This is a genomic window from Gloeocapsopsis sp. IPPAS B-1203, assembly GCF_002749975.1.
Taxonomy (GTDB): domain Bacteria; phylum Cyanobacteriota; class Cyanobacteriia; order Cyanobacteriales; family Chroococcidiopsidaceae; genus Gloeocapsopsis.
On sequence record NZ_PEIG01000001.1, the window covers coordinates 634,387 to 730,786 of the forward strand.

The window sequence follows — 96,400 nt, forward strand, 5'->3', positions numbered from 1 at the left end:
CGGGAATAGGGTATGGTGTTGTTCCATTACTTGTTAAATTAAAAACAGGGCAAGTCATTCGCGAAGATGGTCCTCAAGCTCATTTAAAAAAAGCAGGTACGCCAACAATGGGAGGCGTTTTTTTTATTCCTGTTGCGATCGCATGCGCTGCAATTTTGTCGAGCTTTACAACCAATGTCGTTGCAGTATGTTTGTTGACATTAGGTTATGCAGCGATTGGTTGGCTGGATGATTGGCAAATCTTACGACATAAATCAAATAAAGGCATCTCGCCTCGGATGAAACTTGCGTTACAGATTGGTTTTGCAGTGCTGTTTTGTCTGTGGTTGTGGTGGAGCCAATCGAGCAATATTACTACAGTGAGCTTACCCTTTGGTTATGCGTTGCCGTTAGGTTTGTTATTTTGGCTATTAGCAGTTTTTGTTATGGTTGCCGAAAGTAACGCTACTAACCTGACTGATGGTGTCGATGGCTTAGCTGGCGGAACAGTGGCGATCGCATTTTTAGGTTTGGGTGCTTTAGTTGCTTCTACCAATCCTGAATTGATGATTTTTTGTGCTTGTATGAGTGGTAGCTGTTTAGGATTTTTAGTTCACAATCGTAATCCAGCGCGTGTATTCATGGGAGATACAGGATCGCTGGCTTTAGGTGGTGCATTAGCTGCTGTAGGATTACTTAGCAACACACTTTGGGCACTATTTATTCTTAGTGGAATCTTTTTTGTCGAGACACTTTCAGTCATGGCACAAGTTGGTTATTACAAAGCCACCAAAGATCCTAACGGTGTAGGGAAACGTCTATTCAAGATGGCTCCTTTACATCATCATCTTGAACTATCAGGCTGGTCAGAATTACAAGTAGTAGGGGTGTTTTACTTGATTAATGCAATTTTAGCTGGAGTTTGTTTGTGGTTGAACAAAGTAAGTATTTAGAAAAGGTGAGGAGTGATAGTAGCTTGTAGATAATAGACCCCCTGCATGAATGCGAGTGCAAATAAATTCGCTGATATACAAACTATATCCACCAATTTAGAGTTGTGAATTACTCGTCAAGAATGAACAGTTAGTCGTGAAGTGTTGAGTTATAAGTTAAGAACATTCAAAACTTAAAACTTTGTTTGGATAGCTCTGAAGGAAGTCGAAGGGCGTTTGTAATTCATGCTTTATTTCTTTCCATCTCCTCTTATTTGACTAACTAAATGAACAAGTTCGGGCAAAATTAATTGCTGCATTCCTAGTTTGACTGCATTAGAAGAACCAGGAAGAGCAAAAATCAGTTTGCTTTGATATACTCCAGCGATCGCCCGAGAGGCGATTGCTCGCGAACCGATTTCTTTGTAACTTAAGTAGCGAAATAACTCTCCAAAGCCAGGTAAAGTTTTCTCAAGGAGATTTGCGATCGCGTCATATGTTGTATCTCTGGGGGCAATTCCAGTACCACCATTGCAAATTACTACGTCCAAATTTACTTGGTTAGCTAGGTTGTATAACTGATTTTGAATTTGTCTTGGCTCATCTGGAATAATTGTATATGCCCCCACATTACGACCGGCATCCAAAAGTAGCTTTTTAATTAGTTGACCACTTTTGTCAGTTTCAACAGTGCGCGTATCACTTACTGTGATGACAGCACAGGTGATTGTCATACTAGTCAGATCAGGGTGCGGCTGATGCGTCATCAAAGTAAAAGTAATAAATTTATGACTTGCTGAATTCTAAGCCATGAGTTTCTGCATAGCGCTGCATAAAGCGCAGGAAGCGATCCCATTCATCAGCAGATTTCATGAGGTAAAACACTTCTAATGCTTCTGGCTTACCATTAACGAATTTACCCTTCACTTCACGAGTTGTCAGCGTCCCCTCTTCATCAATCATGTACATTCCAGTAATTTCTTCTGTCGCTTCGCTACTCAAAGCCTGAGGATTTTGAAAGTAAAAAGTGGCTGTACCGTTACTACCATCGCGCGATCGCGTCAGACGTACATCTGGAATAACTTCTTCATCAACGCCTCTAAAAAACTGAATTTGAGCCATAATACTTTGCGATTACACTTTTTGCATCTTATCTGTAACTTCATATTTTCTCATTTTTTGGATAATTGGTAATTGTCAATAGGCAGGGATCAAAATAACTTTGCAGGGCGCATTTGCTGTACTAAATATTCTCTCTATCAAGTAAAAGAGTAACTGGACCATCATTGTCAATCGAAACTTGCATCATTGCACCAAATATGCCAGTTTCCACTCTTAAACCACTTTGCCGAAGTTTGCTCACAAATAAGTGATACAAATCAACTGCGATGCTGGGCGATGCAGAACGATCAAAAGAAGGACGACGACCTTTGCGACAGTCACCATAAAGCGTAAATTGGCTAATAACCAATAATTCGCCACCAATTTCCTGCACAGATTTAGAAAAGCGATCGCCACTAGCATCTTCGTCAGGAAAAATGCGCAATTCTAAGCACTTGCGTACCATCCAATCAAGTTCAGCTTCTGTATCAGTATCAGCAATACCCACAAGTAAATTCAGCCCTCGCCCAATTTTGCCAACAAGTTCACCATCAACGGTAACTTGAGAAGATTTAACTCGTTGAATCACAACACGCATATTTATTGAGTTAAGTTTTCACGACTTTGCCAAATAGTAGCTTCCTTGAGACATCAGCGATCGCGAGAATCACCTGATAAAATTTCCTCATGTTTGATAATATCTGTAAATTTTTAGTCGAGAATTTTTCTAGCGATTTTGCCAATTGGCTACTCGGAAAATCTCTTACTTTTACTAAATTGAGTCCTTCAGAACTCTCACTAGAACCGATTCATGCTGATGCGTTGATCTTACTGGAAGCAGAAGAAGTTGTACTGCATCTAGAGTTTCAAACTCAACCTAAAAGCGATATTCCATTTCGGATGATTGATTATCGGCTGCGAGTGTATCGGCGCTTTCCTTTGAAGGAGATGCATCAAGTTGTCATTTATCTACGACAATCAAATTCCGAATTAGCACAACAAACAACCTTTGTCCTTGAAAAAACTCGTCATGAATTTGACGTGATTCGCCTGTGGGAACAACCAACAAGTCTATTTCTGCAATATCCAGGCTTATTACCCCTCGCAGTTTTGAGCCAAACGAGTAACCGTGTAGGAACACTACAGCAAGTAGCACAGGAGATCGTTAAAATTTCCGATCAACGCGTGCAAAATAATGTCGCAGCATCAGCATTTATTCTAGCTGGGTTAGTATTAGAGAAAGACATTATACAACAGGTACTGCGGAGGGAACTCATGCAGGAATCAGTAACATATCAAGCTTCGGTAGAAGAGGGACGCGCCGAGGGTCTCGCTAAGGGTCTCGCTAAGGGTCGTGCGGAAGGTCGTGCGGAAGGTCGTGCGGAAGGAATTCAAGAGGGTATACAAGAAGGCATTCAAGAGGGTATTCGATCAGTAGCTGCTAATTTGTTGCGCGAGGGACTTACGATAGAAATGGTGGCACGAGTGACTGGATTATCGGTATATGTAGTGCAGCAGTTGGCAAACAGCATTAATGATGGAGGTGAGTAAAGAGCGATCGCGTTGTTTCATCTTTGCATAGCAATTCCACCTAATAAATTGTGAAATCTCTAACTGTAGCCAACATTTAAAGGGCAAGGGAGAGTTAAGAACTTTTCAAGCTATCTTAACTCTCTTGAATCATCTACTTACCGAAGCCTCTACCACGCGATGTAGAAGGAAGACAAACACAGTTCTCTAACTGAGTACGTAAAGTTTCATGGTCGAGATTTTGCCCAATTAACACTAACTGGTTTTTGCGATCGCCACTATTCCATTCTTCATCATCAATGCTAAATCGCTTGCCACACAAGTGGAAAATGTGGCGTTTGGGACTTTCGTCAAACCACAAAATACCTTTGGCGCGGAATACAGTTTCAGGTAATTGATTATCTAAGAAATACTGAAACTTGCGAATTGATAGTGGCTTATCACTTTGAAATGATATTGAAGTAAACCCGTCGTTTTCTAAGTGGTGCGAGTGATGGTCATGGTGGTCGTGTTCGCAATCATGATCGTGATGGTGATGATCGTGGTCATGATCGTGATGATACTCGTCTTCAGCATCAAAATACTTATCAGACTCGAATAAACCAACACTCAAAATCAATGGTAGCGGAACTTGCGATCGCGTAGTACGCAGAATTCTCGCACCTTCTTTCACTTCCCGAATTTTACCTTCTAAGCGCTCTAACTCAGCTTCTTCCACCAAATCAGCTTTATTCAGGATAATCACATCACCATAGGCAATTTGGCTGTGGGCGGCTTGCGAAGTGAATAAATCTAAGCTGTAGTTTGCCGCGTCTACCATTGTAATAATGGAATCCAAGCGGGTTAAGTCACGTAACTCAGTGCCTAAAAAGGTCAACGCCACAGGTAAGGGATCGGCAAGTCCGGTTGTTTCTACTACCAGATAATCGAGCTTGTCTTGACGTTCGAGAACTTTATAAACTGCCTCTACTAAGTCATTATTGATGGTGCAGCAAATGCAACCGTTGCTGAGTTCCACCATATCATCGCCCGTTTGGATAATAAGCTCATTATCGATACCAATTTCACCAAACTCATTGACTAAGACCGCAGTTTTCAAGCCTTCCTGGTTCGCCAGGATATGATTGAGTAGAGTTGTCTTACCACTGCCTAGAAAACCCGTAATAATAGTAACCGGCAAGCCACGTTTTGAGGCATCCATTGCTTGATGATCTGAAGTTGCTGTAGATTGCATAGCTGTGCTGTCGAAAATGTCAAAAAATAGGAATATAGAGTTACAGAGCGATCAAAGCTACTTTCTTAAGATTGCTAGCTGACACATTCCACTCTTCTCCTATTATTGCCGAAAAGCTCATTTCACCATTTTGTCATGACCCTAACGCTATACAACACACTTACCCGTCGGAAAGAAACCTTTACTCCGCTTCAAGCTGGCAAGGTGCAAATGTATTACTGTGGCGTCACTGTATATGATTACTGCCATTTGGGTCATGCACGGGCGTGTATTGTTTGGGATGTTGTACGTCGATACTTACAATGGCGTGGCTACCAAGTGAAATATATTCAAAATTTTACGGATATTGATGACAAAATTCTCAACCGCGCACGGGATGAAGGCTCAACAATGCAAGTGGTTGCTGAACGCTATATCCAAGCCTATTTTGAGGACATGGATCGGCTAAATATTCAACGCGCAGACGCCTATCCTCGCGCAACACACACGCTAGATGGTATTAAGCGCTTGGTGTACGAATTAGAACAAAAAGGCTATGCCTACCCAGCCGATGGTGATGTTTATTATGCAGTGCGTCAGTTTAATACATATGGTAAGCTTTCGGGGCGTAAGTTAGAAGATTTGCAAGCGGGAAAAAGCGATCGCGTCAATATTGAAGATCCTGAGTACCAAAAGAAAAAAGATCCGTTTGATTTTGCATTGTGGAAAGGTGCAAAAGCCGGAGAACCAGCATGGGAGTCGCCTTGGGGTGCAGGACGTCCTGGTTGGCATATCGAATGTTCGGCGATGGTGCGTGACAATTTGGGCGAGACGATTGATATTCACGCTGGTGGTGCAGATTTAATTTTTCCCCATCATGAAAATGAAATTGCTCAAAGTGAAGCCGTTACAGGTAAACCGTTGGCTAATTACTGGATGCACAATGGCATGGTGACGGTAGATGGCGAAAAAATGTCCAAGTCTCTAGGTAATTTTATCACGATTCGGGAATTGTTAGATCGCCCTACAGATCCAATGGCGGTGCGATTGTTTGTGTTGACAGCGCAGTATCGCAAGCCAATAGATTTTACAGATGAAGCGATCGCCGCCGCGACAAATGGTTGGCACACACTTAGAGAGGGGCTACTGTTTGGCTATCAGTATGGCAAGCAACTAGGATTTGAGGAGCGAGGGAGTCACTTAATACCAGAAGTTGTACAGCGATTTCAAGAAGAAGTTGATGATGATTTTAATTTTCCTGGAGGGTTGACAGTTCTGTTTGAGTTAGCTAAAGATTTACGCCGCGAAGGAAACATCTTAGTGCATCAAGGTAAAACAGAAACTCCGCCAGAACAATTAGCACAACAGTGGCATACGTTGGTGACTTTGGCGCAAGTTTTAGGCTTTGAAGCTAGACCTCCTATAGAAATTGAAAGCTTACATACTTTACCTGAACCCAGTCATAAAAGCTCAGTTACTGTTTTAAGCAATCCTGAAATTGAAAATTTGATTGAACAGCGGAAAGCTGCTCGCAAAAACCGCAATTTTGCTGAGGCGGATCGGATTCGTAATGAACTTCAGAATCAGGGTATCACGTTAATTGACCAGCCTGGCGGTGTAACGCGATGGCATCGCAACTAAATCGCAATCGGGTATCAGTGGTGAATCTGTTAGTGATTGTGGCTACAGGTTTTCTTGTCGCGCTGTTATGGCAATTGCGGAGTTTGCTGGTGACAGTAATGATTGCAGTCGTGATCGCGGCGGCGATCGCACCTGTTATTGAAAAAGCAGAAAAACTCCGCATACCACGCTGGCTAGCAGTTATTAGCGTTTATCTGACGTTACTTGCGATTGTCATTGGTGCAGGATTAATTATTGGTCCTACTGTCGCTGAACAACTGCAAACTTTAGTCAGCTTAATTCCAGTTTATCTCGATAATCTCCGCACTTTAGCAGAAAATATCGCTTTAAGGCTGGGAACTGAACAACCCGAATTTATTGACCGATTCTTTGATACGCAAGCGTTAACAAGTTGGATTATTGGTTCAGGTCAACAACTTGTGGTACGTTCTTACGGCTTTACGCGCAGTGTCATCGATGGAGTGTTGAGCCTAATTCTAGCACTACTAATTTCTGGCTACATGGTTGCTGGGCGCGAAAATTTAATTAAAGGAATCGTTAGTTTATTTCCCCAACCCTGGGACAAACGTCTTGACGCACAAGTTATTCCAATTAGCCAACGAATGGGCGGTTATATTCAAGGTCGAGTTTTAGTTTCTGGAATTTTAGGAGTCGCAATTACTCTAGGTTTAGGAATTTTGGGTTTGTCAGAATTTGCTTTAGCTTTGGGCGTGATTGCTGGCTTTACTAACTTAATTCCTTTTATTGGACCTGTTTTAGGTGCAATTCCAGCTTTAATTGTGGCACTTTCTCAAGGTGGTTTAACATTTGTTTGGGTGCTACTTTTATTTGTCATTATTCAAAATCTAGAAACTTATGTACTCGATCCGCTACTTGTAGGTTCTTCGGTACAAGTTCACCCACTGTATCAACTTCTAGCAGTACTGGGTGGAACTCAAGTCTTAGGTATTATTGGTGCTGTCATTGTTCCTCCTTGGATAGCTGGGGCGTCAGTATTGCTAGAGAACCTTTACTTGCAACCAAAACGTTTAGCTGAGGAAAAAGAAGCAAGTAGCGAAAATGTGGTAAAGGTGCAATCAAGTACTTAATTTAAATGTAGATTTTTAGATAATTTAGCAGAGGTTTTAACCTCATTAGACATTACTCAAAACAAAAAGCAAATCATTGATCAAGTTGAATGGATGGCTACCCATACTTGTATTGCAAAATACTGCCATTGTGAGTTTATGTCCCTGAAAGTTGGGTAGATGCATTACCCAAGTATTGTACCCAGGACCATCGCCACCGTGTCCAAACTGTTCGCCATAGTTAGATTCTAGATCAATCATTAATCCTAATCCATAGCCAGGTTTATTAAAAAATGGAGATGTGTTTTGACCAATAGATACATACTGACACATCTCAATAAGTTGTTCTAGTTTAAGTAGTTTATGAGAAAAAAGATTCTCGTAAAATTGAACAATCTCATGAGTTGTAGAGACAATTATACCAGTAGCACACCATCCTGGATGATATTTAGGAATCACATTTTCTATTAATCTATTGGAGTTAAGAGATCTACAAAACCCAGGTACTAAAGTTCCTTTGTCTATATCTTGAGCAACGTAAGTTTTTTGCAATTTTAAAGGTTGAAATATCTGATTTCTCAAAGTATTAGAAAAAGTATCTTTACTGATAGTTTCAATTAACTTGAGTAACAACATATAACCCGTATTTGAATAATTAAAACTAGCTCCAGGTTCAAAATCAAGCTTACCTGTGCAAGTTAACTCTAAAAATTTGTGATATGACCAAGGCAATGAAGGACTTGCTGCTACCGCTGGCATATAAGTTGCTATTGAATAATTTGGTACACCGCTAGTATGATTAAGAAGTCTTCTGATTGTTACAGAGCGTGGTAGTGGTAAATTATGTAGCCAATCTATAATTGAATCTTCTAAAGATAATTTTCCATTTTGAACCATCTGCAATATACAAACGGCAGTAAATGTTTTTGTAATACTATAGATATAAAATTGACTATTTGTCGGCATTGGTGTTCTTCTTGTTAGTTCTAAGAATCCACTACTTCCTATCCACAAACCATACTTTTCGTCAGAAATTGTGACATTAACACCCAAGCATGGCGTGAAAAGAAGCGATGCGTCAAGCTGCTTTTGCAGTTGTTTTTTTAATAATGAATTCATATCGTCTTTGACATTAAATAGATTTGGCTTTGGTTGGGAATTAAACCAGAAAAATTTTGATTACTGCTACTGTACTAGTACAAATTGAATGAATTTGTACCTTCTCAAAAATAAGTCAATAGAAGATATTAAAAATAAGCCTGGTGATTAAGGAGAGTGTAAGTGTGCGCCAAGCACCGTATTGATAGAGAAATCGGTTTAGGCTATGGCTTTCTCGGTGTACTTGGCTTTAGTCTTACCTTACCAGCTACCCGTGTTGCAGTTGTAGAACTCGATCCGATAATCGTAGGTTTAGGACGTGCAATCATCGCAGCTTTTCTAGCAGCAATTGTTTTATGGGCGAATCATCAGCGAATACCTGCACGCAAACATTGGCGAGGTTTAATTATCGTTGCGGCTGGAGTTGTTTTAGGGTTTCCCTTACTGTCAGCTTGGGCAATGCAGCAGTTACCCGCCGCACATGGCGCGGTTGTGTTAGCGTTGATGCCGCTAGCAACGGCATTTGCTGGGAGTATAATTGTGGGCGAACGTCCTTCGCGGCGATTTTGGTTGGCAAGCATCACTGGTAGTATCACGGTGATTATTTTTGCGATCCTCTCTGGTGCTGGGCAAATGCAGTGGGCTGATGTTGTCTTACTGGGTGCAGGAATGGCGGCTGCCATTAGTTATGCAGAAGGCGGACGTTTAGCGCGAATTTTGGGAGGCTGGCAAGTTATTTGTTGGGCTTTGGTGATTGCGGCTCCTGTATTAAGTGTACCTTTTGCAAAGGCAGTGTTACAACATGGCTTAGTTGCTTCGCCAACAGCTTGGTTAGGATTTGGCTATTTGAGCATTATCAGTCAATTTCTCGCTTTTTTCCCCTGGTATCAAGGGCTAGCAATTGGAGGTGTTGCCCGTGTTGGTCAAATGCAACTATTACAGCCATTTTTAACGATTTTGGCATCTGCAATTTTGTTGGGAGAAGCGATCGCACCCTTTACCTTAATTGCTGCAATGATTGTAGTAACGAGTGTGGCGATTGGGCGGACATCGGCGATTCAACGCAATTAACGCGCTCGTCTTTGGTAAAATTCAAAGTAATATCCAATATGGCGATTAAGGGCTTTTAATCAAAGTAGGAACAAAAATTTTACGTCAGTAATAACGATGCGATCGCCAACACTAAAACTTATTCAAAAAGCTCTAATTCGTTTACTCGGCATATTATTAGTTTTATGCCTAGCTTGGTTATGGGTACTCTTAGCCGCAAAACCAGCCTTAGCTCAAGACAATACCATTAATTACAGTAATACACATCTAGAAAACCGTGACTTCTCCCACGCCGACTTGGTAGGTGGAGTATTTGTCGCAGCCGAAATGCGTGAAGCAAACTTTCAAGGTGCAGATCTCACAAACGCCATTCTTACCAAAGGTGTTTTACTCCGCGCTAATTTAGAAGGTGCTAACTTAACAGGTGCATTAGTCGATCGTGTCACTTTAGATGAAGCAAATTTAAAAAATACCATCTTGCAAGAAGCGATTTTGACGCGATCGCGGCTTTTTGATGCTGATATTACAGGTGCAGACTTTACTGATGCTTTGGTAGATCGTTATCAAGTTTCTTTATTATGCGATCGCGCTGATGGTGTTAATCCGGTAACAGGTGTTTCCACACGTGAAAGTTTAGGCTGTCGCTAAAGAAACCTATGACTTCATATGGTCCTAATCCTAATCGACCTTATCCTCTAGTCGATCATCGTCGTGTTTGCTTTATCAAAAATTTTATCAAAGCACCAAATATCATTGTTGGCGATTACTCATATTACGACGATCCTGTCGATCCCGAAGGGTTTGAGAAAAATGTCTTGTACAACTACGGTAGCGATCGCTTAATTATTGGTAAGTTTTGTGCTGTTGCAACTCAAGTCAAATTCATCATGAACGGTGCAAATCACAAACTTGATGGAATTTCTACGTATCCTTTTCCGATTTTTGGACATGGTTGGGAAGAAGCAATAGACCAGGTGATGAATTTACCTAGCAAGGGCGATACGATGATTGGTAACGATGTTTGGCTCGGTTATGAATCTTTAATTATGCCAGGCGTTAAAATTGGCGATGGTGCCATAGTTGCTGCCAGATCTGTTGTTGTTAAAGATATTCCTCCCTACACTGTCGCTGGTGGTAATCCTGCACGTCCTCTCAAGCAACGCTTTAGTGATGCAGAAATTGAGCAATTACTTGCTATTCGTTGGTGGGATTGGGATATAGCTAAAATCACCCGCAATATTGATTTGATTATGGGCGGTGATATCAGTTTGCTACAAAATGCTTTGTAACATACAACTTTTACTTAACGCGATCGCCAAGCTTGAGTTTGTTGCTGTACGCCACGAGTGAAAAACCAATAAAGAATGCGGACTCCGATACTCGTAAAGACAATCAGAGTTGCCATTGCTGCGGCTGCTGCGGTATCTCCAGCATCGTCCATATTGACAATTGCGACTGCTGCTACTGGTAACGTGGGAGGATAGAGAAACACGATCGCAGAAATTGTAATCATGGCATTGACAAAGAAGTAAATGCCAATTTCCAAGATTGCTGGTAGTGAAAGTGGTGCTGTGACGCGCCAAAACGTCCGATAAAAGGGAACAGACATTGAAGCAGAAACCGACTCAAACTCTGGATCGATCTGCTTAAGCGCGGTATTAGCAGTCAGAAAACATACTGTGTAGAAGTGAATAATGTTACATAAAACCAAAATTCCCATTGTGCCATAGAGCCAATGGAAAGGATTGACTAAAAGATACTCTTCAATAAAAGGAATATTCCAATAAGGAGAGTTGAAGAAAAAGACGTAAGCAAGACCTAAAACTAGACCAGGTAAAGCTAAAGGAATTGTAGACAAAAAGTAGTTGATACTGCGTAACCAATTTAATCCTTTACCTTTTTCTACAAGATAAGCACTAACAAACACAGCAACTGTACCAAATACTGCTGTATAGAATGACATCCGAATGCTATTCCAGTAAGCCGCATAGCCACCGCCACCTACAGAACTGAAGTCGTAGTGCCGCAAACTTAGATTGAAATTGTAAGGCCAAACTTGAATGGCAGAAGCAAAAACAATTGTTAGCAGAACAATAATCGCAAATAGTGCTACTAAAGTACAAAAAGCAAATCCTAGCCAATCGACAAGAGGATTAAATTTAGGTTGCAGAGGGACTGCTTTAGCACTTACTAATGCATTCTGTCGCCGCTGGATAATTTGATTAAGCACAAAAGCAACAACAGTTGGTACAAGTAAAAATACACTAATAGTTGCTCCCATCGAGAAGTTTTGCTGACCGATGACTTGCTTATAGATATCTGTTGCTAGCACGTTATAGTTACCACCGACTACTTTAGGTACGCCGAAATCTGTAAAAGCTAACGTGAAACACACAAAAATAGCACTGACTAAGCCATATTTGACACTAGGAAGTGTCACCGTTAAAAATGTCCGCAGGGCAGAACTACCTAAAACCTCAGATGCTTCATATAATCGAGCATCAGTCAAGCTTAACGCAGTGACGAGAATAACCAGCGCTTGCGGAAAACAGTAAAGTACTTCTCCAATAATGATGCCATTAGCACCATAAATTCCAATATTCCAACCAGGAAGTAAACCAAATAAACCTGTGGTGATAATTCCTTGATTGCCAAAGAGGTAAATCAAGCCGATCGCATGAGCAAGTGGCGGAATGTATAGCGGTAACATCCCCAAAATGCGAAAAATATTTTTTCCTGGCATCGCTGTGCGGGTCAGCGCATAAGCATAGATAAATGCCAGAACAACAGAGATAATGGTACTAGCGATCGCTACATACAAACTATTAAACAAAGAAGCCGCTAATGCTGGAGTTGTTAAGTAGGTAACGTAATTTGCTACACCAACCCAGTCACCATCTGTACTCTGAAAACTGCGCATCAGCATTGGGTAAAGTGGCAAAACAACCCCAACCAAAAGCCAAAGCGTTCCCAAAATCAGCAGCACTCGCATCAGCCAGTCTTCTGCGGTAACTATCTGCTGGCGTCTAGAGAAATATTGCCTAAGTGTTGTGCGGAATGTTTTTTGCGGCGTGGAAGATGTCATAGCGATGTAGAGCTAGTGCTGATGAGTTTTAATTGGTGAATACTCGGATCGATTCGGGCGGAAGTTGAATTTGGAATGCAGAACCTTCAGTGAGATCTAACTGTCGCGCTGCTTGAGCGGAGATGTTGACAGAAATGAGTTCTTTGAAGTTGCCTTCTGGACGCAAACCTACTAGAAAGCCAGAACCAAGAAATTCGATACTCTGCACTTCAGCGGCGATCGCATTTGCTACCGAGTGCTGATTTGCTGTGTTGAGCACTTGCACATCTTCTGGACGAATCGCAATACTTACCGATTGATCGGGTGCAGCAACGTTTTGTGGTGCCTCCAGAATAATGTTTCCGCAGCGCACTTGAGTTTCTGATACTACAACTCCTGATAAAAAGTTCATCACGCCAATAAAATTAGCGACAAATGGCGTATGCGGTTGCTGATATATAGCACGCGGCGTTCCTACTTGGGCAATGTAGCCTTTATCCATCACGACAATTCGATCTGCCATTGCCAAAGCTTCAGCTTGATCGTGAGTTACCATCACTGTTGTGATTCCTAGGCGCTTTTGTAGTTGCGCGATTTCTGTTCTTAGCCTGACTCTAACTTGAGCATCTAGCGCTGAAAGTGGTTCGTCGAGTAACAGAAGTCCAGGTGATAATGCTAAGGCTCGCGCTAAAGCAACTCGTTGTTGTTGTCCGCCCGACATTTGCGCAGGGTATTTATTACCCATCCCGTTTAGCCCAACGGTATCAAGTAACTCCTCAACTCTGGTTTTAATTTCTCGCTGAGATTTCTTAGCATTTTGCAAGCCATAGGCAATATTTTGGGCGGCAGTGAGATTAGGAAATAGTGCATATGATTGAAAGACAATGCCAAAATCTCGCTTCGATGCGGGAAGCCGCGAAACATCTTTTCCACCTTGGATGACGCGCCCACTGGTTTGAGTTTCTAATCCACAGATAATGCGTAGTAATGTTGTTTTACCACAACCACTCGGACCTAGTAAGCAAATAAATTCACCTGGATAGACGTCTAAGTAGATGTCGTAAAGAGCAACAAAGTTACCAAAAGATTTTTGAATGTTTTCGATTCGCAGATAAGGTTGTGCAATTTCCCTGACTAAAGTAGGTTCATAAGATGTCGATTGCTGTTTGAGGCGTTGCTGTTGGGTTGTTGGCTGTTCGGGAAAGTTCATTTGTCTGCTCCTAATTACGAAGTCTTCGGTTCTGACTTAGAGTCGTAGCGTCTAGTCCACTCCTGAAGAATTCGATCCCGATGGGTAGCTGCCCAATTGAAATCATTATTAATCAGTTGTTTTAGTGGCTCCTGTGGATAACCTTGAGGAATCGGTACATCGGTTTTTACCGCAGTCACGGCAAAGCTTTTGGCATACTCTTGAGAAATTGCTGGAGTGATTGCCCAATCTAAAAATGTCTTTGCCGCTGGGTTAATCTGTGGTTTTTTGACGAGCGCGTTCGCTTCGATATCCCATCCTGAACCTTCTTGCGGAAATACAGCTTCAATCGGTTCGCCGTCGTTCTTTTGCGTTACTGCGCGGTAGTCGAAGGAAATACCAATTGGGTATTCACCTGCTCCGGCTGCTTTGCAGGGACGAGAGCCAGAGTGCATATACTGAGCAACGTTTTGATGCAAGGCATCGAGATACTGCCAGCCTTTTTCTTCACCCATCATTTGCAAAATTGCGGAAACTGACAAAAAACCCGTACCAGAGGAAGCCGGATTGGACATCACAATTAGGTTTTTGTAGGCTGGATTTGTCAAGTCAGCCCAAGATTGCGGAATTGGTAGATTTCGTTTCTCCATCTCTACCGTATTGACGCAAAAAGCAGACATCCACGCATCAATGCCAACCCAATGTGGCGGATTGCGCTCATCCCGAAACTGCGATCGCACTCTTTCTAATCCTGCGGGAGCATAAGGTTCTAACATCCCTTGGCTATCCGCCACAAGTAAACTTGAAACAGCTAAGCCCCATACAACATCGGCGCGAGGATTGTCTTTTTCTGCCAGTAATTTCGCGGTGACAATTCCAGTTGAGTCCCGCACTGTGTTGACTTTGATATCAGGATGCTCTTGTTGAAATAGCGTCAGATAATTTTGAATTTGATCGTCTTCTAAAGCCGTGTAAACAGTAATTGCTGTTGAAGAATCTGCAACTGTACTTGCTGAATTAGATTCGTCAGCACGCCTAACAACACAGGCTGAAATAACGAGTGTAAGCATTAAGGCGATCGCGGATCTCAAACTAAACTTTAACCACTTTCTCCGGCTGAACATGCCTCACCTTCCAAGATGCAAACGGGATGTATAGACATCTAGATTAGAGGCTAAAGCAAAAGCTATACGACTGGCGTTAATGTTGGGTTAAATCTGATTAATCATTGGTTTAATCTTGATTAATAGATTTATGCGACGCGATTCCCTCGACAGATCACTGCAGTCAGTTGCGGCACACTGCGATCGCGCACAGCGATCAAGTCAGCACGTTTACCTATTGCCAAACTACCGCGATCGTGCTGTAGATGAATAGCTTGTGCAGGATTGCTAGTTGCTAATCGCATCACTTTGTAGATCGGCTGATTTAGGTAGCGAGAGATGAGAAAAATTGCATGGAGAAGACTTTGTGGTGCATAGTCAGAAGAAATAATATCGACCAAGCTTTGCTCAACAAGTTGTTTTGCAGCGACATTACCCGATTGCGATCCTCCCAGAACTACATTAGGTGCGCCCACCAAAACTTGTAAACTGGAAGATTTAGCTGCCTTTGCTGCTGCTAGTGTTGTCGGAAATTCGGCGATCGCTACTTGATCTTGCACTGCTTGTTGGATGTGCGAAACAGTCGTATCGTCGTGACTAGCAAGAGTGATACCTTTAAGTTGAGCTAGTTGAGCTATGGCTGTACGGTTTACAGATGCGTGGTGATGGTGTTCTTGTTGCCAAATTTGAGTCAATGTGCTTATGCGATCAGCAGCTACTCCGTATTTGCCGACATAATATTTCTCGAACTTATCTGTGCGCACAAATTGGCGATCGCCAGGAGCATGATCCATCAGCGAGATGAGAGACAGTAAAGGACAATCAGCATATTGAGCCGCAACATAATAAGCTTGGTCATAGCTGAGTTCGCAACGCAGGTGCAGCCGATGTTCTGCGACAAAGACCCCTGCAACTTGTCCGTGGTAAATTGCATCAATCATTGCAGCAAAGTGAGTCAAGCGCAGGCTATGAGAATTGACACTACCAACAGCGATCGCATCGCAAACCGTCGTAATTCCAGCACTGATTGTCGCGCGATCGTGATAGGCTGCAGCAGCTTCTACAGACCAACGAACACCAGGACGAGGAGATACGCAACACTCTAAATTGTCTGTGTGCAACTCAATTAACCCTGGTAACAAATAATCTCCACCACCATCTTGCCCAATTGCGACAACTCCTGGTTGAATATCAGCGATTAAGCGATCCCGCACTACCAAAGTGCCAAGAATTTCCTGTTCTGGCAGTTGTAACCGATAGTTGGTGTAAATCTGCTCGTTCACACAGCTATTAATGTCCTCATATTTCAGAATACAAAAATATTCCGCATCGTAAGTTAAATTCCGGTTACAAATTCCCTACTCATCAATGTTAACTTTGCATAACCTCGTTGCTAAATTCAGCCACCTTAGTTACTATATGTGCTTGTATAGACATCTAGATAAAGAGATAGCATTGTCACGGCTACAGCAAAAACAATGGCAAAGATTCAACTAGTCGTATTTGACATGGCAGGAACGACGATTAAAGACCAACAAGAGGTACAGTCCTGCTTTTTTCAGGCAGCCCAAAGCACAGGTTTACAAGCAGATGCCGAGCGAATTAACTTCATGATGGGATGGTCAAAGAAACTCGTGTTTCAAACTTTATGGCACGAGCAGATTGGTAAAGAGCATCCAGACTATGAGGCTAAAGTAACCGATTCATTCTCTAAATTTAAAACTATCCTTGAAAACCACTATAAAACTCAGCCTGTTGAACCGACAGAGGGTTGTTTAGAACTCTTTGACTGGCTCAAAGCGCAGAACATTAAAATCGCCCTAAATACTGGATTTTATCGCGAAGTGACAGACATCATTTTACAGCGATTAGGTTGGAACCAAGGATTAGATAGCGAATATGTAGGTTCAGCAACCTCAACAATTCAAGCTTCTGTTACACCTTCAGAAATCTACAACAATGAAGGTCGTCCAGCACCGTTCATGATTCAAAAAGCAATGTACAAACTGGGCGTTACCGCTCCCAAAACTGTAGTTACTATCGGTGATACACCTTCTGATATTGCTGCTGGTATCAATGCTGGCTGTCTTTTTTCTTTTGGAGTTACGAATGGTACGCATACCAAAAAGCAATTAGCTCAATATCCCAATGATGGATTATTCAATTCGTTGTCGGAATTTCAAGACAAAATCGCTAGTTTAACTTGAATACCTCTTTAATTATGAATTCATCAAAACAAGCAGATGTAGCCATCGTCGGTGCTGGTATTGTCGGTTTAGCCCATGCTTTAGCTGCTGCTAAGCGGGGTCGAAAAGTTGTCGTGTTTGAGCGAAATTTGCCTGTTGTTGGCGCATCGATTCGCAACTTTGGTATGGTTTGGCCAATTGGTCAGCCTGTGGGTGTTTTATATGACCGTGCTATGAAGTCAAGATCTATTTGGGTAGAGATTGCACAGCTTGCAGATTTTTACGCGGAGCAATGTGGCTCTTTACACTTAGCTTATCGTCAGGATGAGATGGATGTTCTGCAAGAGTTTGTTGATACTGCTCAAAAAGCGCAGCGTGTAGAGTTACTCAGTCCCGCCCAAGTAGCACAGAAAAGCCCAGCAGTAGTGACAGAGGGATTGTTGGGAGCACTTTGGAGTCCTACAGAAATGACCGTCGATCCGCGCGAGGCAATTCGGAAGCTACCCAGCTTTTTAGCCAAAGCCTACGGTGTCGAGTTCCACTTTGGGAACGTGGTGACAGAGATTGCTTATCCGCAGCTAGTTGCTGGTGGAGAACGCTGGATTGCAGAACAGATTTTCGTATGCAGTGGTGCTGATTTTGAAACTTTGTATCCTGCAATTTATACAGCTAGTGGTTTAACGAAAGTGAAATTACAAATGATGCGAACGGTTCCTCAACCAAATAACTGGAGGATTGGTTCATCACTAGCCGCAGGTTTAACACTAACGCATTATGCTGCTTTCGCTCATTGTCAATCTCTGGCAGCCCTGAAAGCGAGAATTGCTAGTGAAACGCCTCATTTCCCGCAGTGGGGAATTCATGTAATGATGTCACAAAATGCTTTAGGTGAAATTATTATTGGTGATTCGCACGAATACGGACTGAATCCTGAACCGTTTGATCAAGAAATAGTTAATGAATATATACTGAGTTATCTACAGATGTTTGCAAAAGTTCCAGAGCTAGCGATCGCAGAAAAATGGCATGGAATCTACGCTAAGTTGCCTGGTAAAACTGAATTTGTTACTCAGCCTGAACCAGGTGTCACGATTATTAATGCCCTCAGTGGTGCAGGAATGACACTTTCTTTTGGTTTTGCTGAGGAGTTGATGTCTCAATTAGATTCAGCTAGTCATCATGAGGCTTCAGCAGCTGTTGCTCATTAACAAGTGCGCAATGACTTATAGCTCAGAGGAGTTTACTCTGAACTCAGAATCAATCGATATCATCAACAATAACTTTCTCAGTTCTGACATACGCGATCGCATATGCTGAGGACAATAGATAACACAGTTTATGTTCGTCTGGTTGTTTCAGCAGTCACTAACTGTAGTCAGCACCAGTAGTTATCTAGATATATAGATGACTATACTAAATGTAATCTTGAATACTAAAAGCACTAATTAGTACCTGAAATCTCAAGTTACTTCATCTATGAGTCATGCTGCACTACCGCTCTATATCCAGATTGCCGAACAACTAAAACAGAATATTCAGCAGCAAGTTTATCAAGTAGGCGACAAACTACCAAGCGAAAATGAACTGAGCCTGCAGTTTGGGGTAAATCGTCATACACTCCGGCGAGCAATTGAACTATTGAAACAAGAAGGATTGTTACGGACTGATCGAGGAATAGGGATTTTCGTTGCTGCAACCCCTATCCGTTACCCAATTGGTAAGCGAGTACGCTACAACGACGTACTACAAGCGCAGGGAATCACCGGAGGTTATCAAACGTTACAGGCGATCGCAATTTCTGCTGATTCCAAGGTTGCGCCTAAACTAGATTTGAAACCAGGAGATCCTGTTGCACTGATTGAAATGCTTGATTTAGCAGACAATCAACCTCTTGGTGTTTCTTCGAGTTACTTTCCCCTACACCGCTTTCCAGACATGGTAGAGCGATTTCAAGACACGCAATCAATTTCCAAGCTTGTCCGCGAAGTCTACGGCTGCGACCACATTCGTCTTTGCACCCACATTTCTGCTCGACTCGTCAAACCTCAAGACGCGCGGCTACTCAATTTATCACTGAATCAGCCTATTTTATTGATAGAAGCAGTCAATGTCGATCAGCATGGCAAGGCGATCGAGTACACTGTCACCCGATTTCGCGGCGATCTGATGGAGTTAGTCATCAACAACGATCTAGATGTCGTTAGTCAAGATGATTAAAACAATTAGACTTCCTGCATGAAGAGAATCGCGAATGACTTTGCTGCTATGCAAACAAAGTCCACCTCTGTGTACTGACATAACAATTTTGTTTAAGTGTACCTTCGTACACTTTGCTTGAGTAGCCCCGAAGGGAGTCGAAGGACATCCGTGATTCATGCTCAGAACCCTGATCCCTGGTCTATCAACGTTCTATGTCTGCGATCGCCTTGGGGACACCCGCAGTTAAAACTTCGTTTCCTGACTCAGTAACTAACACATCATCTTCAATGCGGATACCAATTCCACTCCAACGAGGATCGATTTCGGGTTGATCTTCTGCTGGTTTTGTATTGGGAACGATATAAAGCCCTGGTTCGACGGTGAGAACTTGTCCAGGTTGTAGAATGTGAGGATGATCGCCGTGTTGATAGACACCGACATCGTGAACATCCAAGCCTAACCAGTGTCCTGTACGGTGCATATAAAAAGGTTTATATTTTTCTTCCTCAATTAGCTTGTCGATTTCACCTTTGAGGATACCAAGTTCGACTAAACCTGTGGTGAGGACGCGCACAGCAGTATCGTGAAACGCATTGTAAGGATTGCCTGGTTTCACTTGCGCGATCGCCGCTTGTTGTGCTTCTAGGACGATTTCATACAGCGCTTTTTGTTCAGGTGTAAACTTACCGCCGACTGGAAATGTCCGCGTGATGTCTCCGTTATAGTACTCATAGGCACATCCGGCATCAATAAGCAGCAGTTGATTGTCCTGCATTTGGCAGTTGTTCTCGATGTAGTGCAGCACGCACGCATTAGCACCAGCAGCAACAATTGAGGGATACGCAGGTCCCATACCACCACGTCGGCGAAAGATCTGTTCAATTTCGGCTTGGATTTCGTATTCGTAACACCCAGGTCGGGCGATCGCCATTGCCCGATTGTGAGCCTCAACAGAAATTTCTGCAGCTTTGCGCATTAATTCCAACTCCGCTGAGCTTTTTGTTAAACGCATGGCGTGTAAAAGGATACCAACGTCTTCTAAAGCAATTGGTCCAGTACCGCGTTTCGGGTATGTTGCAAGCAGGCGTTGCCAGTGTTTGAGAATGATGTCGTTAAAAGCGCGATCGCGTCCTAAGCGGTAATAAATCCGATCAGCTTTTTCAAGATACTGTGGTAGTTTTTCATCAAGTTCGGCGATCGGATAAGCTTCATCTGCACCATAAAGTTCTTTGGCACCATCTACACCACAGCGGTATCCTGTCCAAACCTCTTTTTCCCGATCTTTGGGTTGAACAAACAAGATAAATCGATGTTCTGGATGATGAGGTGCTAACACCGCCACGGCTTCGGCTTCATTAAATCCAGTCAGGTAGAAAAAGTCACTATCTTGACGGTAAGCATATTCCACATCATTGTGCATGACTGCTGTAGGCGCGCTGCGAAAAATTGCTGTTCCGTTGCCGATTTTTGTCATCAGCTGTTCGCGACGTTGGCGATAATCTGCTTGCATTACTACTTTTTAAAGTTTTGAGTTTTGTTAGCGTAGCGGTGCCTTAGCACGTTTTAAGTTTTGAGTTAACCTCATCATTCATAATTCCGCGATGCGGCAAAGTTACTGAACTTTATGCTCAATTGTAGACGAACCACCTTGAACAAAGCTGCCAAGGTGGTGATATTAACAGGATGCGATCGCTAAAATTGGTAGCTCAACACTTGAATTGCTGAGCCATTTTGTGGTAAGTCAGCAGCTCTGATGGTCACTGAATCAGAGTTAGAGCGTCGCACAGGCATTCCGTCCATCACAGCGAGGAAATCATCAACAGCAACAATATCGCAGCTTTTTTCATCTGCTGCTTGGGTACGGTAGTGAGTGGGAATAACTAGCTTAGGATTCAGCATTTTTACTGCTGCTTGTGCTTCCTGGGGATTGTAAGCTTTCGCACCACCTCCCACGGGAACCAGTACCACATCAGGAGTTCCCATTAAGATTTTTTGTTCAATTGTAATTGGTGCAGCAGCACCTCCTAAGTGCAAAATATTAATACCTGCTTGTGTCCAGCGCCAGGCGACATTGGTTCCAAAACGTTTTCCGCCGACGCGATCGTGGTCTGTAGCTATTCCTTGAAATTGGATGTCATTAAATTCATAAACTCCTGGTTCAAAAATCAAGCGGGGATTACCTGGCACCGCTGCTACAGCACCTTCATCAAGTAACTGGCTGCTGATTAAGACTAGATCTGCCTCAACGTTAGGAGGGCGATAGCCAGCAGTACAACCCAATGTCTGAAATGGATTGACTAAAACGCGGGTTCCGCCTCCAGTAAATAAAAAGCAGGTGTGACCTAGCCATCTAACCGATAACGAACCTTCTTGTGCTACAGCAGATTGAAATTTAACTAGGGTAGTTGCTACAGTTGTTAGCAAGCCTGCCCCAGCGTATTGCATTAATTGTCGCCGTTTCATCTTTTCTCCAGTTGTTCCAGGAAATTTCGTAGTAGTTGCTTTCCTGAATTTGTTAGCACACTCTCTGGGTGAAATTGGACGCCTTCAATGTGTGGATAGTTTCGGTGTCTTACACCCATAATTGTGCCGTCGTCTACCCAAGCCGTAATTTCTAGTACGTCTGGGCAGGTTTGCGGATCGATTACTAAACTATGATACCGAGTTGCGGTCAAAGGATTTTCTAATCCTTTAAAAACACCAATGCCACTGTGGGTAACATCAGATGTTTTACCATGCATAAGTTCTGGCGCAGAGACAATCTGACCGCCAAAGACTTGACCAATGCTTTGATGACCTAAACACACACCCAGAATTGGTAAGTTAGGACCTAGGTGACGAATGATATCTAAAGAAATACCAGCATCGTCAGGACGTCCAGGACCTGGAGAAATGACGATCCCCGCCGGCTGCAACTGGCGGATTTGCTCTAAGGTAATCTGATCGTTACGGTAGACTTGGATTTCTGCTGCAACTGGAAATTCTGCTGCCAGTTCCCCTAGGTACTGTACCAAATTATAGGTAAAGCTGTCGTAGTTATCGATGACTATGAGCAAGGCTATTTGTCCTCATTCTTACTCCTCTCTATCATAAAGCGGCACGCACTAAGACTAGTAAAGGAGGTAGTAAGAGAATGCCAGCGACGAGTACAGATGCTAATGCTGCAACAAGTACAGCACCTGCAGCACAATCTTTAGCAACTTTGGCAAGTTCATGATAACTTTGCTTGACGGTCAGATCGACAACAGACTCAATTGCTGTGTTCATCACTTCTAACGCCAGCACTAATCCACTTGTAATTCCAATAACAGCTAGTTCAATTGCTTGGAGGTGTAATGAAACCCCTAAACTTATTGCTAAAGCACCAATTAATAAATGAATGCGAAAATTACGTTGGGTTGTAAACGTATAACTTATACCACTCCAGGCATATTTAAAACTAATTAATAAATTGGTGGCTACTCGCCAAGAAAACTCCCGCTTTTTTGAAGCTTCTGGTCTGTTCGGCTGTGATGTGGAAATTTCTTGAGACATATACGCGAAACCAGAGCACAGGAGTTATTGGATAACAAACTGGAGGTAATCTATCATCTTATGTGGAAATAAATCAGTGACGACGAGCATTCTAGGCTTAAAGATTTACTGCAATGTTGACTTTGTTCAGCAGGTTAGTTTGCTGAGTCAACATTTGGTTTAGACTATCATCGTCAGGGTGATCCCAGCCCAGCAGATGAAGCAAACCATGCACTGCTAGCCATGCCAGTTCAACTTGCAGAGTGTGTTGCTGTTGATTAGCTTGCCTTGCGGCTGTGTCAACCGAAATTACTATATCACCAAGATATAAGGGAAGGTGCGATCGCATCTCAATCGGTAGAGGGAAATTATTTTCTAATGCTGCAAATGCCAGTACGTCCGTAGGCTTGTCTTGCTGACGATACTGGGCATTCAACACTTGAATTTCTGCATCGCTAGTTAAGCGCAGGCTAAGCTCATATCCAAAGGCTAGAGGAAGATCGTCTTGAAGATCTTCGAGCCAGCATTGAAACCATGTTTCCCAAGTCTCTACTGCAATCAAGTTAGAGGTATCTTGCTGCTTGACTTCTGGAGAATCTAAGCAACAATTTTGTACTGTGACTTCAATTTGCAGTTGTTGTAAGTCTTCGGTAATACTTTGTTGTTTTGTCATCGAGTTAGATAAGCAAGTCCCACAAGAACGGCTAAAAGCCCAACCGTAGTCAAAATAAAATGTTGTAGCGAAGTAGCTCGCTTACGCACCATATTACGCATGGCAAGCTTAACATAACTTGGCTTCGGTTCTGTGGTGGTTGGAGTAGATGCAGAAGAAGGATTGACGGTTTGCTCTGGTACAGACGAATTACTCATAAAAGAAAGGTGCTAAGGCTTGCAATTAAATATACTGCTATGGATTCTTCCCCCAATGTAGCAGTTGGTGAAAGTAGTGGGAATGTAGGAGTGTAGGTAACAAAGTTTTGAGTTTTGTTAGCGTAGCGGTGCGTTAGCACGTTTTGTTAGCGTAGCGGTGCCTTAGCACATTTTGAATTGAAGAAAGTTTTATAACTCATAACTCAACACTCAACATTCATCACTCTCTTAATCTTCCGCATACCCTACTACCCTACTAGCCGCCTACTCTCTGACCCTCTGCAACTAAGCACTCTCTACAAGTTGGTTTTCTTGACGAAGATAAGCTTGGATAAACAGATCAATTTCGCCATTCATCACGTCAGCGATCGCAGTTGTTTCCACATTCGTGCGCAAATCTTTCACGAGTTGATAAGGATGAAATACGTAGTTACGAATTTGGTTTCCCCAAGCGGCTTCTACCATATCGCCTCGAATTTGGGCAATTTCTTGAGCGCGTTGTTCTTGTGCAACAATCAGTAGTTTTGCTTTGAGAATCGCCAATGCTTTTTCTTTGTTTTGCAACTGACTGCGTTCTTGAGTACAACGAACTGCAATCCCTGTAGGAATGTGAACAATGCGTACTGCTGTTTCTACTTTATTAACGTTTTGCCCGCCTTTACCACCAGCCCTAGATGTTGTGACTTCTAAATCTTTTTCTGGTATGTCTAGCTGCACTGAATTATCTATTTGTGGCATGACTTCTACGCCAGCAAAGCTAGTTTGGCGCTTGCCATTGGCATTAAAAGGAGAAATCCGAACTAAGCGATGCGTTCCTTTTTCACCTTGTAAGTACCCGTAAGCATAACGACCTGAGATTTCCAGCGTAGCAGATTTGATTCCTGCTTCATCTCCTTCAGAAAGTTCAGCAAGATTTACCTTATAACCTTGATTTTCTCCCCAACGAGTGTACATCCGCAGTAGCATTTCTGCCCAATCTTGAGCGTCAGTTCCTCCTGCACCAGCATTGATTGTTAGAACTGCACCTTTTTCGTCATAAGGATCTGATAATAACTGTTGTAGCTCCCATTGATCGAGTTCTCGATTTAGCTGCACCACATTTGATTCAGCTTCATTTAACAGTGCTTCATCAACTTCTAACTCTAAAAGTTCCAGCACTGCTTTTGTGTCTTCTAAACTTGCTTGCCATTGTTTGTGCTGTTCCAGATGCGCTTTGAGATCGTTCATTTCTTGAAGCGTTTGCTGCGCACTCGTTTGATCTTCCCAAAACTCTGGTTGGGCTGCAATCTGTTCAAGATCTTGAATTTTTGCTGTCAGTGCTGGTACGTCAAAGATAGTCCTGGGTTTTACCCAGGCGATGAGATAACCTTTCGACTTCGCGTTTAATTTCTAGGACTTCCATATTGCTTGAGTAGACAAGAACGTTGACAAGGGCGATCGCTCTTCTCCTTGATTTGTATTTTCGATTTTAGCGACTATTGACTACTTCATGACAAGAGTCTTGATCAAGCCTTTCAATGATTGTTATGAGGTGTTGATTGGATTTTAGCAGGATGAAAGTATTTGGTGATGTCAGCTAATGTCGGCGAGGACACCTCGCCGCCCGCTGCCATGTCAAATAAGTACTTTACCTTAAATCCTTACCATCTATACGGTTGCTAATGTCCTAACTAAGTCTTGTAAAAACTGCTATGGAGCCATTTGTTTTGGCGATCCTCGACTCGAAGTCCTTAATTCCTATTATGTCACTACTTACAACTATTAATTGCTCTCAATAAGTAGCTTGGCAATAGATATTTAAGACAAATAATCAAGTGCTCTAGGTGTAATAGCTGTAGAGACGACACGCCACCACTAATACTCAGAAAATATACGTAAAAATGCCGAACTGTCAATAGGTAGCCTGAAGAAATTCAGTGGAATGACGATGGTTTCTTATGGCTTATCTACGGAAAATAATTTCAGCTTGGATAAAAGTTTAGTCAATTTTTTACAAATTTTTCTAAAACGTTATTTGTTTTCTCTATAGGGGTTTTTATGTCTAAAACTCAATATTCTAACTATTCAGAAGCACGAGAAGTCCTAATTTCATATCATCAACACCCCTCAGTTAGATTACGAAATAAACTGGTTAAGTTACATAGTGGTTTAGTACGAAAAATGGCACATCAATTCAGCCATCAATGCACTGAACCCTATGAAGATTTAGAACAAATAGGTTATTTGGGTTTGATTCGGGCAATTGAGAGATTTGATCCTGAGCAAGGATATGCATTTAGCTCTTTTGCTATACCTTATATTCGAGGCGAAATTCTTCATTATTTACGCGATCGCTCGTGTGCAGTTAAAATTCCTCGTCGCTGGCAAGAGATTTACAACCAAGGACAAAAAGTTCGTAAAAAGCTAACTTCTTCCTTAGGGCGTTGTCCAACCGATTTAGAAATTGCTCGTTTCTTGCAAGTGCCTGTACAAGAATGGCTTGATTGTAAATTAGCAATTCAAAACCGCATTACTTTAAGCTTAGACACTACTGTTGTACATCATGTTGATTGTCCAATCACATTAGGCGAAGCACTTGCTGATCCTCGTTCTACTAGCTTGCGTCAACAAGAAGAAGAACGCCAACAACTGCAAGGTGCCATGAGTCAAATGGAGGAAAAAACAAGAATTGCAGTGGAATTAGTGTTTTTAAAAGAACTTTCACGTAAAGAAGCAGCTCAACATATTGGTACTAGCCCAATGACAGTAACACGTTACTTGCAAAGAGGTAAAGCTCAACTAGTATCTTTACTACAAACACCCGCATTAGCCGCAGGTGCTTAACACCTACTTTGTTCGTTTTTCATTAATTTCATCTATGTAAACAGCTTAATAAATACATTTATTGCAATAGTTAACATATTATGGTACTCAACAAAAGCTCAGAACCAGCTTTGAATATAAAAAAAAATATTAAAGTGGATGCACAAAGTCAAGTAAAATTTAAGTATTCTTGGCTCAGCAATAAAAAGAATGCTTTATCTTTCAAAGTTCAAGAAACTGAAACAGTTCAACAAATCATTAGAAATCCATTGTTATTAACTTTGCTGCGTTTGGTTTTTGAAGAGACAGGTGAAATTCCTCCGAGTCGCGTTCAGCTATATGATGCAGGATTAAAGATTTTTTTAAGGCAGTGGGATCATACTAAAGATGTAGGAGATGAAACCTACAAGAAAATGACACTCAACCAAAAAGAAGGTTTACTAAGTTATGTTGCTTGGATGTCTTATGTGGATGGAGAGCACTTTATTAAGCAGCAGCAACTAGAGCAATACATCACTAAATATATCCAAAAAATATCTATAAATAAAATTCAACCCGAATTTGCAATTAGACAAAGTAAGCAAATTTTACAGTCTATCCAAGTACAACACAGCCTATTTAGTGAATGGACTCCAGGAATTTATGCATTCTCTGTTCTTTCTTTTCATGAATATTTTGCTGCTAAAGCTATTGTAGAAGGTTACACTTTTAAAGAAATAGAACAAACTCTTAAGTATCTGGTTGATCAATTAACAGAAAGCCGCTGGTATCAAATCGGTATTTTGGTTGCTGCTATGTTACCTAATGCAGATTATCTACTGATATTGATAAAGCAAAAAATTGATGTATTCATTAAGGAAAAACTGACTCTTCAACCTTTTCTAAAGTGGCTAGAACAAAAATCTTTTAGCGTTAATAATGTCTATAATCCAGCAGCATTTCGAGCTTTTTGTATAGAATGCATTTTAGAAATTGAGGCTGAAATTTCTTGTAACTTAGATAACAGTTTGTCTACTGACTTAGCTGCTAACTCTACTCAATTAAATAATATAGCGTCAGAATTACAAAAATGCCGTTTCAGTGATTCTCAAAAGCTAGTATTGCAACAGTATTATGAATTGTCTAGGGTTCTATTTGAAGGTATGGAAAATGCAGGGAATTTAACTGACAGCATTCAAGAAGAGTTAAAGCAAACTTTATTTTTATCAGCAGAATTTTCCTCGGTACTGGAAGTGAGTGCATAATAGATAAATTACTGAATAGTTTTTCGCACTCTTATGTCTAACAAAGAGTTAGATCCTTTGCAGCAAATACCAAGTAATTACCAACAGCTTAACTCCCAAATTGATCAGTTACAACAACAGCAGAATGTTCTGGCTAAATATTTAACAGGGCTGAAACAGCGCTTGGATAGCTTAAGCGAACAGTTTGATAAGCGACCTGAAGTGCAGCAACTGGTTAGATTGCAAAACACATTAGCTAAATTACAGGAACTCAACGTATTCATTACTAATACTCAGAATTTAAGTTCAGGTATCAACATTGACAATCCTAGTAGAGATTCTAGTATTAATCAGGCTAGCGAGCCAAACATTACCCCTGAAGAATTTTGGAGACGCTACAATAACGGACAGTATGACTTTACAGGCTATCATCTTGCAAAGATTAATTTAAGTAGTAAATCTTTGAACGCAAAAAACGTAAACTTTAGTCAAGCTAATTTGGTACAAGCCAATCTAAGAAAAGCAAACTTTGCTTTAGTAAACTTTAGCAGTGCTAATCTACAAAATGCAAATCTTTATAAGGCAATACTAGAGCACACTAATTTGAGTGGGGCAAACTTAGAAAAAGCAGACTTACATCAAGCGATTTTTACTAGAACTAATCTTGAACGAGCAAACTTAAGTGAAGCAAACTTGAGGAATATTGATTTATCTTTTCAAGTAAATTTAGAAGAAGCTAATTTAAGCGGAGCAGATCTTAGTAACGGAAATTTACGTCAAGTAAATTTTTTGAATGCAGATTTGAGTAATGCTAATTTAAGTCGAACTATTTTATTTGCTACTCATTTTGAAAGCGCAAATCTCCAAGGCGCGAACCTACATCAAGCAGCTTATGACTTATCTACAGTATTTCCTGATGATTTTAACTTAACAGAATCGGGAGCGTACTTGATTGCTCCCAATACCACTTTACTAAGAGCTAATCTAGCGGGTTACAATATTGCAGAAGTTAATCTGACACAAGCGAACTTACAAGAAGCAAACCTTTATGCCACAAACTTGAGTGGTGCAAATCTGAGTGAAGCCAACTTGAATGGTGCAAACCTCAGGAAAGCAAATTTAAATGGTGCAATTCTACTACAAGCTAACTTAAGTGCAGCTAACTTAAGTGAGACCAATTTAACACATGCAAATTTAATTGCAGCAAATCTGACAGAAGCTAACCTAAGTAGAGCAAGTTTAGACGGCGCAAACCTAATCGCAGCTAATTTGAGTCATGCAAATTTAAAAAACACACATCTTGACAAGATAAACTTTAGTGGTGCGATTTTAGAAGGTGCAAATTTAATTGGGGTTGTGTTTCAAGGAAATCTTAGTGGAGCAGACTTGAGTAGAGCTAATCTATGTGGTGCTAATTTCAGTAATGCTAACTTAAATGCAGCAAATTTCACATCAGCAGATTTGCGTGGGGCAGATTTAAGCAATGCCGATCTTGAAAAAGCAAATTTAATACAGGCGAACTTAAGTGGAGTCAATCTTGCAGGAGCAAACTTGAGTCTAGCGATCATGCCTGATGGCAGCGTTCATGACTGAAAATAATTGCGATCGCTTCCTCGTCGTTGAATACTAAATTGCTAATCTACTGACCATTTATCATCGACCGATGACAGCCTTTCATTTTTTTATTCTTACCCACTTATTTATCTTGATACTGCATAATAGTTACCGACAAAAAAGGAACCAGCTTGGCAGCTAGCTGTGAGATACCAAACTTGAGTTTAAGGCTTTGGGGTAGCGCTTGCCACGAAATCGGCACAAAACCAAAGCGAGTATAGTACTCAGCTAGTTTGCTACCGACACATTCTAAATAAAGTGGCTGTGTTGCTTGTGCAATTAAATGCGTAACTAAATAACTTCCCAAACCGCGATCGCGCCAAGCTGGTGATACAACCAAACTACCAAGTTCTTGTGCTGTCTCAAAACTACGTAGTTGCCCACAAGCCACAATCTTGTGATGACACTCAATCACCCAAAACTGCGACCAATGTAATTGAGTTGGATCGAGTTTAGCACTGAACACTAATTTGCGAATTGTCCAAATGTCATTCTTAAGGGCGGGACGAAGCGAACATCCTAATGGCAATTCCTGTTTCACTTTCACTAGCCACTAACCACTAACTACTAGCCACTTAGCGAGACTTCAAACTTGATATTGCATTCTTTGTCATCGCAGCGATCGCTTGATCGGTTGCTTTTGGTAAATGATAGTATTTTCCTCCAGCTTTTTGAGCAAGTTCTTTGGCAAATCCTGTAGAAATAAATTTACTTTCGGTATCGATGACGAGTAGCTGCATTCCCAAAGCGCGAATTCTTGCAGCAATATCTAATAACTCCCCTTTGATATCCGGTTTTTCACCTTCGATCTGAGGTTCACCTAGCGATCGCGATAGGGGAATATTTGCGCGTCCATCAGTAATTGCGACAATGACAACTTGACCAATATCACCAGACATTTGAGCATTTGTTCCGGCGCGGACGGCTTGTGTTAAACCATGCGCTAGTGGCGAACCACCTCCACAAGGTAATCTTTCTAATCTCCGTCGGGCTGCGGCAATTGAACGTGTTGGTGGTAATAATACTTCAGCTTGTTCGCCTCGAAACGGAATCAAGGCGACTTGATCGCGATTTTCATACGCCTCTGTTAATAATCGCATCACAGCACCTTTGGCAGCTTGCATGCGGTTGAGTGCCATTGAACCAGAAGCATCAACGACAAATACCACTAATGCGCCAGCTTTGCGAACTAAACGCTTAGCGCGAATATCGCCTTGTTCAACAATCACTTTCCGGTTCGGTTGGCGTTCGTGACGTGCTTTTTGATAGGGGGCTGCGGCGCGGAGTGTTGCATCAACTGCAATGCGTCGGACTTTGCCTTTTGGTAACATTGGCTTAACATAACGCCCGCGATCTTCTGAGAAAATGACACTGCGGCTTCCTGCTTTACCCTGACGTTGAGCCATTTGGGCAAAATACAGCACACTGGGATCGAGAATGACTCCTTCAGGATCAAACACAAATTCTTCAGGGATACTGGGTGGTGTTTGTTGTTCCTGTTCTTGTTCTTGTTCTTCTTGTTCTTCCTGGGGTTGTTCAGATTGATCTTGTGGTGGTGGCGGTGGTGGCGGTGGCGTTTCCTCTTCAGGAGGCATTTGTACGATTGTTGCTCGCGGGACAATGACTAATTCCACAGCCCGACGTAAATCTTCTGCATTGACTGCGGTGCGTCCATCGAGTGCGGCGGCGGCTTTGGCAACGCGGAGGGCAAATAGTTCCGCACGATGTCCTTGAACTCCCGCGCGGATGGCTTCATCAACTAAATAAGCAATTTGCTCGTGGCTGATGCTGACATCTTTTAACCATTCTCTCGCTAGAATGATTTGAGTTTTGAGGCTGTCGATGTCTTCACTGTATTGCTGGAGAAATTCTTGGGGCGATCGCGCATAAGAAATAGCTTGTTCAACAGCTTGAACGCGTTCGTCAATGCCTAAGACTTCATCGGCGGAAAGGGCGATCGCAATGCGATCGAGGAGGTGTTCGCGTAGTGCGCCTTCTTCGGGGTTGTATGTAGCAATAAATAGTGGCTTACAAGGATGCTGGAAGCTAATTCCTTCGCGTTCAATCTGGTTGCGCCCTTCAGTTAAAACAGTTAATAGTTGATTGCTGATATTGTCATCTAGCAAATTGATTTCATCGACGTAGAGAACGCCGCGATGTGCTTGGGCGAGTAATCCTGGCTGAAAGACAGTGTCTCCTTGTTTAACAGACTGTTCAACATCAACTGAACCTAATAGCCGATCTTCAGTAACGCCTAGGGGAATTTGGACAAATGGTGCGGGAATGACTTCGGTTTCTAGTTGTGTACCGCCGATGCTCGACTGCTCGTCCCATTCTTCTGGACGGTGAGGATCGCAGTTACAAATCGAATTTTTGACAACTTCAATTGGAGGTAAAAGTGCGTGAAGTGCGCGCGCCATAACTGATTTTGCCGTACCGCGACGACCTGCGATCGCGACTCCTCCTAATCCTGGATCGACGGCTGCAAGTAGCAGTGCCAATTTTATTGCTTCTTGACCAACAACAGCGGTTAATGGAAAGGCTGTCATGGTTGAGGAGGAATTGAGTACAGGCATTGTTTTTACTAAAAAGGGATCAAAGGTCAGAGGTCAGGGGTGATTTTCTAATCTTAGAATGAGACTGCTTAGAGCTTGAATGCTTTTTTAGCTTGCACATTTTTTTTGCAGAGACGGAAACATTCAATAATACTATTTTGACGCTGATCTGTAATCCCCGATCCCTGACCTCTCATTAACTTCTACCGGTAAGATTACCGTGAATGTTGAACCAATTCCAATTTGGGAAACAAGTTCGATTTCACCCTGTAGGAGTTTGACTAAGCGAGAAACAATTGCGAGTCCTAAACCTGTGCTATCTGGTAAGTGGGATTTTGGAATGTCGTCGATGCGATAGTAGGGTTCAAAAATTCGTGGTTGATCTTCTGGGGCAATACCTATACCAGTATCACTGACTGCGATCGCCCATTTATCTGCTAATGAATTACATCTTACGGTTACGCTTCCTGATGGCGTGTAACGAATGGCATTACTCACAAGATTTGTCACAATTTGCTGAAAACGTAATGCGTCAGTGATCACTTCTAGTGGCGCATCTGCTAAGTCTGCAGTGATTTGTAAGTTTTTCGCTTGCGCCATTGGTTGTAACATATCTAGCACATCTTGAATCACAGCACATACATCGGTCGGTGCAGGATGTAGTGTCATTTTCCCTGCTTCATATCGCGATATCTCTAGCGCATCATTAATCAAACGCAGCAAATGTCTACCGTTACGCAATACGCGCTCAATATGTTCGATATTTTTATAGTTATCTTTGATGTCCGTTTTATTTTGGAGACGGATAAACAAATCTGAATAACCAATAATTGAGGTTAAAGGATTTTTTAACTCATGAGCAAGGTGAGAAAAATTCTCTTGATTTGCTCGAATTAAGCGGGTGAGTTCTTGATTGTGTAGTGTTAATTGCGATTGAAGGTGCTGTAATTCGCGCAGTCGTTCCTCTACATAACTTTGAAAACAACGAGCGATCGCATCATCGACAACTGCATCTATAAGGCGAAACACTCGAATAACTTCTGTTGACGAGACTTGCTGTAAATCTGGTTCTAATGCTGAGAAAATTGCTCGTCTTAGTAAGCGATACTCGCGGGCAATTTCGCTTGGGTCAAAACCTTCTTCCGCACGGTGAATGCCGTGTACTAAACTTGCCTCAATCAGGGTTTGAATATCATCCTCTGTCGTTTTTGATAGCACTGTAGCCATTGCTTCGAGCACATGAGGTACGTGATTGCGTATTGCTGTGTAGCACATACCTTCAGCACTTTCAATCTGCCGATCTCGGCGTACAGCTTCTATCCAGTTATCGATAATTGTGTTGCTTTTATCAAGCAGTATTTGGCTAAAATCAAACATTTTGGCAGCGTTGGCACAACGCAATAAAGCAAGTCTACTTGTTTTAAATTAGTGTAATTATGAAGCGATCGCCCACTGAATTATTTACGCGAGCCTGATTCATGCTTTGTGGCGATTGTACAGCGCAGTGCTAGATGCGATCGCAACTTTTAAGGTTCACCCTGAAAATCCTTAAGACGTAACGAATCTTGATATTGTGGCAACCCTGTGCTATAGTAGTAAAAATTTATCATGAGTAAGTCAGCCTAATCTAGTATCTCGCCTTGCAAGGTGAGTCTAGAGCGGAGGAACCAAAGTTTTGGGGCGTATCTGTTAAGTGCAGAGGGATAACTCTCTATCCTAGCCCGTCAGCTAACTTCGTAGGCATTGAGAGGAGACTGAAGAGTTAGCATTTCTATTACTACTAATAGTTTGCTCTCGTCAGTATTCCTAGCTAGTAACGCACATAGTTTTTTGTGCCTGCTTTTAATCCTGAGGGGAGTTTAATAGTGTTTAACCTGATTGCTGTTTTAGCAGTTGCAGGACACAGTACCTGGAAAAAAGTACGACCTATTGTAGTGCGGGATGCTGTTTTACTTCCTGCTGCTGGTTTCTTAGGAGTGATTATTCTGTGGTGGTTTATTGCCACTTTCTTAACCAACTTAATGCCTACCCCAGTTGAGGCACTCATCGCCAATTTAGACTACATTTTGAACCCATTTTACCGACGGGGACCAGGGAATTTAGGACTTGGTTGGTTGTTACTGGCAAGTTTAAGACGGGTATTAATTGGTTTTGGACTAGGTGCTTTAGTCGCCATACCGATTGGTTTTCTGATTGGGATGTCTCAGCAAGCCTTGCTAGCACTCAATCCTTTAATTCAAATTTTCAAACCTGTATCGCCACTCGCATGGCTACCTATTTCGCTTGCTATCTTTAATTTAGCCGATCCCTCTGCTATTTTTGTCATCTTCATCACTTCACTATGGCCCACAATTATCAATACAGCTTTGGGAGTTTCTAGCGTTAATAAAGACTATATCGATGTAGCACGAGTATTGGAAATGCCGCGTTGGCGACAGATTACCAAAATTATTTTACCTGCGAGTTTGCCTTACATTTTTACAGGTTTAAGAATCAGTCTCGGCATTGCATGGCTTGTAATTGTTGCTGTAGAAATGCTTACAGGTGGTGTTGGTATTGGCTTTTTTGTTTGGGATGAATGGAGTCGCCTCAATTTAAGTTCAGTCTTCCTAGCTGTATTAGTTATTGGCTTAACAGGATTGGTGCTTGATTATGCTGTAGGCAAAATTCAGGAATTGATAACGCATCGCCCGAAAAGTTAGGAACTATTAATTATTGACGACTAATTGCTGATATGAATTATACCGACAAGAACTATTGGAGTCGGCGCAGCTTTCTTTTAGGAATGGGTGCGACAGTAGGTAGTGCGGCATTATCTGCGTGTGCTATTAATGCTAATCGCGCACCTCAAGGACTATCTACTGCTGCTTTGGCAGTGGAACAAGTCGTCGATCCACAAACATTAGAAAAACCTAACCTTACTGTAGGATACGTCCCTGTCAATGATTGTGCGCCGTTTGCGGTGGCATGGGAAAAAGGTTTTTTTCGCAAGTATGGTTTAAATGTCACACTCAGTCGTGAGGCAAGCTGGGGTACATCTCGCGATGGTATTATATTTGGTCGCCTTGATGCTTCTCCTGTTGTCTGTGGCGCAGTGACAAATGCCCGTACCGGTGCGGAAGGTGCGCGTCATGCACCCTTGTGTGCTGCGATGACAATTCACCGTCACGGTAACGCAATGACGATGAATAAAGCAATGTGGGAATCAGGCTTGCGTTCTTGGCGGGAGTATAACGGTAATTTAGCTGAGTTTGGGCAAGATTTTCGTCGCTATTTTCAGAATTTGCCAGCAGAACAAAAAGTTTGGGCTGTTGTACTGAGTTCGGCAATTTATGAGTACTTTGTGCGTTATTTAGCCGCAGCAGCAGGAGTCGATCCCGACGCAGAGTTTCGCATCATTATTGTTCCTCCGCCGCAGATGGTAGTCAATATGCGCATTGGTGCGATGCAAGCTTATATGGTGGCAGAACCTTGGAATACAAGAGCAATTACGGGTAACGAAGGCATTGGCTTTACTTTCGCCCAAGGAAAAGAGATTTGGCAAGGACACCCAGATAGACTTTTAGCAGTTATGGAGTCTTTTATTGATGAAAATCCTAAGACTTATCGATCGCTTGTCAAAGCGATGATCGAAGCCTGTCAGTATTGCAGCAATCCTAACAATCGGGAAGAAGTTGCCGAAATTCTTACAAGTAGATCTTTTACTGGTGCCAAGCTGAATTTAACTCGTGCAGCAATTGTCGGTGAATACAATTACGGCGGTTTTGATAACCAAGAAAGAATAGTGCGATCGCCTTATACAACTATTTTCTTTGATTTGCCGCCTGATCTTGCTCAAATTCCCAACGATCGCTCAACATTTATGTGGCAATCGGAAAGTATTTGGTTGATGACGCAGTCGGCGCGTTGGGGACAAATCAAATCAATTCCTAAAAATGCTGAAGAACTTGCTCAAAAAGCATGGAGAACAGATCTTTATCGAGAAATTGCTGCAGAAATGGGTATTGATTGTCCCAAAGACGATTTCAAAATTGCACCTGCTACAGCTTTCATAGACAAAAATGCTTTTGATCCTAGCGATCCAGTAGGGTATCTCAATAGTGTTGAAATTCGTGCTAATCGTCCTAAATCTTTTCTCTTGTCTTAACGAGCAAGAAATTTATATTTTGCTCAGTAACGAAGTGGGCAATGACTAACTAATTTTAGAGGTTTAAAGATGAAATCTACTTTTTATCAAACTCACCAATACGAACAAAATTTCAACCATAATGGTTTTTTAGAAGTTGAAAACTTAGTGAAATCTTATCCTAAAGCTGATGGAAGCGAATTTGTTGTTCTTGACGGTATTAATCTTACAATCAATGAAGATGAATTTATTTCAGTCATTGGTCACTCTGGTTGTGGTAAATCAACACTTTTAAAAATTGTTGCTGGACTAGAAGAACCAAGTTATAGTTCTGTACGTTTGGATGGTAAAGAAATCCGCAAGCCTGGGGCTGAGAGAATGATGGTGTTTCAACACTATTCATTACTACCGTGGCTAACAGTAAAAGAGAACATTCGTTTAGCTGTAGATGAAGTTTTAAAGAATACTTCACGCGCTGAAAAAATTAGTATAGTTAACGAACACTTATCAATGGTGAATTTAACAGCAGCAGCTAATAAGTATCCTGATGAAATTTCTGGCGGGATGAAGCAGCGTGTAGGCATTGCTAGGGCGTTAGCGACTCGTCCAAAAATGTTACTCATGGACGAACCTTTTGGGGCATTAGATGCTCTAACTCGCAGTAAGTTACAGCGTCAAGTATTAGATATTTGGGAACAACATAGACAAGCTGTAATGATGATTACCCATGATGTAGATGAAGCAATTTACATGTCTGGTCGTATTGTTTTAATGACCAATGGACCTGCTGCTAAGATTGGAGAAATTATCGATGTGCCCTTTTCTCATCCACGCGTTAGCGAAACTCCTCTGCAAGAGGCTCGCGTTGCTATGCGTAATTCCCAAGAATATTATGATATTCGTAACCATGCACTCAATTTCTTAGAACGCTATTTTTCTCAAGACAAATAAGATAGCAACCCTAACGCATAAGCAGCTATACCCTATTTAGCATTAACTTGAATTTACTTTTATTTTCCATTATTTCTGTTGTCGTTAATTTACCTGAGACAATTCAATGGCAAGCTGGCAAGCAACTTTTAGCTCACTGATATTTATTGGTGTCATTATCTTAATTATGACAGAGAAAATGCACCTAACTATTGCAGCATTTTTAGGTGCATTGCTACTAGTTTTTGCCAATATCATGACATTGGCAGAAGCAGTTACATATATTGCCAGAAGCTACTCTACACTAGCGTTATTCTTTGGAGTTATGGTGCTAGTAAGAGCTTTTGAACCAACAAAAGTATTTGATTACTTAGCAACTCAAATAGTTATTTTAGCCAAAGGACAAGGTAAAAGACTTTTGCTAGGAATCGTTGCAATTACAACTCCAATTTGTGCAGTGTTGCCAAACGCCACAACTGTGATGCTGTTAGCACCTTTAATTCCTCCCATTGCTGAAGATGTAGGAGTTAATTTTGTTCCTTTATTAATTTTAATGGTGTTTGTTGCTAATAGTGCAGGCTTACTAACATTAGTAGGAGATCCAGCAACATTTATTGTTGGGGATGCTGTTAATATCAGTTTTATAGATTATTTAGGGCGTTTAAGTTTAGGAGGAGTTATTGCAGTAGGAGCAATTGTAGTGATGCTGCCATACTTGTTTCCTAAAATTTGGCGAAAAGAATTAGCAAGTTTGGATCAGTTACCACACCCTCAGATTAATCATCCTCGTGTTTTGACTTTGGGAATTATACTCATAGCTTTTGTACTGCTGTTCTTTGTAATAGGAGAAATGCTACCAATTCCTATCTCACCAGCGGCAGTAGCATTACTTGGAGCAGCACTTGCTTTGTTACTTTCACATCATAGTAAAATTGAAACGGTTAACCATATTCTACGTGATGTAGATTGGAGTACTTTAATATTTTTTATGTGTATTTTTGTCATAATTGGAGGACTAGAAAAAACAGGGGTTGTTAGTAGTATCTCTGGAATCTTAGCGTTTGTTTTAGGTAGAAATATTGCTTTGGGTGCGCTAGTTCTATTATTTTTGGTAGGAATTTTATCAAGTGTTGTACCAAATATTCCGCTAGTTGTTGCTATGGTGCCATTGCTTAAAGAATATGTTGTTAATGTAGGATTAGCAGCACCAGAAATATTACAACCAGGATTTCAAGGTGAGTTACCGCCTGTAGTTCTACCGTTATTTTATGCGATGATGTTTGGTGCAACTTTGGGTGGAAATGGCACTTTAGTCGGGGCTTCTTCTAATATTGTGGCAGCGGGAATTGCTGAACTTCATGGGCGACGAATTTCATTTGAGACTTTTTTGCGTTATGGCATTCCAGTGATGATTGTGCAATTAATCGCGGCTGCTTTGTTTATCTCGATTCGCTTTTTGATTTTTAGGTAAGCGCCGGTAAGCTGGAAAAGCTAAAATAGTAATATGTCTCAAGCTTTTACCTCTACTGTGGCTTCATCTCTTACACGCCCAACATTTATCTTAGTTGATGGGCATTCACTAGCTTTTCGCTCGTATTTTGCATTTGCCAAAGGGCGTGATGGGGGTTTACGGACAACGACGGGAATTCCTACGAGTGTATGTTTCGGTTTTCTCAAGGCGTTATTAGAAGTCATGGCGGTAGAAAAACCTGAAGCTCTAGCGATCGCCTTTGATCTCGGATTACCGACTTTCCGCCACGAAGCCGATGATACATATAAAGCAGATCGCCCAGGTACGCCAGAAGACTTTGTTCCCGATCTCAAGAATCTACACGAACTACTCGACGGCTTAAACTTACCAATTATCACCGCACCAGGTTACGAAGCGGATGATGTGCTAGGAACACTCGCGCAAAAAGCAAGCGCAGCAAGGTATCGAGTTAAGATTTTGACAGGCGATCGCGATTTATTTCAACTCGTCGATCCGCAAAAAGATATTAGTGTTCTGTACTTAAGTTCTGATGCGTTGAAGCGCTCATCCACAGGATTAACAGAATACAAAACAGAACAAGTTAAAGAAAAGATGGGTGTTTTACCATCACAAATTGTTGACTTTAAAGCACTGTGTGGAGATAAATCAGATAATATTCCTGGCGTTAAAGGTATTGGTGAAAAAACAGCAATTCAGCTACTCAATCAACATACATCACTTGAGCAAATTTATAACTCATTAAGTGATATAAAAGGCGCAACGCAAAAAAAACTAGAAGCAGGGAAGCAAGATGCTGAAAAATCTCGTTATTTAGCAACAATTGTTGTTGATGTACCATTAGACATTGATTTAGAAGCAGGCAAATTAACAGGTTTCGATACAACAACTCTCAAGCCCATACTAGAAAAGTTAGAATTTAAATCTTTCCTCGGTAAAGTTAACGAACTTCAGCAGCAGTTTGGTGGTGTCATTGCAGAAGAAGCAGAAGTTATACCTGACGCAAAACCGATCACAGTACCAACGTTTGAGAGTGACGATCTGTGGTTCTTTAGTGCAGAAGATACCGAAGCAATTCAAGAACAGCCTTTTACCCAAATCACACCGCAAATCATTGATACGCCTGAGAAATTAACGCAGTTAGTACAGCGATTACAAAAGCATACTAGTACTTTGTCACCTGTTGCTTGGGACACAGAAACAACAGATCTCGAACCACGCGATGCACAACTTGTGGGAATTGGCTGTTGTTGGGGAAGTGAAATTGATGAGATGGCGTACATTCCCCTTGGTCATACAGTGGGAGATAATCTAGATACTGCAACAGTATTAGCAGCATTGCGCCCAATTTTAGAAAGTGCAGAGTATCCTAAAGCGTTGCAAAATGCCAAATTTGATAGGCTGGTGTTGCGGTGTCAGGGAATTAATCTTAAGGGTGTCGTGTTTGATCCGATGCTAGCAAGCTATGTTTTAGATCCTGATACCAGCCATAATCTAAGCGATCTAGCCCAGCGATATTTAGGTTTAACTGCAAAAAGCTATACCGAGTTGGTACCGAAAGGCAAAACTATTGCAGATTTAGACATTCCTGCTGTCGCCGAGTATTGCGGTATGGATGTTTATGCAACGTATGGGTTAGTACCAAAGCTACGCGCAGAATTAGATAAAACTCCTGCTTTACATAAATTGTTAATTGATGTTGAACAACCGCTAGAACCTGTGTTAGCCGAAATGGAGTATACAGGAATTCACATCAATACGGCGTATCTACAAGAGTTTTCAAAACAATTAGAAAAAGACTTAGCAGCAATTGAGGAACAAATTTATGCAGTTGCTGAAGAGAAGTTTAATTTAGGTTCACCGAAAAAGCTTAGTGAACTCTTATTTGATAAGCTAAGCTTAGATCGCAGAAAGTCACGAAAAATTAAAACAGGTTACTCAACAGATGCCGCAACGCTAGAGAAATTACGTGACGATCATCCAATAGTAGAAGCAATTTTAGAGTATCGCACTTTATCTAAACTCAAATCTACATATGTTGATGCACTACCAGCATTAGTGCGCCCAGACACTCAGCGAGTGCATACAAGTTTTAATCAAACTGCAACTTCGACGGGGCGATTATCTTCCTCTAACCCGAACTTACAAAATATTCCAATTCGGACAGCTTTTAGTCGCCAAATTCGCAAAGCGTTTATTCCTGAATCTGATTGGTTATTAATAACAGCAGATTACTCTCAAATCGAGTTACGTATTCTCGCGCATTTGTGTCAAGAGCCAATTTTAGTCAAAGCTTACCAAAATAACGAAGATATTCACAGTGTAACTGCAAAATTACTATTTGAAAAAGATGTCGTTACTTCTGAAGAACGCCGTTTAGCTAAAACGATTAACTTTGGTGTAATCTACGGTATGGGTGCGCAGCGCTTTGCCCGAGAAACGAAGATGAAAGCTGCGGATGGTAAGGTATTTATTGAAAGGTTTAACCAGCAATATCCTTTAGTCTTTGAATACTTGCGGCGCATGGAACAAGAAGCCATAGCTAAAGGATATGTACAGACAATTTTAGGACGACGGAGATACTTTAATTTTACAAGCGATCGCCTGCGGCAGTTACGCAATCTCAAGCCTGAAGATATTAACCTTGATGAAATTCGCGGTTTAACTGCAAATGACGCTGGGTTACTCCGCGCTGCTGCTAATGCTCCGATTCAAGGATCAAGTGCTGATATTATTAAAATTGCGATGGCGCAACTACACGAACTATTACAAAATTATCAAGCGCGATTGCTACTGCAAGTTCACGATGAATTGGTATTTGAAGTTCCACAAGATGAGTGGGAAGAATTACAGCCAAAAATCCGTTCAACAATGGAATCTGCAGTGTCCTTAAGTGTACCGTTACTTGTAGAAGTGCGTGCAGGTGAAAACTGGATGGAAGTTAAGTAATGGTACACCAGATTTGATTTTATAGCAAGACGCATTCAGGTTAGGACAAGTAGATTTAGTAAATGTATTGCTATACAAAGCTTTTAAACAAGCTAATAGCTAACAGAAGAAATTTCTAACGGCTACACTTATCATGCTAGTTTAATACCAACTAATGAGATTCCTCTAAAAATTATTGATGACTTTGCTATTTTTCTTCTTAAAGAATACGGGAACTGTAACATTATATTTTCACTTAATTGAAATATATTTTTCGTAATTGATGTTAGAGGAATTTTGATCTGAAAATTTTCGGTACTCTTGTAGTAGCTGATTTGCGAAAAACCAACCTTTTTAAACAATGCGTATAGATCAGTAATTAAATATTCTTGAAGATGAAAGCCTGTCGCAATTTCATCATAACAGCCCGAAATATCATGCGGACCTGATAACCGATTAGGAGTGTGGCAAATGTAGACTCCACCAGGTGCTAAGGCGTTATAGATATTTTGTAGTTGTTCAATTGCATCTTCTGGATGCAGATGTTCCATAAGTTGATCGCTGTAAATAACATTCACACTTCCCGCCTCCACCGGAATACTCACACCATCAGAAATGACAAGTTCTAAGTTTGGAGGAAAATCAATATCTTTTGTAATCTCATTAGAAACATCAACGGCGTAAACTTGACGAGTGATTTTTGCAACTTCTGACGCCAGACAACAATCGCCAGAACCAACTTCTAGAAACGTTGCATCAGGATGTAAAAAATCTCGGATTAATCGTATCCGACTATGGCTCCACTGTAAATTGTCTTCAGGATCTGCTTTATTGATTAACTGCGGATGAAAAGGAACTTTCTGAAATAACTCATCGTATACGCGAGTATAAAGATGCTGACGTTCTTCTTTAGTTGCATGACGCAATTTTGTTGCTAAATCTTTTTCAACTTCGTATAAATGTCTAATTTGTTCAACCGTAAGATTGTTTTTTTGGGCGTATTCATTAATGTAGTTCGACATAATAAAATTTAGTTACATTTATGCGAAAAAAACTTTTACTTCGACTCATTGCTGGCGATCGCATAAAAGATGAGTATTTTTCATAACTTATCACGATTTTAACCGCAAACAGTGATTTTTATACAGGTGAATTATTAATAACGACTTGATGCCAATATGATTGTATTGCAATACTATTAGTTGTAACAATGGCACAGTGAACGACACACATTAAGTTAAAGTGAAACACTACGATCTGGTTTGAAATGTAGTTTTTAATCTTCTTTCACCAACATCAGCCAGAGAGTCGTTACAAACATATTGAACTGCAGAAGGCAAAGTACCGTTCACTCGTTACCTTAACTTTGCACTAAGTGAATCCATTGATATTGTTCAACAGGCAGCGGTTTCTGATTTTTTAGATAAATAATTTAAATACAAAATCATTAAACTATAAGTTAATCTAAGCATAATCTCTCATCAACACTACACGCAGGAGGAAGCTTAGATGCAGCAACCATTAAAGACCCCGTTAAATTGGTACGAAGTGTTGAATCGCAATCTGCTTGTGCGTAGCTTAGAGACAATTCAAGACTTGATTGTCGTCTCGCTGTGCATTGGTTTATTCTGCGTGATGATGATTCAGCTTAGAGGCATATTTTACTTAATGTTGCCACCACTCAACTTTCACGAAGTCACCGCAGATATTTTGTTTTTGCTGATTATGGTGGAGTTGTTTCGCCTGCTGATTATTTATTTACAAGAACAGCGCGTGTCGATTGGTGTTGCGGTAGAAGTATCGATTGTCTCAGTATTGCGTGAAGTGATTGTGCGCGGAGTCTTAGAAGTTCCTTGGAATCAAATGCTAGCAGCGTGTGCCTTTTTACTCGTTTTAGCTGGATTGTTGATTGTACGAGTTTGGATTCCACCAACTTTTGAAGGAATCGATCCTGAACAGCGGTACGTCAAACACTATCAAGGGGAGTAGAAGAGTGGGAGTGTGGGAGTGTAGGAGGTGTGGGAGCGATTTGATGATTATTGCTCTTTAATACTCAATAACCCTACTACCTAACTACCCGCCTACCCTTTTGCACCTGTTCACTCATCTACAAAGAATTCATCATCTGATTCGAGGCTATTTCTTCTCGATGAACTAGCTAGCCATAAAGGTTGGGTCAATGCCATAGCAAGCATACCTAAAGTAGCACTAAAAGCTAGTACCAACCCTGCGGGAAGTTGAATTGATTGAAATGTCAAAAATCGCAAAGAAACTGGGGTAGCGTTTTGTACGGAAATGATTGCGATCGCCACTACCCAGCCAGCAAGAATTACAATTGTTAGCAAATTAGCAAGAACTCTCATAGAAGCAATTAGCTATTAGCAGCCTGTTTCTAGTCTATCGTTCTTGCTATATCTCTTAAACTACAGCAGGTTCTAGTTGATTGATGGTTTGTTCCATTTGAGTTGCAATTTGATTGAGTTTCTCAGCCGAAGTTGCTTCAATGTAAACGCGCATTAGCGGTTCAGTACCGGATGGACGTAATAGAATCCAGCTACCTTCTTCGAGGTAAAGCTTAACACCATCTTTACGACCAACTTCTTTGACTTGAATTCCGGCAACATCACAGGGTGGATTGTTTGTAAACGAATCGATGACAGCAGCTTTGTGCGCGTCGTTGAGATGTAAGTCTAAGCGCTGATTAGATAATGGTCCATTAGCTTCAGAAATGGCTTCTTCGACCAACTGACTTAACGGTTTACCCTCATAGGCGATCGCTTCTGCAACTAACATATCGGCTAAAATTCCGTCTTTTTCAGGAATATGCCCAATCACACTTAAACCACCAGATTCTTCACCACCAATTAACACTGTAGTTTCGCGCATTTTCTCCCCAATATACTTGAAACCTACAGGAGTTTCATAAATTTCCAAGCCATAGCTAGCTGCTAAGTTATCGAGTAAATGCGTTGTGGCAACTGTCCGCACGATCGCGCCTGATTTACCGCGATTTTTGACCAAGTGACGGGCAAGCAAGAGTAAAACAGTATTTGGTGTGAGAACATTTCCTTGTTCATCGACAACTCCAAAGCGATCGCTATCACCATCTGTAGCTAAGCCCAAGTCGGCTTGATCTTTTTTTACAGCTTCAACTAACTCAATGAGTTGTTCGCCTTTAGGTTCGGGCATTCCACCGCCAAATAAGACATCGCGCTGTGCATGAAAAGTTTCTAACTCACAACCGCAGTGTTCTAACACCATGTCTAAGTAACCGCGTGAGGTAGAGTAAAGCGCGTCGTATTTGACTTTTAACTTAGCGTTACGAATCTTCTCAACATCGAGTAGCGTGTAAAGAAACTTAAGATATTCGGGTTTGGGATCGAAAGTAGAGATTTTATCTTTCCAATTTCCACTGACAGGTGCATCGTCTGCACCGGAGATATTTGCCACAATAGTATCAGTAATCTCAGGAGTGGCAGGACCAGCGTAATCAGGAATATACTTAATCCCACAGTAGGGTGCCGGATTATGACTGGCAGTGAACATCAATGCACCAGCACTTTTTAAGTGACGGGCGTTGTAAGCAATTACTGGGGTGGGACAATCCCGATCAGTAATTTTCACACTCCAACCGTCTGCTGCTAATACCTCGGCAGCAGTTTGGGCAAACTCGTCAGCGAGAAAGCGAGTATCGTAGGCAATAAGAACTGGTTGGTTCTTGTTGTAAGCGGTTTCAAGGTAACTTGCGATCGCCCGCGTTACTTTCCGCACGTTGGGGAAGGTAAAGTCATCAGCAATAATACCTCTCCATCCATCGGTACCAAACTTAATCTTGCTGGAATTGTTACTAGCGCTCATTTTTTGCCACTCCCTGTCGTTCATCATTAATAGTACAAGAAGCTTATTGTTTCTCACGTGTCACAGTAACTTTTGTCGCTTCCCCTACTGAACCGCCAGACAATGCTAAACTCTGGGCGACCCTTTGCCAGCTACCACCTTTGGTCTTTGTTTGCCCCAGCTACAGGGCAAGAAAGATGGCATTGTCAAATGAAACGAGGGTTTATTAAAGCGCGGCAAAAAGAACCGTTAATCAAATCACTATCAGCTAAAGTTAGTCCACCACAACGAATTGGTTTACTTGCGCAAAAGGGCGTTTACGAATTTCATCATCATCGTCAATGGTTAACTCAGCCTGATGGTGTGGAACAAGTTGCCCAACTGCTGAAGTTAAGTAAATCAAGTATTGAGATTCAGCAGCGCGTTATTCAAATTCTGAAAAACTACCATCATCGTCCTGTTTTGCTAGGAAAACACATTATTCAACTTACAAGTGGTGATGAAGGATTTCCTCAACCAATTGTCATTCACCAAAAAAACTATCAATTTCGGCTGTACGCCACGATGGATTGTGTATTTGTAGAAACTGATAAAATTTTGCACATTCTCGATTTTAAAACTGGCAGATCGGCTTTTGACGAGCGACAGGCACTTGTCTATTTACTTGCAGCCCGCTATCTGTATCCTGACTATCAAGCCGTTGCTTCATTCTACAACTTGGAGCGGTGTAAAAAGTCTGAGCTAATTAGTGTGACTTCTAGTCAACTTGACGCTGTAGAAGATCAGTTAGCTCAAGTGGCAATCCAACATCAGCAAGATATGCACCATTATCAACAAAATCCACATAACTTTAGCAAGATTTTTCCACCAAATCCTGGCAATCACTGCCGTTATTGCCCATTTAGTCCTGTTTGCGAATTTTCTGGCGTTAAACAAGATAAATCTTAATCGCTGCAATCTGTTGAAGAAGATAAATTGGGTAGCGCTAAAGCTATTTGGTAAATTTGACTGCGCGAAAGCGATATTTCTTTCGCTAACTGACGACTCGCTTGCGATCGCGAGATTCCTTGCGCCATGATTTTTTGTAACTCTGCTTTAATTTCTGCTTTGGTTAAATGGATTTGACTTGGTAATACTCCAGCAACAACAAGCGTATATTCCCCTTGTGGTTCGCGTTGGTTGTAGTGTGCGATCGCATCCGCAATGTTACCGCGCCAAAATTCTTCATGCAGTTTAGTTAACTCGCGGGCTAAGACGATTTGCCGATCTTGTCCAAACACGTTGGCGAAGTCTTGCAGCGTTTGTCGCAATCGATGCGGCGATTCATAAAAAATCATTGTCCGAGATTCTATTTCTAAAGCTTCTTGGCGCTGTTGGCGTTCTTTTCCTTTCGCAGGTAAAAAACCTTCAAAAACAAAGCGATCTGTCGGTAATCCTGCCGCACACAACGCAGTAACGACTGCACTCGCACCAGGAATTGGTACAACGGGGATACTTGCTGCAATACATGCTTTAACAAGTTCGTAGCCAGGATCGGAAATTCCAGGCATTCCCGCATCTGTCACTAGGGCGATCGCTTTTCCTTCACTCAATTTCTGCACTAATTCAGGAATGCGACTGTTACGATTGTGTTCGTGGTAACTTAACTGCGGTGTCGCAATTTGAAAATGTTGTAGCAACTTTCCTGTGTGTCTTGTATCTTCTGCTGCAATTAAGTCCACTGATTGCAAGATCCGTACTGCACGGAAGGTCATATCTTCTAGATTACCAATAGGTGTTCCTACCAGATAAAGTGTTCCGGTTTCTGCCGCCTGCATCGTATTGTTGGGGTTAAGGATAATACCGCTAGAGTAATCTGACTTGTTTGTATATAGTGAATCTACCTATTTTATCAAACTATAATAGTAGTCCAAGTATATTTATTCAGTAAAATCTCGCTAGCAGAATCATAATCATTAATCATAAGCTCACGGTCATTGTATTACTTTTACTTTAATTAATCATCTCTTGATATAATTGACTTTTTATATAAAATTTGGGTAAATTAATAGAGATTTTATCTAAAGTTGATCTTATTAAGTTAAATATGCATGATAACATTTAAGCTCATTGGATGTTGATAGATTTAAATTTATATAACGTGCTGAACTATATTAACTGTTTATAAAAAAATATCCAAATAGAAGGAACTCTCTTATTTATATATTAATCAACAATTATATATTTCAGGGGTAAAAGTATTCAATGTTGAATTTTAAAGGTCGCTCTTTTCCTAACTTATTAGTTGGGCTAGGAGTAATAACTAGCGTATTCACACTATCATTACAAAAACCTGCCGCAGCTCAGTATCCTAACCAGTATCCATTGTTTTACGATCTCCAGGGAAATTGGGCAAATTCTTGTATCGTAAAGTTAGCCAATCAAGGAATTATTAACGGTTATCCAGATGGTAGCTTTCGCCCGATGATGTATATCAATCGTGCAGAATTTGCAGCAATAGTAGGCAAAGCTTTTCCTCAAATTCCTCGAACACGTAGGCGAGTAGAATTTAGAGATGTTCATGTATATGACTGGGCACATAATCATGTTGCAGAAGCGTATCAAAGAAACTTTTTATCTGGCTATCCAGGAAGAGTATTTAAACCAAACCAAAGAATTACTCGCTCTCAAGTCTTAGTTGCTTTAGCAAGTGGATTAAACTATGTTCCTAGTAGAAATGTTACATCAACATTAAAAACAAATTTTGCTGATGCTAATAAAATTCCTCAGTACGCCCAGAACAAAATAGCAGCAGCAACAGAAAGAAGTATTGTAGTTAATTACCCAGATATTAGGTTTCTACATCCTAACAAGCAAGCAACACGAGCAGAAGTAGCAGCGTTTTTGTGCCAAGCTTTGGCGAGTCCTAATGAGGCGTCTGTAGTTCCTCAGCAATATATCGTAAATAATCCGATTCCACTAACGGCTCAATCTCCCTACTAAACTACAGACACAAAGCTTAATCTTTTGTGTAGACTTCCCAACCTATCCTACGGAAGTCTACGCCTATGTGGTTCAAAAATGAGTCAGAAAACCAAACTAGGACTATTTATTGGTTTAGTTACTATAGATTTCATCTACTTAGCAAAATGTGTTCCCCATAGTAATCAAAAAATAGTTGCAACTGACTATACTGTAGCTGCTGGTGGTCCTGCGACAAATGCTGCAATTACATTTAGTTATTGGGATCGAGCAAAACTACTTGGTGAAGTCGGTTCGCATCCACTACAAAATTTGATTGTGGCAGATTTAGAGACTTATCAAGTTATAGTTCAAGACTTAAATCCTACCAAACTAGAACCACCGCCAGTATCCTCAATTATTGTTACAGAAGCGACCGGAGAACGGGCAGTTGTTTCGATTAACGCGGTAAAAACTCAAGTTACTGGCGATCGCCTTCCTGCAGATATTTTACAAGGAGTAGATATTGTCTTAGTTGATGGACATCAGATGTTAGTTGGAAGTGCGATCGCTCAACAAGCTAAAGAGAAACATATCCCTGTTGTCATCGATGGTGGAAGTTGGAAACCTGGATTTGAGAAAGTCTTACCCTTTGTCGATTATGCCGTGTGTTCGGCAAATTTCTATCCCCCAGGCTGCAACAATACAACAGAAGTATTTGCTTATCTTACTGATATTGGTATTCCTTACATTGCCATCACTCAGGGAGAAAACCCAATTCAATACCAAATAGACGGTCAGCAAGATAGTATAGAAGTTCCTAAAGTAAAAGCTGTTGATACTTTAGGGGCTGGTGATATTTTCCACGGTGCTTTTTGTCATTACATTCTGCAAGCTAACTTTCCTGAAGCCTTAGCTGCTGCTGCGCGTGTTGCTGCTTCTTCTTGCGAATTTTTTGGTACACGACGCTGGATGCAACAATAAAGATACCTTTCGACTGAAGTAGTCCACAAAGGTGGATTTTATTGATCTAGCAGTAAATTTATTTGCCAAGCTGATAAATAATCAATGTGTTTAAGTCATAATCATGGTAAGCAGCACCTTAATAGGCAGCTTAACTATGACACTTGCTACACAGTATCCTACTAAAGATATTACTGATACATCCTCAGAAGTCAGTGTTCCAATTAATTCATTAGAAGACTTCATAACTCATCCTGTAGATGATGCAGAATGGGTAGATGGGCAGGTAGTAGAAAAGATAGGAATGACAGTTAAACACGGTGTGATTCAAGGTAGACTCAGTCGCTTTTGGGGAAATCATGCTTTTAATGGACAAGGTGGAGAACCTTGTACGGAAGCACCGTGTCGCACTACTAAACAAGTACGCCGTCCCGATGTAGCTTATATTACTCCTGAATTATTCGCTCAATTTGGTCAACCTGCGACTTTTCCGCAAAGTTTTCCCTTAATTGCTGAAATTGCATCTCCGACAGATTTTGCGGAAGAGTTATTTGCCAAAGCTAGAGAATATCTAGAATCAGGTTGTGCAGAGGTATGGTTAGTATTTCCTGATGCAAGGTGGATATTTATTCTGACTCAAAATCAGCACTTGTGGCTTACAGCCGATGAAGTCGTTAGTACTCAAGTTGTGTTGACAGGTTTTAGTATTAGTGTGCAGGAACTCTTAGCTTAGCCAATTAATTGATTGAGATATCCAACGAAACGAAGGCAATGGGCTAAAATCTAGGGGTTCATCGACGCTGGTGGCATAATGAAGGAGCTAGAGGAAATTTTAGCGGTCGCGCGTTCCGTAGGTTGGGGAGCATCGTATTTGTTACGCTCTTATTACCAAGCTGACATTAACGAAGGTAATCTGGAAATTAAAGAGAAAAAAGATGGTCCTGTGACCTCAGCAGATCTTGCAGTAAACCACTATATCTTAGATAAACTCAAGAGCAATTTGGGAGATGACGATTTTGCTTACATGAGTGAAGAAACTTATAAGTCGCAATCCCCTGAGTATTTTAATAAACCTTGGGTTTGGATTATCGATCCATTAGATGGAACGCGAGATTTTATTGATAAAACTGGCGAATATGCAATTCACATTGCTTTAGTCAAAGATCAGCGTCCCGTGCTTGCCATTGTTGCGTGCCCAGAGTTAGAAAAACTATACTATGCAATGCTTGGTGGTGGTAGCTTTGCTGAAACTCGTAATGGTGGAGTTACGCCGATTAAAGTTTCAGATCGCAACCAAGCGGAAGATTTAACCTTAGTTGTTAGCCGTACACACCGCGATCAACGCTTCAATCAACTGTTAGAACACCTTCCTTGCAAGAAACAAAAATTTGTCGGTAGTGTAGGCTGCAAAATTGCCACAATTATTGAACAAGAAGCAGATGTCTATATTTCGCTTTCTGGTAAATCTGCACCGAAAGATTGGGATATGGCTGCACCAGAATTAATTTTAACCGAAGCTGGCGGACAGTTTACGCACTTTGATGGTAGTCCTTTGCAATACAACACTGGAGATATTAATCAGTGGGGTGGTTTAATGGCAAGTAATGGTCATTGTCACACTCAACTTTGTCAAGAAGCCGAAAGGATTTTAGTTCAAATAGACGGTTAACAAGTCACGCGGATCATATTGTTGCAGTTGAGTGCATGACTCATCCCACCAAATGATCCGTTGTATTAGGCGATCGCTAAATGCGGGATGATTGAGCAAAAAACTTTGCTCATTTTCCAGTAGTATATAAGTACCAATACTGGGTAGATACCTCTGAAACAGCCATGTCAGAAATTACCCTTCAAGAATTAGGTGTGGCATTGCCCCCCACTCAAGACGAATTGCCTTGCAACGACGGTATTCCGATGGAAACCCAACGGCATAAAGTGCAAATGAATTTACTCATCAATAGCTTATTGCCTTGGCTTGACAAGCGATCGGATGGATACGCAAGTGGCAATATGTTTGTCTACTTTAGTTTGGCGCAAGTACGCAATCAAGACTTTAGAGGACCAGACTTTTTTGCAGTGTTAGGAGTCCCTAAAAAAGAACGCAAAAGTTGGGTAGTGTGGGAAGAAGGAAAAGCACCAGATGTTGTTATTGAATTACTTTCTGACAGTACTGCACAAGCAGATAAAAATGAAAAGAAGTTAATTTATCAAAATCAACTACGCGTACCCGAATATTTTTGGTTTGATCCATTTAATTCTGATGACTGGGCAGGATTCTACTTACAGCACGGAGTTTATCAACCCATAATGCCCAATGCTCAAAATCAATTAGTTAGTCACTCTCTCAGTTTAGCACTGCAACGCTGGCAAGGTACTTATGAGGGTGTGGAAGCAACTTGGTTACGCTGGGCAACTTTAGACGGAGAATTCTTACCAACTTTTGAAGAACAAGAACGTCAACGCGCTGAACAAGAATATCAACGCGCTGAACAAGAACGTCAACGCGCTGAACAAGCACAGTCCTTATTGCAACAGACAGTTCGGAATCTATTACAAGAAGGCATGACAGTAGAACAAGTAGCTAGATTAACAGGTTTATCACAAATACAAGTAGAAGAATTTAGATGAATAAGATTGGTAATTGGTAACTGGTAATTGGTACAACAACTCTATCACCCATGACCCTTTACCTATTACCCAATCTCAACAGGTATACTTAACTAATTAGGCTTACCTACAATTTTAAATTTCGGCTACAGCGCGTTCAATTAAGCGACGTGCCAATGTTTGTGTACCTGTGTGTTCGTAGTAGTTTGTTGCTACATCAATAAATGCTGCAAGGTAATCAAGTTTATCGTCAGCAACTTCAATCGCTTGTTGGAGATTACTAACGACTTTTTGTGGTGTGAGATTTCGTGAAGAAACAAGCCCACTCATCCAACCTTTAACTGAGTCAAAGCTTTCTCCAATGAAAAGTAGTTTATTTAGAGAAGTTACGCCTGGAATTGCATCACTTATACGTTGAAAAGTTGCGTTTTTTTCTAACTCTTTAGGATTTGTGTCATTGAGAACTGATTGTGCTTTGAGGATGAAATCTGGTCCTAAGGGAATCAAACCATCAACACAAACTAAAGCAACCATCCGCATTAATGATTCTCCACTGTAGTCGGCTAAAGAGGCAACAAAATCACCAATACTATCTCCAGGAATACCGTTAATGTAGCAAAATGCAACTAATTCCGCGACTAATTTGAGACTTAAATCGATGGTTTGTGCTTTGTCGGCTTTGGGAGTCAGGCGATTCAAGAAACCTAGCAGCGGAACACGTTCGCCGATTTTATTTGCCAATGCGGCTGAACCTAGGGCAACATCGGTACTATCAACTGTTTGATACAACCACATGGCGCGTTGATAGCCTTGCGAGCGATCGTTGTAGAGATAAATCGCGCGTTCGCCAATTTGTTGAATTAGAGATTCGTCAGTTTCTCCTGTAACAACACGAATTGTGCTTTCAAATCCTGTCACATTTTGCCACTGACCAGGAATCACAAAATCGAGCGATCGCAGCATCGAGACAGTTAAATTATTAGTTGGTAGATTATCAACCAACTTTTGGATTGGTTTACTCACGTCAAGCTCCTGTATTCAAAATTTATCTCAGTCTGGGATACAATCACTGCAATTTTGCAAGACCTTGGTAATCGAATTGTTTTAACAAAGCTTCGCGATCGCCGGCAGTAAACGACGCATCGCGCGATAACACTTTCACTTGATAGCGATCGGCAACTAGCACTGCTGTTTGTGTATTCCCAATCTCCAATGCGGGATAGCCTGCAATTTGCTTTGTCGCATTTTTAAATTTTGCCGCAGCAGTTGGAAGGCTGCGCGTATCAGAAATCGCCATTAATGCTAAATCCTTACCGTCTTTTTTCAACTTAGCTTCAGCAAAACCTTTTTTCTCCTGCGTGTAAACTCGTTCATAACCGCGACTAGCCGCAGGAAAAAACTGATTGAAACTACCACCTTGAGTTGCATCTTTAGCAACCGCTTGACCACTTTTTTGTTGGCTACTAATTGCTTGCACTTCGTCGAAACGCGAGGGGGCTTGAGTCTGACAAGCTGTCACAAACAATAACATTGAGAGTAAAAAAGCCGCCAAAACCCTACGTGCATTTGGAAAAAACATTCATGTCTCCTTGAGATTAGTAATGAGGGGTGAGGAGTGAGGAGCGTTAGCGCAGCGGGACGAAGTCCGGAGCGAGTGAAAGAGTAACTAGTAGCTAGTGATTAGTTAAGGTAAACTTGTTATCTTATTTTCCCGCCAATCCCCCTATTTTTGCTTCTTCACGGTAAGCAATTACAGCATAAAAGGGATCTCCTCCACCCGCACCTAACCATTGCAAGATTGATGCTTTGGATTGACGTACAATCACTTCGGGAGGCGTAAATCCAGGTACTGACTCAAAGTAGTGTTTAACTAACTCAACTCGGCTCGCTTCTGAACTTTCGCGCCATGCTTCAATTGCTTTTTGAAAAAACATTCGGTTGGAAAAGCTAACGATCGCAACTCCACCAGGTTTAAGAATACGATGAATTTCAGAAAACACGGCTTCGGGATATTGTAGGTACTGCACCGATACAGTATTGAGTACCGCATCAAAATCTTGGTCTTTGAGTGGAAACTTAGGATTTTCGTTGAGGTTTTGCACAAAATAATGATTCAATTGCGGATTTCGTGCCAATTCCTCTTCATTGAGTCCGTGTCCTTCAACATGAGAAAATTCTATCTCTTTAGGTAGATGCGAAACCCAACTACTCATCATGTCAAAAATACGGGTATTGGGCTTGAGGCGGAGGCGATACAAATCTGTCAGCTGTTGAATAAAGCCATCGTCAACATGAGTCACAAAGCGAGGATAAGCATAAAACTGTTGATCGTCGGAACCGTCTAATTTTTGTCTTTGGTTAGGTCGCAGTACCATATTGTTTAGTTAACATAGTCCCTTCTCAGTTTAGAAAAAATTACAGAGTGTAAAGCTGCTAGAAGAAAATATAGACGAAGCCCAATTTTTTTTACCCTGCAAAGCGACACGTCATCTCCTGTTTTGTAAAAACAGGACTCAGTGTGGTTGAGCAAGATTTTAATCGCGTCAAGCAATGCCTTTACTGGATTGCTGCACTGCCACAATCCAAGTCCACCCAATCAAAAAGACTTGCAGAGGTACGCGAAATAGCAAGTAAATCGGTCCATTGACATTACCACCAAAATTCACTGAATTTAAGGCAGCATAAATATTAGATGGAAAGACGCAGATTAAAAACGCTATCACCAATATTCCTGTCAGTCGAGAGTACTGAGGGATCAGTAAGCCAACTGCAAAAAGTAATTCAATAATTCCTGTTACGTGGATGATGAAATACCGCAGAGGAATAAACTCAGGTAGCATTTGCACCATACCATCGTCGAGTAAGAAGTGGCTGATTCCAGTAAACAGAAACATGGCAGCTAAAGCAGTTCTGCCACAAAGGCGATAGCCAATTGACTGTTTGTGGAAGAAGACAAATCTAACTAAAATAGCAAAGGCAAAAGTAGCTAACAAAATAACTAAGGTAGCCACGGTTTTTTCCCTCCTGCTTAAGTGTCAGCAGAAAATAACGAAATTAAACAGCAATCTAATTATTTGCGTGCTGAATGATATCCTGAGCCATAAAAGCTTTCTCTACATCGCCTCTAATTTCTTAAGAAAATTAATTCAATATAGCTTACTTTATGCAATTAAGTTTATATTCAATTTATTTCATACAGTAATATAGTATCATCTCTAGCTCAATAGTGAGCCTATCGGTATCATTGCTAGTTAACATCGCCCTTAGATTAATTCGTAATCAATCCTCATTGATCAAATAATGACGACGTGGACAAAATTTGTACTTACACCAAATAAGCCCACCTGTGTGGGCAGAGTGACAAGTTTTTGGTGTATCACTAAACTTGTATTCTGAGGTCAATCTGAACTAATTATGCGATGAACCAGTAGCAATTTTGTCTGTTTTTGCTGCCATAATGAAATCATTGCGGTGCAATCCAGAGATTGCATGAGTCCACCAACTAACTTTGACTTTGCCCCACTCTGTCAGTAATGCAGGGTGATGTCCTTCGTCTTCTGCTGCTGCGCCAACGCGGTTAGTAAAATCGAGTGCAGCTTGAAAATTGGGAAACTTGTAAGTACGTTCTAAACGCGCTTCCCCGTCTACCTCTACAATATTCCAGTCGGAAATTTGTGGTTTGAGTTCGGCAATTTCTGCTTCTGTAACGCGGGGTGCATCTTTATGACACGCAGTACACTTTTGTTTTACTAAAGCTTCCATAATTCCCTCTTGCTGTAAATAAACTGACTGATGTAAGTAGGTAAAAATAAATGTAGCGTAAAGGCTGGTAATTGGTCATTGGTAATCGGTAATTGGTCGTCGCCAAGACGTTCTATCAACATTTACCCATTACCTGTTACCCGTTACCAGATCCTTACTTAAATAGTTTGATGCCGTATTTCTAAATTAACAATGCAAACTGTAACAGAAGCTCAATTATCCAAGCTACCACCGCTGATTCCGCGTGAAATTCTTTTTGGCAATCCTGAACGCGCCCGCCCACAGTTATCTCCTGATGGGAAATATTTAGCATATATTGCACCTGATGAGAAGAACGTTTTACAAGTATGGTTGCGTACAGTAGGACAAGAAGACGATCGCAAACTTACCGACGATAAAAAGCGCGGTATCCGTGTCTATTTTTGGACGTATGAAGGCGAACAGTTAATTTATCTTCAAGATACTGATGGTGATGAAAATTGGCATTTGTATTCAGTAAATATTAAAACTCAGATTGTCCGCGATTTAACGCCGTTTCAAGGAATTCAAGCGCAACCAGTAGGACTTGATCCGCACTTTCCCAATGAAATACTTGTAGGGTTAAACTTAGAAGATCTGCGCAAGCATGATGTCTATCGAGTTAACTTGAAAAATGGTGCAGTCGAATTTGATACCGAAAATCCAGGGAATATTGTCGGCTGGTTGGCGGATGCACAGTTTAAAATTAAAGCAGCGATCGCAACTACCCCAGATGGTGGTTCAGATCTTTTGTATAGAGAAACCTTAGATCAGGAATGGCAGTTATTACGCCACTGGGGACCAAATGATGAAGGTTATCCCGCACTTTTCTCTAATGATGGTCAAACACTCTATATCATTGCTAGTCACGAAGCAAACACTCAGCGACTCATTGCTTTAAATTTAGCGACTCGTGAAGAAACGGTCATTGCCGAAGATCCTCAGTATGACGTTGATGGCGTGCTTGTGCAACCGCTTTCGCGGCGAATTCAAGCTGTTTCTTTTTATAAAGATAAAGAAGAGTGGCAAATTCTCGATCAAAGTATTGCGCCGGATTTTGCAGCAATCTCGCAGGTACATCATGGAGAATTTGGAATTGGTAGCCGCGACTTAGCAGATAAAACTTGGTTAGTGTCTTACCTCACTGATGATGGTCCTGTTTATTACTACACTTACGATCGCGAGTCAAAAAATAGCACTTTACTCTTCAGCAACCAACCGAAACTTGAAGGATTGCAACTAGCATCGATGCAGCCTGTTTCTTATACTGCACGTGATGGGTTAACAATTTATGGCTACTTAACAACACCTGTCGGAATTGAAGCAAAGAACTTACCAACAGTACTATTAGTTCACGGTGGACCTTGGGCGCGGGATACTTGGGGTTACGATCCTGAAGTGCAATGGCTGGCAAATCGCGGCTATGCAGTGTTGCAAGTCAATTTCCGTGGTTCGACAGGTTATGGTAAAAATTTCCTCAACGCGGGTAATCGCGAATGGGGTGCAAAAATGCACGATGACTTGATTGATGCGGTAAATTGGTTAGTCGAACAAGGAATTTCCCATCCACAAAAGATTGCCATCATGGGTGGTTCTTATGGTGGTTATGCAACTTTAGTTGGGTTAACGTTTACTCCTGATGTATTTGCTGCGGGTGTGGATATTGTTGGTCCTAGTAACTTGATTACGATGATGGAGAGTATTCCTCCATATTGGGAACCATTAAGAGCAATGGAAGCGCATCGTATTGGTAATTTAGAAACAGAACAAGAGTTTTTAAAGTCGCGATCGCCTTTATTTTACGCTGACCGCATCGAAAAACCGTTACTCATTGCCCAAGGCGCGAACGATCCGCGCGTTAAACAAGCTGAAAGCGATCAAATTGTAGAAGCTGTCAAAAAAGCAGGTAAGCCTGTAGAATATGCACTGTATACCGATGAAGGACACGGCTTTGCGCGTCCTGAAAACCGCTTGCACTTCTATGCTGTAGCGGAGGAGTTTTTAGCAAAGTACCTCGGTGGAAGGTTTGAAGCGATGGGAGATATCTCTGGTCATTCTGGCGTGATTCAATAGTTTTAGGGTGGGCTTTTTGCCCACCTTGAGAATTAGATTGAGATAGAGAATCATTGAGTAAGGAACTTATGATTACTAATGAATACTATCTTTCACCGGAAGAATATCTAGAAGCAGAGAAAACCAGCCAAATCAAACACGAATATATTGATGGACAAGTTTATGCAATGGCAGGGGCAAGTGATGCTCATGTCACTGTAACAGGAAACCTCTTTGTTTTGTTACGCAACCATCTCCGAGGTGGTGGGTGTCGTGTCTACATGGCAGAGATGAAAGCACAGATCGAAGCTATCAATCGCTACTACTATCCTGATGTTATGGTAACTTGCGATCTCCGAGACAAAGAAACTGACTATTTTAAGTCATACCCTTGCTTAATTGTAGAAGTACTTTCTGAAAGTACTGAGGCATTTGACCGAGGTAAAAAATTTAATGACTACCGCCATTTAGAGTCACTTCAAGAATATGTGTTAATTTCTCAAGACACGATGAATGTAGAGTGTTTTCGTCGTAACGAAAAAGGGCGTTGGGAACTTTACCCTTATGAACAAGGACAAGAAATACATTTAGCCAGCGTTAATTTTCACTGTCCTATCGCAGCAATTTATGAAGATGTGAGTATACAATTGTGATTACTTCTTACTTTTTTGATTGATTGACAGTATTTAGTTTTTGTTGGTTTATAACTCACTTACTAGACTACTTTCTGGCGCGAAACACCTACATAATTATTCAGAAATCGAATTAATTTGTACGCAGTTTGATTAAAGAAATGCTCGGTTAATGTATCTTCTCCACCCCATATAGGAATTTTTTCACCGAGTTGCGTAAAAGTATCATACACAATAAATTGTGCTATTTTTCCACGTTTACCTGCTGTTGAATAGACAAGTTGACAAGGATAAGCAACAGTACCAACAAAAGGAATTAACCCGACTAGAAAAGCAATCCAGGGTATTTCTTTACCTGTCGTTAAGGCTTGAATACATTTGTAACCTGTATAAACTGATCTAAATATTGGTCCATCAGCTACAAATAAAAATCCGAAGCTTATTTCGTCGATTACGCCGATAGCATAAAGCAAGGGAAAAACAAGAAATTCAAGCGATTGAATAATTATCTTCAATGCAACATGAATACTAAAGTCAACTAAATAACCACTACCATGTTCTTGATCTAAACGCGATCGCAAAAAATTAGCTTCTTCTGAAATTAGTTGAGTTCGATCTTCCCATGCTTTAATGCGATCGCCTATTAAATCTTTTGTAAACTGTAAGCGATAACGTTGTGAAGCTAGGATTTTCCAAACTCGTGCGAAGAAAGTTCGGTACTTAACTTTTTTTAGCCTATTGATTATTTTAACAGGCAGCTTGATAAGCAAGCGTAAGATTTTCTGCCAAGCTCTGATTAATTCTCGTGAGTACCATTGAAGAATATGATCAGAATACCATTCGGCTTGTTGTGAGTTAATTTTACCTTTCTTGAGTTGATACTGAATACTCCGCTCAACTCGCTTGAGAGATTTCCATCTGCTTTGATATTGATCTAAAGATTGAACATTTGTTGCGATCGCATCCTTTTTATCTTGACCTAACTTTTCTATTATTTCTGTATTATGTTTTTTTAGGTATCTTTTTAAAGTTTCGACATCAACATCATCAAATAAAGGTTGTCCATGCTTAATTGACATGGGGATATAATATGAAAAAAGCTTTAAAATATTTAAAGGTGCAAGTGCAGGAACACCTGATTCGAGATCAATCCAAGCATAGTAATAATTAAATTTGCCATTTGAATCATTATGTTCTACTTCTGTTAGTAAGAAGTTATTCAACGCAACTGGGTTTCCCTTTCCTGCTTGCCAAACTAAACCATCGAACCCTGCTTCAATTAATTTATTTTGCAGAGGTAGCATAACTTGATGGACTAAATCAGGTAATTCTCGTTTTCGCAGTCGAGTAAACGGCTGACATAGTGAAACGCCTCTACCATCAACAAATTCAGTATCGATTTGATAAGCTTGATGTTCTTGATTCCAATCAGTTGCGATCGCATCAGCAACATGCAGTTGTGAACCAAACCAATACTGCACTAAATCACCTAAAATCTTTCTACGGTAGTAAGCACATTGAATGATATCTTCATTCCAAATATAAGGGTTAGGTGCTCCTAAAAAGATATAGTGAACTAACTTAGTTAACTTGTCACCTGCAAATATTTTTCTAGCAATACTTTCGTCTTGATTCTCAATTAGGAAGACTTGTCCAGATCTACCTGCACCGAGAAACTTCTGGTTTGTCGTTTGTGCATCTACCATGCAAAGAATCTCTCTATAGGCATATACCCTGTAAGCAATCTAAAAGTGCGATCGCTTAAGTTATTGGTATAAATATAAACACAACTGCTGTTATTTTATTGAATTCCTACAGAGTACACGTCTTCTGGAGTTACCAGCATCTAACCTGAGAATAATCTACTGTATGCTACTGAAGGGTCATCATCTGATTTTAATTCCCTTAATAACTGTTCTAGGCGATAAGTTTGATCGAGGCGATTTTGAGATTTGAAGATACTTAAAGCTTTTTCTAAAGATACTAAAGCTTCATCGCGTCTCCCTTGTTGCCAAAGTGCTTGTCCTAAATGTGTTAAAGCTTCACCATACTCAGGATTAATTTCTAGTGCTTTTTGATACTCGGTTATCGCTTCTTGCCATCTACCCTGACGTGCCCGAACCATACCGATCGCATTATAAGCTAGGGCATAGCGCGAATTATGTTCAATTGCTTGTTGATAAGCTGCGATCGCTTCTTCGGCTTTTTCTTGACGAAACAGGACGTTTCCTAACTTGTAATGTGCTACAGCGTACTTTGGATATCTTTTAATTAACTTGCGTAAAAGTTCTTCAGCTTCGATAAATTTATCCTGGCTGTATAAAGCATCAGCTGCTTGAATGAATCGAGTACGTTCTTCGTCTCTGTTTTCTCCCATCTGCGCTAGTTGAAATTGCTGATGAGGAAGTGTTGTACGAGACTTATTACTTATAACTTGCGTTTGGGCTAGTACTATTGGAGATATGCTAACCACTGTTACACAGCCTAATGCCAAGCAACCCAAAGGTTTAACTGAATTGAATTTAACTTTACGTTTCAGGTTCATCGCATTAAATACCTGAATTACTCTTTATTTATGATAGTTTTCTTCTGATTATTGGATATTTAGTGATGTATCTGCCTTGGGCGATCGCAATCGTAACTAACTGTTACAAAAACCCATTTACTACAGTTTTCACTCATACACATAACTAAGCAGTGCCTCCTTAACTATGGACGCAGTTGAAGTTGCTAATTTTATTGCGAACAATTATTATTAAGTTCAACTCAAATTCAGGTGTCAGCAGCACCCAATCCTGTAAACCAGTCGCCAAGTAGCCTAACTAAGTAGTATGACCATTACAATTGCCTTCGAGGAGTTTATCGAGAAAGCTACTTTAGTAAAAGAATGCACGGATGCAGACAATAATTACTCAGAGGCGCTATCTGAATATCCTCAAAGCTTGGGTAAAGGCAGTATCTTAAACATTGAGCTACGCAATGGATTTTACCTCACAATTGAAGATTACCAAGTACATAGCGATGTGGTTGTTAGTTATCCAGAGTTGCAGCATCCTTTGGGCTTTTATTTCCAACTCTCAGGCGGTATACATTGTCAGCGCTATGGCTTGAATTGTGCTGGTGACAGCATCATATCCGGCAGTGGATTGATACCACAATTGTTTCATAAGAGTTTTGCTTGTGAGCCTAACAAAGCTGTCAAAGTGCATATAGCACCAGAAGTGTTCAATAACTTCATGGGTATTGAGGACGATGCTATCCCATTCCAAATGAAGCACCTTTTTAGGAAACCGAATCAAGAGTACTACTTTCGTAACGGCACAATTACAACACAAATGCAAGTCGCTGTGCAGCAGATTTGGCAGTGTCCTTTTCAAGGTTTGGTTAAACGTATTTACTTAGAAAGCAAAATTTTAGAGTTAATTGCTTTGCGGTTGCAACAAGATATTGAAGGAGAAGCAACACGGAGATTGAATCATCCTATAAAAAAGGATGTCCTTGAAAAGATTTACTATGCAAAAGAGATTTTAGAACATCGTCTTGACAACCCACCTTCAGTATTAGAGTTAGCGCAGCTAGTTGGTCTCAATCACCATCAACTTAAACAAGGCTTTCGTCAGGTTTTGGGTAAGACAGTTTTTGGCTACTTATATCAATTTCGTATGGAACAAGCACACTTGCTTTTATACGAAGGCAAAATGAGTGTAGCTGAAGTAGCGAATGCTGTAGGCTATGAACATCTCGGTCACTTTGCAGGTGCATTTAAGCGAAAATTTGGTATTAATCCTAGCGCTTGTTTAAAAGGAAAAAACTTAAGTAATTTCTAACTGTTCTACCGCCTCAATTGCTAAACCTGTGAATTTGGCGACAACTTCAGCAGACATTCCTTCTTTAAGCATATTAATCGCAATTTGCCGTGCTTTTTCTTGCTGCCCTTGTTCGCGCCCTTTCTCTAAACCTTCGGCGATGATTGACTGATAGATGACTGACTCGCGCATGATATCCTGCCTGAGTAGACGTTGAATGACATCTTCTTTTAATACTAGCCCAGCTAAAAGCGCTGCTGATGCCGCGATATTACTTTGCATTCTGCGATCGCTGATTTGCTCAATTTGAGTCGCTACTTGCTGTAATGCTGTGGTTTTATCGTTAGCATTACTTAACGTCGCAAATGGAAGTAAACCTGGAGTTTGCAGAAATATTTCTGTAGGCTGTTCCCAAAGGCGAATTACCGTAAACTGATGCTGCAAGTTTTCAATAACAAAGCTTGTTTGGTACACCAGTTCAGATGCGGTTTGTGCCAAATAAATGACGACTGGGCGCATTTGTTTTTGCGGAAAACGTCGATACACGCGCAAGCGGTAATCAGCCATGCGAAAGGGAATACCTGCATCTGGTTTAGTTTGAAATTCAACATGCAGTACGACTTCGTTTGATTGCAGCAGAATCAGGGCATCTGCACGAATGGGTTCGAGAGATAATTCTTTGGGGCTTAGTTGAGTAAGTGCGATCGCTTCTCCTAAAAGCCAAGAGGCGAAGTCGGTGGCAAAATTTTCCGCGAGAAACTTGCAAACATTATCAAACATGAGGGCATTGTATCAAGCATTGCCAGCCAACCATAAAAAATCCTCCTCTTACTTCCTCCTTCTAGCTATTCGCCTTCTAGGGACAATAACTCGCCCTCCAAGGATAGACTTAGTTGTGACAAAAACTCTAAACTCTGCATACAAGCTACTTGAGAAGTATTCTCTTTAGCTTTATCAATGCTTTCATGCGGAGTGTGGGGAACAGTGCGGCTATTTTGGATATTAAGTTACAAGTGTGGAATCATTGCGTCGTTCTTGCTGCTTGTCTATCCTGTACAAGCTTTGGAGTGGAGTAACAAAGATAATCCTCAGCTAAATCAGATTGAGCAGATTTCTCAGAGTACAGAATTACTCGTACAGTCTCCAGCACCCACATCAGAAATTGTCCAAGTTACGGGAGTTCAAGCTAATCGTACTCCTCAGGGTGGGGAAGTCATTTTACAGACGACTCAAGGAGAACAACTGCAAGTCATAAATCGCGGTAGTGGTAATAACTACATTGCGGATATCCCAAATGCACAATTGCGTTTACCTAATAACGATGCTTTTACGTTTCGTTCCGAAAACCCAATTGAGGGTATTACTGAAATAACAGTTACAAACATTGATGCAAACACTGTGCGAGTAGCAGTCACGAGTGAAACAGCGTTACCGACGGTCGAGTTATTTGATAGCGATGAGGGCTTAATTTTTGGGTTTGTCACGGCTGCATCTTCCGCACAACAGCTGCAGCAACCAGAGACACCTTTAGCAGAAGATGATGAATTAATTGAAATTTTGGTGACAGGTGAACAAGATGGGTATCGTGCGCCAAACGCCAGCACTGCAACCCGAACTGACACGCCGCTAGGGGATATTCCGCAATCGATTCAGATTATTCCGCAAGAAGTGCTACGCGATCAACGTGCCGATATTAGTAGTGCGCTTCTTAATTCACCTAGTGTCCGCAACTCTGCACCTACTAATTTTCCTGAGTTGCGGCTACAAGTTCGGGGATTCTTTAGTCAGCCCACGCTGAATGGAATTAGAGAGACTAACGGCTTAGCTTCTAACGTTGGACCTGACCTGACAGGAATTGAAAGAATTGAAGTTCTCCAAGGTCCAAACTCCGTTCTATTTGGCTCATCTTCGCCAGGCGGGACAGTTAATTTTGTCACGAAACAGCCGCTGCGAGATCCCTACTACTTCGTTGAAGCAACTGTGGGTAGTTTTAACTTTTACCGTGGTGAAGTGGATCTATCTGGACCATTAGACGATTCTGGCAGAGCCTTGTATCGACTCAATGCATCTTACAGAGATCAAGAGTTTTTCACTGACTTGAGCGAAACCAGAAATTTGGTAATTGCACCAGTTGTAAGCTTTGCGCTTGGTGAGAATACAAATCTGACCATCGAAGGAATTTATAAGAACCTATACCAAGACAACTATAACTTGGGCTTGCCAGCAATTGGGACGATATTTCCTAACCCAAATGGCAGCATACCCCGTACCCGTATCACTAACGAAGGCAATCTTGATGTCACAGTTGCAAGAATTGGATATCGGTTAGAGCATGAATTTACTGAGAATTGGTCGTTAAGCAATGCATTTCGATATGGATATCTTGATTACGATGGTGCTGGAATTAATGTCGGCACTGCACTTTTACCCGATAATCGTACCCTGCTGAGAGGCTATTTGGATGATTTTGACGATCAGTATAGTGATTATAGACTTACAACTAATGTTATTGGCAGGTTTTCAACGGGTTCAATTCAACATCAGCTACTCTTCGGCATTGATCTAGGAAGGCTGGATAACAGCATTAATTTTACGAATAGAACGGGTGCGTCAATTGATTTATTCAATCCTATCTACGGTCAACCACCTGAAGCGATTACATTTGAAACTGATAGTAATAGTGTGACAGATGAACTTGGGATTTTAGTGCAAGATCAGATAGCGATCGCAGACAACTTAAACTTACTTTTAAGCGGTCGATTTGATATCTTCAAGCAAACCAACGAGGACTTTCTTGCCGATACCGAAACAAGTCAATCAGGAAGTGCCTTTAGTCCGCATGTGGGAATTGTTTATCAACCCATTCCACCAATTTCGCTTTATGCTAACTACAGCCGTTCGTTTGAGCCAGCGATTGGTAGAGCTTTTGACGATAGTGAGTTTGAACCTACTAGAGGTACTCAGTTTGAAGTCGGGGTTAAAGCCGATGTGAATGACAGACTTTTGACGACACTTGCTTTGTATGATATTACGCAATCGAATGTGTTAACCGATGACCCTGAGAATTTAGGCTTCTCGGTGCAAACAGGGAAACAGCGTAGTCAAGGAATCGAACTGAGTCTTGCTGGTGAAATTTTACCAGGATGGAATGTGTTTGCTAGTTATGCTTATAACGATGCCCGCGTCACGGAAGATAATGTGATACCAGTTGGCAACCGCATACAACGGACAACTCCTCATGCGGCGAGTTTATGGACAACTTATGAAATTCAACAAGGCGAGTTGCAAGGTTTAGGATTTGGTTTGGGACTGTTTTTCGTCGGCGATCGCGCCGGAGATACTGACAACACATTTGAAGTCCCCAGCTACTTAACAACCGATGCGGCTATTTTCTACGAAAGAAATGGTTTGCGTGCAGCGCTGAATTTCAAAAACCTCTTTAACGTAGACTATTTTGAAAATGCGTTCAATCGATTGCGAGTCCATCCTGGCGCACCATTTACTGTGCAAGGAACAATTTCATGGCAATTTTGAGAAGCTTGGCGAATTCATTCGCAGCTATACAAACAAAGTTCACCTTTGTGAACTTACTAATAAAACTTAACGGGCAAGAATTTTTAAAGATGGCTGCTTATCGGGTTTTACGAAGTAAATGTTGATGAAAATACTCTTACGTCGCCTGATTTCCCTATTTTTATTAGGTGTTTTGATGTGTACATTTATTTCAGCGTGTAGTAGCAGTGTTTCTCAGAATGCTACAAACCCCAAACTGCCAAATACAGAATGTCGCGTAGTGCAACACGCCAGAGGAGAAACTTGTATTCCCCTCAATCCAAAACGAATTGTCACTTTGGACTTCAATAGTCTTGCGGTTGTCCTTGCTTTAAATATTAAACCGCTCGCAACATGGATAACAACTGAAATAGAAGATGACTTTCGTTACTTTAAAGGAAACGCAGATGGAGTTGAAATTTTCCGCAGTCCATCGGGCCAACCCAATTTGGAAAAACTTCTATCTCTCAAACCTGACTTAATTATTGTTATTTCGCATCCAGTCTTTGAAGATACCTATGAATATGTATCACAAATTGCGCCTACAGTAATTTTACCCTGGGTAGAAACTAGGGGTAATTGGAAACAACACCTCAAAGATGCTGCCAGAGTACTTGAAAGAACCGAAGTAGCTACTCGACGGATGACTATTATCGACGTGTTGAGGAACTCAAGCAGACACTAGGCGATCGCCAACAGTCAATTCGTATATCCTTCGCCTATGTTGCTGCTGGAGAATTATATATAGCCCGTAAAAGATCTTTTGCAGGCGGAATCTTAAATGACTTGGGATTGCTTAATCCGCGCTTTGAAGATTCAGATGCTACAGGTGAAATTTTGATTTCTGAAGAAATTTTGCCAGAGATTGATAGCGATATCTTGTTTATTGCACCGTTACGAAAAGATGACAACTCCTTTATACAACGGCTTCAGCAAAAGCCTTTATGGTCTAAGCTCAAAGCAGTACAGAATAATCAAGTGTATATAGTAGATTTTTCGGTCTGGCGTGGACTCAATATCCTCGCGGCGCATGAAATACTAAATGAGCTATATAAATACCTAATAAACACACGCTATTCGTTTGCAAATCCTGCCATTGTTCCTTCGCAGAATTGCTAAACAATTAACCGTGCAGTGTCACAGACAAGCCGTTACTCTACGAGAAGGCTTCGCCAATGCGTCTGCGCATTATTTCCTTGACAAATTCAGTTATTTATGCATATAAAAGCACCTAACGAAATTGAGATTAGCTTTAAACTAAACGCCTTGACTCAACCAAGCTTCTAAATCGGCGATTTCCTGAAAGTCTAGTAAGGCTTCAGCCAGATTTTCTACTTGTGCTAAGGATAAAGATTCAATTTGAGTTCGCATATCTGCGGTAATTCCCCTATACGTCAGGTGAGTTGACGCAGCACAAGCGATCGCCCTTCTGAATAGCGTCCGCGTTGTTCTCCGATTTGTTCGCCTTCAGCCAAGATTTCCTGATAAATTACAGATTCGCGCATCATCCCCTCTCGAAATATTTGCTGTATCAACTCCTTGTTGGATTTTAACCCCGCCAATATTTGGGTATAAACAGCGATTTTTAAGCGTTTTTCTACTTCTTCAAGTTGATTAAGCAGAGTAAATATAACTCAGAGAACCTAGAGACTACATCTACACATTGCCTAAATTACAGAAGCGATCGCAATTCCTCAACAGTGTTAGCTGTGATAATATTCTGTAAAATCAACTTTAAACGTTCTAAATCAGAAACTTGAGTAATTTGTGGCATCAACTCTAATCCATCGCTGCCAAATTTTGCTTCCAAGCTAGTTTCGATACTAGAAAGGACTCCTTGTCTTTGTCCGCGTGCTTCTCCCTCACGTAATATTTCTTGGTACCAAGGTGATTCGCGTAATACAGCCATATCCCACCTCATGATTTCTTGAACTAGTGTACTCTCTAGGACAAACGTAGCAAAAAATGCTAAAACCGTTTCAAGTTGGTTTAACTGTTCGTTATTGCGTAAGATTTGCAAAGCTTCGCGAATTATCGATTCATCCTCTCCACCTTTAAGAATGGGTACAAAAGGTAGCAGTGCAGGTAATGATTGCTGGAAAGCTATGTTGACATCGACTTCCCATAAATTAATTACTCGGTAGTCTTGACGCACTTGTAAACCCGCAACGTTCGCAGTATATGTCGTGGGAATTGCTGTGTCTGTTGACTTGAGAATATTGATTAAAACAGGATAAGTTGGTAAATTATACTTCTCTTCTGCAAGTCCTGCATAGGCACGCATCCGACGCGGCATTTTGGAAGTGTAACGCAATTGTAACTCGTTGAGAACGAGAAATTCTTCTTGTGTTTGAGAATTTTGAACGCGGATTAAAACATCACTTTCTCTAGATATCCATTGAAACTCAGAATTCAGAATTTCCTTAGCTACAATATTGGGTATTTTTGTTATCTATCTTACCCAGTTATCGGGTGCGAGACTAATTAACCTTTTAGTGCTGATATCGGTGCGTTTTGTCATTAACGGCTCAAAAGCATATTTAGATGAATAAAACAAGTAAGTCTTGCAAACAAGTGTCACTCAAGAACTGGTAATAGGTAATTGGTTAAAGCATCTATCCTGCGGAAGGAACGCGAGATATATACTGATACCACCTAATTAGCACAATATTCTCTAGCTACATTCTTGTTTAATCTTGTATATCGAGGTAAAGAAATAGCTGAATACTTTTCTAACTAAACAAGAAATTTATTCATTAGATTTTATCAGAAAGTTACCTTTTTAGGATAAAAATTTGCCGTTTTTGGATAGACTGAATGTCTCAAAAGCTATTAAGATCGTTCAGCAGTTAATTTGATTACTTAAACCTTGCGCCTACAACAAAAAAGCACTTTACAAAAATTTGCAAATAGATAGTTATGTTCAGCCTCTAGTTATCAGTATTCAAGTATAAAAATAAATAGCATTATGCATTTTTCCTCGGTTGGTAAAAAGCACCCACTCCTACGGTTATTACGCTACGCCAAAGGCTACAGAACTCAAATATGGAGTGCGATCGCCTGTACAATCCTCAACACACTTTGTGACTTGGCACCATCATACTTAATTGGGGTTGCAGTAGATGTCGTGGTGGAACGGGAGAACTCGCTGATTTCGCGCTTGGGTGTTACCAGTATTGTAGGGCAGCTGGGGGTGCTATCACTCTTAACGCTGCTAATTTGGAGCTTAGAATCACTTTTTGAATTTTTATACGATCGCCAGTGGCGCAACCTAGCCCAAACAATCCAGCATGAATTACGCCTTGATGCTTACACGCATTTACAAGAACTCGAACTGAATTTCTTTGAAGAACGTTCTACAGGAACACTTCTATCAATTTTGAATGATGATATCAATCAATTAGAACAGTTTCTCAATTCGGGAGCAGCAGAAGTTATCCATTTTATCACGACAGTTCTCGCTGTCGGTGGCTCGTTTGCAATTATCGCTCCGAGTGTTGCGCCTTTTGCAATTATACCGATTCCTTTTATCTTCTGGGGTTCATTAGCATTTCAAAATCGACTTGCACCGCGCTATGCTGACGTCCGAGAAAAAGCAGGTTTGATTAGTAGTCGTTTAACTAATAACCTCTCAGGGATTGCAACGATTAAAAGCTTTACTGCTGAACCGTATGAGCGATCGCGTGTTATGGACGAAAGTGAAGCCTATCGTCGCAGTAACCAAAAAGCGATCGCACTTAGTGCTGCTTTTTTTCCACTGATTCGCTTGATAGTTGTCTTGGGTTTCATTGCCACGCTGTTTTTTGGTGGTGTTGCAGTGGCTAATGGTAACATCACAGTGGGTACTTATGGCTTTTTGGTGTTTATTGTCCAACTACTGCTATGGCCCTTTGCGTCTTTAAGCCAACTGATGGACGAGTATCAACGCGCAATGGCTTCGATCCGACGCGTGATGCGGTTATTAGATACTCCAACTGCGATTCCTACAGGTAGTCATTCGTTACCTTTAGAAGCAGTAAGAGGTGAAGTACGGCTTGATAATATTACTTTTGCCTACAAAGATCGCAATCACGTTCTCAAAAACTTATCATTGCACATTCCGGCTGGGGCAAATATCGGCATTGTTGGTGCAACAGGTTCCGGTAAAAGTACGCTGGTAAAACTGCTATTGCGTTTTTATGAAATTCAAGCCGGACAAATTTTGATTGATGACATCGATATTCGAGAGTTGCGACTACTAGATCTGCGGCGTTGTATTGGTTGGGTAAGTCAGGATGTGTTTCTATTTCACGGTACAGTTGCCGAAAATATTGTCTACGGTAACTTTGACGCTAGTTATGATGACATTATTCACGCTGCCAAGTTAGCAGAGGCACACGAATTTATTGAGCAACTACCGCAAAAATACGATACGATTGTTGGCGAACGCGGTCAAAAACTTTCGGGCGGACAACGACAGCGACTAGCGATCGCGCGGGCGATTCTCAAAGATCCGCCAATTCTCATTTTAGATGAAGCGACATCTGCAGTGGACAATGAAACTGAAGCGGCGATTCAAAAGTCTTTATTCGTGATTACGCAAAATCGGACAACAATTGCGATCGCACATCGTCTTTCAACAATTCGGCACAGCGATCGTATTTATGTCATGGATAAAGGTGAAGTTGTCGAACAGGGTAAACACGAGGAACTGTTAGCACTTAATGGCATCTATGCTAGTTTGTGGTGCGTGCAGTCTGGGGTTTAATTAGACTAAAAAACAAAAATTACTTGCAGATGCCATTTATCATTTTGGCGGATCAACTGAATTTGTCGAATAAATTCGCGAAAATAAAAGCGGCGTTCAGCTTCGGATAAATCTAACCAAAATTGAGGAATTGAAACTGCTTGTGCAACAGATCGCAAATTGACTGGTGGTAAAGTTGCAAGTTGTGTTTGTAATTCGGATATTTCGGTGCGGAGTTTGTAATCTCTTAGTTGTGCGGTTTCAGGATCTAAAATTTCAGTAGTGATTAAATTGGGTAACTGAGCAAGTATTTGTTGTTTGGAGGCGATCGCCCGATTTAAAGACTCCTTAACTGCATCTAACTGCGGAAAATTCATCCCAGCAACTGCACGCGGTAAATCTTGACACACTGTAGCAATTGTGCATTCTAAAACCTGAGCATAAGCGATCGCACGACATTTTGGACGTTTGGGGCAAAGTGTAGGACGTAAATAGAGATATTCACTCTTTTTTTGGTGAGTCGTGACGCGCACTACTGTCATCGGCGATTGACATTCTTGACAAACAACTAAACCCGCAAGACTTCGCGGCGCACTCGCGGTGCGTGGTGGTAAACGTCGATTTCGTCGTAACAGGCGATCGACTTGTGCGGCTTCTTCTCTAGAGATAATTGGAACGTGGGTATTTGCAACCACATCACCGTTTTGATACGCAGTATCACCGCGATAGACAGGATTCGTTAACCAGCGTCGCCCAGTAGTGACAGAAATTTTCTTGTTGTATTTTTGGGCTAAATGACGTACTGCACCGCGTAAGGAACCGTATAGCAGAAAGTGTTCAAAAAAATCTTTGACGACGGGGGAAGCACTGCGATCTAATGCATATTTGTCTTTACCGCGACGATATCCATAAGGGGCTTTTCCTGGTGGAGGTTGGGCGCTGATCCGATTGCGCGCGTGTCCCTGGCGAATGCGGCGGCTACGTTGTTCGCTTTGCATCGCTTGTAGAAGTTGGATTAAGTCGCTTTGGATATCGGTAGTGTTGTGTTCGGTAGTGATGATTTTGATGTTTAGTGCTTGGAGTTGAGTGATGCGATCGCTGACTTCTTGTACTGAATCGCCAAGTTCTTGAATTTTGCGGATCAGAAGATATGCTGGTTCAGTTTGATAGTCTTTAATAAGTTGTTGAAGTTGCGTGCGTTTGCCGAGATCTTGGTAGATACAGTCAGTTTCCCAACCCCAGATTGTGGGATCGGGTGAAGATTCCAGGAGAGGATCGCTGTAAGTGTAGGCGATGATTTTCATGAATGAGCGATTAGCAATTAGCTGTTAGCATGCTGGAAGAGTTCGATGATGTTGTTGTCAGGATCTTTGGTGAAGAGTGCGGATCTACCAGAGGCGCTGGTTTGAATGGGGTAGTTGTGGGCTGTTAACTGTTGTTTTGCGGTGTCTAAGTCGTCTACAGCAAAGGAAATGTGGGGATTACGTCCCCATTTTTCTGAGTTTTGAATTTGTGGGGGAACAGTGGGCGCGACAATTAGGTGGAGTTGAAAGTCACCAATTTGATACCATACACCTGGAAAATTGAGGTTTCGCGCTGCTGATTTAGACAAGCCCAAGACATTGCTATAAAAATCTTCGGCACGTTGCAAGTCGGTGACAAGAAGTGCAGCATGGAGACATTGAGTGATTTGCATAGTGGCTAGTGTTTAGTGGCTAGTGTTTAGTGGAACAGGCAAGATCTCCGTAAGTCTAAAAAGAAATCAATATTTAGATTTTGAATCACTTGTACTCTTTTTTACTTCTTGCATTTTTTATTTGTTGCAAACTAATACAAGCAATTGCGCACAGCGCAGCGCTTTCATGCGATCGCACTCAAGAGGGTACTATGGATACTTCCGATTTAATCGCAAAGTACATCGCTGGAGAACGAGATTTTAAAGCTATTAATTTGATTGGTGCTAGCTTAGCGAAAATTAACCTCAGTGGTGCTTCGTTGCGTGAAGCATCGCTGAGTGAGGCTGATCTCAGTCAAGCTGACTTAGTAGGTACTAATTTTAGAGAAGCTTCCTTGAGTAAAGCAAACTTAAGTAAAGCAAACTTGAGTGGTGCTAACCTTAATGGGGCAAATTTATTTGCAGCAAATCTCCAAGGCGCTAACCTCAATGGTGCAGAATTGAAAATGGCAGATCTCAGGATGGCAAACTTAAGTGGTGCTGACTTACAAGGCGCAAGTATTTGGGGTGCATTCTTGACAGGAGCAAAATTACAAGGAACAATTATGCCAGATGGTACAGTTCATGAGTGATTAGTGGCTAGTGGCTAGTGGCTAGTGATGAGAATATCAGCTTAGTGCTAATCAATTACCAATTACCCATTACCAATTACCAATTACCAATTACCCATTACCCATTACCAAGCGTTACGAAATTTGAGACAATCAAGAAACAGTAGTGTAATTCGCCCTTGCTGGTAGCTACAATCTTCATTGCGTCTCATCAGGAATCCATTAAGATGCCGGACAATTTTAAAAGCCACGTTGTTACCCAAGGCGTACAGCGATCGCCTAATCGTGCAATGCTGCGTGCAGTAGGGTTTGGAGATAACGATTTTCTTAAAGCGATCGTCGGAATTGCCAATAGTCATAGCACAATCACTCCCTGCAATATGGGAATTAATCAACTCGCGCAACGCGCTGAAGCTGGAGTTCGTGCCGCTGGCGCAATGCCGCAAATGTTCGGTACGATCACCATCAGCGATGGTATCTCGATGGGAACTGAGGGAATGAAATATTCCTTAGTGTCGCGTGAAGTCATTGCAGATTCGATTGAAACTGCGTGTACGGGACAAAGTATGGATGGGATCCTGGCAATCGGTGGTTGTGATAAAAATATGCCAGGGGCAATGATTGCGATCGCTCGCATGAATATTCCCGCAATCTTTGTGTATGGTGGTACGATTAAGCCTGGTCATCACAATGGACGCGATTTAACGGTTGTCAGTGCATTTGAAGCTGTCGGACAATACAGCGCGGGTAAAATTCCTTACGAAGAACTTTTAGAAGTTGAACGCAAAGCGTGTCCTGGTGCGGGTTCTTGTGGAGGAATGTACACGGCTAATACAATGTCTTCCGCATTTGAAGCAATGGGAATGAGTTTACCTTATTCTTCAACAATGGCAGCTGAAGATGCAGAAAAAGCTGATAGTACAGAAAAATCTGCATTTGTATTAGTAGAAGCCATTCGCAACCAGTTATTACCCCGACAAATTCTCACGCGCCTCGCTTTTGAAAATGCCATATCAGTCATTATGGCGGTGGGTGGTTCAACAAATGCTGTGTTACATTTACTCGCGATCGCTCACACGGCAGGAGTAAAGTTAACACTAGATGACTTTGAAACCATTCGCGCCCGCGTTCCGGTACTGTGTGACTTAAAACCCAGCGGGCAATTTGTCGCGACAGATTTGCATCGCGCTGGTGGAATTCCCCAAGTCATGAAAATGCTACTCGTCCATGATTTACTGCATGGCGACGCACTCACAATTACAGGGAAAACTGTGGCTGAAGTTTTAGCCGATGTTCCCGCCGAACCACGTCCGGATCAATTTGTGATTCACCCTTGGGATAAACCGATATATCAGCAAGGACACTTGGCAGTTTTACGTGGCAATTTAGCAACAGAAGGCGCAGTTGCGAAAATTACAGGTGTGAAGAAACCAGTTATTACAGGTCCTGCGCGAGTCTTTGAATCAGAAGAAGCGTGTCTTGATGCCATTTTAGCAGGCAAGATTGTTGCAGGTGATGTCATAGTCATTCGCTACGAAGGTCCTAAAGGTGGTCCTGGAATGCGCGAAATGCTAGCGCCTACAAGTGCCATTATCGGTGCTGGGTTGGGTGACTCGGTAGGCTTAATTACCGATGGACGGTTTTCCGGTGGTACTTATGGTATGGTAGTCGGTCACGTTGCCCCAGAAGCGGCGGTAGGAGGTGCGATCGCACTTGTGCAAGAAGGTGACACAATCACGATTGATGCACCACAGCGCTTATTGAATTTGCACGTATCTGATGAAGAATTGCGATCGCGTCGGGCAAAATGGCAACCACCACAACCGCGTTACACCAAAGGCGTTTTAGCAAAGTATGCCAAATTAGTATCATCTAGCAGCGTCGGTGCTGTCACCGATTTGGGATTATAACTAAGTAGGTGGGCATAATTAAATATCACACACAACATTTATCGGGTAATGGGTAATGGGTAATGGGTAATGGGGAACGCGGTAATTCTTAATAAGTATTTTTCCAATTACCAATTACCAGTTACCAATGACCATCCTTTTACCAGTTACCAATGACCAACCTTCAAATGACATTTATTTTCACCCACTCACTTACCAATGAGTCATTATCGCCTTCCTCCTGGTCAAACAGGTTTACCTATCATTGGAGAATCACTGTCGTTTCGCTTCGATCCGCATTTTGTCGAAAAGCGCTATCAACAGTACGGTCCTATTTTTCGCACTCAAATTATTGGTAGACCTACGGTGTTTATGATTGGTCCAGAGGCTGTAGAATTTGTTCTTGCTAGCCATATGGATCATTTCTCTTGGCGGGAGGGATGGCCTGATAATTTTAAACTCTTACTCGGAGAATCGCTGTTTGTTCAAGATGGTGAAGAACACCGCAGAAATCGCCGTCTGATTATGCCAGCGATGCATGGTGCAGCACTAGAAAGTTATTTTGGTGTAATGGAGACACTAACGCAACAATATCTCCAAAAATGGCAACAAAAAGGCGAATTTGTTTGGTATGAAGAATTTAAACAACTCACTTTTGATATTGCAAGTCAACTATTACTAGGAACGAATACAGGTGCAGAAGTTACACGGTTGAGTCAGTTATTTACTACACTGACAGATGGCTTATTTGCTGTAAATCCGCTACGTTTACCTGGCACAAAATTAGGCAAAGCGATCGCCGCACGCAATCAAATTTTGCAGCACCTCGCTCAAGTTGTCAAAGAACGCCAGCAAAACCCGACTAAAGATGCACTCAGTTTACTCGTACAAGCGCGTGATGAAGATGGAAGCCGAATGAGCGATCGCGAACTTGTCGCTCAAGCTATGCTACTACTTTTTGCTGGTCATGAAACAACAACTGCAATGCTGACGTGGCTGTGTTTAGAATTAGCACTTCATCCAGAAGTGTTACAACGGGCAAGAAATGAGCAATTTGAGTTAGCCCAACAGGGAATATTATCACTAGAACAATTAGGCAGAATGCCTTATCTCGACCAAATTTTAGCTGAAGTTGAAAGGTTGCATCCTCCGGTTGCGGGTGGCTTTCGTGGTGTCGTCAAGCCGTTTGAATTCAAAGGCTATTATGTACCAGCAGGTTGGATGGTATCGTATTCAATTAAAATTACCCACCAGCTAGCAGAAATTTATTCTCAACCACAACATTTTAATCCTGACCGTTTTAGTCCGCAACGTCAAGAACACAAACAACGTCCCTACAGTTTAATTGGTTTCGGTGGTGGATCGCGAATTTGTGTCGGAATCGCGTTTGCCAAAATGGAAATGAAAGTTATTTCAGCACATTTATTACGTAACTACCAATGGGAATTGTTACCCCATCAAAATTTAGAAGATACCAGGTTTCCTACTAGTCGCCCTCAAGATGGACTGCGCGTCCAATTTCAACAACTAAAGTAAGTAAGAATATAAGTTAAAGGTGGTAATTGGTAACTGGTAACTGGTCATTGGTCATTGGAAGAATACTTATTAAGAATTACCGCGTTCTCCATTACCCATTACCTATTACCCCGTCCCAAAATTTAATATTTCTACTTTTGAGGTGCTTTTACTATGACAACAGTAAACAGCGAATTACAACAAAAAGTATATCACAGTATTGACCAGGTAAAAGATATTTTATTTAGAGCTACCGATCGCATACAAACAACTACGCAACACGTAAAAGATAAATTAACAGATACAGACAAAATAGATATTCAAAATGCGATTACGCAAAGCGCAGCAACTAAAGCGATCGCATCTTCTACAAGTCATTGGTTGCAGGATCATCCGGCGATTTTACGTTTGGTGCAAACTCTCATTTGGGCAACCGAACACCCGATTATTAGCATAATTCTTGGCTTGTTTGTTATTGCGATCGCCTGGAGTTTAATTAAATCAATTGGTCGTCTAGTTGATAAAATTGCAGCGGCTGTATTACAAACTCCATTAAAGCTACTCCAAGGATTATTTATTGTTGTTGTTCGCACCTTAGGAAATTTAGCAAATATAGTAACGAATAGATTACCACGTCATCCAATCCCCGAACAACTTACTTTATCGCAAACAAACACTCAAATTATTAAAGATAGATCTCAACAAATTGCCGAAATTTCTCAAAGATTAGAGGCAATTCAAAAAGAACAGAATGAACTTTTAGAAGCATTGATGGAAATTTTGGCAAGAGATGAAAAAAATATTACCCTTTCTTAAATTAGTTAATTTGAGTTTCTGCAAGATGCACATTAGTGCGGTAGATTATATAGACTAAGCCTTGTTTGTCACAATTACGATTGTACAATTCTTGTAACTTTGTTATCAGATACTGCTGTGCTGATTCTTCGCATGGCACGTAGGAAACACTTAAAGCACAACCAATCAATCCAGATAAATCTAAAGCTTGTTTGTAGGCAAACTCGTGTTTTTGAATATTAATAAAAGATGGTGTTGCAAATAATGGTTCCACTGATTTGAGGCGTAATGATTCAATAGGGTGACGATTGGAAACTTCACTTATCAACTGAATATATTCGGCAGTAAAGCAACAAGAGCGATCGCGTTCATTCCAGACGAGTGCTAAGCGTCCTGATGGTTGCAAAATACGATGGAATTCTTCTAAAGTTGTCTCAGGGTTAAACCAGTGAAATGATTGAAAGCAAGTGACTAAATTAACAGAGTTATTAGGTAAGCAAGTTGCTTCTGCAGTTCCATCCCGAAATTCTACTAACTGATGAGACTCTGCTGCTTGGCGCATTGCTGCATTAGGTTCAATGGCAATAACCTTGACTTTTTGCTGTGCTAATAATCGCGAGGAAATACCCGTTCCTGCACCAATATCAGCTGCTACAATTTGTGATGGTAATCCTTGCAAAATAACTTGTATCGCTTCATGCGGATAGCTAGGGCGATATTTTGCATAATCTGATGCTCGATCAGAAAAGCGTGTCAGTGGATTCATTAGGTGTAGCTGCGTGGCATTATTAGGAGTGCTCATAGCTGATTGTAAAGACGATCGAAATCATTAATATAGAACTATTTGCGATCGCGCGTAGCACACTGCCATAGGCGATCGCACTTTGTTTGAAAGTTCATTGCTCATAGTTTGAGCGATGGCTCTGATCAGAATGTAAACTATCTCAGGATACTGAGATGCTGTTTATAGCAATTAAGAATGAAGACTACAGCTTACTTTGAACAGAAGCTACTGGAACGTCCTGAAATTCAGCGCGAATGGTGTCAGCGTGTGATTGACAACCCCCTGAAGGAAGAAGTTCAGTCTGACATTAGCTGACGGGCGAGTCCGCTTTTGGGGAATGATTGCAGAATATGGTAATAAAGTCTTAAGAGTAGTCACCTCGAAGATAGAGAAACAATTCACAATGCTTTTTTTGACCGCAGCTTTATGAGAAAATATCAACAGGAGCAAAGATGAAAATTCGCTACTTTCAAGATACTGATACATTATCAATTCGGTTGAACGACAAACCAAGTTTAGAATCCGAGGAAATTGCTGATGATGTGGTAGTAGATTTTGATGCAGAGGGTAAGGTTGTAGGTATTGAAATTGAACGGGCTGCTGCTAAAGTTGAATTACAGCACTTTGAAATGAGTGGTTTTCAAGTTCTAGTTACGTAGAAATAATGCTTTGATTTGCACGCGATCGCACTCTTCACATCACTAAAGCGATCGCACTTTGTTTTAAATCTACTTTTTCTCGTTTTGGCGCTTGCTTTAATGGGAAACAGAACTAGATTAATTGTGCAATTGTTTTACTAAGCATAAGTAACTTTAGTATTTTATGCTGGCTGAGATCCTGTTTATCATGCTGAAATGAAGTTGGCTATATTGGGCTGTACGCTGAGAATGATGAAAGTAATACAATTTAAGATGGTTGCAAATTGGAGGTTGTGATGGTTCAAGCAACGGAATATCGTTACATTGCAGGAAATACACAAAAATTATTCTCAATGGAGATTATCATGCAGCCTGTATTACCAATTCATATTCCTCAAGCTAAAATTGCTGAGTTTTGCCAACGGCATCATATTCGGAGGTTATCGTTATTTGGTTCGGTGTTGCGGGATAATTTTAGACCGGAGAGCGATATTGATTTTTTAGTAGAATTTGAGCCAGGGAGAACTCCAGGTTACTTTAAGTTGGTAAGTATGGAAATGGAACTTTCAGAAATGCTGAAGGATAGAAAGATAGATTTAAGAACGCCTAATGAGTTAAGTATTTATTTCCGAGACAGAGTTATGACTGAGGCTGTGGTGCAGTATGACAGCCATTGATGATTTAACTCGCTTACGTCATCTCCAGGATGCAGCGAGAGAAATTATCGATTTTATGTCGGGAAAGACTAGAGATGATTTAGCTAACAATAGAATATTAGTGTTGGCAGTTGTTAAAGACTTAGAAATTATTGGTGAAGCTGCAGGGAGAATTTCAGCCGAATGTAGGACAAGACATCCTGAGATTTCTTGGGCAGCTATGGTTGGGATGCGAAATCGTTTAATTTATGCTTATTTTTCCATTGATGTAGATATTGTTTGGGATACGGTTACAAATGATTTAGCACCACTGATTGAGCAATTGGAAAGAGTAATTCAGGAGGAAAGTTAACTGATTATAAAAAATTCTTTTAAACAGGAGATTGATTCGGATTAAAAAGCAAATCAGAAAGGAGCTTATCAAATTTTTGTTGTTCAGGAGTATTAAAACTTATCTTATTTTAGAATAAGGCGATCGCACTCTTCACCATAGCCAAAGCGATTGCACTTCACACAATACCTCAAGCGATCGCACTTATAAGAAAAATATCAATTACAGGCGATGCCACTTCATACATTACCTAATAATGACAGCGAGCAGTTTCTTCTCAGAATTTGTTCTACACTCTTTGATATTTAGAGCAGTTTGATAAATCCAGCTTGCTGGAAATGATGGTCAGATGTAAAAGCGGTTGAGATTTGTTCTTGCATCATAACTACAAAACTAATACAGTCGGTTAAACTCCATTCTTTATCAAGACGTTGGCTGTATAGTTGCCATCCATTATTTAACAATGTCTGACTAATTGGGATAATTTCCAAGATATTTAATTGTCGCAAACCATTAACAAAAGTAATTGTTTTTGCTCTCACATTAGGTGCGCAGAGGGCATCAGCAACTTCTAAAAGAACAAATTCAGTTGTTAGTAAAAATACTTTCTGTTGTTTTAACTGGTTCATTACTTGAAAAGCAGACTGGTGGAGTGTATCACTCGTATTAAGCAACGCAATCCATGCTGCTGTGTCTACAAAGATTTTATCCAAAAGGCTTATTCCTGCTTAGGCTTGCCATAAAGATAATGGTCGTGTTGCTGCGCTAAGTCACTAATTCCAGTTTCTACCGCACAATCTTCTAGTAATTGAGTCAGCGTCTGCCACCCTAAGTCATCTGTAGATGATAAGCTAGTTTGATCTGTGTCTAAAAAAGTAATGATTACTGGTTCTCCCTCATGACCTTTGATCGGTTCAACTGGAGTTGCTACACCGTTGTGAAATTTACCTTTAACTGATTTCATTATTGTGTGTCACAAGTAGCTGTAAACACGAATACAAAATATCTAGCTTGCGCAGATGTATCCAATCTATATAATGATACCTTAATACGCTCCATTAAGTGCGATCGCGCGTAGCACACTGCCATAGGCGATTGCGCGGAGCGCAGCACTAAAGTGATCGCACTTTGTTTGAAAGTTCATTGGTTGTAGTTTGAGCGATCGCACCCATCAGAAACTCTCTTCCATAGGCGATTGCGCTTAGCGCACCACTAAAAGCGATCGCACTTTGTTTGAAGATTCATTGCACATGGTTGAAGCGCTGGTTGTAAAAATGTGGTTAAAGTGGGTGGTCGCGTCTGTCTAATACTTCAACTATTGTGGTGTATAATTCATATTTTGTTGGGCAAACTCAAGAAATTCTTGTGCACGTATAATTAACTGCGCGGCATCTTCTTTTGTGATATTTGGTTCAACGTTATAGTCTGCCTTAGTACGAACATCCATAGCGTTGATTAAGTGGCGATGAAAGTAAGCGGGAACTCGCTGTGTGCGAGCAAATCTTTGACCAAAAGCTGCGATGACAGCTGAGTGACTTGAAAATGCTAGTCCTTCACCTTCTAGATAGGCACAAGCAACATAAAACATTGCATAATAAGCACGAGAAGCAGCAAATTCAGAAAAATCACTTTCGTTTTGCATAATTGCAGATTGTATACTCCGAGCAGCTTTTTGCAGTAAAGCTTGTTGCTGAGGAGTCATACAGCAATTCCCTCACGGCGCACATTACGAAAAAATCCACCAGTTTCGTTTTGAAATTGTGCTGTGGAAGTAAAAGTTCTGGAGATTAAGACATTATTTTCTAAGCATAAATGCGAGGTAAACTCTCCAGTACGCTCAATTTCTACGAAAGAATCAACAGGTTGTTTGAGAACAATTAAAACATCGATATCTGAATCAGGTTGAGCATCACCTCTAGCTTGAGAGCCATATAGCACTACTTGATCAAGCTGTGCGCCATAGAGTGTTTCTAGGTATTCTCGTAACTGTGCTAGAACTACTTTTATTTTGTCGTTCATTGCTTTGAATCACTAGAAAAGTCAATTCCATTTAAATCTTACATATAAGCTACCGTGGAATATCCTGCGATCGCCTGAATAGTATACAATTTTGCAATTATACTTCGTTTGAAAGTCACGCCTAATAGTTTTTGCGATCGCACTTCACACAATACCTCAAGCGATCGCACCCAAGAAAATCACTAATAGGCGATCGCACTTGTCACACCAGCTGAAGCGATCGCACCCAAGCAAAACACTAAATTTTAGGCGATCGCACTTAAGAAAAAAATACCAATAGTAGGCGATCGCACTCTTCACATCACTAAAGCGATCGCACTTTGTTGAAAAACTCATTGCTTGTAGTTTACGCGATCGCTTTGGGTAGAATTGCGGTTGAGGTGAGCGATCACTATTAACCCTAATAATGCACTACCTCTTAGTTAAAAACTACGAAAGCATCACAAGCCACACATCATAAAAATTTCCATTTCTTTTAATTTTGGCTTCTTTTAAAGATAAGCACGTACACACGTAATTTATTTTATACTAAACACCACATTAAAAAAAGAACTATTGATGTAATTAAACACTATTTCTACCAAACAACAATAGTATATCTACCGAATTTTAGTTCTTCTTAAACTGTAAAGTCATTTAAATTTTGAGTAAAGTCACGGTTGGGCTACTAGTAGAGATAGAGTCTAATCAGTGTTTATACGAACTACTTTAAGTCTTTAGTTTGATTTTAGTGTGAGGAAAAGTGGTAGTTTACATACACAAAATAGGGCTGTATCGGAGGAAATCGCCAAAAAATTTGCAGTTTTGATAGTTAATTCTTTCATGTATTTTTTCACCACTAACCTCAAGTTAGATTCATAACAGAGGATAATTCATAATAAGTATACTGTGCTGTGTGTAGACGCTTCAGGATTAGACATAGTTGTGCATTACAATCATTAACTGTTATGCAGTTCAACAACATCAAGGTATAAGTAGCTAAAGGTAAGCTCGAAACAAGAAAAAATAAAGCCATGAAAAAAAAAGCCCTTATCTTTTTTCCCCATAATCCATATCCACCACGAACAGGCGCACATCAACGATGTTTATCAATGCTTGAGGCATTCAAGAAATTAGGATACGATGTTACGTTGTTCGGGTCTACTTTGCTTACAGATAATCTCTGGCAAGTTGATAGCATCAAAAATTTGCAAAAGAACTTTGACATAGGAGTAGAGGTATATCAAGGTACTTCAGCTGATAAGCAATTCATGGCACAAACATATGCTAGTAGAAAAGGAGAATTCAACTGGGATTTTTATACTCCGCCAGGATTATGCGAAAGTTTTCGCAAATTTTTTAAAAGTTTGTCGCCAGATATAATAGTAATAAATTATGCATTTTGGGCAAGGCTTGTTATTGGCAATGAATTTAATTCGTCTCTAAAAGTGATAGAGATGCATGACTTGCTTAGTTTAACTACTAAAATGCAGCAAGTGATAAGTAGCTTTCTTACTGAGCCTCCATTTATTTCCGGAAAAGTAGATCACAAATTACTAGATAAAAGTTTATTTTCAAAACTAACTCTTAATACTGACATAGAAGAGTATTGGTTATATGACCAATTTGACTTCACTATTGCTATTTCTCCTCAAGAAGCACAGCACGTTCAAACACAGACTTGCCGAACAACAGTTAAATATATTCCCTTATCTTATAATGTAGAGTTAATAAATAATACTTATACTAATCCTCCTTTATTTGTAATCGGTCCTAATTATTTCAATATCCAAGGATATTTATATTTTACAGATAAAATTCTACCTTTAGTATTATCGCAAGCACCAGAGTTTGTCCTGCAAGTAATAGGTGATGCATGTAGTTTATTAGTTCCAACTGATGGTATAAACTTACTAGGTTTTATTCCAAGTCTTAAACAACTATATGCTGAGAGTAAATTTGCTGTATGTCCATTAATTGGAGGAACAGGTCAGCAAGTAAAGATTGTAGAAGCTATGGCAAATGGTCTACCAGTTATTGCTTTGCAAAATGTAGCAGAAAGTTCTCCAATACAACATAATATTAATGGCTTTGTCGCTACAAATGCAGCAGAGTTTGCTAATTATACTATTAAGTTATTCACCAATCAAAATCTGTGTCGCCAAATGGGACAAGCTGCACGAGAAACAGTTAATAATGAATTCTCTAAGCAGAAACTATTAGAGAAATTATATTTTTTAGCTCCGAATAACATACAAAATCAAATCTTTAAAGCAGAAAAAAATAAGCTGATAGTAATAATTGATGGTGTATTTTTTCAACTTTATAAAACTGGTATCGCCCGTGTTTGGAAATCATTGCTGGAAGAATGGGTAGAAAGTGGTTTTGCTAAACATATCATTGTTCTTGATCGCGCTGGAACTGCCCCAGTTATTCCTAGTATTAGATATCGTCCTGTGCCAGCTTATGACTACAACGCAACAGATGTTGATCGTGAAATGTTACAGCAAGTATGTGATGAAGAAGGTGCTGATATATTCATCTCCAGCTACTATACAACGCCACTATCGACACCATCAGTATTTCTTGCTCATGACATGATACCAGAACTAATGGGATGGAATTTAAATCATCCTATGTGGCGCGAGAAGCATTACGGTATCCAACACGCAAGTGCATACATTGCAGTTTCAGAAAACACAGCAAAAGATCTTGTTAAGGTTTTTCCAAATATTCCATTAGACTCTGTAACAGTTGCTTCTAATGGAGTAAACCATAAAATATTTTCACCAGCTTGTTTAGAAGATATCAATCAATTTAAAAATAAATATGGCATTACAAAACCCTACTTTATGTTGGTAGGTAGTGGTGGTTACAAAAATACTATTTTGTTCTTCAAGGCTTTTGCTCAACTTTGTAGTAAACAAGGCTTTGAAATTGTTTGTACGGGCGGTGGCTGGGAATTAGAAACAGAATTGAGGAATTACACATCTGGTAGCGTTGTGCATATGCTGCAACTGAGTGATGAGGAGTTGAGCATTGCTTATTCTGGTGCGGTTGCACTGGTTTATCCGTCGAAATACGAAGGGTTTGGTTTACCAATTTTAGAAGCGATCGCCTGTGGTTGTCCAGTCGTTACTTGTCCTAATGGTTCGATTCCTGAAGTGGCTGGAGATGCGGCAATATATGTAAATGATGATGATGTCGATGAACTAGCGGATGCACTTTGCGAAGTCCAAAAACCAAGTGTTCGCAATTCATTAGTGGCTGCTGGTTTGGAACAAGCGCAAAAGTTCTCCTGGGCAAAAATGGCGGATACCGTTAGTTCGGCTTTGGTTGAGGCTACACTCTTACCGTTAAATCTCAAGCAAATCAATTTAGTTATCTTCCCAGATTGGTCACAGTCAGAAGATGCGCTTTGTACCGAATTATTACAAGTTATTCAGGCGATCGCAACTCACCCTGATAGCAGTCGAACAACACTTCTAGTTGATAATGGAGAGATTTCCGAAGAAGAAGCTAACCTAATTTTGTCTAGTGTTGCGATGAATCTTTTGATGGCAGAAGATTTAGATATCAGTGAAGGTTTAGAAATTTCTTTGGTAGGACACCTCAGCGAGATGCAGTGGAAAGTTTTATTACCCAAGATTACAGCTAGGATTATTTTAGAGAACGAAAATCAAGCGGCGATCGCCAAAGCAGAAACGATTCCATCGTATGAACTCGATAACATACTTCTCAATAACTGTATAATGTCAACATGAATAGGTTCAATATTAGCTTGCGATCGCTTCTGATGGATAATTTCACAAGTTCAAAACTTGGTTTAGCATACAATTGAACTACGAGAGTGAACCAAAATAAAAAGTATCGGTTGATGGATCAACGGCAAAGCAAAGTCTTTCTAAAAATCCAGTTAAACCGATAAATGAAGGAAAGTTTCCCCAATACTCCTCTAGATCTGGGATAAAAACAGTAGCATCTACATTCAAATCCTCACCTTCGGTTGCTAACAGTCTGATATTTAAACGAGTGAGACTTCCTTCTAACTGCATCCCTCGAACAACCATTCTTATTTTTTCTAGAGCATAGGTACGATCAAATCCTGCCAGTCTAGCAACTTGCGGCGCACAGATTACGTAGGGCGCACCTGTATCAACTACTGCTTCTGTTAGTATACCTTCAATTTCTACTAACAATATAATTCTATTTGTAGTTTCCGTTGCACTAACAGGACGGTAATCGTATTGCATTGCACCTGTTGCGAAAGCGTCACCACTAGCAGTTTGCAGCAACATCAATAAATAGCAGTCAAAAATATACCTTTTGTGTCACCAAGTTGTTCAATTAATTCTTTTGCAGAACTTGCTGAAGATAAAAGCTGACCATTGCGGAGTGCAACCCATTGTCCTTTGTATTCGTTTCTATTCTCTTTTATCCAGTTTTGATTGGCTTGTGTATCTCGATGTAAAGGGCGCTTATCTATGCTTATTTTTGGCGGTGCTAAAACATGAGCATACTTTAGCAATTGCTTGTGATGAGGGTAATTTTCAGTCGCTTGAGTTGAAATCTGCTGCGCAGTTGCGTGATCGCCACATTCCAACGCAGTTTGTATAGCGCTAATAAAATCTTCTGGCGAGTTGTATTGAGTTCTAATTAGCAATGGATTATTTGCTTTCTTACACAAGTTTTCTCAAGCTGCTTGAGCTAGCTTGATATATTTCAAGTATATCAGAATAGCACACAAACAAATAACTCATATGCGATCGGGGAGGACAAGCACACTGCTGGTAGTAGATGCATTTTGCTTAAAAACTACTTGACCGTGATTTTGAAGAAAACTACAATCAACTGCTACTTTCAACGTAAGTTTGCCACATTTGCCGAAAAGCATTTTCCATCTCACGGGTAAACTGTTTAGCATTCCACAGTGGTGAAGTTTGTCGCGAAGCTTTGAGTTTCCAAGCTACTTGCTGTCGTAAAGCAGCATCTTTACCTAAACGTACACCCCACTCAATATATTCGTCATCACTCCAAGCAATTCCTTCATCTACACCGACATTTTTTAAGAAAGCGTAGCTGTTTCGGGCTGCAAATTGTTGTCCTACTCGTGTTACTAAAGGTACACCCATCCATAGAGTTTCTAGTGTTGTCGTTGCTCCATTGTATGGATAAGTATCTAATACTACATCAGCGATCGCTATATTGGCACGATGGATTTCTTCAGAAGCAGTTCTGGGTAAAAATCGCAGGCGATCGCATTCTACACCAATTTCTTGGGCAACATTTTCAAAGAATCTTTTAGAGGATTCTTCATCACCTAAACCTTTAATTAGAAGGTAGCTGTTTGGTACTTCTTTAATAATCCTCATTTGTAGCCGGACATTATCTAGGTGACGTTTGTAACCATTTTGTGTTACCAGATAAATCACTGCATCGTTTGAAATATTTAGGCGATCGCGTCGTAAACTGGGTATACCAACTTCAAATCCATCAACTGCGATATATGTATTGGGTAATCGCACAATCTTTTCTGTGTAATATTCTTGTGCATCGTCAGGTAATACGTAAGGATCGGCAATAAAATAATCGATTGATGGCAACCCTGAAGCATCCCAACCTAACCAAGTAGCTTGAATAGGCGCAGGTTTCGTACTCAAAATTTCGCACATTGACGGAAAAGTCAAGCTATCTAAATCAATTAAAATATCAATTTCATCTTCTCGAATACGCTTAGAGACTTGTTCGTTGGGGACTTCAAATCTATACGTGCGATGGGTGTTGTTAATAAACCACTGCTGCACAAAGTCATCAGTTGATGAGTAACCGACTAAATAGGCATACACTTCAAATTGTTTGCGATCGTGATGTTGAAAAAGCCATCGAGAAAGCAAACCAACAGAATGTTTGCGTAGAAAGTGAGAGACATAGCCAATTTTAAGAGGCTTTTTGTTTATATTTTTTTGAAAACTAGATGATTTTGAGTAATGATATTTTTCTACAGTCTCTTTTGCATAATCTACGTAACTTTCATAACAAAGACGAGAAATCTGACTCTGAATAAAGTGATTTTTGCGCGGATCGTCTTTGAGGTAAGGAAAGAAAAAATCTGAGTTGTATAAACTAAAAATCAAACTAGGTTTAATGTTTGGGTAAGGTTCCTTGATAAGCGAAAGCATTAAAGATTGTTGTTGTAACAATCTTGCTTCCGCTTCTTGCCAATAACCGGATGCAGACATCAAAGCTCTAATGACAATGTGGTTCGCAACAATTTTTTCAACCAAAGGTTCCGTCAAATCATAATAATCCTTAGCTGTATTTATACCTTTAAGATATTGATGAGAATCTTGATAAAATACTGCTAGATGATACAGCAATTCAGTCTTTTGAGGCTTTTGTTCTAAGCAAAGTTCAAGAAATTGTGCTGCTAATCTAGCATCTTTAGCGGAATGAGCAATTTTTAAACTAGCATCTAGTATGGTATCGATAAATGCTTGAGGTTCAGAAGCAGACAACAGACAAACTTCAGTAAAAATAAAAACCACTGGATGTTTCGGAGCAGAGTTTAAAACCATTTCCAGTGTGAGTTGTAACAAGGTAAAATTGACCGTTTGCTCCTTGGTTTGTATTAAATTAATAATTCCTGAATCCATCAGATACTCACCTGTAAAGATTCCCAGATGAATAGAGAGCGCAACACAATATAGTAAGTTATTGATATTATTTGGTGCAATTTCCCTGATATGTTGCCGGATTGCCCAAGCAACTTGATAGTCTTGGAGTGATTCTTGCCTCTCTGCTTCTACTTGCAGAACTTGCACTAATTCTGCTGACCACTGCTCAATCTGTTCTGGCTCACCATCTGCCATTCCCAGCATCCAAGCCATCTGAGCTTCTGCTTCTTGCCCTTGCAACAGTAGCAATAAACCTGAGTGCCAGTAGTAAGACTTTACCTCTGGTTCTAATTCAATCGCTTGTTCATAAAGATATATTGCCTGAATGTAGTCCTTCTGAAGTAAGCATTGATAAGCTTGCTGTTGCCAATCATCGTCATTCACTAAATTGTGTACAGAAGTCATACGAATTGAGAAGGTATCTTTAGCTAGATTTATTACAAAAACACATTTTAAAAAGTAAAAAGAGGAGGTAGAGAAACTCTAACCACCCCTAACAAAAATTCTGAACTGAGTAAGACTTGATTCAATCGCTAATTCATTCTCTTGAGGTCAGTACCGCAAGCACTATGGTTACTTGGGTCAGGAATAGTTCCGTTACCAGCACCAGTTGTTTCACACAAGATGGCTTGGGTATTTCCACTTACGTTAAAGACTCCACCAGCGTAGCCCTTGAGGTCAGCGTTAGCTGATTTTGCTTTGTTAGCAACACCGCTTGTTAGTGAACCTACTGAATAAGTATAATTATCACTGTTGGAAAGACCGAGACCTAAATCAGAGACGTTGGTAGCAGCAAAAGCTTGGTTTTCAAGATAATACGCTTGCTGCGCTCTATTCATTGCGCCAACATTAGTTCTAGCTTCCGATTGACGAGCTTTAGCAGTTTGATTTAAGAATGAGGGTAGAGCAATAGCAGAAAGAATACCAATAATAATGATTACAACGAGTAGTTCAATTAGAGTAAAACCTTGATCCTGTGGTTTCTTCTTGAGCAGATGTTGTAGAAATTTAGCTTTAAGTTCAGTTTTCATTTGAGTAGTTCCCTTAATTGATGAATTATTGCTTTCTAAGCCTGTTACTCATAACTTGCCCACATCTGAAATCATTCATATCACCACTCACAAAAATTCAGTAAATCTACAGACTTAAAAGAGCAACAGATAAACATAGAGTAATGCTGTAAGTAATAATGCAGTACCTTGTCTTTATCTATTTCATACGAGTTTGAGTAGCCGCATCGCAAGCACTACCACTATTTGGGCTTTCCGGTAAGTCGGTTCCAGCAATAAGAACCTCACACATAATTGTTTGAGTAGTTTGTCCAGCCGTTCTGAAAACACCACCAGCATAGCCTTTGAGATCGGATTCCAGCGCCTTAGCTTTATTCGCGACACCACTTGTTATTCCATCAGCCGTAGCTACTGAAAAATACGAGTAATTATTGCTACTAGAGATACCAATACTTAGCATATTAATGTCTTCTGTAAAAGTTTGGTTCTCAAGATAGTAAACTTGCTGTGATCGATTCATTGCGTCAACGTTATTTTTTGCTTCCGATTGCCGAGCCTTAGCAGCTTGCTTAAGAAATGTAGGTAAAGCGATCACAGACAAAATACCTATAATAATAATCACTACAAGCAGTTCAATCAGCGTGAAGCCTTGATCCTGATTCTTTGGGTTCAGGTTTTTCAGCAACTTTGCTTTTAGTTCTGCCTTCATCTCAATTTGTTGGTTGTGAGTAGTTTGTACCTTCTTGCTTTAAAGTACCCACTACCGCTAAGCTTCTATCACGCCAGTTTTCAAGTTCTCTTTTCGCTAATTAAGTAGGACGCTCTAAAAGTACAAAACCTCGACTCTCCAACCCCGTCAACGCTTGACTTACCACTTCTAAAGCTTCTGTTTCGCCTGTTTGCTCTAGTGTAACAGGGTTTACTGTTCGTAATTGCTGCCAACGTTTTACTAGTGCTTTGACTGACTGCGAACTATCCCACAAAGGTAGTAGACAAGCTGCAATAGTGCTGTCCATAGATACAGGGTTTTCAGGAATCGGCAGATGCTGACTGATTTCAAATGGTTTCATTTGTGTAATGCAGTCAATAAGTTCTTGTTTAATCTCTGCTGTTTGCAGTTGCGGAACCAAATGCACTTGTGCGGCTTGCCAATCAAATAATGTCCACTCTGCAACTGGATTAAAGGATTGCACTTGATCAGGATGACCACACCAAAAGTCTAATAATCGGTGAAAAGGATGAAATAGTTCAAATAAATGCAATTGTTCTTCTATCGATGTTTCGGGTAAACTCATTGCTAAGAATGCTGGTAAATTATCTGGCTCTTTAAACAACTCCATCAAATTCCATTGTCGCCAGTTCACCATACTGATAAACTCTAGATTCGCTGCTCTTAAAGCAGAAAACATATCAGGAATTGTAAAACCGTTGTCACCTTGCAACAAGTAGTTTGCTAAGATCCGCTCCTCATCCTTCTCTAATTCAGCTCTCCAAGTAATAGATTTGAGTTCTACTTGATCCTTCAAAGCATTCATCGTGTCTCGCACCAAGTCAATCTCTAACTCTTCAGGGTTGTCATCCATCAACCCCATCATTTTGAAGATTTCCTGAGCGCGATAGTAATATCTCCTTTGCAATGAACTGTGTAAATTAGCACGGATAATACCATCAGGCTTGAGAACTAACTTCATCGCCTGCAACCCAACCGCAGGTTCAGAAAAAAAGTATAGAGTATCATCGCAATTAATATAATCGAACTGCAAACCTAAACTTGGTAAATCTTCAATCCCACACACATAAAACTCAGCATTCTCAAAGCCGTGATGTTGCAACCGTTGTTTTGCCAGTTCAATCGAGTTTGCAGAGATATCTACCCCAACAATCTTCGCCCCTGGGTTTGCTTCAGCAAGTACAAGTGACTTATACCCAGAACCACACCCAGCATCTAAAATTAACTTACCTTCAGTACTAATAACTTTTTGATTTCTCAAATAATACGCATTCACCAAGCTATGAATATACAGCGCGATCGCATCATTTTTTGGTGACTTCTCTAACGCAATTCGGGGGTATGGTCCGGTATCAAACTGCTGTCGAATTTTCTCACTCAGTTCCTTAGTCTCTACCTGCATCGGGCGCTTCTCCTGCGTGGACTTGTTTAGCATTCACTCACTAATATGCCCACAAGAAACAGGAAACTTTACAATGACTTTAAATTTGGTAATTGATAATTGGTAATTGGGGTTGCGATCGCGCGATCACGTGGGCAAAGCCCAATCGCCTACACTACCAGAAATAAAAGTGCGATCGCCTGAATTAGGCAAGTAACCTTAGCATCTACACCAGAACCTTTCGCCAGTTCGCTCCAAGGCTTATGTTAGCCCAGTCTTAACAGGCGCTCAATTCAGCAAAGCTTCGTATTCGTTATGAGCACCAATCCAGAACCAATAATAGTCATCACCCTTCTTTAGGGCTAATGCTCGATAACCACCACTGACCCGCGCAGACCACAGATTTTTTCCTACCTTTTTGAAGTGCAAAGAAGGATGCAGCGGATTTTCTTGCCAAAGTTGATATACTTTTTGAGCTTGTTCCTTCACTTCTGGATTTAACTCTGCATACGCTTCCCAAAAGTCAGGTGTTGTGAAAGACTTCATCAAGACTTCTCACTCTGTTAGCTGCAATATCTGCCTCTGCTTTAGCAATTAGCTTGCCCAGTCTACCTGATACTAAATCGGCTTCAATTTGCCGATCCCACATCTCATCCAAATACTCTTGCAACCAAGCTGAAAGTTGGCGAACATCACCTTCAGGCAATTGTTTAATAGCCGCTTCGATTTCTGGCAAGGTAGTCATAGGGAAAAACCTGCACTTCAGACTGACTCTATAATATCGCAATCAAGTTCGGCTCTGATTTTGAGCAAGAATCCTTGACCGAAATTAATGGGATACAAGCCTCCCCCTTCCAGGGGGACTTTTTATTTCTGGTTTGATGTTATTATAGTATTTGATACCAAACACATCAGTATCAAACGTGTTTATCTACGAGTACAAAGTCAATCCAAAACCACAACAAATAGTTGCCATTAATGAAGCGATTAGGACAGCTCAGTTCGTCCGTAACAAGGTGCTTCGTTTTTGGATGGATAATCGTGGTATAGGAAAGACCGAGATGTTTAGATATAACACTAGCTTAAGAAAGCAGTTTAAATTTGTAGAAGACCTGAATTGTCATGCTTGCCAAACTGCTGTTGAAAGAGTGTTAAGGGCGGTGAATCGCTTTTACGACAACTGCAAAAAACAGAAACCTGGTAAGAAGGGATATCCGCAATTCAAAAAACACTCTCGTTCAGTCGAATATAAAGTATCGGGATGGAAATTATCAGACAACCAGAAGCATATTACTTTCACCGACAAGAAAGGGATAGGTAATCTCAAATTAATAGGTTCCAGGGACTTAAATTTTTATTCCTTAGAGCAAATCAAGCGAGTGAGAATTATACGTCGTGCCGATGGATATTACGTGCAGTTCTCAATACAACTAGATCCTAGAGACACGGTTGAGCCTATAACTCCCAGTCAAAAAGCAGTAGGTATTGATGTGGGTATCAAGTATTTCTTGGCGGATAGTCAAGGGAATATTGAGCACAACCCACAGTTTTATCGTTCAGGTGAACAACAGTTGAATCGTTTAAATAGGAGGAAGTCTAAAAAGTTTAAGCGGGGTAAACCTCAGTCCAAGACTTATCACAAAGCGCTCATTCGATATGCTAGGGCGCATTTAAAAATAAGTAGGCAACGAGAAGAGTTTGTCAAGAGAGTGGCACTCCGTTTAATCAAGTCTAACGACTTAGTAGCCTATGAAAATTTAAATGTTCAAGGCATGGTTAAAAATCGACATTTAGCTAAATCGATTAGTGATGCAGGATGGTCTACTTTCCGGCATTGGTTAGAGTATTTCGGTTATAAATATGGCAAAGTAACTGTAGCAGTTGCGCCCCATAATACCAGTCAAATTTGCTCTAACTGTGGGGAGAAAGTGCAGAAGTCTTTATCTACTAGAACTCATGTTTGTCCACACTGTAATTATGTAGAAGATAGAGATATCAACGCTTCCCTAAACATCCTACAACGAGGACTAAGTACGGTAGGGCATACCGGATCTTATAAGCTTGGGGAGTTTGATCCTCTGGCTGGGTTGGAGCAATCCTACTCAGTTAAGATTGGACTGTGAACCAAGAATCCCCGACCGTTTACGGCGGGGAGTGTCAAGTATAGAATCGGTGACAACTTTGCCTCAAGCCAAATACTAATTGATTGCCCTCGTTGACGATGCTGTTCAATCGAAGTGGCGATCGCCCCTTTTACTCCTGCGTGAATTTTTTGATGTAATATCTTCATCTGTTGTTCATTCATTCGCCACCTTCAAGTTTTGTTTCCTTAGTAAAGATCAACCATAAATGAGACAAGCAATACTGATGTGGTGATTTTGCATGACTAGATTACATAAGAAATTGCGATCGCCTGCACTGCGCTATGGTAATCAATCGTAGAGGAATTCTGCTGTTATTGAAAGTACGATTGGGCTTTGCCCATGCTAGACGCGATTGCACGTATTGCTGTACCTCTAGGCGATCGCCTAAAAGATGAAGATAGTCATCGTGGTGCGATCAGGGTAACACTCCCCCTTCTGCTGTACCAAATAATTGCTTTAGTTTCTTCGCTCACCCCTACTGATAGTATCAAGTTCTTCAGGCAAGATTACGGAATCTCCGCCTTAACAAATCCAGACGGATCGCGAGTTACTATTGCATCCACGTTATGCATTACCGCACAGACATACTGTAGTGCATCCTCAAAATCTTGAAAATTCAGTGCAAGCGCTCGTTCTAGTATTTCTAAATCGATTGCACAAATGTTTAAATCTGACAGAACTTGCGTAATAGCATCTTGAGCCACTACTCTCCCTGCTGCTCTACAGACGATATAATAAATGTTGGTGATTGTCGTTGCTGCAATAAATCCCTCAACATCTCCAGCATCAATACGCTCAAAAATATTGCTGCATTTTCCACAAACGGCTCTCGTTCTTGCAAGAAGTCAAGAACCACATTAGTATCAATCAAAATCCGCATTACTGATATTTTTCGGTCAAATAAGTTATGTACTCCTCTTGAGGATCAGTTTCTCCTGTAATAGTTGAATTCACAATTCCTCGCAGTCGAGACAGATTTCTCTGTTTGGGCTTGGGATGTGCTTCGCGTTTGAGAGACTCCAAAAGAGCTTGTATCAACTGCCAGCGATCGCTAATCGGTAATTGTAATGCCTGTTTTTGCAATTCTGGCAATGTCATCAGCATTCTCCTCAATCCAGCCTATAAAATCATTTTAACGAGCCAAGTGACAACTCTAGTTAACACATCATGGCATCTTTCTTATTCAAGAGTCACTGAAGCTAGTTCATGGAAATGCGATCGCATCACTTTTTGGCGACTTCTCTAAGGCAATTCTGGGTTAGGTTTGGTATCAAACTGCTGTCGAATCTTCTCACTAATTTCAGTCAAAACCTGATTCATATCCTGCAAGTCCTACTGCTAATTTACTTCAATTGCTAATATGCCCAGATTTGAGTAAAATCTTGCAAGCACACTAGTGTATTTGTGTGTCAGAGGATGAAAGTGCGATTAGAGTAATTAACAAAAGTGCGATCGCGCCAAAAATTATAGTAATAGTCAAGACAGTTAGGACATGACAGAGACTTAGAATCATTACTTGAACTATCGCTTAACCCTAAACCCTAACCTCTGACCTCTACTATAATTCTAAGTATTAAGCAGGACTTACCAAATCACCTCAACTGAGTATTTGATAATTTGCTTATCTAAAGTAACAATCGGCATTTTCTCAATTTGGCTTTGAGCAATCAGTATTCGATCAAAAGGATCTCGATGCAAATCTGGTAAATTCACCACCTGCAAAGCGTGAGTTATTTGAATCGATAAACTCTCAAATCGGTTCATTGCTAATCGACTGGGAATATAACGTTCTGGAATATCAGGTAAAATCAGTTTTCCTAAACGCACTTTAATGACGATTTCCCATGCACTCGCAGCACTCAAGTAGAATATATTACTAGGCTCAATGATTAAACTTCGCACCGTAGAGGAAAGCCTAGAATCATCTGTAACCCACCAAAGAAACGTATGCGTATCGAGTATTGCTCTCATTCTACCTGGTCTACAGGGCAAAGAAAGTCATTAAGAATATCTTCTGGTAGGGGATCATCAAAATCAGCAGCAATGACGACTTGATCGCGATCTAAGCCTGGAATTCGCACTGATGGCTTATCAATCGGTACTATTCGCGCAATTGGAGTACCAGCTTGTGAAATAATGACTTCTTCTCCAGATAAAACTTGACCTAGCAATTGTGCTAACTCTGCCTGTGCTTGTGGAAGTTCTACATAAAGCATTTGATAATTACTCCCAACTTATCACTTAATATTAACCATAGCGCGATCGCCCGCACTGTTGCTGTAGTTGTCATATAAATTGCGATCTTCCCAGAAACATCTAAAAATGCTCTTTGTGTTGCTACAATTCTAACTGGGATAGCATTGTCAAAAAATCTTGTGGCATCATTGCACAAACAGAAGAAGCCATAAAATCTGGTGTATTTCGCGTCACAATAACCTCTAAACCAGCAACATTGGCTACTGCGCTTGTTACTGCATCTTCAAAGTCTGTCATTGAGCTTTGCAACGCTTGCCGAATTACCTCATCTGTTACACTAGCAACTTGAATGTGTTGCAAAATCTTCGCAAGTTGCTGGCGTGCCGACTGATTGCCAATTTGACGCCGCAAAACATAGAAAATATTAGTAACTGCATGACCTGAAACATAACCTTGTACTTGTTGCTGCGTAACTGTATTCAATGCTTGTGCAGAAGCTATAACAAACGGCTGGCGCTGTGCTAAAACATCTAGCAACACATCACTATCAAACAACACCCGCTTCAACGGTACTTCTCCTCAAGATAATCCACATAGGATTCTGTTGTATCTGCTGTATCTAGTGTGATGACACCGATTAAACTTTGAGTCCAAGGATCGAGATCCATTAAAGACTTTTCCTTTTCAGTTGAACTCGGAGAAATTGACGTTTCTTGTTGAATTGATGCTAGTAATAACTGAACTAAACGCCAGCGATCGCTAATCGGTAATTGTAATGCCTGTTTTTGCAATTCTGGCAACGTCATCAGAATTCTCCTCAATCCAGCCTATAAAATCATTTTAACGAGCCAAGTGACAACTCTAATTAACACATCATGGCATCTTTCTTATTCGAGAGTCACTGAAGCTAGTTCATGGAAATGCGATCGCATCACTTTTTGGCGACTTCTCTAAGAGGATGTTTGAAAAGTCAAAGCGCGTTAAAAATCATGCAAGTCGTCGAACCATAATACGGATCATGGCAATATAAATAAAAGTCTCCGAGGTTTGTGGTAGTCGTTCATAATCTTTACTTA

The 96,400-nt window shown here is 40.8% G+C and carries 96 protein-coding genes, 3 pseudogenes and 1 riboswitch (1 of these 100 cut by a window edge); of the genes and pseudogenes, 41 read left to right on the forward strand and 58 right to left on the reverse strand.

The features are described 5' to 3' along the window. Nucleotides 1-932: the 3' portion of a phospho-N-acetylmuramoyl-pentapeptide-transferase gene (gene mraY, locus CSQ79_RS02830; RefSeq protein ID WP_099699661.1), read on the forward strand. Its footprint begins 172 nt before the window's first position; the window shows 932 of its 1,104 coding nt (coding positions 173-1,104); its start codon lies beyond the left edge, outside the window; the stop codon is at nt 930-932. A gap of 230 nt (nt 933-1,162) precedes the next feature. Here mraY and CSQ79_RS02835 read toward each other — a convergent pair whose 3' ends face one another. From CSQ79_RS02835 to dtd, 3 genes are all read right to left on the reverse strand, one after another. Beyond that, the gene (locus tag CSQ79_RS02835) at nt 1,163-1,678 is read right to left on the reverse strand and encodes a MogA/MoaB family molybdenum cofactor biosynthesis protein (protein WP_099699662.1); all 516 of its coding nucleotides are present in this window, start codon (nt 1,676-1,678) and stop codon (nt 1,163-1,165) included. Nucleotides 1,679-1,697: 19 nt separating this feature from the next. Continuing rightward, nucleotides 1,698-2,033, reverse strand: coding sequence for a photosystem II reaction center protein Psb28 (psb28, locus tag CSQ79_RS02840; RefSeq protein WP_099699663.1), 336 nt, complete (start codon nt 2,031-2,033; stop codon nt 1,698-1,700). Nucleotides 2,034-2,154: 121 nt separating this feature from the next. Continuing rightward, nucleotides 2,155-2,610 (reverse strand): D-aminoacyl-tRNA deacylase, encoded by a 456-nt coding sequence (dtd, locus tag CSQ79_RS02845; RefSeq protein ID WP_099699664.1) that lies wholly within the window; start codon nt 2,608-2,610, stop codon nt 2,155-2,157. 89 nt (nt 2,611-2,699) lie between these two features. Between dtd and CSQ79_RS02850 the strand changes: the two genes are divergently transcribed. Further along, complete coding sequence (locus tag CSQ79_RS02850; protein ID WP_099699665.1) at nt 2,700-3,563, forward strand: Rpn family recombination-promoting nuclease/putative transposase; 864 nt, start codon at nt 2,700-2,702, stop codon at nt 3,561-3,563. A gap of 133 nt (nt 3,564-3,696) precedes the next feature. On the opposite strand, the gene CSQ79_RS02855 is transcribed toward CSQ79_RS02850, so the two are convergent. Further along, nucleotides 3,697-4,776 (reverse strand): CobW family GTP-binding protein, encoded by a 1,080-nt coding sequence (locus tag CSQ79_RS02855; protein WP_099699666.1) that lies wholly within the window; start codon nt 4,774-4,776, stop codon nt 3,697-3,699. 135 nt (nt 4,777-4,911) lie between these two features. On the opposite strand from CSQ79_RS02855, the gene cysS reads away from it, so the two are divergent. Further along, nucleotides 4,912-6,396, forward strand: a complete 1,485-nt coding sequence (gene cysS / locus CSQ79_RS02860; RefSeq protein WP_099699667.1) for a cysteine--tRNA ligase — start codon at nt 4,912-4,914, stop codon at nt 6,394-6,396. Beyond that, nucleotides 6,381-7,484 (forward strand): AI-2E family transporter, encoded by a 1,104-nt coding sequence (locus tag CSQ79_RS02865; RefSeq protein ID WP_099699668.1) that lies wholly within the window; start codon nt 6,381-6,383, stop codon nt 7,482-7,484. The genes cysS and CSQ79_RS02865 overlap by 16 nt, the downstream gene beginning before the upstream one ends. Nucleotides 7,485-7,529: 45 nt before the next feature. Here the strand turns inward: CSQ79_RS02865 and CSQ79_RS02870 are convergent, their stop codons facing one another. Then, the gene (locus tag CSQ79_RS02870) at nt 7,530-8,582 is read right to left on the reverse strand and encodes a serine hydrolase domain-containing protein (protein ID WP_099699669.1); all 1,053 of its coding nucleotides are present in this window, start codon (nt 8,580-8,582) and stop codon (nt 7,530-7,532) included. A gap of 162 nt (nt 8,583-8,744) precedes the next feature. Here CSQ79_RS02870 and CSQ79_RS02875 point away from each other — a divergent pair, with 162 nt between their 5' ends. The 3 genes from CSQ79_RS02875 to CSQ79_RS02885 all read left to right on the forward strand — a co-directional run bounded on the left by CSQ79_RS02875 (nt 8,745) and on the right by CSQ79_RS02885 (nt 10,900). Then, nucleotides 8,745-9,632: a DMT family transporter gene (locus CSQ79_RS02875; protein ID WP_099699670.1), complete on the forward strand. Its 888-nt coding sequence runs from the start codon at nt 8,745-8,747 to the stop codon at nt 9,630-9,632. 96 nt (nt 9,633-9,728) lie between these two features. Further along, entirely contained in the window at nt 9,729-10,259 is a 531-nt protein-coding gene (locus CSQ79_RS02880; protein WP_289500367.1) for a pentapeptide repeat-containing protein, read from the forward strand. 8 nt (nt 10,260-10,267) lie between these two features. Continuing rightward, nucleotides 10,268-10,900, forward strand: a complete 633-nt coding sequence (locus CSQ79_RS02885) for a CatB-related O-acetyltransferase (RefSeq protein WP_099699671.1) — start codon at nt 10,268-10,270, stop codon at nt 10,898-10,900. Between the two features lie 14 nt (nt 10,901-10,914). On the opposite strand, the gene CSQ79_RS02890 is transcribed toward CSQ79_RS02885, so the two are convergent. From CSQ79_RS02890 to CSQ79_RS02905, 4 genes are all read right to left on the reverse strand, one after another. Further along, on the reverse strand, nt 10,915-12,696 hold the full coding sequence (locus CSQ79_RS02890; protein ID WP_289500369.1) for a putative 2-aminoethylphosphonate ABC transporter permease subunit: 1,782 nt from the start codon (nt 12,694-12,696) through the stop codon (nt 10,915-10,917). A gap of 28 nt (nt 12,697-12,724) precedes the next feature. Then, nucleotides 12,725-13,885, reverse strand: coding sequence for a putative 2-aminoethylphosphonate ABC transporter ATP-binding protein (locus CSQ79_RS02895; protein WP_099699673.1), 1,161 nt, complete (start codon nt 13,883-13,885; stop codon nt 12,725-12,727). 14 nt (nt 13,886-13,899) lie between these two features. Next, on the reverse strand, nt 13,900-14,988 hold the full coding sequence (locus CSQ79_RS02900; protein WP_289500371.1) for a putative 2-aminoethylphosphonate ABC transporter substrate-binding protein: 1,089 nt from the start codon (nt 14,986-14,988) through the stop codon (nt 13,900-13,902). Between the two features lie 128 nt (nt 14,989-15,116). Then, nucleotides 15,117-16,250, reverse strand: coding sequence for an alpha-D-ribose 1-methylphosphonate 5-triphosphate diphosphatase (locus CSQ79_RS02905; RefSeq protein WP_099699675.1), 1,134 nt, complete (start codon nt 16,248-16,250; stop codon nt 15,117-15,119). 195 nt (nt 16,251-16,445) lie between these two features. On the opposite strand from CSQ79_RS02905, the gene CSQ79_RS02910 reads away from it, so the two are divergent. The 3 genes from CSQ79_RS02910 (at nt 16,446) to phnF (ending at nt 19,370) form a co-directional block, all read left to right on the forward strand. Further along, nucleotides 16,446-17,174, forward strand: coding sequence for an HAD hydrolase-like protein (locus tag CSQ79_RS02910; protein WP_099699676.1), 729 nt, complete (start codon nt 16,446-16,448; stop codon nt 17,172-17,174). A 14-nt stretch (nt 17,175-17,188) separates the two neighbouring features. Then, complete coding sequence (locus tag CSQ79_RS02915) at nt 17,189-18,361, forward strand: TIGR03364 family FAD-dependent oxidoreductase (RefSeq protein ID WP_099699677.1); 1,173 nt, start codon at nt 17,189-17,191, stop codon at nt 18,359-18,361. A 268-nt stretch (nt 18,362-18,629) separates the two neighbouring features. Continuing rightward, nucleotides 18,630-19,370, forward strand: a complete 741-nt coding sequence (gene phnF / locus CSQ79_RS02920) for a phosphonate metabolism transcriptional regulator PhnF (RefSeq protein ID WP_099699678.1) — start codon at nt 18,630-18,632, stop codon at nt 19,368-19,370. A gap of 184 nt (nt 19,371-19,554) precedes the next feature. On the opposite strand, the gene CSQ79_RS02925 is transcribed toward phnF, so the two are convergent. The 7 genes from CSQ79_RS02925 to prfB form a co-directional block, all read right to left on the reverse strand. Further along, a complete protein-coding gene (locus tag CSQ79_RS02925; protein ID WP_099699679.1) occupies nt 19,555-20,862 on the reverse strand; it encodes an aminopeptidase P N-terminal domain-containing protein in 1,308 nt (435 codons plus the stop codon). A gap of 182 nt (nt 20,863-21,044) precedes the next feature. After that, nucleotides 21,045-21,815, reverse strand: a complete 771-nt coding sequence (locus CSQ79_RS02930; RefSeq protein ID WP_099699680.1) for an MBL fold metallo-hydrolase — start codon at nt 21,813-21,815, stop codon at nt 21,045-21,047. Beyond that, complete coding sequence (locus tag CSQ79_RS02935; RefSeq protein ID WP_099699681.1) at nt 21,812-22,408, reverse strand: anthranilate synthase component II; 597 nt, start codon at nt 22,406-22,408, stop codon at nt 21,812-21,814. The genes CSQ79_RS02930 and CSQ79_RS02935 overlap by 4 nt, the downstream gene beginning before the upstream one ends. A gap of 31 nt (nt 22,409-22,439) precedes the next feature. Beyond that, on the reverse strand, nt 22,440-22,886 hold the full coding sequence (locus CSQ79_RS02940; protein ID WP_099699682.1) for a diacylglycerol kinase family protein: 447 nt from the start codon (nt 22,884-22,886) through the stop codon (nt 22,440-22,442). Nucleotides 22,887-22,983: 97 nt separating this feature from the next. Then, nucleotides 22,984-23,538: an rRNA maturation RNase YbeY gene (ybeY, locus tag CSQ79_RS02945; protein WP_289500372.1), complete on the reverse strand. Its 555-nt coding sequence runs from the start codon at nt 23,536-23,538 to the stop codon at nt 22,984-22,986. Next, nucleotides 23,535-23,735 carry a DUF3285 domain-containing protein gene (locus CSQ79_RS02950; RefSeq protein ID WP_099699683.1) on the reverse strand — a complete coding sequence of 67 codons (201 nt, stop codon included), beginning with the start codon at nt 23,733-23,735 and terminating at the stop codon, nt 23,535-23,537. Before CSQ79_RS02950 ends, ybeY begins: the two co-directional genes overlap by 4 nt. A gap of 285 nt (nt 23,736-24,020) precedes the next feature. After that, nucleotides 24,021-25,137 (reverse strand): peptide chain release factor 2 gene (gene prfB, locus CSQ79_RS02955; protein WP_143755414.1). Its coding sequence is split into 2 segments (ribosomal slippage): nt 24,021-25,064 and nt 25,066-25,137, totalling 1,116 coding nucleotides; the frame shifts between segments, so codons are not numbered across the junction. 635 nt (nt 25,138-25,772) lie between these two features. Here prfB and CSQ79_RS02960 point away from each other — a divergent pair. From CSQ79_RS02960 to CSQ79_RS02970, 3 genes are all read left to right on the forward strand, one after another. Further along, nucleotides 25,773-26,558: an RNA polymerase sigma factor SigF gene (locus CSQ79_RS02960; protein WP_099699685.1), complete on the forward strand. Its 786-nt coding sequence runs from the start codon at nt 25,773-25,775 to the stop codon at nt 26,556-26,558. A gap of 80 nt (nt 26,559-26,638) precedes the next feature. After that, nucleotides 26,639-27,781: an NACHT domain-containing protein gene (locus CSQ79_RS02965; RefSeq protein WP_099699686.1), complete on the forward strand. Its 1,143-nt coding sequence runs from the start codon at nt 26,639-26,641 to the stop codon at nt 27,779-27,781. A 33-nt stretch (nt 27,782-27,814) separates the two neighbouring features. Next, nucleotides 27,815-29,353: a pentapeptide repeat-containing protein gene (locus CSQ79_RS02970; protein ID WP_099699687.1), complete on the forward strand. Its 1,539-nt coding sequence runs from the start codon at nt 27,815-27,817 to the stop codon at nt 29,351-29,353. Between the two features lie 103 nt (nt 29,354-29,456). On the opposite strand, the gene CSQ79_RS02975 is transcribed toward CSQ79_RS02970, so the two are convergent. The 3 genes from CSQ79_RS02975 to CSQ79_RS02985 form a co-directional block, all read right to left on the reverse strand. Further along, nucleotides 29,457-29,915 carry a GNAT family N-acetyltransferase gene (locus tag CSQ79_RS02975; protein ID WP_099699688.1) on the reverse strand — a complete coding sequence of 153 codons (459 nt, stop codon included), beginning with the start codon at nt 29,913-29,915 and terminating at the stop codon, nt 29,457-29,459. Nucleotides 29,916-29,949: 34 nt separating this feature from the next. After that, nucleotides 29,950-31,950: a magnesium chelatase ATPase subunit D gene (gene bchD / locus CSQ79_RS02980; protein WP_099699689.1), complete on the reverse strand. Its 2,001-nt coding sequence runs from the start codon at nt 31,948-31,950 to the stop codon at nt 29,950-29,952. A gap of 132 nt (nt 31,951-32,082) precedes the next feature. Further along, nucleotides 32,083-33,306 carry a sensor histidine kinase gene (locus tag CSQ79_RS02985; RefSeq protein WP_099699690.1) on the reverse strand — a complete coding sequence of 408 codons (1,224 nt, stop codon included), beginning with the start codon at nt 33,304-33,306 and terminating at the stop codon, nt 32,083-32,085. A 232-nt stretch (nt 33,307-33,538) separates the two neighbouring features. Beyond that, nucleotides 33,539-33,687: riboswitch (cyclic di-AMP (ydaO/yuaA leader) on the forward strand. A 104-nt stretch (nt 33,688-33,791) separates the two neighbouring features. Here CSQ79_RS02985 and ntrB point away from each other — a divergent pair. From ntrB to polA, 5 genes are all read left to right on the forward strand, one after another. Next, the gene (ntrB, locus tag CSQ79_RS02990; RefSeq protein ID WP_099699786.1) at nt 33,792-34,631 is read left to right on the forward strand and encodes a nitrate ABC transporter permease; all 840 of its coding nucleotides are present in this window, start codon (nt 33,792-33,794) and stop codon (nt 34,629-34,631) included. A 32-nt stretch (nt 34,632-34,663) separates the two neighbouring features. Beyond that, nucleotides 34,664-36,076 carry an ABC transporter substrate-binding protein gene (locus CSQ79_RS02995; protein WP_099699691.1) on the forward strand — a complete coding sequence of 471 codons (1,413 nt, stop codon included), beginning with the start codon at nt 34,664-34,666 and terminating at the stop codon, nt 36,074-36,076. 69 nt (nt 36,077-36,145) lie between these two features. After that, nucleotides 36,146-37,006 carry an ABC transporter ATP-binding protein gene (locus CSQ79_RS03000; RefSeq protein ID WP_099699692.1) on the forward strand — a complete coding sequence of 287 codons (861 nt, stop codon included), beginning with the start codon at nt 36,146-36,148 and terminating at the stop codon, nt 37,004-37,006. A 106-nt stretch (nt 37,007-37,112) separates the two neighbouring features. Beyond that, entirely contained in the window at nt 37,113-38,456 is a 1,344-nt protein-coding gene (locus CSQ79_RS03005) for an ArsB/NhaD family transporter (RefSeq protein WP_099699693.1), read from the forward strand. Between the two features lie 33 nt (nt 38,457-38,489). After that, complete coding sequence (gene polA, locus CSQ79_RS03010) at nt 38,490-41,423, forward strand: DNA polymerase I (RefSeq protein WP_099699694.1); 2,934 nt, start codon at nt 38,490-38,492, stop codon at nt 41,421-41,423. A 131-nt stretch (nt 41,424-41,554) separates the two neighbouring features. Here the strand turns inward: polA and CSQ79_RS03015 are convergent, their stop codons facing one another. Beyond that, entirely contained in the window at nt 41,555-42,424 is an 870-nt protein-coding gene (locus tag CSQ79_RS03015; RefSeq protein ID WP_099699695.1) for a class I SAM-dependent methyltransferase, read from the reverse strand. 487 nt (nt 42,425-42,911) lie between these two features. Here CSQ79_RS03015 and CSQ79_RS03020 point away from each other — a divergent pair, with 487 nt between their 5' ends. After that, nucleotides 42,912-43,391, forward strand: a complete 480-nt coding sequence (locus tag CSQ79_RS03020) for a phosphate-starvation-inducible PsiE family protein (protein WP_099699696.1) — start codon at nt 42,912-42,914, stop codon at nt 43,389-43,391. Nucleotides 43,392-43,501: 110 nt separating this feature from the next. Here CSQ79_RS03020 and CSQ79_RS03025 read toward each other — a convergent pair whose 3' ends face one another. Further along, nucleotides 43,502-43,765, reverse strand: coding sequence for a LapA family protein (locus CSQ79_RS03025; RefSeq protein WP_099699697.1), 264 nt, complete (start codon nt 43,763-43,765; stop codon nt 43,502-43,504). A 55-nt stretch (nt 43,766-43,820) separates the two neighbouring features. Then, on the reverse strand, nt 43,821-45,260 hold the full coding sequence (locus CSQ79_RS03030; RefSeq protein WP_099699698.1) for a phosphoglucomutase/phosphomannomutase family protein: 1,440 nt from the start codon (nt 45,258-45,260) through the stop codon (nt 43,821-43,823). 102 nt (nt 45,261-45,362) lie between these two features. Between CSQ79_RS03030 and CSQ79_RS03035 the strand changes: the two genes are divergently transcribed. Continuing rightward, nucleotides 45,363-46,187 (forward strand): PD-(D/E)XK nuclease family protein, encoded by an 825-nt coding sequence (locus tag CSQ79_RS03035; protein ID WP_099699699.1) that lies wholly within the window; start codon nt 45,363-45,365, stop codon nt 46,185-46,187. Here the strand turns inward: CSQ79_RS03035 and rsmI are convergent. After that, complete coding sequence (gene rsmI, locus CSQ79_RS03040) at nt 46,184-47,056, reverse strand: 16S rRNA (cytidine(1402)-2'-O)-methyltransferase (protein ID WP_099699700.1); 873 nt, start codon at nt 47,054-47,056, stop codon at nt 46,184-46,186. The two genes, CSQ79_RS03035 and rsmI, sit on opposite strands and share 4 nt — an antisense overlap. 427 nt (nt 47,057-47,483) lie before the next feature. Between rsmI and CSQ79_RS03045 the strand changes: the two genes are divergently transcribed. The 5 genes from CSQ79_RS03045 to CSQ79_RS03065 all read left to right on the forward strand — a co-directional run bounded on the left by CSQ79_RS03045 (nt 47,484) and on the right by CSQ79_RS03065 (nt 51,770). Next, nucleotides 47,484-48,221 (forward strand): S-layer homology domain-containing protein, encoded by a 738-nt coding sequence (locus CSQ79_RS03045; RefSeq protein WP_099699701.1) that lies wholly within the window; start codon nt 47,484-47,486, stop codon nt 48,219-48,221. 78 nt (nt 48,222-48,299) lie between these two features. Further along, a complete protein-coding gene (locus CSQ79_RS03050) occupies nt 48,300-49,163 on the forward strand; it encodes a sugar kinase (protein ID WP_099699702.1) in 864 nt (287 codons plus the stop codon). A 136-nt stretch (nt 49,164-49,299) separates the two neighbouring features. After that, nucleotides 49,300-49,875, forward strand: a complete 576-nt coding sequence (locus tag CSQ79_RS03055) for a Uma2 family endonuclease (RefSeq protein ID WP_099699703.1) — start codon at nt 49,300-49,302, stop codon at nt 49,873-49,875. Nucleotides 49,876-49,953: 78 nt separating this feature from the next. Further along, nucleotides 49,954-50,811 carry a 3'(2'),5'-bisphosphate nucleotidase CysQ family protein gene (locus CSQ79_RS03060; protein ID WP_099699704.1) on the forward strand — a complete coding sequence of 286 codons (858 nt, stop codon included), beginning with the start codon at nt 49,954-49,956 and terminating at the stop codon, nt 50,809-50,811. Nucleotides 50,812-50,975: 164 nt separating this feature from the next. Continuing rightward, nucleotides 50,976-51,770 (forward strand): Uma2 family endonuclease, encoded by a 795-nt coding sequence (locus tag CSQ79_RS03065; RefSeq protein WP_099699705.1) that lies wholly within the window; start codon nt 50,976-50,978, stop codon nt 51,768-51,770. A gap of 114 nt (nt 51,771-51,884) precedes the next feature. Here the strand turns inward: CSQ79_RS03065 and CSQ79_RS03070 are convergent, their stop codons facing one another. The 5 genes from CSQ79_RS03070 to CSQ79_RS03090 all read right to left on the reverse strand — a co-directional run bounded on the left by CSQ79_RS03070 (nt 51,885) and on the right by CSQ79_RS03090 (nt 55,511). Continuing rightward, nucleotides 51,885-52,772 carry a hypothetical protein gene (locus CSQ79_RS03070; protein WP_099699706.1) on the reverse strand — a complete coding sequence of 296 codons (888 nt, stop codon included), beginning with the start codon at nt 52,770-52,772 and terminating at the stop codon, nt 51,885-51,887. Nucleotides 52,773-52,815: 43 nt separating this feature from the next. After that, nucleotides 52,816-53,328, reverse strand: a complete 513-nt coding sequence (locus CSQ79_RS03075; RefSeq protein ID WP_099699707.1) for a hypothetical protein — start codon at nt 53,326-53,328, stop codon at nt 52,816-52,818. 124 nt (nt 53,329-53,452) lie between these two features. Next, nucleotides 53,453-54,124: a class I SAM-dependent methyltransferase gene (locus tag CSQ79_RS03080; protein ID WP_099699708.1), complete on the reverse strand. Its 672-nt coding sequence runs from the start codon at nt 54,122-54,124 to the stop codon at nt 53,453-53,455. A gap of 168 nt (nt 54,125-54,292) precedes the next feature. After that, nucleotides 54,293-54,760, reverse strand: coding sequence for a DoxX family protein (locus CSQ79_RS27015; protein ID WP_143755415.1), 468 nt, complete (start codon nt 54,758-54,760; stop codon nt 54,293-54,295). A gap of 397 nt (nt 54,761-55,157) precedes the next feature. Next, on the reverse strand, nt 55,158-55,511 hold the full coding sequence (locus CSQ79_RS03090; RefSeq protein WP_099699709.1) for a 4a-hydroxytetrahydrobiopterin dehydratase: 354 nt from the start codon (nt 55,509-55,511) through the stop codon (nt 55,158-55,160). 192 nt (nt 55,512-55,703) lie between these two features. Here CSQ79_RS03090 and CSQ79_RS03095 point away from each other — a divergent pair, with 192 nt between their 5' ends. Both CSQ79_RS03095 and CSQ79_RS03100 read left to right on the forward strand, forming a co-directional pair. Continuing rightward, on the forward strand, nt 55,704-57,602 hold the full coding sequence (locus CSQ79_RS03095) for a S9 family peptidase (protein WP_099699710.1): 1,899 nt from the start codon (nt 55,704-55,706) through the stop codon (nt 57,600-57,602). A 68-nt stretch (nt 57,603-57,670) separates the two neighbouring features. Further along, nucleotides 57,671-58,234 carry a Uma2 family endonuclease gene (locus CSQ79_RS03100; RefSeq protein WP_099699711.1) on the forward strand — a complete coding sequence of 188 codons (564 nt, stop codon included), beginning with the start codon at nt 57,671-57,673 and terminating at the stop codon, nt 58,232-58,234. 62 nt (nt 58,235-58,296) lie between these two features. Here the strand turns inward: CSQ79_RS03100 and CSQ79_RS03105 are convergent, their stop codons facing one another. Continuing rightward, complete coding sequence (locus tag CSQ79_RS03105) at nt 58,297-59,919, reverse strand: hypothetical protein (protein WP_099699712.1); 1,623 nt, start codon at nt 59,917-59,919, stop codon at nt 58,297-58,299. Between the two features lie 140 nt (nt 59,920-60,059). After that, on the reverse strand, nt 60,060-60,758 hold the full coding sequence (locus CSQ79_RS03110; RefSeq protein ID WP_099699713.1) for a tetratricopeptide repeat protein: 699 nt from the start codon (nt 60,756-60,758) through the stop codon (nt 60,060-60,062). Nucleotides 60,759-61,044: 286 nt separating this feature from the next. Here CSQ79_RS03110 and CSQ79_RS03115 point away from each other — a divergent pair, with 286 nt between their 5' ends. After that, a complete protein-coding gene (locus CSQ79_RS03115; protein WP_289500381.1) occupies nt 61,045-62,040 on the forward strand; it encodes a helix-turn-helix transcriptional regulator in 996 nt (331 codons plus the stop codon). Here the strand turns inward: CSQ79_RS03115 and CSQ79_RS03120 are convergent. Beyond that, nucleotides 62,026-62,799 (reverse strand): Rpn family recombination-promoting nuclease/putative transposase, encoded by a 774-nt coding sequence (locus CSQ79_RS03120; protein WP_099699714.1) that lies wholly within the window; start codon nt 62,797-62,799, stop codon nt 62,026-62,028. The genes CSQ79_RS03115 and CSQ79_RS03120 overlap by 15 nt on opposite strands. A 177-nt stretch (nt 62,800-62,976) precedes the next feature. Here CSQ79_RS03120 and CSQ79_RS03125 point away from each other — a divergent pair, with 177 nt between their 5' ends. From CSQ79_RS03125 to CSQ79_RS27325, 3 genes are all read left to right on the forward strand, one after another. Next, the gene (locus CSQ79_RS03125; RefSeq protein WP_099699715.1) at nt 62,977-65,553 is read left to right on the forward strand and encodes a TonB-dependent siderophore receptor; all 2,577 of its coding nucleotides are present in this window, start codon (nt 62,977-62,979) and stop codon (nt 65,551-65,553) included. A gap of 124 nt (nt 65,554-65,677) precedes the next feature. Further along, a complete protein-coding gene (locus CSQ79_RS27320) occupies nt 65,678-66,256 on the forward strand; it encodes an ABC transporter substrate-binding protein (RefSeq protein WP_289500383.1) in 579 nt (192 codons plus the stop codon). A gap of 17 nt (nt 66,257-66,273) precedes the next feature. After that, nucleotides 66,274-66,690 (forward strand): ABC transporter substrate-binding protein, encoded by a 417-nt coding sequence (locus CSQ79_RS27325; RefSeq protein WP_502693905.1) that lies wholly within the window; start codon nt 66,274-66,276, stop codon nt 66,688-66,690. Nucleotides 66,691-66,828: 138 nt separating this feature from the next. On the opposite strand, the pseudogene CSQ79_RS28780 reads toward CSQ79_RS27325, so the two are convergent. Both CSQ79_RS28780 and CSQ79_RS03140 read right to left on the reverse strand, forming a co-directional pair. Further along, nucleotides 66,829-67,190: pseudogene (locus CSQ79_RS28780) on the reverse strand (DUF4351 domain-containing protein); the annotation flags it as partial. A gap of 53 nt (nt 67,191-67,243) precedes the next feature. Next, nucleotides 67,244-68,092 (reverse strand): annotated as a pseudogene (locus CSQ79_RS03140) (Rpn family recombination-promoting nuclease/putative transposase). 447 nt (nt 68,093-68,539) lie between these two features. Between CSQ79_RS03140 and CSQ79_RS03145 the strand changes: the two are divergent. After that, a complete protein-coding gene (locus CSQ79_RS03145) occupies nt 68,540-70,318 on the forward strand; it encodes an ABC transporter ATP-binding protein (protein WP_099699716.1) in 1,779 nt (592 codons plus the stop codon). Between the two features lie 5 nt (nt 70,319-70,323). Here CSQ79_RS03145 and CSQ79_RS03150 read toward each other — a convergent pair whose 3' ends face one another. After that, nucleotides 70,324-71,601, reverse strand: a complete 1,278-nt coding sequence (locus CSQ79_RS03150) for a recombinase family protein (protein ID WP_099699717.1) — start codon at nt 71,599-71,601, stop codon at nt 70,324-70,326. 17 nt (nt 71,602-71,618) lie between these two features. Continuing rightward, complete coding sequence (locus CSQ79_RS03155) at nt 71,619-71,993, reverse strand: VOC family protein (RefSeq protein ID WP_099699718.1); 375 nt, start codon at nt 71,991-71,993, stop codon at nt 71,619-71,621. Between the two features lie 191 nt (nt 71,994-72,184). Here CSQ79_RS03155 and CSQ79_RS03160 point away from each other — a divergent pair, with 191 nt between their 5' ends. The 4 genes from CSQ79_RS03160 to CSQ79_RS03175 all read left to right on the forward strand — a co-directional run bounded on the left by CSQ79_RS03160 (nt 72,185) and on the right by CSQ79_RS03175 (nt 76,803). Further along, nucleotides 72,185-72,604 (forward strand): pentapeptide repeat-containing protein, encoded by a 420-nt coding sequence (locus CSQ79_RS03160; RefSeq protein WP_099699788.1) that lies wholly within the window; start codon nt 72,185-72,187, stop codon nt 72,602-72,604. Between the two features lie 206 nt (nt 72,605-72,810). Further along, nucleotides 72,811-74,493: a dihydroxy-acid dehydratase gene (ilvD, locus tag CSQ79_RS03165; protein ID WP_099699719.1), complete on the forward strand. Its 1,683-nt coding sequence runs from the start codon at nt 72,811-72,813 to the stop codon at nt 74,491-74,493. 198 nt (nt 74,494-74,691) lie between these two features. Further along, the gene (locus CSQ79_RS03170; RefSeq protein ID WP_099699720.1) at nt 74,692-76,008 is read left to right on the forward strand and encodes a cytochrome P450; all 1,317 of its coding nucleotides are present in this window, start codon (nt 74,692-74,694) and stop codon (nt 76,006-76,008) included. A gap of 153 nt (nt 76,009-76,161) precedes the next feature. Continuing rightward, nucleotides 76,162-76,803, forward strand: coding sequence for a hypothetical protein (locus CSQ79_RS03175; protein ID WP_099699721.1), 642 nt, complete (start codon nt 76,162-76,164; stop codon nt 76,801-76,803). 1 nt (nt 76,804) lies between these two features. Here the strand turns inward: CSQ79_RS03175 and CSQ79_RS03180 are convergent, their stop codons facing one another. Then, a complete protein-coding gene (locus CSQ79_RS03180) occupies nt 76,805-77,584 on the reverse strand; it encodes a class I SAM-dependent methyltransferase (protein WP_099699722.1) in 780 nt (259 codons plus the stop codon). 434 nt (nt 77,585-78,018) lie between these two features. Between CSQ79_RS03180 and CSQ79_RS03185 the strand changes: the two genes are divergently transcribed. The 3 genes from CSQ79_RS03185 (at nt 78,019) to CSQ79_RS03195 (ending at nt 79,212) form a co-directional block, all read left to right on the forward strand. Then, nucleotides 78,019-78,225 carry a DUF2283 domain-containing protein gene (locus CSQ79_RS03185; protein ID WP_099699723.1) on the forward strand — a complete coding sequence of 69 codons (207 nt, stop codon included), beginning with the start codon at nt 78,019-78,021 and terminating at the stop codon, nt 78,223-78,225. 332 nt (nt 78,226-78,557) lie between these two features. Next, nucleotides 78,558-78,881: a nucleotidyltransferase family protein gene (locus CSQ79_RS03190; protein ID WP_502693906.1), complete on the forward strand. Its 324-nt coding sequence runs from the start codon at nt 78,558-78,560 to the stop codon at nt 78,879-78,881. Next, nucleotides 78,868-79,212: a HepT-like ribonuclease domain-containing protein gene (locus CSQ79_RS03195; protein ID WP_099699724.1), complete on the forward strand. Its 345-nt coding sequence runs from the start codon at nt 78,868-78,870 to the stop codon at nt 79,210-79,212. The genes CSQ79_RS03190 and CSQ79_RS03195 overlap by 14 nt, the downstream gene beginning before the upstream one ends. 284 nt (nt 79,213-79,496) lie before the next feature. Here CSQ79_RS03195 and CSQ79_RS03200 read toward each other — a convergent pair whose 3' ends face one another. From CSQ79_RS03200 to CSQ79_RS27020, 5 genes are all read right to left on the reverse strand, one after another. After that, nucleotides 79,497-79,904: a type II toxin-antitoxin system VapC family toxin gene (locus tag CSQ79_RS03200; RefSeq protein WP_099699725.1), complete on the reverse strand. Its 408-nt coding sequence runs from the start codon at nt 79,902-79,904 to the stop codon at nt 79,497-79,499. 5 nt (nt 79,905-79,909) lie between these two features. After that, on the reverse strand, nt 79,910-80,155 hold the full coding sequence (locus tag CSQ79_RS03205; protein WP_099699726.1) for a hypothetical protein: 246 nt from the start codon (nt 80,153-80,155) through the stop codon (nt 79,910-79,912). Between the two features lie 351 nt (nt 80,156-80,506). Next, a complete protein-coding gene (locus CSQ79_RS03210; protein ID WP_099699727.1) occupies nt 80,507-80,893 on the reverse strand; it encodes a HEPN domain-containing protein in 387 nt (128 codons plus the stop codon). After that, the gene (locus CSQ79_RS03215; RefSeq protein ID WP_099699728.1) at nt 80,890-81,210 is read right to left on the reverse strand and encodes a nucleotidyltransferase domain-containing protein; all 321 of its coding nucleotides are present in this window, start codon (nt 81,208-81,210) and stop codon (nt 80,890-80,892) included. The genes CSQ79_RS03210 and CSQ79_RS03215 overlap by 4 nt, the downstream gene beginning before the upstream one ends. Nucleotides 81,211-81,366: 156 nt before the next feature. Continuing rightward, the gene (locus tag CSQ79_RS27020; protein ID WP_143755416.1) at nt 81,367-81,546 is read right to left on the reverse strand and encodes a hypothetical protein; all 180 of its coding nucleotides are present in this window, start codon (nt 81,544-81,546) and stop codon (nt 81,367-81,369) included. Between the two features lie 677 nt (nt 81,547-82,223). Here CSQ79_RS27020 and CSQ79_RS03220 point away from each other — a divergent pair. Beyond that, complete coding sequence (locus tag CSQ79_RS03220; protein WP_099699729.1) at nt 82,224-84,953, forward strand: glycosyltransferase; 2,730 nt, start codon at nt 82,224-82,226, stop codon at nt 84,951-84,953. 78 nt (nt 84,954-85,031) lie between these two features. On the opposite strand, the gene CSQ79_RS27335 is transcribed toward CSQ79_RS03220, so the two are convergent. From CSQ79_RS27335 to CSQ79_RS03260, 8 genes are all read right to left on the reverse strand, one after another. Next, nucleotides 85,032-85,487, reverse strand: coding sequence for a pepsin/retropepsin-like aspartic protease family protein (locus CSQ79_RS27335; protein ID WP_289500390.1), 456 nt, complete (start codon nt 85,485-85,487; stop codon nt 85,032-85,034). Continuing rightward, entirely contained in the window at nt 85,487-85,852 is a 366-nt protein-coding gene (locus CSQ79_RS03230; protein ID WP_289500391.1) for a hypothetical protein, read from the reverse strand. The genes CSQ79_RS27335 and CSQ79_RS03230 overlap by 1 nt, the downstream gene beginning before the upstream one ends. Before the next feature lie 184 nt (nt 85,853-86,036). Continuing rightward, a complete protein-coding gene (locus CSQ79_RS03235; RefSeq protein ID WP_099699730.1) occupies nt 86,037-88,268 on the reverse strand; it encodes an O-linked N-acetylglucosamine transferase, SPINDLY family protein in 2,232 nt (743 codons plus the stop codon). 128 nt (nt 88,269-88,396) lie between these two features. Then, on the reverse strand, nt 88,397-88,894 hold the full coding sequence (locus tag CSQ79_RS03240) for a type IV pilin-like G/H family protein (protein WP_099699731.1): 498 nt from the start codon (nt 88,892-88,894) through the stop codon (nt 88,397-88,399). Between the two features lie 178 nt (nt 88,895-89,072). Further along, entirely contained in the window at nt 89,073-89,582 is a 510-nt protein-coding gene (locus CSQ79_RS03245) for a type IV pilin-like G/H family protein (protein WP_099699732.1), read from the reverse strand. 100 nt (nt 89,583-89,682) lie between these two features. Then, a complete protein-coding gene (locus tag CSQ79_RS03250; RefSeq protein WP_099699733.1) occupies nt 89,683-91,005 on the reverse strand; it encodes a class I SAM-dependent methyltransferase in 1,323 nt (440 codons plus the stop codon). A 267-nt stretch (nt 91,006-91,272) separates the two neighbouring features. Then, the gene (locus tag CSQ79_RS03255) at nt 91,273-91,530 is read right to left on the reverse strand and encodes a type II toxin-antitoxin system RelE family toxin (RefSeq protein ID WP_099699734.1); all 258 of its coding nucleotides are present in this window, start codon (nt 91,528-91,530) and stop codon (nt 91,273-91,275) included. After that, nucleotides 91,508-91,729 (reverse strand): hypothetical protein, encoded by a 222-nt coding sequence (locus tag CSQ79_RS03260; protein WP_099699735.1) that lies wholly within the window; start codon nt 91,727-91,729, stop codon nt 91,508-91,510. The genes CSQ79_RS03255 and CSQ79_RS03260 overlap by 23 nt, the downstream gene beginning before the upstream one ends. A gap of 178 nt (nt 91,730-91,907) precedes the next feature. Between CSQ79_RS03260 and CSQ79_RS03265 the strand changes: the two genes are divergently transcribed. After that, the gene (locus CSQ79_RS03265; RefSeq protein ID WP_099699736.1) at nt 91,908-93,107 is read left to right on the forward strand and encodes an RNA-guided endonuclease InsQ/TnpB family protein; all 1,200 of its coding nucleotides are present in this window, start codon (nt 91,908-91,910) and stop codon (nt 93,105-93,107) included. Here the strand turns inward: CSQ79_RS03265 and CSQ79_RS03270 are convergent. The 9 genes and pseudogenes from CSQ79_RS03270 to CSQ79_RS03305 all read right to left on the reverse strand — a co-directional run. Beyond that, nucleotides 93,083-93,289, reverse strand: coding sequence for a hypothetical protein (locus CSQ79_RS03270; RefSeq protein ID WP_099699737.1), 207 nt, complete (start codon nt 93,287-93,289; stop codon nt 93,083-93,085). The two genes, CSQ79_RS03265 and CSQ79_RS03270, sit on opposite strands and share 25 nt — an antisense overlap. Before the next feature lie 345 nt (nt 93,290-93,634). Further along, nucleotides 93,635-93,892, reverse strand: a complete 258-nt coding sequence (locus tag CSQ79_RS27340; RefSeq protein WP_354000889.1) for a type II toxin-antitoxin system VapC family toxin — start codon at nt 93,890-93,892, stop codon at nt 93,635-93,637. Then, the gene (locus CSQ79_RS27345; protein WP_289500398.1) at nt 93,832-94,008 is read right to left on the reverse strand and encodes a PIN domain-containing protein; all 177 of its coding nucleotides are present in this window, start codon (nt 94,006-94,008) and stop codon (nt 93,832-93,834) included. Before CSQ79_RS27345 ends, CSQ79_RS27340 begins: the two co-directional genes overlap by 61 nt. Continuing rightward, the gene (locus CSQ79_RS03280) at nt 94,008-94,226 is read right to left on the reverse strand and encodes a hypothetical protein (RefSeq protein WP_099699792.1); all 219 of its coding nucleotides are present in this window, start codon (nt 94,224-94,226) and stop codon (nt 94,008-94,010) included. The genes CSQ79_RS27345 and CSQ79_RS03280 overlap by 1 nt, the downstream gene beginning before the upstream one ends. 486 nt (nt 94,227-94,712) lie before the next feature. Continuing rightward, the gene (locus CSQ79_RS03285) at nt 94,713-95,099 is read right to left on the reverse strand and encodes a type II toxin-antitoxin system VapC family toxin (RefSeq protein ID WP_099699738.1); all 387 of its coding nucleotides are present in this window, start codon (nt 95,097-95,099) and stop codon (nt 94,713-94,715) included. Next, nucleotides 95,096-95,344: a type II toxin-antitoxin system Phd/YefM family antitoxin gene (locus tag CSQ79_RS03290; protein ID WP_099699739.1), complete on the reverse strand. Its 249-nt coding sequence runs from the start codon at nt 95,342-95,344 to the stop codon at nt 95,096-95,098. Before CSQ79_RS03290 ends, CSQ79_RS03285 begins: the two co-directional genes overlap by 4 nt. 121 nt (nt 95,345-95,465) lie before the next feature. Next, nucleotides 95,466-95,891 carry a PIN domain-containing protein gene (locus tag CSQ79_RS03295; protein WP_099699740.1) on the reverse strand — a complete coding sequence of 142 codons (426 nt, stop codon included), beginning with the start codon at nt 95,889-95,891 and terminating at the stop codon, nt 95,466-95,468. Beyond that, entirely contained in the window at nt 95,888-96,130 is a 243-nt protein-coding gene (locus CSQ79_RS03300; RefSeq protein ID WP_099699741.1) for a hypothetical protein, read from the reverse strand. The genes CSQ79_RS03295 and CSQ79_RS03300 overlap by 4 nt, the downstream gene beginning before the upstream one ends. Nucleotides 96,131-96,311: 181 nt before the next feature. After that, nucleotides 96,312-96,400 (reverse strand): annotated as a pseudogene (locus CSQ79_RS03305) (IS5/IS1182 family transposase); the annotation flags it as partial.

What these genes read in the sequence shown, in the direction of transcription:
- CSQ79_RS02835 (WP_099699662.1), bottom strand. Translation starts at nt 1,678, where the DNA reads ATGACGCATCAGCCGCACCCTGATCTGACTAGTATGACAATCACCTGT.
- psb28 (WP_099699663.1), bottom strand. Translation starts at nt 2,033, where the DNA reads ATGGCTCAAATTCAGTTTTTTAGAGGCGTTGATGAAGAAGTTATTCCA.
- dtd (WP_099699664.1), bottom strand. Translation starts at nt 2,610, where the DNA reads ATGCGTGTTGTGATTCAACGAGTTAAATCTTCTCAAGTTACCGTTGAT.
- CSQ79_RS02850 (WP_099699665.1), top strand. Translation starts at nt 2,700, where the DNA reads ATGTTTGATAATATCTGTAAATTTTTAGTCGAGAATTTTTCTAGCGAT.
- CSQ79_RS02855 (WP_099699666.1), bottom strand. Translation starts at nt 4,776, where the DNA reads ATGCAATCTACAGCAACTTCAGATCATCAAGCAATGGATGCCTCAAAA.
- cysS (WP_099699667.1), top strand. Translation starts at nt 4,912, where the DNA reads ATGACCCTAACGCTATACAACACACTTACCCGTCGGAAAGAAACCTTT.
- CSQ79_RS02865 (WP_099699668.1), top strand. Translation starts at nt 6,381, where the DNA reads ATGGCATCGCAACTAAATCGCAATCGGGTATCAGTGGTGAATCTGTTA.
- CSQ79_RS02870 (WP_099699669.1), bottom strand. Translation starts at nt 8,582, where the DNA reads ATGAATTCATTATTAAAAAAACAACTGCAAAAGCAGCTTGACGCATCG.
- CSQ79_RS02880 (WP_289500367.1), top strand. Translation starts at nt 9,729, where the DNA reads ATGCGATCGCCAACACTAAAACTTATTCAAAAAGCTCTAATTCGTTTA.
- CSQ79_RS02885 (WP_099699671.1), top strand. Translation starts at nt 10,268, where the DNA reads ATGACTTCATATGGTCCTAATCCTAATCGACCTTATCCTCTAGTCGAT.
- CSQ79_RS02890 (WP_289500369.1), bottom strand. Translation starts at nt 12,696, where the DNA reads ATGACATCTTCCACGCCGCAAAAAACATTCCGCACAACACTTAGGCAA.
- CSQ79_RS02895 (WP_099699673.1), bottom strand. Translation starts at nt 13,885, where the DNA reads ATGAACTTTCCCGAACAGCCAACAACCCAACAGCAACGCCTCAAACAG.
- CSQ79_RS02900 (WP_289500371.1), bottom strand. Translation starts at nt 14,988, where the DNA reads ATGTTCAGCCGGAGAAAGTGGTTAAAGTTTAGTTTGAGATCCGCGATC.
- CSQ79_RS02910 (WP_099699676.1), top strand. Translation starts at nt 16,446, where the DNA reads ATGGCAAAGATTCAACTAGTCGTATTTGACATGGCAGGAACGACGATT.
- CSQ79_RS02915 (WP_099699677.1), top strand. Translation starts at nt 17,189, where the DNA reads ATGAATTCATCAAAACAAGCAGATGTAGCCATCGTCGGTGCTGGTATT.
- phnF (WP_099699678.1), top strand. Translation starts at nt 18,630, where the DNA reads ATGAGTCATGCTGCACTACCGCTCTATATCCAGATTGCCGAACAACTA.
- CSQ79_RS02925 (WP_099699679.1), bottom strand. Translation starts at nt 20,862, where the DNA reads ATGCAAGCAGATTATCGCCAACGTCGCGAACAGCTGATGACAAAAATC.
- CSQ79_RS02930 (WP_099699680.1), bottom strand. Translation starts at nt 21,815, where the DNA reads ATGAAACGGCGACAATTAATGCAATACGCTGGGGCAGGCTTGCTAACA.
- CSQ79_RS02940 (WP_099699682.1), bottom strand. Translation starts at nt 22,886, where the DNA reads ATGTCTCAAGAAATTTCCACATCACAGCCGAACAGACCAGAAGCTTCA.
- ybeY (WP_289500372.1), bottom strand. Translation starts at nt 23,538, where the DNA reads ATGACAAAACAACAAAGTATTACCGAAGACTTACAACAACTGCAAATT.
- CSQ79_RS02950 (WP_099699683.1), bottom strand. Translation starts at nt 23,735, where the DNA reads ATGAGTAATTCGTCTGTACCAGAGCAAACCGTCAATCCTTCTTCTGCA.
- CSQ79_RS02960 (WP_099699685.1), top strand. Translation starts at nt 25,773, where the DNA reads ATGTCTAAAACTCAATATTCTAACTATTCAGAAGCACGAGAAGTCCTA.
- CSQ79_RS02965 (WP_099699686.1), top strand. Translation starts at nt 26,639, where the DNA reads ATGGTACTCAACAAAAGCTCAGAACCAGCTTTGAATATAAAAAAAAAT.
- CSQ79_RS02970 (WP_099699687.1), top strand. Translation starts at nt 27,815, where the DNA reads ATGTCTAACAAAGAGTTAGATCCTTTGCAGCAAATACCAAGTAATTAC.
- bchD (WP_099699689.1), bottom strand. Translation starts at nt 31,950, where the DNA reads ATGCCTGTACTCAATTCCTCCTCAACCATGACAGCCTTTCCATTAACC.
- CSQ79_RS02985 (WP_099699690.1), bottom strand. Translation starts at nt 33,306, where the DNA reads ATGTTTGATTTTAGCCAAATACTGCTTGATAAAAGCAACACAATTATC.
- CSQ79_RS02995 (WP_099699691.1), top strand. Translation starts at nt 34,664, where the DNA reads ATGAATTATACCGACAAGAACTATTGGAGTCGGCGCAGCTTTCTTTTA.
- CSQ79_RS03000 (WP_099699692.1), top strand. Translation starts at nt 36,146, where the DNA reads ATGAAATCTACTTTTTATCAAACTCACCAATACGAACAAAATTTCAAC.
- CSQ79_RS03005 (WP_099699693.1), top strand. Translation starts at nt 37,113, where the DNA reads ATGGCAAGCTGGCAAGCAACTTTTAGCTCACTGATATTTATTGGTGTC.
- polA (WP_099699694.1), top strand. Translation starts at nt 38,490, where the DNA reads ATGTCTCAAGCTTTTACCTCTACTGTGGCTTCATCTCTTACACGCCCA.
- CSQ79_RS03015 (WP_099699695.1), bottom strand. Translation starts at nt 42,424, where the DNA reads ATGTCGAACTACATTAATGAATACGCCCAAAAAAACAATCTTACGGTT.
- CSQ79_RS03020 (WP_099699696.1), top strand. Translation starts at nt 42,912, where the DNA reads ATGCAGCAACCATTAAAGACCCCGTTAAATTGGTACGAAGTGTTGAAT.
- CSQ79_RS03025 (WP_099699697.1), bottom strand. Translation starts at nt 43,765, where the DNA reads ATGAGAGTTCTTGCTAATTTGCTAACAATTGTAATTCTTGCTGGCTGG.
- CSQ79_RS03030 (WP_099699698.1), bottom strand. Translation starts at nt 45,260, where the DNA reads ATGAGCGCTAGTAACAATTCCAGCAAGATTAAGTTTGGTACCGATGGA.
- CSQ79_RS03035 (WP_099699699.1), top strand. Translation starts at nt 45,363, where the DNA reads ATGCTAAACTCTGGGCGACCCTTTGCCAGCTACCACCTTTGGTCTTTG.
- rsmI (WP_099699700.1), bottom strand. Translation starts at nt 47,056, where the DNA reads ATGCAGGCGGCAGAAACCGGAACACTTTATCTGGTAGGAACACCTATT.
- CSQ79_RS03045 (WP_099699701.1), top strand. Translation starts at nt 47,484, where the DNA reads ATGTTGAATTTTAAAGGTCGCTCTTTTCCTAACTTATTAGTTGGGCTA.
- CSQ79_RS03050 (WP_099699702.1), top strand. Translation starts at nt 48,300, where the DNA reads ATGAGTCAGAAAACCAAACTAGGACTATTTATTGGTTTAGTTACTATA.
- CSQ79_RS03055 (WP_099699703.1), top strand. Translation starts at nt 49,300, where the DNA reads ATGACACTTGCTACACAGTATCCTACTAAAGATATTACTGATACATCC.
- CSQ79_RS03060 (WP_099699704.1), top strand. Translation starts at nt 49,954, where the DNA reads ATGAAGGAGCTAGAGGAAATTTTAGCGGTCGCGCGTTCCGTAGGTTGG.
- CSQ79_RS03065 (WP_099699705.1), top strand. Translation starts at nt 50,976, where the DNA reads ATGTCAGAAATTACCCTTCAAGAATTAGGTGTGGCATTGCCCCCCACT.
- CSQ79_RS03075 (WP_099699707.1), bottom strand. Translation starts at nt 53,328, where the DNA reads ATGTTTTTTCCAAATGCACGTAGGGTTTTGGCGGCTTTTTTACTCTCA.
- CSQ79_RS03080 (WP_099699708.1), bottom strand. Translation starts at nt 54,124, where the DNA reads ATGGTACTGCGACCTAACCAAAGACAAAAATTAGACGGTTCCGACGAT.
- CSQ79_RS03090 (WP_099699709.1), bottom strand. Translation starts at nt 55,511, where the DNA reads ATGGAAGCTTTAGTAAAACAAAAGTGTACTGCGTGTCATAAAGATGCA.
- CSQ79_RS03095 (WP_099699710.1), top strand. Translation starts at nt 55,704, where the DNA reads ATGCAAACTGTAACAGAAGCTCAATTATCCAAGCTACCACCGCTGATT.
- CSQ79_RS03100 (WP_099699711.1), top strand. Translation starts at nt 57,671, where the DNA reads ATGATTACTAATGAATACTATCTTTCACCGGAAGAATATCTAGAAGCA.
- CSQ79_RS03105 (WP_099699712.1), bottom strand. Translation starts at nt 59,919, where the DNA reads ATGGTAGATGCACAAACGACAAACCAGAAGTTTCTCGGTGCAGGTAGA.
- CSQ79_RS03110 (WP_099699713.1), bottom strand. Translation starts at nt 60,758, where the DNA reads ATGAACCTGAAACGTAAAGTTAAATTCAATTCAGTTAAACCTTTGGGT.
- CSQ79_RS03115 (WP_289500381.1), top strand. Translation starts at nt 61,045, where the DNA reads ATGACCATTACAATTGCCTTCGAGGAGTTTATCGAGAAAGCTACTTTA.
- CSQ79_RS03120 (WP_099699714.1), bottom strand. Translation starts at nt 62,799, where the DNA reads ATGTTTGATAATGTTTGCAAGTTTCTCGCGGAAAATTTTGCCACCGAC.
- CSQ79_RS03125 (WP_099699715.1), top strand. Translation starts at nt 62,977, where the DNA reads ATGCTTTCATGCGGAGTGTGGGGAACAGTGCGGCTATTTTGGATATTA.
- CSQ79_RS27320 (WP_289500383.1), top strand. Translation starts at nt 65,678, where the DNA reads ATGAAAATACTCTTACGTCGCCTGATTTCCCTATTTTTATTAGGTGTT.
- CSQ79_RS03145 (WP_099699716.1), top strand. Translation starts at nt 68,540, where the DNA reads ATGCATTTTTCCTCGGTTGGTAAAAAGCACCCACTCCTACGGTTATTA.
- CSQ79_RS03150 (WP_099699717.1), bottom strand. Translation starts at nt 71,601, where the DNA reads ATGAAAATCATCGCCTACACTTACAGCGATCCTCTCCTGGAATCTTCA.
- CSQ79_RS03155 (WP_099699718.1), bottom strand. Translation starts at nt 71,993, where the DNA reads ATGCAAATCACTCAATGTCTCCATGCTGCACTTCTTGTCACCGACTTG.
- CSQ79_RS03160 (WP_099699788.1), top strand. Translation starts at nt 72,185, where the DNA reads ATGGATACTTCCGATTTAATCGCAAAGTACATCGCTGGAGAACGAGAT.
- ilvD (WP_099699719.1), top strand. Translation starts at nt 72,811, where the DNA reads ATGCCGGACAATTTTAAAAGCCACGTTGTTACCCAAGGCGTACAGCGA.
- CSQ79_RS03170 (WP_099699720.1), top strand. Translation starts at nt 74,692, where the DNA reads ATGAGTCATTATCGCCTTCCTCCTGGTCAAACAGGTTTACCTATCATT.
- CSQ79_RS03175 (WP_099699721.1), top strand. Translation starts at nt 76,162, where the DNA reads ATGACAACAGTAAACAGCGAATTACAACAAAAAGTATATCACAGTATT.
- CSQ79_RS03180 (WP_099699722.1), bottom strand. Translation starts at nt 77,584, where the DNA reads ATGAGCACTCCTAATAATGCCACGCAGCTACACCTAATGAATCCACTG.
- CSQ79_RS03185 (WP_099699723.1), top strand. Translation starts at nt 78,019, where the DNA reads ATGAAAATTCGCTACTTTCAAGATACTGATACATTATCAATTCGGTTG.
- CSQ79_RS03190 (WP_502693906.1), top strand. Translation starts at nt 78,558, where the DNA reads ATGGAGATTATCATGCAGCCTGTATTACCAATTCATATTCCTCAAGCT.
- CSQ79_RS03195 (WP_099699724.1), top strand. Translation starts at nt 78,868, where the DNA reads ATGACAGCCATTGATGATTTAACTCGCTTACGTCATCTCCAGGATGCA.
- CSQ79_RS03205 (WP_099699726.1), bottom strand. Translation starts at nt 80,155, where the DNA reads ATGAAATCAGTTAAAGGTAAATTTCACAACGGTGTAGCAACTCCAGTT.
- CSQ79_RS03210 (WP_099699727.1), bottom strand. Translation starts at nt 80,893, where the DNA reads ATGACTCCTCAGCAACAAGCTTTACTGCAAAAAGCTGCTCGGAGTATA.
- CSQ79_RS03215 (WP_099699728.1), bottom strand. Translation starts at nt 81,210, where the DNA reads ATGAACGACAAAATAAAAGTAGTTCTAGCACAGTTACGAGAATACCTA.
- CSQ79_RS27020 (WP_143755416.1), bottom strand. Translation starts at nt 81,546, where the DNA reads ATGAGTTTTTCAACAAAGTGCGATCGCTTTAGTGATGTGAAGAGTGCG.
- CSQ79_RS03220 (WP_099699729.1), top strand. Translation starts at nt 82,224, where the DNA reads ATGAAAAAAAAAGCCCTTATCTTTTTTCCCCATAATCCATATCCACCA.
- CSQ79_RS27335 (WP_289500390.1), bottom strand. Translation starts at nt 85,487, where the DNA reads ATGTTGCTGCAAACTGCTAGTGGTGACGCTTTCGCAACAGGTGCAATG.
- CSQ79_RS03235 (WP_099699730.1), bottom strand. Translation starts at nt 88,268, where the DNA reads ATGACTTCTGTACACAATTTAGTGAATGACGATGATTGGCAACAGCAA.
- CSQ79_RS03240 (WP_099699731.1), bottom strand. Translation starts at nt 88,894, where the DNA reads ATGAAAACTGAACTTAAAGCTAAATTTCTACAACATCTGCTCAAGAAG.
- CSQ79_RS03245 (WP_099699732.1), bottom strand. Translation starts at nt 89,582, where the DNA reads ATGAAGGCAGAACTAAAAGCAAAGTTGCTGAAAAACCTGAACCCAAAG.
- CSQ79_RS03250 (WP_099699733.1), bottom strand. Translation starts at nt 91,005, where the DNA reads ATGCAGGTAGAGACTAAGGAACTGAGTGAGAAAATTCGACAGCAGTTT.
- CSQ79_RS03255 (WP_099699734.1), bottom strand. Translation starts at nt 91,530, where the DNA reads ATGAAGTCTTTCACAACACCTGACTTTTGGGAAGCGTATGCAGAGTTA.
- CSQ79_RS03260 (WP_099699735.1), bottom strand. Translation starts at nt 91,729, where the DNA reads ATGACTACCTTGCCAGAAATCGAAGCGGCTATTAAACAATTGCCTGAA.
- CSQ79_RS03270 (WP_099699737.1), bottom strand. Translation starts at nt 93,289, where the DNA reads ATGAATGAACAACAGATGAAGATATTACATCAAAAAATTCACGCAGGA.
- CSQ79_RS27345 (WP_289500398.1), bottom strand. Translation starts at nt 94,008, where the DNA reads ATGCGGATTTTGATTGATACTAATGTGGTTCTTGACTTCTTGCAAGAA.
- CSQ79_RS03280 (WP_099699792.1), bottom strand. Translation starts at nt 94,226, where the DNA reads ATGACATTGCCAGAATTGCAAAAACAGGCATTACAATTACCGATTAGC.
- CSQ79_RS03285 (WP_099699738.1), bottom strand. Translation starts at nt 95,099, where the DNA reads ATGAGAGCAATACTCGATACGCATACGTTTCTTTGGTGGGTTACAGAT.
- CSQ79_RS03290 (WP_099699739.1), bottom strand. Translation starts at nt 95,344, where the DNA reads ATGCTTTATGTAGAACTTCCACAAGCACAGGCAGAGTTAGCACAATTG.
- CSQ79_RS03300 (WP_099699741.1), bottom strand. Translation starts at nt 96,130, where the DNA reads ATGACGTTGCCAGAATTGCAAAAACAGGCATTACAATTACCGATTAGC.